This window comes from Janthinobacterium goodfellowi, from assembly GCF_051380695.1.
Taxonomy (GTDB): domain Bacteria; phylum Pseudomonadota; class Gammaproteobacteria; order Burkholderiales; family Burkholderiaceae_D; genus Janthinobacterium.
Map to the genome: position 1 here is coordinate 230,686 of NZ_JBNYXN010000004.1, position 114,133 is coordinate 344,818.

99 protein-coding genes (2 of these 99 running past the window's edge) are annotated in these 114,133 nt (G+C 62.7%); 53 read left to right on the top strand and 46 right to left on the bottom strand.

Going from position 1 to position 114,133, the window contains the following annotated elements; genetic code table 11:
* From ACQ4WQ_RS16985 to ACQ4WQ_RS17025, 9 genes are all read left to right on the top strand, one after another.
* Positions 1 to 1,064, top strand: the end of a protein-coding gene (locus ACQ4WQ_RS16985; protein ID WP_436498611.1) for a TonB-dependent receptor. The gene continues 1,138 nt to the left of window position 1, outside the view; 1,064 of the gene's 2,202 nt are visible here — the last part of the coding sequence; its start codon lies beyond the left edge, outside the window; its stop codon occupies positions 1,062 to 1,064.
* A gap of 124 nt (positions 1,065 to 1,188) precedes the next feature.
* Entirely contained in the window at positions 1,189 to 2,184 is a 996-nt protein-coding gene (locus ACQ4WQ_RS16990) for an extracellular catalytic domain type 1 short-chain-length polyhydroxyalkanoate depolymerase (protein ID WP_436498613.1), read from the top strand.
* Positions 2,185 to 2,260: 76 nt separating this feature from the next.
* Entirely contained in the window at positions 2,261 to 3,124 is an 864-nt protein-coding gene (locus ACQ4WQ_RS16995) for a hypothetical protein (RefSeq protein WP_436498615.1), read from the top strand.
* A gap of 241 nt (positions 3,125 to 3,365) precedes the next feature.
* On the top strand, positions 3,366 to 6,161 hold the full coding sequence (locus ACQ4WQ_RS17000; RefSeq protein ID WP_436498617.1) for a type VI secretion system Vgr family protein: 2,796 nt from the start codon (positions 3,366 to 3,368) through the stop codon (positions 6,159 to 6,161).
* An 18-nt stretch (positions 6,162 to 6,179) separates the two neighbouring features.
* On the top strand, positions 6,180 to 8,471 hold the full coding sequence (locus ACQ4WQ_RS17005; RefSeq protein WP_436498619.1) for a T6SS effector phospholipase Tle3 domain-containing protein: 2,292 nt from the start codon (positions 6,180 to 6,182) through the stop codon (positions 8,469 to 8,471).
* Positions 8,472 to 8,531: 60 nt separating this feature from the next.
* The gene (locus tag ACQ4WQ_RS17010; protein WP_436498621.1) at positions 8,532 to 10,148 is read left to right on the top strand and encodes a type VI lipase adapter Tla3 domain-containing protein; all 1,617 of its coding nucleotides are present in this window, start codon (positions 8,532 to 8,534) and stop codon (positions 10,146 to 10,148) included.
* 13 nt (positions 10,149 to 10,161) lie between these two features.
* Positions 10,162 to 10,428, top strand: a complete 267-nt coding sequence (locus tag ACQ4WQ_RS17015) for a PAAR domain-containing protein (RefSeq protein ID WP_436498623.1) — start codon at positions 10,162 to 10,164, stop codon at positions 10,426 to 10,428.
* A 97-nt stretch (positions 10,429 to 10,525) separates the two neighbouring features.
* On the top strand, positions 10,526 to 11,188 hold the full coding sequence (locus tag ACQ4WQ_RS17020; RefSeq protein WP_436498625.1) for a hypothetical protein: 663 nt from the start codon (positions 10,526 to 10,528) through the stop codon (positions 11,186 to 11,188).
* Between the two features lie 38 nt (positions 11,189 to 11,226).
* Positions 11,227 to 11,661, top strand: a complete 435-nt coding sequence (locus ACQ4WQ_RS17025; protein ID WP_070310540.1) for a DUF695 domain-containing protein — start codon at positions 11,227 to 11,229, stop codon at positions 11,659 to 11,661.
* Here ACQ4WQ_RS17025 and bla read toward each other — a convergent pair whose 3' ends face one another.
* Entirely contained in the window at positions 11,662 to 12,555 is an 894-nt protein-coding gene (gene bla, locus ACQ4WQ_RS17030) for a class A beta-lactamase (protein ID WP_436498627.1), read from the bottom strand.
* Positions 12,548 to 15,226 (bottom strand): hybrid sensor histidine kinase/response regulator, encoded by a 2,679-nt coding sequence (locus tag ACQ4WQ_RS17035; protein ID WP_436498629.1) that lies wholly within the window; start codon positions 15,224 to 15,226, stop codon positions 12,548 to 12,550. The genes bla and ACQ4WQ_RS17035 overlap by 8 nt, the downstream gene beginning before the upstream one ends.
* On the opposite strand from ACQ4WQ_RS17035, the gene ACQ4WQ_RS17040 reads away from it, so the two are divergent.
* Entirely contained in the window at positions 15,225 to 15,434 is a 210-nt protein-coding gene (locus tag ACQ4WQ_RS17040; protein ID WP_436498631.1) for a hypothetical protein, read from the top strand. The genes ACQ4WQ_RS17035 and ACQ4WQ_RS17040 overlap by 2 nt on opposite strands.
* Positions 15,435 to 15,741: 307 nt before the next feature.
* On the top strand, positions 15,742 to 17,973 hold the full coding sequence (locus ACQ4WQ_RS17045) for a TonB-dependent receptor (RefSeq protein WP_436498633.1): 2,232 nt from the start codon (positions 15,742 to 15,744) through the stop codon (positions 17,971 to 17,973).
* Between the two features lie 192 nt (positions 17,974 to 18,165).
* Here the strand turns inward: ACQ4WQ_RS17045 and gluQRS are convergent, their stop codons facing one another.
* The 8 genes from gluQRS to ACQ4WQ_RS17085 all read right to left on the bottom strand — a co-directional run bounded on the left by gluQRS (position 18,166) and on the right by ACQ4WQ_RS17085 (position 32,134).
* Complete coding sequence (gluQRS, locus tag ACQ4WQ_RS17050) at positions 18,166 to 19,092, bottom strand: tRNA glutamyl-Q(34) synthetase GluQRS (protein WP_436498635.1); 927 nt, start codon at positions 19,090 to 19,092, stop codon at positions 18,166 to 18,168.
* Positions 19,093 to 19,284: 192 nt separating this feature from the next.
* Positions 19,285 to 19,917 (bottom strand): hypothetical protein, encoded by a 633-nt coding sequence (locus ACQ4WQ_RS17055; protein WP_436498637.1) that lies wholly within the window; start codon positions 19,915 to 19,917, stop codon positions 19,285 to 19,287.
* Positions 19,914 to 24,869, bottom strand: coding sequence for an RHS repeat-associated core domain-containing protein (locus tag ACQ4WQ_RS17060; protein WP_436498639.1), 4,956 nt, complete (start codon positions 24,867 to 24,869; stop codon positions 19,914 to 19,916). Before ACQ4WQ_RS17060 ends, ACQ4WQ_RS17055 begins: the two co-directional genes overlap by 4 nt.
* The gene (locus ACQ4WQ_RS17065) at positions 24,859 to 26,163 is read right to left on the bottom strand and encodes a DUF2169 family type VI secretion system accessory protein (protein WP_436498641.1); all 1,305 of its coding nucleotides are present in this window, start codon (positions 26,161 to 26,163) and stop codon (positions 24,859 to 24,861) included. Before ACQ4WQ_RS17065 ends, ACQ4WQ_RS17060 begins: the two co-directional genes overlap by 11 nt.
* 2 nt (positions 26,164 to 26,165) lie before the next feature.
* Positions 26,166 to 28,307 carry a type VI secretion system Vgr family protein gene (locus ACQ4WQ_RS17070; protein ID WP_436498643.1) on the bottom strand — a complete coding sequence of 714 codons (2,142 nt, stop codon included), beginning with the start codon at positions 28,305 to 28,307 and terminating at the stop codon, positions 26,166 to 26,168.
* A gap of 78 nt (positions 28,308 to 28,385) precedes the next feature.
* A complete protein-coding gene (gene tssG, locus ACQ4WQ_RS17075) occupies positions 28,386 to 29,426 on the bottom strand; it encodes a type VI secretion system baseplate subunit TssG (RefSeq protein WP_436498645.1) in 1,041 nt (346 codons plus the stop codon).
* Positions 29,390 to 31,243 (bottom strand): type VI secretion system baseplate subunit TssF, encoded by a 1,854-nt coding sequence (tssF, locus tag ACQ4WQ_RS17080; protein WP_436498647.1) that lies wholly within the window; start codon positions 31,241 to 31,243, stop codon positions 29,390 to 29,392. Before tssF ends, tssG begins: the two co-directional genes overlap by 37 nt.
* Before the next feature lie 78 nt (positions 31,244 to 31,321).
* A complete protein-coding gene (locus ACQ4WQ_RS17085; RefSeq protein ID WP_436499168.1) occupies positions 31,322 to 32,134 on the bottom strand; it encodes an outer envelope protein in 813 nt (270 codons plus the stop codon).
* A 437-nt stretch (positions 32,135 to 32,571) separates the two neighbouring features.
* On the opposite strand from ACQ4WQ_RS17085, the gene ACQ4WQ_RS17090 reads away from it, so the two are divergent.
* The 6 genes from ACQ4WQ_RS17090 (at position 32,572) to ACQ4WQ_RS17115 (ending at position 39,909) form a co-directional block, all read left to right on the top strand.
* A complete protein-coding gene (locus tag ACQ4WQ_RS17090) occupies positions 32,572 to 34,098 on the top strand; it encodes an ABC transporter ATP-binding protein (protein WP_436498649.1) in 1,527 nt (508 codons plus the stop codon).
* Positions 34,091 to 35,173: an ABC transporter permease gene (locus tag ACQ4WQ_RS17095; protein WP_436498651.1), complete on the top strand. Its 1,083-nt coding sequence runs from the start codon at positions 34,091 to 34,093 to the stop codon at positions 35,171 to 35,173. Before ACQ4WQ_RS17090 ends, ACQ4WQ_RS17095 begins: the two co-directional genes overlap by 8 nt.
* Entirely contained in the window at positions 35,166 to 36,095 is a 930-nt protein-coding gene (locus tag ACQ4WQ_RS17100; RefSeq protein ID WP_436498653.1) for an ABC transporter permease, read from the top strand. The genes ACQ4WQ_RS17095 and ACQ4WQ_RS17100 overlap by 8 nt, the downstream gene beginning before the upstream one ends.
* Positions 36,096 to 36,116: 21 nt before the next feature.
* A complete protein-coding gene (locus ACQ4WQ_RS17105) occupies positions 36,117 to 37,202 on the top strand; it encodes a BMP family ABC transporter substrate-binding protein (protein WP_436498655.1) in 1,086 nt (361 codons plus the stop codon).
* Positions 37,203 to 37,323: 121 nt separating this feature from the next.
* Positions 37,324 to 38,160, top strand: coding sequence for an HDOD domain-containing protein (locus ACQ4WQ_RS17110; RefSeq protein ID WP_092716110.1), 837 nt, complete (start codon positions 37,324 to 37,326; stop codon positions 38,158 to 38,160).
* Positions 38,161 to 38,295: 135 nt separating this feature from the next.
* Positions 38,296 to 39,909 (top strand): M28 family peptidase, encoded by a 1,614-nt coding sequence (locus ACQ4WQ_RS17115; protein WP_436498657.1) that lies wholly within the window; start codon positions 38,296 to 38,298, stop codon positions 39,907 to 39,909.
* 86 nt (positions 39,910 to 39,995) lie between these two features.
* Here the strand turns inward: ACQ4WQ_RS17115 and ACQ4WQ_RS17120 are convergent, their stop codons facing one another.
* Positions 39,996 to 41,210, bottom strand: coding sequence for an MFS transporter (locus tag ACQ4WQ_RS17120; RefSeq protein WP_436498659.1), 1,215 nt, complete (start codon positions 41,208 to 41,210; stop codon positions 39,996 to 39,998).
* A 173-nt stretch (positions 41,211 to 41,383) separates the two neighbouring features.
* Complete coding sequence (locus ACQ4WQ_RS17125) at positions 41,384 to 42,382, bottom strand: LLM class flavin-dependent oxidoreductase (RefSeq protein WP_326458577.1); 999 nt, start codon at positions 42,380 to 42,382, stop codon at positions 41,384 to 41,386.
* A 216-nt stretch (positions 42,383 to 42,598) separates the two neighbouring features.
* On the opposite strand from ACQ4WQ_RS17125, the gene ACQ4WQ_RS17130 reads away from it, so the two are divergent.
* Entirely contained in the window at positions 42,599 to 44,104 is a 1,506-nt protein-coding gene (locus tag ACQ4WQ_RS17130) for a dipeptidase (protein WP_436498661.1), read from the top strand.
* A 190-nt stretch (positions 44,105 to 44,294) separates the two neighbouring features.
* Positions 44,295 to 45,422: a M24 family metallopeptidase gene (locus tag ACQ4WQ_RS17135; protein ID WP_436498663.1), complete on the top strand. Its 1,128-nt coding sequence runs from the start codon at positions 44,295 to 44,297 to the stop codon at positions 45,420 to 45,422.
* Positions 45,423 to 45,520: 98 nt separating this feature from the next.
* Here ACQ4WQ_RS17135 and ACQ4WQ_RS17140 read toward each other — a convergent pair whose 3' ends face one another.
* The gene (locus ACQ4WQ_RS17140; RefSeq protein WP_436498665.1) at positions 45,521 to 46,024 is read right to left on the bottom strand and encodes a hypothetical protein; all 504 of its coding nucleotides are present in this window, start codon (positions 46,022 to 46,024) and stop codon (positions 45,521 to 45,523) included.
* 219 nt (positions 46,025 to 46,243) lie between these two features.
* Between ACQ4WQ_RS17140 and ACQ4WQ_RS17145 the strand changes: the two genes are divergently transcribed.
* Positions 46,244 to 46,531, top strand: coding sequence for a hypothetical protein (locus ACQ4WQ_RS17145; RefSeq protein WP_287775701.1), 288 nt, complete (start codon positions 46,244 to 46,246; stop codon positions 46,529 to 46,531).
* A gap of 18 nt (positions 46,532 to 46,549) precedes the next feature.
* On the opposite strand, the gene ACQ4WQ_RS17150 is transcribed toward ACQ4WQ_RS17145, so the two are convergent.
* The 5 genes from ACQ4WQ_RS17150 to ACQ4WQ_RS17170 form a co-directional block, all read right to left on the bottom strand.
* Positions 46,550 to 46,975 (bottom strand): VanZ family protein, encoded by a 426-nt coding sequence (locus tag ACQ4WQ_RS17150; RefSeq protein WP_326458573.1) that lies wholly within the window; start codon positions 46,973 to 46,975, stop codon positions 46,550 to 46,552.
* Positions 46,976 to 47,524: 549 nt separating this feature from the next.
* Positions 47,525 to 48,289, bottom strand: a complete 765-nt coding sequence (locus ACQ4WQ_RS17155) for an SDR family NAD(P)-dependent oxidoreductase (protein WP_326458572.1) — start codon at positions 48,287 to 48,289, stop codon at positions 47,525 to 47,527.
* Between the two features lie 71 nt (positions 48,290 to 48,360).
* Complete coding sequence (locus ACQ4WQ_RS17160) at positions 48,361 to 48,882, bottom strand: TPM domain-containing protein (protein WP_436498668.1); 522 nt, start codon at positions 48,880 to 48,882, stop codon at positions 48,361 to 48,363.
* Positions 48,882 to 49,715 carry a TPM domain-containing protein gene (locus ACQ4WQ_RS17165; RefSeq protein ID WP_436498670.1) on the bottom strand — a complete coding sequence of 278 codons (834 nt, stop codon included), beginning with the start codon at positions 49,713 to 49,715 and terminating at the stop codon, positions 48,882 to 48,884. Before ACQ4WQ_RS17165 ends, ACQ4WQ_RS17160 begins: the two co-directional genes overlap by 1 nt.
* Before the next feature lies 1 nt (position 49,716).
* Positions 49,717 to 50,331, bottom strand: coding sequence for a LemA family protein (locus tag ACQ4WQ_RS17170; protein WP_086139601.1), 615 nt, complete (start codon positions 50,329 to 50,331; stop codon positions 49,717 to 49,719).
* A gap of 157 nt (positions 50,332 to 50,488) precedes the next feature.
* On the opposite strand from ACQ4WQ_RS17170, the gene pyrF reads away from it, so the two are divergent.
* The gene (gene pyrF / locus ACQ4WQ_RS17175; protein ID WP_326458568.1) at positions 50,489 to 51,313 is read left to right on the top strand and encodes an orotidine-5'-phosphate decarboxylase; all 825 of its coding nucleotides are present in this window, start codon (positions 50,489 to 50,491) and stop codon (positions 51,311 to 51,313) included.
* 114 nt (positions 51,314 to 51,427) lie between these two features.
* Here pyrF and sbcB read toward each other — a convergent pair whose 3' ends face one another.
* Entirely contained in the window at positions 51,428 to 52,876 is a 1,449-nt protein-coding gene (gene sbcB / locus ACQ4WQ_RS17180) for an exodeoxyribonuclease I (RefSeq protein WP_436498672.1), read from the bottom strand.
* 143 nt (positions 52,877 to 53,019) lie between these two features.
* Between sbcB and ACQ4WQ_RS17185 the strand changes: the two genes are divergently transcribed.
* Positions 53,020 to 53,649, top strand: a complete 630-nt coding sequence (locus ACQ4WQ_RS17185) for a DUF5610 domain-containing protein (protein WP_436498674.1) — start codon at positions 53,020 to 53,022, stop codon at positions 53,647 to 53,649.
* A 1-nt stretch (position 53,650) separates the two neighbouring features.
* On the opposite strand, the gene ACQ4WQ_RS17190 is transcribed toward ACQ4WQ_RS17185, so the two are convergent.
* The 5 genes from ACQ4WQ_RS17190 to ACQ4WQ_RS17210 all read right to left on the bottom strand — a co-directional run bounded on the left by ACQ4WQ_RS17190 (position 53,651) and on the right by ACQ4WQ_RS17210 (position 58,536).
* Complete coding sequence (locus ACQ4WQ_RS17190; RefSeq protein ID WP_326458565.1) at positions 53,651 to 54,616, bottom strand: GGDEF domain-containing protein; 966 nt, start codon at positions 54,614 to 54,616, stop codon at positions 53,651 to 53,653.
* Between the two features lie 263 nt (positions 54,617 to 54,879).
* Complete coding sequence (locus ACQ4WQ_RS17195) at positions 54,880 to 55,257, bottom strand: HPF/RaiA family ribosome-associated protein (protein WP_436498676.1); 378 nt, start codon at positions 55,255 to 55,257, stop codon at positions 54,880 to 54,882.
* Positions 55,258 to 55,458: 201 nt separating this feature from the next.
* Positions 55,459 to 56,124, bottom strand: a complete 666-nt coding sequence (locus tag ACQ4WQ_RS17200; protein WP_326458563.1) for a DUF1345 domain-containing protein — start codon at positions 56,122 to 56,124, stop codon at positions 55,459 to 55,461.
* A 31-nt stretch (positions 56,125 to 56,155) separates the two neighbouring features.
* A complete protein-coding gene (locus ACQ4WQ_RS17205) occupies positions 56,156 to 57,433 on the bottom strand; it encodes an MFS transporter (RefSeq protein ID WP_436498678.1) in 1,278 nt (425 codons plus the stop codon).
* Between the two features lie 77 nt (positions 57,434 to 57,510).
* Positions 57,511 to 58,536, bottom strand: coding sequence for a CDP-6-deoxy-delta-3,4-glucoseen reductase (locus ACQ4WQ_RS17210; protein WP_436498680.1), 1,026 nt, complete (start codon positions 58,534 to 58,536; stop codon positions 57,511 to 57,513).
* Between the two features lie 12 nt (positions 58,537 to 58,548).
* Here ACQ4WQ_RS17210 and ACQ4WQ_RS17215 point away from each other — a divergent pair, with 12 nt between their 5' ends.
* The 4 genes from ACQ4WQ_RS17215 (at position 58,549) to ACQ4WQ_RS17230 (ending at position 60,745) form a co-directional block, all read left to right on the top strand.
* Positions 58,549 to 59,466, top strand: coding sequence for an SDR family oxidoreductase (locus ACQ4WQ_RS17215; RefSeq protein ID WP_436498682.1), 918 nt, complete (start codon positions 58,549 to 58,551; stop codon positions 59,464 to 59,466).
* An 83-nt stretch (positions 59,467 to 59,549) separates the two neighbouring features.
* Complete coding sequence (locus tag ACQ4WQ_RS17220) at positions 59,550 to 59,810, top strand: hypothetical protein (RefSeq protein ID WP_436498684.1); 261 nt, start codon at positions 59,550 to 59,552, stop codon at positions 59,808 to 59,810.
* A 183-nt stretch (positions 59,811 to 59,993) separates the two neighbouring features.
* Positions 59,994 to 60,263 carry a hypothetical protein gene (locus tag ACQ4WQ_RS17225; RefSeq protein WP_326458559.1) on the top strand — a complete coding sequence of 90 codons (270 nt, stop codon included), beginning with the start codon at positions 59,994 to 59,996 and terminating at the stop codon, positions 60,261 to 60,263.
* 242 nt (positions 60,264 to 60,505) lie between these two features.
* On the top strand, positions 60,506 to 60,745 hold the full coding sequence (locus ACQ4WQ_RS17230; RefSeq protein WP_029496207.1) for a hypothetical protein: 240 nt from the start codon (positions 60,506 to 60,508) through the stop codon (positions 60,743 to 60,745).
* 87 nt (positions 60,746 to 60,832) lie between these two features.
* On the opposite strand, the gene ACQ4WQ_RS17235 is transcribed toward ACQ4WQ_RS17230, so the two are convergent.
* The 3 genes from ACQ4WQ_RS17235 to ACQ4WQ_RS17245 form a co-directional block, all read right to left on the bottom strand.
* Positions 60,833 to 61,546 (bottom strand): glycine-rich domain-containing protein, encoded by a 714-nt coding sequence (locus ACQ4WQ_RS17235; protein WP_326458558.1) that lies wholly within the window; start codon positions 61,544 to 61,546, stop codon positions 60,833 to 60,835.
* Positions 61,547 to 61,730: 184 nt separating this feature from the next.
* Entirely contained in the window at positions 61,731 to 63,578 is a 1,848-nt protein-coding gene (locus tag ACQ4WQ_RS17240; RefSeq protein ID WP_436498686.1) for a CHASE domain-containing protein, read from the bottom strand.
* A gap of 215 nt (positions 63,579 to 63,793) precedes the next feature.
* Positions 63,794 to 65,560 (bottom strand): glutamine--tRNA ligase/YqeY domain fusion protein, encoded by a 1,767-nt coding sequence (locus tag ACQ4WQ_RS17245; protein WP_436498688.1) that lies wholly within the window; start codon positions 65,558 to 65,560, stop codon positions 63,794 to 63,796.
* 162 nt (positions 65,561 to 65,722) lie between these two features.
* Here ACQ4WQ_RS17245 and ACQ4WQ_RS17250 point away from each other — a divergent pair, with 162 nt between their 5' ends.
* The 4 genes from ACQ4WQ_RS17250 (at position 65,723) to ACQ4WQ_RS17265 (ending at position 68,295) form a co-directional block, all read left to right on the top strand.
* Positions 65,723 to 66,016, top strand: a complete 294-nt coding sequence (locus tag ACQ4WQ_RS17250; RefSeq protein ID WP_096234166.1) for a DnaJ domain-containing protein — start codon at positions 65,723 to 65,725, stop codon at positions 66,014 to 66,016.
* Positions 66,017 to 66,115: 99 nt separating this feature from the next.
* Positions 66,116 to 66,628, top strand: a complete 513-nt coding sequence (locus ACQ4WQ_RS17255) for a hypothetical protein (protein ID WP_070221376.1) — start codon at positions 66,116 to 66,118, stop codon at positions 66,626 to 66,628.
* Positions 66,618 to 67,403 (top strand): hypothetical protein, encoded by a 786-nt coding sequence (locus ACQ4WQ_RS17260; protein WP_099410539.1) that lies wholly within the window; start codon positions 66,618 to 66,620, stop codon positions 67,401 to 67,403. The genes ACQ4WQ_RS17255 and ACQ4WQ_RS17260 overlap by 11 nt, the downstream gene beginning before the upstream one ends.
* Positions 67,404 to 67,422: 19 nt before the next feature.
* Positions 67,423 to 68,295 carry a hypothetical protein gene (locus tag ACQ4WQ_RS17265; RefSeq protein WP_436498690.1) on the top strand — a complete coding sequence of 291 codons (873 nt, stop codon included), beginning with the start codon at positions 67,423 to 67,425 and terminating at the stop codon, positions 68,293 to 68,295.
* Positions 68,296 to 68,342: 47 nt separating this feature from the next.
* Here ACQ4WQ_RS17265 and ACQ4WQ_RS17270 read toward each other — a convergent pair whose 3' ends face one another.
* Entirely contained in the window at positions 68,343 to 69,245 is a 903-nt protein-coding gene (locus tag ACQ4WQ_RS17270) for a LysR family transcriptional regulator (RefSeq protein ID WP_436498692.1), read from the bottom strand.
* A 103-nt stretch (positions 69,246 to 69,348) separates the two neighbouring features.
* Here ACQ4WQ_RS17270 and ACQ4WQ_RS17275 point away from each other — a divergent pair, with 103 nt between their 5' ends.
* On the top strand, positions 69,349 to 70,623 hold the full coding sequence (locus tag ACQ4WQ_RS17275) for an MFS transporter (RefSeq protein WP_436498694.1): 1,275 nt from the start codon (positions 69,349 to 69,351) through the stop codon (positions 70,621 to 70,623).
* A gap of 6 nt (positions 70,624 to 70,629) precedes the next feature.
* On the opposite strand, the gene ACQ4WQ_RS17280 is transcribed toward ACQ4WQ_RS17275, so the two are convergent.
* Positions 70,630 to 71,268, bottom strand: coding sequence for a hypothetical protein (locus ACQ4WQ_RS17280; RefSeq protein ID WP_436498696.1), 639 nt, complete (start codon positions 71,266 to 71,268; stop codon positions 70,630 to 70,632).
* Positions 71,269 to 71,441: 173 nt separating this feature from the next.
* On the opposite strand from ACQ4WQ_RS17280, the gene ACQ4WQ_RS17285 reads away from it, so the two are divergent.
* The gene (locus ACQ4WQ_RS17285) at positions 71,442 to 71,768 is read left to right on the top strand and encodes a hypothetical protein (protein ID WP_096234171.1); all 327 of its coding nucleotides are present in this window, start codon (positions 71,442 to 71,444) and stop codon (positions 71,766 to 71,768) included.
* Here ACQ4WQ_RS17285 and ACQ4WQ_RS17290 read toward each other — a convergent pair whose 3' ends face one another.
* Positions 71,769 to 72,617 carry a LytR/AlgR family response regulator transcription factor gene (locus ACQ4WQ_RS17290; protein ID WP_436498698.1) on the bottom strand — a complete coding sequence of 283 codons (849 nt, stop codon included), beginning with the start codon at positions 72,615 to 72,617 and terminating at the stop codon, positions 71,769 to 71,771. It lies immediately after the preceding gene.
* Positions 72,614 to 73,732, bottom strand: a complete 1,119-nt coding sequence (locus tag ACQ4WQ_RS17295; RefSeq protein ID WP_436498700.1) for a sensor histidine kinase — start codon at positions 73,730 to 73,732, stop codon at positions 72,614 to 72,616. The genes ACQ4WQ_RS17290 and ACQ4WQ_RS17295 overlap by 4 nt, the downstream gene beginning before the upstream one ends.
* 185 nt (positions 73,733 to 73,917) lie before the next feature.
* Between ACQ4WQ_RS17295 and ugpQ the strand changes: the two genes are divergently transcribed.
* A complete protein-coding gene (gene ugpQ, locus ACQ4WQ_RS17300; RefSeq protein ID WP_436498702.1) occupies positions 73,918 to 74,655 on the top strand; it encodes a glycerophosphodiester phosphodiesterase in 738 nt (245 codons plus the stop codon).
* An 89-nt stretch (positions 74,656 to 74,744) separates the two neighbouring features.
* Here ugpQ and ACQ4WQ_RS17305 read toward each other — a convergent pair whose 3' ends face one another.
* Positions 74,745 to 76,796 (bottom strand): TonB-dependent receptor domain-containing protein, encoded by a 2,052-nt coding sequence (locus tag ACQ4WQ_RS17305; protein WP_436498704.1) that lies wholly within the window; start codon positions 76,794 to 76,796, stop codon positions 74,745 to 74,747.
* Between the two features lie 159 nt (positions 76,797 to 76,955).
* Here ACQ4WQ_RS17305 and ACQ4WQ_RS17310 point away from each other — a divergent pair, with 159 nt between their 5' ends.
* The 6 genes from ACQ4WQ_RS17310 (at position 76,956) to ACQ4WQ_RS17335 (ending at position 84,442) form a co-directional block, all read left to right on the top strand.
* On the top strand, positions 76,956 to 77,396 hold the full coding sequence (locus ACQ4WQ_RS17310) for a Fur family transcriptional regulator (RefSeq protein ID WP_436498706.1): 441 nt from the start codon (positions 76,956 to 76,958) through the stop codon (positions 77,394 to 77,396).
* 119 nt (positions 77,397 to 77,515) lie between these two features.
* The gene (gene alaS, locus ACQ4WQ_RS17315; protein ID WP_436498708.1) at positions 77,516 to 80,128 is read left to right on the top strand and encodes an alanine--tRNA ligase; all 2,613 of its coding nucleotides are present in this window, start codon (positions 77,516 to 77,518) and stop codon (positions 80,126 to 80,128) included.
* A 237-nt stretch (positions 80,129 to 80,365) separates the two neighbouring features.
* Positions 80,366 to 80,593 carry a sulfurtransferase TusA family protein gene (locus ACQ4WQ_RS17320; RefSeq protein WP_436498710.1) on the top strand — a complete coding sequence of 76 codons (228 nt, stop codon included), beginning with the start codon at positions 80,366 to 80,368 and terminating at the stop codon, positions 80,591 to 80,593.
* 243 nt (positions 80,594 to 80,836) lie between these two features.
* Positions 80,837 to 81,586, top strand: coding sequence for an electron transfer flavoprotein subunit beta/FixA family protein (locus ACQ4WQ_RS17325; protein WP_070221859.1), 750 nt, complete (start codon positions 80,837 to 80,839; stop codon positions 81,584 to 81,586).
* A 42-nt stretch (positions 81,587 to 81,628) separates the two neighbouring features.
* Entirely contained in the window at positions 81,629 to 82,561 is a 933-nt protein-coding gene (locus tag ACQ4WQ_RS17330) for an electron transfer flavoprotein subunit alpha/FixB family protein (RefSeq protein ID WP_326459622.1), read from the top strand.
* Positions 82,562 to 82,651: 90 nt separating this feature from the next.
* On the top strand, positions 82,652 to 84,442 hold the full coding sequence (locus tag ACQ4WQ_RS17335) for an acyl-CoA dehydrogenase (RefSeq protein WP_436498712.1): 1,791 nt from the start codon (positions 82,652 to 82,654) through the stop codon (positions 84,440 to 84,442).
* Between the two features lie 181 nt (positions 84,443 to 84,623).
* Here the strand turns inward: ACQ4WQ_RS17335 and ACQ4WQ_RS17340 are convergent, their stop codons facing one another.
* Both ACQ4WQ_RS17340 and ACQ4WQ_RS17345 read right to left on the bottom strand, forming a co-directional pair.
* On the bottom strand, positions 84,624 to 85,250 hold the full coding sequence (locus ACQ4WQ_RS17340) for a glycine zipper 2TM domain-containing protein (RefSeq protein WP_326459620.1): 627 nt from the start codon (positions 85,248 to 85,250) through the stop codon (positions 84,624 to 84,626).
* Between the two features lie 136 nt (positions 85,251 to 85,386).
* On the bottom strand, positions 85,387 to 85,821 hold the full coding sequence (locus ACQ4WQ_RS17345; RefSeq protein WP_070313683.1) for an NINE protein: 435 nt from the start codon (positions 85,819 to 85,821) through the stop codon (positions 85,387 to 85,389).
* 277 nt (positions 85,822 to 86,098) lie between these two features.
* On the opposite strand from ACQ4WQ_RS17345, the gene rpsP reads away from it, so the two are divergent.
* The 10 genes from rpsP (at position 86,099) to ACQ4WQ_RS17395 (ending at position 93,473) form a co-directional block, all read left to right on the top strand.
* Positions 86,099 to 86,350, top strand: a complete 252-nt coding sequence (gene rpsP, locus ACQ4WQ_RS17350; RefSeq protein WP_010395524.1) for a 30S ribosomal protein S16 — start codon at positions 86,099 to 86,101, stop codon at positions 86,348 to 86,350.
* 13 nt (positions 86,351 to 86,363) lie between these two features.
* A complete protein-coding gene (gene rimM, locus ACQ4WQ_RS17355) occupies positions 86,364 to 86,921 on the top strand; it encodes a ribosome maturation factor RimM (protein ID WP_436498715.1) in 558 nt (185 codons plus the stop codon).
* Positions 86,922 to 86,971: 50 nt separating this feature from the next.
* Positions 86,972 to 87,718: a tRNA (guanosine(37)-N1)-methyltransferase TrmD gene (trmD, locus tag ACQ4WQ_RS17360; RefSeq protein WP_436498717.1), complete on the top strand. Its 747-nt coding sequence runs from the start codon at positions 86,972 to 86,974 to the stop codon at positions 87,716 to 87,718.
* A gap of 131 nt (positions 87,719 to 87,849) precedes the next feature.
* Positions 87,850 to 88,233: a 50S ribosomal protein L19 gene (rplS, locus tag ACQ4WQ_RS17365; RefSeq protein ID WP_010395528.1), complete on the top strand. Its 384-nt coding sequence runs from the start codon at positions 87,850 to 87,852 to the stop codon at positions 88,231 to 88,233.
* Between the two features lie 81 nt (positions 88,234 to 88,314).
* Positions 88,315 to 88,974 carry a CoA pyrophosphatase gene (locus ACQ4WQ_RS17370; RefSeq protein WP_436498719.1) on the top strand — a complete coding sequence of 220 codons (660 nt, stop codon included), beginning with the start codon at positions 88,315 to 88,317 and terminating at the stop codon, positions 88,972 to 88,974.
* 97 nt (positions 88,975 to 89,071) lie between these two features.
* The gene (locus ACQ4WQ_RS17375; protein WP_326459616.1) at positions 89,072 to 90,031 is read left to right on the top strand and encodes a CobD/CbiB family protein; all 960 of its coding nucleotides are present in this window, start codon (positions 89,072 to 89,074) and stop codon (positions 90,029 to 90,031) included.
* 224 nt (positions 90,032 to 90,255) lie between these two features.
* Positions 90,256 to 90,591: a DUF3579 domain-containing protein gene (locus tag ACQ4WQ_RS17380; protein WP_070221850.1), complete on the top strand. Its 336-nt coding sequence runs from the start codon at positions 90,256 to 90,258 to the stop codon at positions 90,589 to 90,591.
* Between the two features lie 81 nt (positions 90,592 to 90,672).
* Positions 90,673 to 91,122: a CBS domain-containing protein gene (locus ACQ4WQ_RS17385; RefSeq protein ID WP_070221849.1), complete on the top strand. Its 450-nt coding sequence runs from the start codon at positions 90,673 to 90,675 to the stop codon at positions 91,120 to 91,122.
* Between the two features lie 78 nt (positions 91,123 to 91,200).
* The gene (locus ACQ4WQ_RS17390) at positions 91,201 to 92,019 is read left to right on the top strand and encodes an AraC family transcriptional regulator (RefSeq protein WP_436498722.1); all 819 of its coding nucleotides are present in this window, start codon (positions 91,201 to 91,203) and stop codon (positions 92,017 to 92,019) included.
* Positions 92,016 to 93,473, top strand: coding sequence for a nitrilase-related carbon-nitrogen hydrolase (locus tag ACQ4WQ_RS17395; RefSeq protein WP_436498724.1), 1,458 nt, complete (start codon positions 92,016 to 92,018; stop codon positions 93,471 to 93,473). The genes ACQ4WQ_RS17390 and ACQ4WQ_RS17395 overlap by 4 nt, the downstream gene beginning before the upstream one ends.
* Before the next feature lie 193 nt (positions 93,474 to 93,666).
* On the opposite strand, the gene ACQ4WQ_RS17400 is transcribed toward ACQ4WQ_RS17395, so the two are convergent.
* Positions 93,667 to 94,407 (bottom strand): GntR family transcriptional regulator, encoded by a 741-nt coding sequence (locus ACQ4WQ_RS17400; protein ID WP_034759852.1) that lies wholly within the window; start codon positions 94,405 to 94,407, stop codon positions 93,667 to 93,669.
* Between the two features lie 388 nt (positions 94,408 to 94,795).
* Between ACQ4WQ_RS17400 and ACQ4WQ_RS17405 the strand changes: the two genes are divergently transcribed.
* The 3 genes from ACQ4WQ_RS17405 (at position 94,796) to ACQ4WQ_RS17415 (ending at position 101,591) form a co-directional block, all read left to right on the top strand.
* Complete coding sequence (locus tag ACQ4WQ_RS17405; protein WP_436498726.1) at positions 94,796 to 97,480, top strand: TonB-dependent receptor; 2,685 nt, start codon at positions 94,796 to 94,798, stop codon at positions 97,478 to 97,480.
* A 177-nt stretch (positions 97,481 to 97,657) separates the two neighbouring features.
* On the top strand, positions 97,658 to 100,357 hold the full coding sequence (locus tag ACQ4WQ_RS17410; protein ID WP_436498728.1) for a TonB-dependent receptor: 2,700 nt from the start codon (positions 97,658 to 97,660) through the stop codon (positions 100,355 to 100,357).
* Between the two features lie 112 nt (positions 100,358 to 100,469).
* Positions 100,470 to 101,591, top strand: a complete 1,122-nt coding sequence (locus tag ACQ4WQ_RS17415; RefSeq protein ID WP_436498730.1) for an acyltransferase family protein — start codon at positions 100,470 to 100,472, stop codon at positions 101,589 to 101,591.
* Here the strand turns inward: ACQ4WQ_RS17415 and ACQ4WQ_RS17420 are convergent.
* The 11 genes from ACQ4WQ_RS17420 to ACQ4WQ_RS17470 form a co-directional block, all read right to left on the bottom strand.
* Positions 101,588 to 102,787 carry a DUF5009 domain-containing protein gene (locus ACQ4WQ_RS17420; RefSeq protein ID WP_436498732.1) on the bottom strand — a complete coding sequence of 400 codons (1,200 nt, stop codon included), beginning with the start codon at positions 102,785 to 102,787 and terminating at the stop codon, positions 101,588 to 101,590. The two genes, ACQ4WQ_RS17415 and ACQ4WQ_RS17420, sit on opposite strands and share 4 nt — an antisense overlap.
* Before the next feature lie 81 nt (positions 102,788 to 102,868).
* The gene (locus tag ACQ4WQ_RS17425; protein WP_436498734.1) at positions 102,869 to 104,185 is read right to left on the bottom strand and encodes a tetratricopeptide repeat protein; all 1,317 of its coding nucleotides are present in this window, start codon (positions 104,183 to 104,185) and stop codon (positions 102,869 to 102,871) included.
* Positions 104,186 to 104,344: 159 nt separating this feature from the next.
* Positions 104,345 to 105,490 (bottom strand): ABC transporter ATP-binding protein, encoded by a 1,146-nt coding sequence (locus ACQ4WQ_RS17430; RefSeq protein WP_436498736.1) that lies wholly within the window; start codon positions 105,488 to 105,490, stop codon positions 104,345 to 104,347.
* 14 nt (positions 105,491 to 105,504) lie between these two features.
* On the bottom strand, positions 105,505 to 106,833 hold the full coding sequence (locus tag ACQ4WQ_RS17435; RefSeq protein ID WP_436498738.1) for an MFS transporter: 1,329 nt from the start codon (positions 106,831 to 106,833) through the stop codon (positions 105,505 to 105,507).
* A gap of 26 nt (positions 106,834 to 106,859) precedes the next feature.
* Positions 106,860 to 107,696, bottom strand: a complete 837-nt coding sequence (locus ACQ4WQ_RS17440; RefSeq protein ID WP_436498740.1) for a carbohydrate ABC transporter permease — start codon at positions 107,694 to 107,696, stop codon at positions 106,860 to 106,862.
* A 13-nt stretch (positions 107,697 to 107,709) separates the two neighbouring features.
* Complete coding sequence (locus ACQ4WQ_RS17445; RefSeq protein WP_326459604.1) at positions 107,710 to 108,579, bottom strand: carbohydrate ABC transporter permease; 870 nt, start codon at positions 108,577 to 108,579, stop codon at positions 107,710 to 107,712.
* A gap of 7 nt (positions 108,580 to 108,586) precedes the next feature.
* Positions 108,587 to 109,846 carry an ABC transporter substrate-binding protein gene (locus ACQ4WQ_RS17450; RefSeq protein WP_436498742.1) on the bottom strand — a complete coding sequence of 420 codons (1,260 nt, stop codon included), beginning with the start codon at positions 109,844 to 109,846 and terminating at the stop codon, positions 108,587 to 108,589.
* Positions 109,847 to 109,989: 143 nt separating this feature from the next.
* On the bottom strand, positions 109,990 to 111,003 hold the full coding sequence (locus tag ACQ4WQ_RS17455) for an SIS domain-containing protein (RefSeq protein WP_076567337.1): 1,014 nt from the start codon (positions 111,001 to 111,003) through the stop codon (positions 109,990 to 109,992).
* Complete coding sequence (gene nagA, locus ACQ4WQ_RS17460) at positions 110,993 to 112,105, bottom strand: N-acetylglucosamine-6-phosphate deacetylase (protein ID WP_326459602.1); 1,113 nt, start codon at positions 112,103 to 112,105, stop codon at positions 110,993 to 110,995. The genes ACQ4WQ_RS17455 and nagA overlap by 11 nt, the downstream gene beginning before the upstream one ends.
* A complete protein-coding gene (locus tag ACQ4WQ_RS17465; RefSeq protein WP_052140116.1) occupies positions 112,102 to 112,836 on the bottom strand; it encodes a GntR family transcriptional regulator in 735 nt (244 codons plus the stop codon). Before ACQ4WQ_RS17465 ends, nagA begins: the two co-directional genes overlap by 4 nt.
* 1 nt (position 112,837) lies before the next feature.
* The gene (locus tag ACQ4WQ_RS17470; RefSeq protein ID WP_436498745.1) at positions 112,838 to 113,710 is read right to left on the bottom strand and encodes a glucosamine kinase nucleotide-binding domain-containing protein; all 873 of its coding nucleotides are present in this window, start codon (positions 113,708 to 113,710) and stop codon (positions 112,838 to 112,840) included.
* A gap of 348 nt (positions 113,711 to 114,058) precedes the next feature.
* Between ACQ4WQ_RS17470 and ACQ4WQ_RS17475 the strand changes: the two genes are divergently transcribed.
* Positions 114,059 to 114,133, top strand: partial view of a hypothetical protein gene (locus ACQ4WQ_RS17475; protein ID WP_034759823.1) — the 5' end (the start) only. It continues 213 nt past the right edge of the window; only the first 75 of its 288 coding nucleotides appear in the window; its start codon is at positions 114,059 to 114,061; the stop codon falls past the right edge of the window.

Below are 114,133 nucleotides of genomic sequence, written 5' to 3' on the forward strand. Positions count from 1 at the left end.
TCGAAGGCACGGCCGGCGGCGGCATCTACAACAACTTCCTGGGGCGCCAGTTCACGGCAGCCGTCAGCACGGTGGAGACGGACAGCACGGCGCTGTACACGGACTGGACCTGGCCGCTGGGCAAGGCGTGGAGCATCAATGCGGGCTTGCGCCACACGCGCGAGGAAAAGCGCGCCATCGTGCTCAACCGTGCCTTTGCCGACGTGGGCTTCACGCGGCCCATCCAGACAGTGGCCGACTTCGACAAGTCCTTGTCGGTCAGCAATACCTCGCCGAAAATTTCCGTGCGCTATGAAGCGTCGAAGACGACGAATTTCTACAGCAACCTGTCGCGCGGCTTCAAGTCGGGCGGCTACAACGTGCGCGCCAACAACCTGGTGGTGCCGGACTCGGCGCGGCCGTACAAGGATGAAAAGCTCGACGCGCTGGAAGTGGGCATGAAGTATGCGGCGCCGGACGACACCTTCGACGCCAACGTGGCCCTGTTCTACAACCGCTACAAGGATATCCAGTTGTCCGTGTTTACCAGCTACGTGCAGCCGGGCGGCGTGCCGGGCTTCTATGGCGACTTCACGAATGCGGGCAAGGGCACCGTGAAAGGCGCCGAGTTCGAGTTTTCGTGGCGGCCGAACCGCCAGTGGGAAGTCAACGGTTTCCTCGCCCTGCTCGATGCCAACTATGACGAGTTCATGAGCGGAGGCAAGAACATTGCGGATACGCAAAAGTTCAGCAATACGCCGGCCCGGCAAGTGGGCTTGAACGTGACGCGCACGGACCGCGATGTGTTCGGCGGCGCCTTGCGTAGCATGGTCGGCTATGGCTACCGCAGCAAGGTCTACCCGACGACGGACTTGAGCGAAACCCTGGCGCAGGGCGGCTACAGCATCTGGACGGCCGGTGTCGTCTGGGAAGCGCCGAAGAACTGGACCTTCAGTCTGCACGGCAGCAACCTGGGCAATAAACGCTACCGCACGGATGGCTACAACATTCCGGCCGTGTTCATCCTCGACGGTTTCTATGGTCCGCCGCGCCAGATCATCGCCAAGGCGGGCTACAAATTTTAGAGTTCTTCGCTGCCGGGGCTGGACCCGCCGGGTCCGGCCTCGCCGGCCGGAAGTGCCGGCTTGACGGGCGTCAAGCCGGGTCGTTGTCGCTGTTTTCGTCGTGAATAATAATCAGGAGACTGGCATGGCACATCTGCATCAACAACTGCGTCATTTATTTTCTGCACTCATCGCCGCTTGCGGCTTGCTGGCCGCGCTGCCGGCTGCCGCCGGGCAGTGGGACTTCGGTCTGTACGCGAGCCTGTGGGGCTCGCGCGAATACCAGGTCTGGCTACCGAGCAATTACAATCCGAATACGCCGCTGCCCGTGGTGCTGATGCTGCACGGCTGCGGTTCCGAGCCGAACAGCATGGCGGCCGTCAGCCGCTATAACGAGCTGGCCGACAGTGAAAACTTCATCGTCGTCTATCCGCGCCAGAATGTCACGGCCAACCCCATGCGCTGCTGGAATTTCATGCTGCCCCTGAACCAGGAGCGGGGCACGGGCGAACCGGCCGTGCTGATGGGCATCTTGAACAAGGTCAAGAGCAAATATGCGGTGCAGGACAGCCGCGTGTACGTGACGGGCATCTCGGCCGGCGGCGCCATGGCGTCCATCATGGCCGCCTGTTACTCCGATGTGTTCGCCGCCGTGATGGTGCATTCGGGCGGCATGTACAAGGGCGCCACCGGCCTGCTCACGGCCGCCGATTCGCTGTTCAACGGCAGTTCCTTCGACCCGAAAGTGCGGGGCAAGGATGCCTGGCGCTGCTCCGGTTCGCCGCGCCGCCTGATGCCGACGATGGTGTTCCATGGCACTTCGGACATCGTCGTCAACCCCGTCAACGGCGAGCAAACCATCGAGCAATTCCTGCAGACCAGCGACTACGGCGACGATGGCCTCGACAATGACAGCGTGCGCTACCGTGCCGACAGCATCGTGCGCCAGACGGTGCCGTACGGCCGCAGCTATTCCATCGACACCTACCTGCACAACGGCGCCGTCATCGCGCAAAAGTACACGGTCGAGGGCATGAACCACGCGTGGAGCGGCGGTCCTCCCGGCTGGCCATTCAGCGACGAGCTGGGCCCGGACGCCACCGTGATCAGCTGGAATTTCTTCAAGAATTACCAGCGCTGATGCTGTAAGGAAATTGACAGCTTGTACAATGGGGTGCAGCGATTGCGCCCCATTTTTTATGCCTGTGAAAGATCCCATGCCTGCTTGCCGTTTGCCGTCCTGTCTTGCCGCCGTACTGCTGTCCGCTTGCGCCGGCACCGGCTCGTCCGCGCCGTCAGCCGCCGACCTGCAAGCGTTCGAGCGTGCCGCCCAGCAAGACAGCATGCGCAGCGAGTGCGACTGGAGCGTGCGCTATGCGCCCGTCGCGCCCAGGGATGCCAGCGTGGCGCAACTGCAGGCCATCGCCACGGCGCGCTTGGCGGCCCTGCAACTGGTACCCGCCTGGACCTTGTCCATGCCCGGCAGCGAGGCGCACGCCTTCAATGACTCGGAGCAAGACCGTGCCGGGCTGCAATTGCTGCTCAGCATCGTCTTGCCGGCCATGGAGCGCTACCCGGCGGGCATCTTCGCGCGCACGGGCTTGCGCCACGTCGTGCTGGTGAAGGATTTGAGCGTGGACGGCCAGCGCCGCCTGGCCATGCCGGCGCCGGACATCGACAGCGTCGTCTACGCCGACAACCTGCTGGCCGCCCTGTGTCCATCCGGCATGGAATTGCGCGTGTACCACGAGTATTACCACTTCATCGAATACCGGCTGTTCGACGACTTCTATTACCGCGACCCCGCCTGGCTGGCCCTGAACCCGCCCGGCACGGGCTATGGCCAGGGCGGCGCCACGGCCTACGGCAAGGGTTTCCAGAACCTGGGCCACCCGCAGCCCGGGCTGGTGAGCCTGTACGCCGCCTACGGCCCCGAGGAAGACAAGGCGGAGGTGTTCGGCTGGATGATGGCGCCGGCGTATGCGTTGCGGCTGCAGCAGTGGACGGCGTTTGATCCCGCCTTGCTGGCCAAGCGGCAAAGGTTAACGGAAGTATTGGAAACCTTGGCGGGTTCTTACTAAATATCAAGTATTTCCTTGCCATCCCATGGCATTGTCGGTTCTCCAGTTTGATTAAGAGCCTATCCCAGTAGGGAGCGTCTTCTGCTGGCAGCACATCAGGAGCGCGGACAAGGCGTGAGGAGGATGCGTGGCGAGCCACGCAACGACGATCAACGCAGTCCCCGCTTCTGAGGCGCGCCAGCAGGAGATGTATTCATCTACTGGGATAGGCTCTAAATGCAGTGCGAATGAGGAGAGCGCCATGGACGGTGATGAGTCGATATGGGGTGGCGAACGTCCCTTGCGCCTGCGCCTGGGCGTATCCCCAAAGGTGCCCGCCGGTGCGCTGATACCGCAGCGCGTCGCCGGCAGCGAGGCGATCTGTGGCGGGATCGAATACCGTGTGCTCTGCGTCTCGACGCATGCGGATTTGCCGCTGAGCAGTTTCATCGCCTTGCCTGCTGCAATCGACATCGTCACAGACCAGGGGCAGCTGCGCAGCATCTGCGGCCTTGTCACGCAAGCCAGTGCCGGGGATAGCGATGGCGCGCTGGCCAGCTATCAGCTGGTGCTGACGGATGCCTTCGCCATCATGGAAAAGCGCTGCAATACGCGCGTCTTCCGGCGCCTGACGGATATCGAGATCGTCAAGATCCTGCTGGACGAATGGATACGCAGCAATACCGTGCTGGCGCATGCCTTCCAGTATGCGTTTGCCGATTTTTTCGAGGCACAGACGTATCCACAGCGCGAATTTGTGATGCAGCACAATGAGTCCGATGCGGCCTTCGTGCGCCGCCTGCTCAAGCGCAGCGGCGTCGCCTGGTTCTTTCGCGCGGAAGGCAATGCGGACGCGTATGCGGAACCGGCGCATACCCTGGTGCTGTTCAATCATGCCGACGGATTGCGAAAAAATAGGGCCGATACCGTGCGCTATCACGCGGACCGCGCGACGGAACAGCGCGATACCCTGACATCGTGGAACGAAGTCCGCAAGTTGCAGGCTGGCAAGGTGACGTGCCATAGCTGGAACGAGGAACACCCGCGCGCGCGACCGTTCATGGCTGCCGATGCCTTGGGGCGAGGGCAGCAAGGCATGCATGGCAATGCCATTGCGGCTACCCTTGATGATTATCGCGTGTTGCCGCCGCGCGCGGGTGCGGATCATGAGGCCTTGTGCCAGTTGGGCATGCTGGCCATGCAGCAGCACGATTACGAGAGCCATTGCTTTCATGCCGAGGGCAGCGTGCGCGACCTGTGTCCGGGCGAATATTTTAGCCTGGCCGAGCATCCCGATATCGACGTCTTGCCAGCGGCCGAGCGCGATTTTGTCGTGACGGCGCTAAGGGTGGCGGCGCAGAATAATTTACCCAAGGAACTGGCCGCCAGGGTGGCGCGTTTGTTCGCGCGCAATCGCTGGCTGGCCGATGATGCATCGCTGTCGCAGCGCGAACTGGCGGCGAACGTGGATGATGGCCCCTTGCGCATGCATATCGAACTGAGCGCCGTACGGCGCGGCGTGGCCATCGTTCCGGCCTACGACACGCGCATAGATCTGCCGCCAGTTCCCATGCAAAGCGCCGTGGTGGTGGGGCCAGCGAATGAAGAAGTTCATTGCGATGCCATGGGCCGGGTCAAGGTGCGCTTTCCCGCCACGCGCAAGCTGGACCATGAGCATGCAGGCGGCACAGGCGCCTCCGATACGGATGCCGATTCGGCCTGGGTAAGAGTTGCGTCGAGCTGGGCGGGAAGCGGGCCTGGCAGCATGCAGCAATGCGGCTATCTGGGCTTGCCCCGCGTGGGCAGCGAAGTTTTGCTGGCTTTTCTCGGCGGGGACCCGGACCGGCCCATCATCGTGGGACAGCTGTACAACCACAGTGCGTTGCCGATCGCCTTGAGCAAGGCGGGCGATTTGCCGGGTAACCGTTATTTGTCCGGTATCAAGAGTCGCGAGATCAAGGGCACGCGTGCCAATCAGCTGCGCTTTGACGATGTCCAAGGGCAAATCAATGCCCAGCTTGCCAGCGATCATGGTTCTACCCAGCTCAACCTGGGCTGGCTGACGCAGGACCGGTGCAATGGCCAAGGCACGGCGCGCGGCGAGGGCGCGGAGTTGCGCACCGATGAGCAATTGGCGATGCGCGCGGGCAAGGGCATGCTGATTTCTGCCTGGAAGCGTCTGAATGGCGATGGTAGCCACATGGCGCGCAGCGAATATCTGGGGCTGATGGAAAATTGCCTGGAATTGTTTCGCTCGCTGGGCAGCTATGCTGCCACGCATCAGGCGCTGGAGAATGCGGATGAAGCGCAGCAGGAGCTGCAGCACAGTTTGAAAAGCTGGGAAGGCGGCAGCAATACGCAGCCCCGTGCCGAGCTGGGTGGTGCTGCGGCGATTGCCGTCACGGCGCCGGCCGGCATCAGCTTTGCAAGTTCGAAGGCCATCATCAGCTATGCCGCCGGCAGCATCGATACGGTGGCGCAGCAGCATCTGCAAGCGGTGGCGGGCCAGCGCTACAGTGTGAACGCAGGCAAGGGCATTTCGCTATTTTCCCACGCGGATGGCATTCGCGCCATCGCCCACCATGGTAAGTTCCTGCTGCAAAGCCAGCATGACGACATGGACCTCAACGCGGCGAAAAATTTGAAGCTCACCGCCAGCGAGGGCAAGCTGACGGGTATGGCCGATGAAATTGTGTTGATTTCCAAGCATGGCGCTTTCATCCGCATCGGCGATGGCATCACCTTTGGCAGCAAGTCGCCACTGAACTTCAACGCACCCAATTTCGTCTTCAATGACCCGCAGAGCATGGCAGTGCAATTACCAAGCTTTGCCGAGGGCAAGGCTGATCAGCAATTCATCTTTCAATATGAGGGCGACGACAGTCCCGTCGATGGCGTGCCGCCAGCCCCCCAGCTGGCGCCGCAAGCCCAGTTTGCCGTGCAGCTGGAAGATGGCTCGTCGGCCGATGGCCGCAGCGACGGGGACGGCAAGACGGAGGTGCTGGAGCGCGCGGCCATGCACCTGGCCGCCATTGAAGTGTTCAACAACAAGGATTGATGACGCCAGGAGAGTGCAATGGGCAGCTATCCGAAAGTGCCGTACGTGGTGGGCGAAGACGTGGCGCTCCTGCATTGCGAACGCACCGTCTGCAAAAAGGTGAAAATACGCCGTAACTTGCCGGGCAATATCATCGTTATTCACGGCGTCAACGATGTGGGCGTCAGCTACAAGGCGGTGGAGCATGGCTTATGCGAGGGATTGACGCAAAGGCTGGGGCGCTCATTTACGCCGGCCACCTACCGCATGCCCGAGGCGGCAGACAAGGACAGGCTGGAAGACGATCCCGACGCCGTCTTCTTCAAGCGCACGATAGCCAAGGATACCAATAGCCCCGTGATTCCGTTTTACTGGGGCTACCGTGAAGTGGAAGGCAAGAGTAGCACCATCAATGGCCAGTTTGTTGACCGCTACGGTAACCGCCTCGACAAGGATATGTCCAAGGAAGGCGGTCCTTTCGGCAACGCCACCAGCAATTTGCCCGATATGTGGCGTCCGGGAATCTATGCGCCAGTCGATCCCATGGGGGATGCCTTGCGTCCATTGAGGACGGCGCCCGGCCGCATGTACATGGTGCTGGCGGCCCAGCGGCTGGCGGCGCTCATTTCCATGATTCGCGATTACGATGCGGATGATACCGTTAGCATCGTTGCGCATAGTCAAGGTTGCCTGCTGTCGCTGCTGGCGCAAGCCATGCTGATGGAAAAGGGGCTGGCGCCGGCCGATAATCTGATACTCACGCATCCGCCGTACAGCCTGGTGGACAGCTTGCCTCTGTTGATGCGAGGCGCTGCCTGGTTCGACGGCGGCGAAGATGCGGTGATGAAGCCCTATTACCATTTGCTCAGTGGCGTACAGACCTTGGGTGCGCGCCTGAAGACATTGGTGAATATTGTTGCAGGTGTGGCGAAGGGGAACGGTCAGCCCTGCATGCCGCCGTTTGCCGACCTGAAGAAGGACGATCATCGTGGCATGGTCGGCAGCCGCTGGCAGAGTGCAGAGGACCGCGACAACCGCCGCAAGGTCTATCTATATTTTTGTCCCGAAGATATGACGGTGGCGCTGGATAACATCCAGGGAATAGGATGGGATGGGGTGCCCGATTATGCATTGGGGAGCGAATTGGTGGAAGAGGAGGAGACTCTCAGTCTTGATGGGTACAGCGTTTCCTCCGGACATACCAAGATGGTGGAGCGCTCGCAGGTACGCGGCGCGCTGGCGGAGCTGGGCGGCAGATTTTATCAACGGGTATTCAGCAACAAAACCAGGCTGGATCCTGCCACTGGAAAGACCACGGTATCGTTCGTAGGCAAGCCGCCACCTTTTGATTTTCCGTTGCGCCTGCCGACGGAAACGGAGCAGTCGCATGTGGAGGTTTCGCTGCGAAAACACCGTGCACAACATCAGGCGGTGGCGTGGCCTGTCAATACCAGGTTGAGCAAAGCGGAACAGCGCAATGGCGTGCGCACCATCACTGGCGAGGCGTTGAGACAGCCGGTACCGGCCGACTTGCGTGGCACCTCGCAAATCGATCCCGCCAATATTCCCCCAACGTCCATGATGAGAAACCGTACCGTTGCCGATCAGGGACCTGCTGAGTACGTCGACCCCTGCGATGCGTCGGTAGCGCCGACCAGCGGAAGCGGCATGCAGATACGTAGCGAATATCGTCCTGACCCGGGAGGCTATCAAAAGTTTCCCGAAAGGGAAGAACACCTCAGTCAACGAGAGCTGGCATTGATGACGGCAAGCTACAACAAGGAAAAAGGACTGCACGTGAAAGACAAGCGGGATCAACGCGAAGTTGTGTCTGCGAAACGCTACCCAGACAGCAAGGTCGTGGCGCAGATTCAGGAAAGCCCGAATGAGTCACGCTTGCGCTGGCAGCGGGAAGTCAGTGCCAAGTCTTTCCACAGTTCGATTATCGGTAGCGCGAAGAACCATAGCCAGGTGACGGCGTATGACGTGGCCATAGGCAGTGGCAAGGCGTCGTCGGATCCGCAGTTTTATGCATATCTGTGTGCGGTGGCGGATTGGCGAGTGAAGGTGCTGAAGAAAGGTGAGCAACCGAGAGACGGAATACTATTAATGCATCGATTTCGTGCTTTGTATTCTTCTTATCTGGATGTTGAGCCAGCATGGCGGCAATCAATTATTGAAGGAAGTATTGGCTATTACAACAGCGGAAGTTTGCCTGTAGGACTTCCATTGCTGTCGGGCGCTTTATGGAAGATTGTCGTATCGCAAACAAAAAATATGAAAATAGTGGCTGAGAAAAAGATAAGTGGCGTGTCCAAGACGCATCGATAACAGGTTATTTGGACTGATTGTGCTTCCTTCGGAATTGCTGACCCAAAAAAGGTGAGAACTATGATGACGCTTCGTTGGTTGGGGATATCAATAGTTGTTGTAATTTTATTTGCTGGCTGGTTATGGCTAGGCGCCGCATCTAGGAGCCAGGCACGTGAAATTGCGTCACAGTTGCAGGCGCAACAGCCAAAGAATCCTATGGAACCGAGGAAAGAGTACGTGTTGGAAGTGATCGGATTGGGTGTGACGCTGGACAAATACCGTCAGGGTAAATTGTGGGAGGCTTTGCAAAAAGGAAGTCCTTACACCAGCATACGTGAGCAGGATCCGACGAAGTATCCTTGGACAGGGATGGATAAAGATGGGCAGGGGGGAGGGCGAGCCTGCGACGCATTGGAAAACGGTGTTAATTTCACACCCATGTATTGGGGCTTGCCGTCGTTTTATGCCGGCTCTCCCATTCTTGATCCTGATGAGCAGCCCAGTTTGTACGAGCCGATGGCCGGACTGGTAGCAGGTGCATCGACAATTGGTCTGCCGGCACATTTATTTTCGATAGGTCCTTGGAAATTGGAGGAGAGACCGGATCGATTGTTGATGGAAGTCTTTGAATTTTTCGACCGACATCCAGAGCTGCCTTATGTTGTCGTACATTCCGAAGATAGTGTGGGTACGCGCGATGGAAGTCGCAAGCCGGGTGATGCGATGAGACTAAAGGATGGCTATTACATCCCCGAGATGCCTGATGCCACCGCCGTGTTTGTGTTGGCGCGCCGCGAAAGAATAGATCCTTTGCGCCCGTACGTATGGGAGGATCCCGATAATAAGTTTGTGCAGGGGCACTTCAAGGCCATGTATTATGATTTGAAGAGTTCATTGGCAAGGCCAGTCAAATCAATATGGTCCAGTTCTAGCATACCTCGCCAACCCACCGTCGCCGAATGGCTCGCCGCTGCCGCCTCTTTCGCCCAGCGGCCCGACATCCGTGGCGTCGGCTTGCACACCTTCGATAAACTCAATCCCTGGGAAAATCGTCCGCCGCGCGACTGGAAGCCGACGCCGTGGTTCCCCATTCCGTGGAACCGGGAACAGATGGAAACCTTTGACCGATTGCCTTCGTTTGGATTCGTGCACCGGCCCGTGTTCGTCAAGTTCGCGGATGAGGAAGGCAAGCCCGTCACGCGGCGCGATGCGCGCCAGCATATTTTCAATGCGGGCTGGCGGCAGGCGTTGCAGACCTTGCCGGAAGCCGAGCGCGGCAAGGGGCCGGCACGTATCGTGGCCGGCACGGGAAACCAGCCGGAGCAGTTACTGATGTTGGAAAGCATGCTGCATGACTATGCGGCACAGGGTGGCCCCGAAATCGACAGCAGCAAGAGCGCGCAGTTCATCAATACCGATCTTCGCCTGGGCAACACGGGCGCGGCCACGTGGTTCATGCAGATGGCCATCGGGGTGATGGGAAGCTATCGTGATGGAGGCGCCAGTGCGGCGATCAATTTACGCGACAGCAATGAGGCCAGCATCATTTTTATTACGCCACCATCGGAGGCCAAACGCCAGCAGCAGAATGCCAATGGCGATATCTTCCGCAGCCGCGTCACGCCGGCCGTCGATCCGGCCAACTACGCGGCGCCATCGGTGGAAGCCATCCTGGAAAGCCAGGCGGGCAAGTAGCAAGGGAGGCAGCATGCGCAAAGTCATTCGTTTGGGCGACGCTACGTCGCATGGCGGCAAGGTACTCAGTTGTGCCGCCACGCACTTCACGGTCAATGGTATTGCTGTCGCCTGTGTCGGGGACTTGTGCAGCTGTCCCGTCAAGGGGCATCAGGGCTGCAAGATTGCCAGCGGCTCGTCCCGGCATAGCATCAACGGCATCGCCATCGCCTTCGAAGGCGACACCACCACCTGCGGCGCCAGGCTGCTGGCTGGCGGCGTCAACTTCCACACCTCCTGACGCCGCGTCCTCCCTGTATTTCCTGGTAACTATATAATCTGCGCTTGGGCGATACCCGCCCCTGAACGTCGATTGAAGGAATGCCATGCCAGGATCCATGCCCAGATATATCGTGCGCCCCTTGGCGCTGTGTGTAATGTCGGCCGTCTGCCTCTCTGCCAGTGCCGCCGAGGCGGTGGCGGTGGATGCGCAGCAGCGCGCGTCCCTGCTGGATTTTTATGCGCAGCAATATCCGGGCGAACCGGCCACGCGTACCGTGTTCGAGAGCGTGCCCGTGGTCGGCGGCCGCGGCCGCGAAGTGGTGGGCAGCGTGGAAACGCCGCCGTATCGCGGCCATGGCGCGCTGTGCCGGACGCAGCGTACCAAGTTCGTGCTGCACGGCGAAGGCAAGCAGGCGCGCTGGCAAGAGGCGGGCATGGAGTATTACGCTTGGCTCGACCGTGGCACTTGCCGCGCGGTGGCCGAACCCGTGCGCATGCTGCAACGGATTCCCGATGTGGAACTGGAAGGCGTGTTGCTGTACCAAAAGCCTTTGCTGGAACGCGCGCGATTATTGATGGCGGGTAACACGGCCTGCGCCCCATCGCGCGCGCTCAAATTTACGCTGGCGGCCGTCGACGTGGGCGCCGCCGCTCCGCGTGCCGAAGAGCGCTATGCGCTGGTGTTCAAGAGCGACCGCGACAGCTATGCCCGCGTCTGGCTGCGCAAGAGCGGCGCCCAGTATGACGCCTGGAATGTGACTTGCCCGCCAGTGCTGTAAGCTGCGCTCCCTCGATTTATTTTTTGACTATTGCAACCATGAACGAAAATTCCACTTCCGCCCGCAGCTGGGGCACCATCGTCACGCATAGCGACGAGATGGCCATCATCTACCGCTATGTCGACACCTTCCATGACGACTGGGACCTGTCGTCGCAACCGGACCGCATCATCATCGCCTGGCGCTATGAGGACGAGACGGGCATGCCCGCGCCGAACGAGCGCGAGCACATGGAAGAGCTGGAAGCGGCGCTGGCGCCCGTGGTGGAAGAGGACGGCTTCGCCACCCTGGCGCTGGTGTCGACGGGCGAAAACTTGCGCGAATGGATTTATTACACGCAGTCGGGCGAAGAATTCTTCAATCGCCTGAACACGGCGCTGGCCTCGCGCCCGAAATTTCCGATTGAGATCCGCAGCGCGGCCGACCCCGCCTGGTCCACGTATGCAGGCTTCATGGCAGCCCTTCCGAAGTAATTACACCAATGCAGCCGTCACGATGCGCGTGGCGGCCGTGATGATGTCCTGATTCGTGTCCGCGTTTTTCTGTTCGCGCGTGTAGTACACGGCGATGAGCAGCGGCGCGCCACTGGGCGGGTAGGCCACGCCGATATCGTTGACGCTGCCGTAGGCGCCCGAGCCCGTTTTATCCGCCACTTGCCAGCCTACTGGCACGCCGGCGCGGATGCGCTTGTCGCCCGTCGTGTTGCCGCGCATCCAGGTGTCCAGTTGCTGGCGCTGCTGCGCTGGCAAGCTATTTTCCAATAACACTTGTTGCAAGCTGTGCGCCATTGACGCGGGGCTGGCCGTGTCGCGCACTTCGCCCGGGATGGCGCTGTTGAGTTCCGTTTCCCAGCGTTCCAGCTGGAATACCGTGTTGCCGATGCTGCGCGCAAATGCCGTCACGGCTTGCGGCCCGCCCAATAATGTCATCAGGAAATTGGCCGCGCTATTGTCGCTGTACTGCAAGGTGGCGGCGCACAGGTCGGCCACGCTCATGCCATCGGCCAGATGTTTTTCCGTGATGGGCGAATACGTGACCAGTTCCTTTTTCTCGTAACGCACGAGCTGTTCCAGCAAGCCTGGCTGGCTGACGCTGCGGGCCAGCACGGCAGCCGCCAGCATGGCCTTGAAGGTGCTGGCCAGGGGAAAGCGTTCGTCGGCGCGGTAGGCAACGCGCAGCTCGCTGCCCTGGCGCCAGGCGGCAACGCCGAGGCGTCCGCCGGCGGCGTGTTCCAGCGCGGCCAGCTGCGTCTGGGCGGCGGCGATGCCGGTGGCGGGCGCGGCAAACAGCAGCGGTGTCGGGCATAGCAGGGCGGCACCGCCGGCCAGCAGGAGGTTGCGGCGGACGTGGTTCAGGGATTCAGTCATGGTCTGTGGGTGGTGTTTTCGGAGTGGAAAGGGTAGCCAGCAGTTCGCCGATGGCGAGCAGGTTGGCCGGTTTGGTCAGATGGTGGTCGAAGCCGGCCGCGCTCGATTGGCTGCGGTCGTTCTCGGCGCCCCAGCCCGTCAATGCGACGAGCACGACGTTGGCGCCGGCCGGTATCCGACGCAGCGCGCGCGCCACTTCGTAGCCGTTCATGCCGGGCAAGCCGATGTCGAGGAAGATAACGTCAGGCAAGAATTGCGGCGCCACGGCCAAGGCCTGCGCGCCATCGTGGGCCACTTGCGTGGCATGGCCCATCATGTCGAGCACGGCGGCCAGGGTATCGGCCGCATCGACATTGTCGTCGACCACCAGCACGCGGAAATGGCGGGCGCTGGCGGTGGGGACGGGCGCGTCCAGTGCGGCGGGGGCGTTGGCTTCCTCCTTCAGCAGCGGCAGGCGCACGGTAAATGTGCTGCCCAGGCCGGCGCCGGGACTGGCCGCCGTGGCGCTGCCGCCATGCAACTCGGCCAGGCGCCGAACCAGCGACAGGCCGATGCCAAGCCCTCCCTGGGCGCGGCCCATGTTTTGTCCCACCTGGGTAAACATGTCGAAGACGGTGGCGATCGACTCGGCGGGGATGCCCACGCCGCTATCCCTGACTTCGATCAAGACCTCGTTCCCATCGCGTATCGCGCGCAAGGCGATGTGGCCGCCGGCGGGCGTGTACTTGGCGGCGTTGTTGAGCAAATTGCCCAGCACTTGCGCCAGCCGCGTGGGGTCGGCATCGAGCGGCAGCGCCTGCTCGTCAAGCGTCACCTGCAACTGGTGATGGTTCGCTTCGATCAGCGGCATGCTCGTTTCCACGGCGCTGGCGATGATGGTTTTCAAGTCCGCGCGTTCGAGCTTGAGCTCGATCTGGCCCCGCGTGATGCGGGCCACGTCCAGCAAGTCGTTGACCAGGTGCACCATCTGATTGACTTGCCGCTCCATCACGTCGCGCACGCGCGACACGGTGGCGGGCTTGTCGGCGGCCAGGCGCATGATTTGCAAGCCGTTGCGGATCGGCGCGAGCGGGTTGCGCAGTTCGTGCGCCAGGGTGGCCAGGAATTCCGTCTTGCGCCGGTCCATCTCGGACAGATTGTCGGCCAGCTGGCGCAATTGCTGTTCCGAGCGCTTGCGCTCGCTGATGTCGCTGAACAGCACCGTCAGCAGGCGGCTGCCGGGGCCGCCCAGGCGCGCCGCGAAGACTTCGAACCAGCGCTCCATGGCCACGGCTTCGTTTTCGTAGCGCACGGGTTCGCCCGTCTTGACGACCTGGTCGTACAGGTCGAACCAGTGCTGGTCGTGGTCGGGCACGAAGCTGCGGATGGTCTTGCCGATGGCATTCTCGAGGCCCGACTGCTTGACGAAGGCGGCGTTGCCTTCCAGGTAGCGGAAGTCCACGGGGCGGCCTTGCTCGTCGTACAGCATTTCAATGACGCAAAAGGCCTGGTCCATCAGCTCGATCAGGGTACGGTAGCGTTCCTCGCTGCGCCGCAGCGCATCTTCCACCTGTTTCTGGCGCGTGATGTCGAGCAGGACGCCCGGCAATTGCAGGGGCGTGCCATCGGGCGCGTATTCCGCGCGGCCCCGCGCGATGACCGAGCGGTACTGGCCGTCGCCGGCACTGACGCGGTAGCTGGCCTCGAATGGCGCGTGCGCGTGCAACGCTTGCGCGATCTGCGCGCTGACTTGCTCGCGATCATCGGGATGGATGATGTCCAGGTAGCGCGCCAGCGGCGCCGCCGTGGCCGCATCGGCATTGACGGGGAACAAGCGCGCCATATTGCTGTCGGCCGTCACGCGGTCGGCCACGATGTCCCAGTTCCAGGTGGCCACTTCGCCGGCCGCCAGGGTCAGGCGCAGGGTTTCCTCGTTCTGCTTGCTGGCCGTCAAGTCGAGCGAGATGCCGGACAGGGCGATCACGTTGCCGGCACCGTCGCTGGCGCAGGTGCCGCGCATGTGCGCCCAGTGCAGCGAACTGTCGGGCCAGCGCACGCGGATATCGATCTCGAAATCGCTGGCGCTGGCGATGGCTGCGTGCACCACCGTCTGCCACTGCTGCTGGTCGCCGTCGAGCATGGCGCCCGTCAGCTGCGCGTAATCGATGTGGCTGGCTGGCGGCAAGCCCAGATTGGCGTTGAACGCATCGGAGCAAGCCATGCTGCCGCTGCCCAGGTCGATTTCCCACGTGCCCATGCGGCCGCCCTGCATGGCCAGGCGCAGCCGCTGTTCCGTCTGCCGTTGCTGCGTCACGTCGCAATGCGAGCCCAGCCACTCAACGATGCTGCCGTCGGGCGCCAGCACGGGCAGCATGCGCACGATTACATTGCGGTAGCTGCCGCTGACGTGGCGCAGCCGGTATTCCGCCTCGAATACGGTCGTCAGGTGCGACGGCATAACGTAAGGCAAGTTGCGGTCGTCCGGATGCAGGGCATTGAGCCAGCCGCGGCCCCGCAGTTCGGCTTCCGTCTGGCCCGTGAAGGCGCGCCAGGAGGGCTGGTCGGCATCGAACTGGCCGAAGGTTTTCGTGCTCCAGACGATGTCGCAATGGGCGCCCAGCAGCATATGCGCGGCCTGGGCGGCGGCGGGGGAGGAAGGGATGTCGTGGCTGTGCTGGCTCGGTTCTGGCATGGATAAGGTCGGCAATGGTGCGGCGCGCCGCCGCTGCACTGGGATGGGGCAGCACGGCAAGGTCAAGTATGGCGATATTACAGTCAAATACCGGCCGGAGCCTGTCTTGCAGGCAGCATTTCGCCGCCGCGGCGCAATGGCGGCGCCAGGGCCGGAAAATGAGCAAAACAGCAAGCTCCTGAGCGTATTGTGGCTGAATAACCACTAGTCAGGCTTTTATGTTGGTGAATAAATATTTTACATAACAATATTCTTGCAGCGCATAAGCCGCTTGAATTAAATTGGCGCCTTACTTAAAAGTTGGTGTTCATCAGACATCCCAGAGATGCGGCCGGAACCGCTGTCAACTTGAGTGACAGCCAGGACAGAGCCAGTGACGCCGAGAGTGGGGGAACATCCGCTCGCGCTGCTGCACCGTGATGGTGCAAACGATCGTCCAGCGCCGTATATAACCCGGAGACAGGTTGCAAGAAAGACAGATTTCGCAATTCTTTTTTAAACTTCTGGGAAACCACATGATCAAGATGTCCAAGATGCACAAGCGTTTGTGCGCCAAAAGCGCTGCTATGCTGGCACTGTCCGCTGCCTTGCCTATCGGCTCGGCTTATGCTGATGAAGTCGCTGCTGATACGACCCCTGCCGCCAGCCAGCTGGAAACCGTGACCGTGACGGCACAGCGCCGCAAGGAAAATATCCGCGACGTGCCCGTCTCCGTGTCGCTGCTGCGCGACGAGAAGCTCGACGTGCTCGTGTCCAGCGGTCAGGATATCCGCGTGCTGGCCGGCAAAGTGCCGAGCCTGAACGTGGAATCGTCGAACGGCCGCACCTTCCCCCGCTTCTACATCCGCGGTTACGGCAATACCGACTTCAACATCTTCGCATCGCAACCTGTTTCCCTGATTTACGACGATGTCGTGCAAGAAAATCCCATCCTCAAGGGTTATCCGATTTTCGACGTGGCTGGCGTGGAAGTGCTGCGCGGCCCGCAAGGCACCTTGTTCGGCCGCAATACGCCGGCCGGCGTGGTCAAGTTCGAATCCGTCAAGCCGAAGCTGGACAAGGTTGAAGGCTATTACAACGTTTCCGCCGCCACGCACAACACGACCAACTTCGACGGCGCCGTCAACGTGCCGCTGAGCAAAGAATGGGCGCTGCGCTTCTCGACCCTGCGCCAGCACCGCGACGATTACGTCGACAACACGTTTACGGGCCAGAAAGATGCGCTGGACGGCTACAACGAACACGCGGAACGCGTGCAATTGCTGTACGCACCGAACACCACGTTCAACGCCCTGTTCAATGTGCACCAGCGCAACACCACGGGCAGCGCGCGCGTCTTCTACGCCAATATGATCAAGCAGGGCACGAACGATATCGTCGACGGTTTCGACCCGAACAAGTCGTTCACGAATGCGCCGAATTTCCAGCACCTACGCACCAACGGCGCCAGCGCCCGCCTGAGCTGGGACCTGGACGGCGTCAAGTTGTACTCGATCACCGGCTTTGAACAGGTCGGCAGTTACGTGTCGCATGGCGACATCGACGGCGGCACGCCGACGGGCCCCGGCTTCATTCCTTTCCAGGTTGAAACGGCCGGCGGCATCACCAGCGTGAAACAATACTCGCAGGAGTTCCGCGCCGAATCGAAAAATGCCGGTCCGCTGAACTGGCAGGCAGGCGTGTACTACTTCAACGAAGATGCCAACGGTTTCACCGACAACTTCGATACCAACACGCACGTGCTGACCACGCACCTGGCCAGCCGCCAGAAGAACTCGGCCTGGGCCACGTTCGGTTCCGTCAACTACGCCGTCAACGATGACTTCATGCTGCGCGCCGGTTTGCGCTACACCAAGGACAAGAAGGATTTCAACACGGTGGAAGCGACCAACATCGTGCAGGTCAACCCGACCAGTGCCGATGTCAGCAAAGCCAAGGTCAACTGGGACTTGAGCGGCACCTATAAATACAACAAGGACGTGAACTTCTACGCGCGTATCGCCACTGGTTTCCGCGCGCCAAGTATCGCCCCGGCCAGCACCAGCGTGCCTGTCACCGTGGCCGATGCGGAAACGATTACCTCGTACGAAGCCGGTATCAAGGCCGACCTGTTCAACCGCCGCGCCCGCGTCGCGTTCAGCGTGTATGACTACCAGGTGAAAAACCAGCAGCTGACGGTGGTGGGCGGCACGTCGAACATCACGCGCCTGATCAATGCGGCCAAGACGAACGGCCGCGGCGCCGAGCTGGAACTGGAAGGTTTTGTCACGCCGAGCCTGAAGATGTCCCTGGGCGGCAGCTACAACTTCACGGAAATCAAGGACCCGAGCCTGTCGATCGCCACCTGCGCGCAAACGCGCTGCACCGTGACCGATCCGTTGACCACCGGCAACCGTGCCATCATCGACGGCAATCCATTGCCGCAAGCGCCGAAGTGGACGATCACCGCCACGGGCCGCTATTCGATCCCGATGGAAAACGGCGAATTCTTCGTCTTCACGGACTGGGCTTACCGCAGCAAGATCAACTTCTTCCTGTATGAGGCAACCGAGTTCACCGGCAAGCCGATGGTCGAAGGCGGCTTGCGCGTGGGTTACACCTGGGATGCCGGCAAGTATGAAGTGGCCGCGTTCGGCCGCAACATCACCGACACCCAGCGTATCACGGGCGCCATCGACTTCAACAACCGCACGGGCTTCATCAATGAGCCACGTCAGTTTGGCGTGCAGTTCAAGGGCAACTTCTAAGAACACATAAGCAAACCTGCTGCGCGTCTTGATTTGCGGCCTGCGATGCTCACTGTGCTAAAGCACAGCTGCGCTTCTCGGCCGCAACTCACCGCCGCTCGCTACGGTTTTCTTAAGTGTTCAGTTCCAGGCGCCGGCCATGTGCTGGCGCCTGCATTGCTACCCGCCCGGCTCGCGCCGCGGCGGGTTTTTTTATGCGTGCCCGGGAAGGCGCGCCAGCCGCTGTGCCCACGCGGGAATCGCTTGCCGCCAGAAATCGTCGATGGACTTGGCGTGCACGTCGAGGCCGAGGAAGCGTGCGGCCGGCAGCAAGGCCGAGGCCAGCAGGTCGGCAGCATTGCTTGCCGTATCGAAGGCGAGGGCGCCCGTCTGCTTCGACAGCTTTTCGCCACTGTCGTTCGTGACGACGGGCACGTGCAAAAAGCCGGGATGGGGCAGCCCCAGCACATCCTGCAGATACAGCTGGCGCGGTGTGGAATCGAGCAAGTCCGCGCCGCGCACCACCTGCGTGATGCCCTGCGCGCCATCGTCGACCACCACGGCCAGCTGATACGCCCAGTAGCCATCGCCGCGCAGCACGATGAAGTCACCCACTTCGCAGGCCAGGTCCTGCCGCTGCGGCCCGGCCCAGCGGTCGGCAAAAGCGTACACGGCATCCGCTCCCTGCGGCACCCGCAGCCGCAAGGCCCGCGCCGCCTTGCCCGGCGCCAAGCCGTGGCGGCAAGTGCCCGGATACACGGCGGCCCCACCCTTGGGTCCGCCCGCCTGCAGCACCGAATCCTGGATCTCCTTGCGCGAACAGCCGCACGCATACACAAGGCCATCATCCTGCAACTGTTTCAGCGCCGCCTCGTACAGCGGCAAGCGCTTGCTCTGCCACGTCGCCTCGCCATCCCACTGCATGCCGCAGCGCTGCAGGCTGGCCAGGATGCCCAGATCGGCGCCCTCGACATTGCGGTCATAGTCCAGGTCCTCGATGCGCAGCAGCCACGTTCCATGATGCACCTTGGCATCGAGATAACTCGCCATGGCGGCAACGAGCGAGCCCATGTGCAGGGGACCGGAGGGGGAGGGGGCGAAGCGGCCGATGTAGGGAGGGTTTCCGTGTAAGGATATCATTCAGGAAGAAATAGAATCTGGAAAATAGTAAAGAAACAAAATTAATGCTTCCGTATTAAGTATCGCTGATGAAATGGTTCAAGTCAAACTTGCTGGAGTATGTTGTGCAGATGCATTACTGCAGTCGAGTGTATTTAAATTGAAAATATTTTCAAGTTGGTTATTTGTAAAATATTGCAAAAATTATTATTTTTATTTAATGGAAATTTTCATTATTGATAATACGTAATTTAATATTTCCTTTGTTTTTTTGTTTCCAATGTTGGATTCTATCTTTTTTTCAATAAAAGATAGCATTTCGGAATTTGTGCAACTTGCTATGTGCATATCTATTGCATCTGAAATATTATGATCTATTTTCTCATCCTCTAGAATTTTGAGAAGTATCTCCATTGCTTTATGATTGTTTTTCTTGTATAGATAGTATTCTGATGCTATTAATTTCACTGCGTTAGATTTGCTTAACATCAGTTTGTGAATTATTTTCTTAAAATCCTCATTATTTGACTTTAGTAACACATATGCTATCGCGTGACGTAGTTCATTTGAGATAATTTGATGTCCTTCAAAGGTGTAAATTTTTTGCATTTCTTGTTTTGCAATATTAAGTATTTTTTCTATTGGGTCTATTTCAAAAAGTAAACTCCAAGCAATTTCTTTGTCTTTTTTAGGATTTTTAATTTTTTTTATAATTTCAATTTGTTCTTTGTTTAATTTGTTTTCGATTTCTTGTTGTTTAAGTATTTCTAGTATGTTTTTAATATCTAAATTATCTATTTTTTCTGATTTTGATACTGTATTTTTTATTGATGTATTTTTCATCATTTTAATTTCCCTTTTTTTATCTCAATATGCATTCCTTTAAAATCACCCTGCACCGCGATGTTTCCAGTATCGTCGCATAAGAGTGACCCGGAGAGCCTTGGAGGCCCATAATTTCCGTTTGATACGCTGGACGTAGGGACAATTTCTTTATGGGCGTGCGGTACTTCATCGGCACGTCCTAGTGGTGGCGAGCGACTTTCCGCTGGATCAATTCGCACTGATGCTGTATACCCGTCCGGCAGATTTTTTGTCCAGACTTGTCCTGCTGTATTTGATCCTGTTGCATTATTTCTGGAACCTACCATCGTGTATCCTCTGCTCCGTAAAATCTTTCTGATCTTGCTGGGGAGCATGTTGTGCAATGCGGGCAGATTTCTTATTTCGTCCGCGGCACCGATGATGACTTTGCATTTTGCCAGTCCTAGCGGGTCGTTCCAGTAAATGGGGTTTTGTGCGTACGCATAACCATTCAGTCCGCCGGAAAGGCCGATCGGGTCTTGGCTGACATAACGCCCACAATTCGGTTCATAATACCGATTACGGTTGTAAAACAGCCCCGTTTCCCCATCCTCATACTGCCCCTGAAACCGCAGCGGCTGCGCGATTTTCCCTTCCACATAAAGCAAACGCCCCCACGCTTTGTAGCGCCCGCTCCAGACCACGTTCCCTTGCGCATCCGTCAGCTCGCGCGGCGTGCCCAGGTGGTCGCAGTGGTAGTGGGTGATGCTATCGTGTGCCGCCGCGCCGTCGGCTGCCGCCTGGGTACGCTGCCATGCCGATACCTGGAGCGCTTCGGTGTCCGCCTGTTCTTGCGCAATGAGCGCCTGCAGTTCGGTGTCGTTCCGGGTGGCGGGTAAATCCCACTGCGCGATGCGCGGCAGGTGGGCCGTGCTTGCCTGGCCGCAGCCTTGCGAACTGATCCTGGCCAGCGGCACGAAGCTGTCTGGCTCGTACAAATATGTGACCGTTTCTTCGTGCCCAAGTTCCTGTGCCAGTGTGTCGCCGTCCCACACGAAGAAGGTGGTGGCGGCGCTCGTGCGTGCGGGCTGGTCTTTGGTGATGTCTTGCCGATTGCTCCAGCGTGCTTCCTCTACCCGTTTGGCGATGCGGCGGCTGAAGGCGTCATAAAAATAGCGGGCGCGGTGGCGCGACTGGCGTTCCGTCCTGGTGGCGTGGCTGAGGCGGTTTTCGGCGTCGTATTCAAGCGCCAGGTCGCTCCACGTCGATTCCCTGCCCTGTGGATGGAAGCGCTTGCCGGTGGCATTGCCTTGCTCGTCGTAATCGTATTCGGTATCGCCGTAGCGTTTCAGGACGTTGCCGGGGGCGGGAGCCGTGTCGAGCAGATTGCCGGCCGGGTCGAAGGCGAAGCGTTCGGCCAGGCCCGGTTGCACGGCGGATAGTATCTGCCCGACGGGGTCATAGGTGTAGCTGAGTTTGCCGAGCGGGCCGGCAGCCGTGGAACCCGTTTGGAAAATAGTGGTCAGGTTGCCTTGCGCATCGTAGTCGAAGCGGCGTTCGCGCACAGGGGCGGGTGCGTCGGCGCCCCGTGCCAGGGTCAGCTGGGTGAGCCGCGATTGCGGGTCGTACTGGCGCGTGGCGAGCAAGCCGCTGCTGCCCAGTTGCCGCTGTCTTTCGCGGTGCAGCTTGTCGCGCTCGACATCGACCACGGCCTTGCCTTGCCACAGCACGCCATGCCAGTGGCCGGAGCCGTAGCGCAGGGTATCGATGCGGCGGCCATTCGGCAAGACCGTCTGGATGCGGTTGCCCAGTTCGTCATAAGAATGCGTCATGACAAAGCTGGCATCCGGCGCGCGCGGGGCGTTGGGCAGCCTGCCGACGTCGGGCAGGGATTGCAGAAAATATGCGCTGCGTTCTTCGGTCAACTGGCCCAGCGCGTCGTGGATAAAGCGCTGTTCGGCTTGCGGGGCGGAGACGGCCGTCAGGCGGCCCAGCGCATCGTAGGCGTAGCGCACCACGCCGTCCGCCGTGGTCTTGACTTGCAACAAACCGAGCGCGTCGCGCAGCAGCTGCGTGCGCAGGCTGCCGCACTCGGTGGCGGTCAGGTTGCCGGCCTGGTCATAGCTGTATTGCGTGCGCTTGCCGTCGAAGCCCGTTTCCGACGCCAGCCAGCCTTCCGCGTGATACGCGAGCCGGTAGCTTTCGCCCTTGGCGTTGATCAATTCCGTCAGTTGCAGCGCGGCATCGTAGCGATACTGCACCGTCTGGCCGATGGCGTCCGTGCGCTCCACGGGCAAGCCCTGACCGTTGTAGCGGTAACGCGTCTGCTGACCGGCCGCATCCACGTGCAGGAGCAGATTGCCGTCCGCATCGTAGGCGTATTGCTCCCGGGTTTGATCGGGCGCCGTGAGACGGATCAGCCGGCCAAGGGCGTCATAGGCATAGCGGGTGGCATGGCCCAGTGCATCGCGGGCCGCTTCCAGCTGCCCCAGTGCATCGTAGCGGTATTCGCTGGTATGGCCGGAGCAATCCGTGTAGCTGGTCAGCGAACCCTGGCGGTTGTATTGAAAATGCTTGCTGCCGCCCCTGGCGTCGATCAGCTCCACCAACTGGCCGCGCTGGTCGTAGCGGTAGCGCGTAACGTGGCCCAGGGCGTCCGTGATGCTGACGGGACGGCCTGCCGCATCGTATTCGCGGCGTGTGATATTGCCCAGCGCATCCGTGAAGGCGACGGGCTGGTTCTGGCCGTCGTAGTCGATGTTGCTGCTGTGTCCCTTTGCATCGGTGCTGCGGGTCAGGTTGCCGGCCGCATCGTAGGCATAGCGCATGGCGGCGCCGTTGGCGTCGATATCGGCCAGCAGCATGCCGTCGCGGTCCCATTCGCGCCGGCCCAGCGAGGCGGCCTTGCCATCGATGACGCGGCGCACCTCGGTGACCAGCCAGTTGGCGTCGAATGTGTATTCGAGGATGCCGCCGTTTTCCGTGACACGGCTGGTATCGTTGTCCACGTAATCGATACGCATGTGCTCGCTGTCATCGCACGCCTGGGTGGCGACGGCGCGCGCCTGGTAGCTGTCGGCCAGGGTGACGGGGAAACGTTCGGCCAGTTCCGGCTCGCTCAAGGGAGAACCGCTCCAGCGGGCGCGCAGCGCGTCCAGGCTGATCCATTCCAATTCGTACGTAAAGCCCGTGTAGCTGCTGCACGACGTGAGCAGGTGGTGACGATAGGTGTAGCGGCGCGTGTCGCCCAACGCATTCGACTGGCTGACCAGGTTGTGGCGGGGTGCGAAGGGCGGCTGGGCATCGTCCGTTTCGCTGGCATAGGCGTAGCGGACATGGCAGAGTCGGCTGCCGTCCGCCAGCACTTCGTCAACCCGGCCGATGCGGGGGGACTGTTCCGTCTCTCCGCGCATGGCTTCGAGCATGCCGCCATCGTCGCTGCGCAGGCGCAGCAGCACTTCGCCCGGTCTGGCCTCCATGAAACGGTCGATGCTGATGCCGCGTCCATCGCGCCCCTCGCTGCGCACGAGCGCAAAACGCTGCGTGGCAACCGGCGCCGACGGGGCCAGCATGGCGTTGACGCCGTCGTAGCCGTGCGGCAGCCAGCCGCCTTCTGCGCGTGCGTAGCGGTCGCTGCTGCCGTCGCGCCACAGCACGGTAAAGGTGTCGGCGCCGTCGCGCGTGAGCGTAAAACCTTCCTTGCGGCTGTCGTGTTGCTGGCCCGCTTCCAGGCTTGGCAGGCGCAGGGCGCGGCCGCTGTCGTCGTGAAACACGATGCCGGCCTCGCACAGCGACAGGCTGGTGGTGTAGGGCGTGGACCAGCGCGCGCCCAGCAAGCTCCAGTCTTCGCATGCGGCGCCGGAGCGGTAGCAGCGCGTCCAGGCGATGGGGATGCTGCGTTCGAGCGCGAAATCCGTCTGGTACAGGATTTCCTGGCCCGTGCCGAAATGCACGGGCTTGCGGCCCTTGACGGGTTTTTTGGCGGGGCCGCTATCCTTGGGACAGCAGTCGGACGGCGGTTCCGATTTCGGCTCCTTCTTGCCACGGCTCTTGCCGTCGTCGCCGCCGTTTTTTGGAGGAGGTTTGTCGAGTTTTGGGGGCAGCTTGTCCGGCTTTTTTCCGACCAGCTTTTCCTTGACCTTCTTGATGGTCGGCGCCGCTTTTTTGCCGAGGAATTTGCTCAGTATTTTTCCGCCAGGAATCTTGCTGAAGAGCGCTGTTTGCAGTACTGTGCCTGCCGCATTCGTGACGATGTCTGAGGCTGTATTGAGTAAATCAGGGGTCTTGCCTGTCAATAGGTAGTCGGCCGCCTGGTCGAGCACCGTGGCCGACGCTTCCATTGCCGTGCCTGTTGCAACGGTCGCCGTGCCGGCAACCGCGCCCGCTGCCGCCCCCGTTTCCATCGCGGCGGCAACGGGGGCGCCAACGCCAGTGGCCGCCACGCCAACGCCAGCCACTCCCAGCACGGCGCTGCCTGTCAGGACGGTGCCGCCCACTTCCACCAGGTCTTCGGCGGCGCCATGCATTTTCTTCGAACCATGCTCCTTGTAATCCTGTGCCGCTTCCCGTATCGCCGCCTTCAGGTCCTTGAGCACGGGCTTGGCCGCTTCCGCACCCCGCTCGTAAATCTTGCCCACCGTATTGCGCGAATTCATCCACACTTCGCGTCCCATCTGCACCAGGTTGGCGCCATTGGCGCGGTGGATGGGGCTGGCGACCTTGGTGTCGACCTGCTTGCCGACGGTGCCGCTCTTGACGCCGCCCGCCTTGCCGGCCGCGTCGCCCTTGACGGTGGGAATGGTGCTGCGCTGATGCAGGATGACGGGTTCGCTGTGCGACTTGACGTTGGGCGAGGCGTTCTGCGCCTCTGAAAATTCGCCGATGATGTTGTAGGGAATAGGGGGCGTGCTGGAGCCGATGGGCGTCTTGCAAATGTCGGGGCTGAGGCTGACGCAATAGAAGCGCGAGGCCTTGGTGACGGTTTCATTCGTCATGGTTTTTGCCTTGCCCGGCGGCTTCGCCTAGCGCTTCCTGCGCCTGCTCCAGCAGTTCGATGCGGGCGATTTGCGCCGGCTCCATCACGTGCAGCAGGCGCGACGCCACCTGGCCCGCGTCGGCCGGCACGATGGCGCGCCACACCAGTTCCACGGTGCCCGCCTCGGGATCGACCAGCACCGTATCGATGGCCAGGCGCCAGACGAGCAACTGGTCGTTCTTGTCCGCCAGCAGCAAACACAGCACCTGCCGTGGCAAGGCGAAGCGCAGCACCGTGTTGCCGCGCGGGTCGATGCGCGCCGAGCGATGGTCGTGGCGGCACAGATTGGTCAGTGTAAATTGTTCCAGTCCCGCCAGGTGCGTGCATTGCTGGTCCGGCGGCGTGCTGTTCCAGTAGGCGAAATCGAAGTCTTCCGGCAGGGTGGGGATGTCGTCGGCATTCCATTGATCCTTGACTGCGATGCTGCCGGCCAGTGCGCGGCGCGGCAGCCAGCCACGGCCGATAACGGCAAGGCCCGCCGGCGCCGGTAAATCCTCGCCGCCCGCTCCTTGCCAGAACTGGGCGGCCGTGCAGGGCAGCGATGGATGCGTCATGCGGGGTGCGGGTACCTCATGGACATGTTTCGCATCCAGGTACCAGTGCCGCACAAAGCCGCGTCCCAGCGGATTGGCCTGGCAGGAATCGTGTTGCGCCGCGGTGCAGTCATCGGCCTCGATGCGGCATTGCCCGCCATACGCATAGGCATAGTGCAGCGGCAATTGCAGGAACGGCTCTGGCGTGGACAAGTGCCACGGATTGGGCCGCAGCAAACCCGCCGTGGCGACGCGGGCGCAGCCTTGCGCCAGGCGGGTGAGGATGCTTTTCTTGCGGAATGCACGCTCGCCGCACACCTGCAAGGTCTTGTCGATCAGGGTCTTCTTTTTTGACTGCACCTTCAAATTGACGAGAAATTGCGGCATCGCCTGTCCGCGCGGCGCGTGCGCCACGCCATTGACGATCACGTCGCAGCGCGGCTTGTAGGGCGCGAAGTCGCTCTCCTGCACCGTGCCCGCCTGCGTGTCGTCGTGCAGGTGCCGGTCTTCCGTGGCCAGCGGCGACTGGTGTGCCATGGGCAGCAGGCTGGCCACACCATCGGCGCCGCACGGGCCCAGGGTGTAGCCCATGCGCGCCACCACCACATGAAAGGCCTCGCCAAACTGGTCGACCATGTCGAACTGGCTTGCCGCGTGCGGCGTGCGGTTGTCGAAGAGCAGGTTGGGGATATTGAAATGGGCTGTGCCGGCGTCGTTCATCGTCAGCCCGGATTGTTGTCGATGTCGTCGCCGTGGATCTGCACCTTCGATCTGCCGCGGATGATGATTTCATCGGCAACGAGTTCGATGCGTCCCGGCGTGATGGTGATACTGGACGTGCCGACCGTCATCGTGTGCGAATCGGCGGCCGTGAGCGTGCTGTCGGCGCCGACGATAACGCTTTTCGCCAGGCCGATCTGCTCAGCCTGCGCCAGCACGACGGTGGTGTTCATGGCGCCGATGACGGTGGTCTGGTAGGCGGCGCCGATGGTCAGCACCTTGGCCAGGCCGATGGTTTCGTCCTTGGCCAGGGTCACCCGTTCCGAACGGTGGCCGTCGATCTGCACCTGCTCGTTGCCGCCCACGTGTTCGCGGCGGTTGTCGCCAATGTCGATGTGCTCTTCACGGTCGACGCGTTCCCTGCGGTTGTTGTGCACGGTGATGTCTTCATCGTGGTCCACCGTCTCCGTGCGGTCGCGCTTGACGTGCACGGTTTCATCGCGGTCGATGGTTTTGCGCCGGTCGTTGCCGACCCAGTGCGATTCGTCATGCTCGACTTCGATGCGCTGGTCTTTTTCCGCATGCAGCCACAGCTCTTCCGCATCCTTGCGGTCTTCGAAGCGCAGGGCATTGGCGTGCGCGGCGGCACCTTTTTTTGACGAGCGGCTCAGCATGCCGCTTTGCGTCTTGTTGGCCGGTAGCTCCCACGGCGGCATATTGCGCGCGTTGTAGACGCAGCCGATGATGATGGGCATGGCGACGTTACCGTCGAGAAATTGGACGGCCACTTCCATGCCCACCCTGGGCAGGCTGATGTGGCCGAAATTCGGGCCGGCCCAGTTCGATATCACCCGTATCCAGGGCGAGCTCTTGTCGTCGAAGGTACCGAGTCGGTCCCAGTGGAATTGCACCTTCACCCGTCCGTAACCATCCGTGTGGATTTCCTCGCCGGGCGGCCCGACCACGGTGGCCGTCTGCACGCCGTAGATCTTCGGTTCGCGGCTATGGAAGTTGCGGCCGGGGCGCCAGGGGATGTCACGGGCGATGCAGGTAAATGTGTTGCTGTAGTGTGAAGTGGCGTTGCGTCCCTGCTGATAGTTGTTGCTGGCGTAGTGGTGCACGGACAGGATCAGGTACTCGCTGGCCGCGCTGTCGAAATGCCCGCCCAGGGTGAACCAGCGTCCCGGTTGCGCCGTGCGGTCGTTGCCCTGTGCCTCGAACAGCTGGCCCTGGGCGTCGCGCTCTTCCATGCGGCGCTGCGCCAGCGCCTCGCCGTCGTCGAGGTTTTTAAAGCCGTAGCTGCCCGTGTTTTCATACACTTCCAGGGCAGGCACGGCGCCTTGCCGGTTCAGCGAGTCGCGGCTGGCGCGGGCGCTGCGCGGATTCTTGAAATTGAAGCTGGCCACCGTCATTTGGCTTGGCGCCATGCGCCGCACCGTGCTCCATTGATGCACGCCATCGTCTTCCAGGGACCCGGCCTGGTGCTGGAAAGGCATTTCGCTCAGATCGCCATCGATGGGCTTGCCGGTGGTGCTGTCGTCGGACAGCCACAAGGTGTGGCCGTCGGGTCTGTGTTCGTAGCGGTAGTGCCAGCCCAGCTGCTCCCAGTGGCGGTGCAGCAGGTTGTGGTCGCTTTCGTTGTGCTGGCATGTATAGGTGATGGCGGGGTCCAGGCCGCTGGCGGCCAGCTTGTAGTCGCGCATCAGGTAATCATCGAAGACCTTGTCCGTCAGCGCCGCCACCGTCAAGCCGTGGAAGGCGACATTGTTTTGCCGCAAGTGCAGGTGCGACAGCCACGGTTCCAGCACCATCTCGTAAAACGCGAAACCGCCGTCCGTGCGCAGGAAGCGGAATTCGAACACATAGCCATTGAAGTAGCGCAAGGTGCCGTCTTCGCGCACCAGTTCGATGGTCACCATCTTGCCCATGACTTTGTCGAGCGCGATGGTGGCGTCGTCGGACAATACTTCCACCACGTAGGAAAAGTCGCGCGACAGGCTTTCGCTGGCGGCCAGGCTGTTGGCCAGGAACTGGATGCCAGCAGGGCCGTCGCCATGCGGAAAGTGCAGGCGCAGCAGGCGCTGGCCCTGCATGTCGGCCACTAATGCCGTCCATGCCGCCGTCGTATCGGGGAACTGGCTCATCGCGCATCGCTTCACGGTAGGAATCGTTGGCCGACTGTAGCAATAGCGAACACAAGCGTTTTTGCGCGGCCGCAAGGTTCAATCGTTGAGTGAAGGCATCAATTGCATTTCGTAATGCATGTCATCGCGGTGGCGCGGCGTTGCCGCATCATCGAGAAAGCTGTTGCGGCCGAGGCCAGCTTGCCCGGCAGCCGTCAACGTCGTCCCCCGCACATCGCTGGCGCGCAGCACCAGCACGATGTCGTAGCGCACGAGCGGCTGGCGGAACAGCATCAGCATGTGCCGCAGCGCCACGCTGGCCGGGGCGCGCGGCAGGAAGCTGGCGTGCTGTTCCGCGGTGAGCGGGCCGAGGCGCAGGCGCACGGCCAGGTCGGGGCGGCGGCAGCGCTCGCCGACGGTGGCGCGCTGGCCCAGCACGGCGTTTGCCATGCCCAGCGCCGTTTGTTCGCGCGGCGCCAGCACGTCCATGGCACCTGTCGCCTCGTCGATGTGGCAGGGCACGCCGAAATGGTCGCCGAGGATGCGCGCCATGACGATGGACGAGATGTTGCGCTGCTGTAGCAAGCCGCTGTACAGGCCGGCCGCGGCCTCATCCTGATCCGGGCGGCACGCGGCCAGGGCCAGCAGGCGCGACAGGAAGTCCCTGCTGTGGCTGGCTTGCTCGATGCGGTATTTTTGCCAAGCCTGGTAAAACAGGACGACGGCGCGGCTGGAAAACAGGTCGAGAAAAGCGCGCGGGCTATTCTCGCGTTCGCTGTACTGGTGCGCGGCAATGCGCTCCGAATAGTGGCTGGGCAAGCTGCCCTGGCAACCCAGGAGGCCCATGAAGGCGGGCGTGATGTGGATATGCTGTACATGACCCGACAGCAGCGCTTGCAGCAAGGCATCGGCATCGGCGATGCCGCCGGTCGTGAGCGCCTCGATCTGGCTGGCGGGAAAGCGCAGCGAGACGCTATTGTCGAAGCGCATGACCTTCGCCAGCGCCGTGTGTTCATCGATGCCGTGTTCGGCCAGCCACGCCTGCAGCAGGCGCAGCGCCTGGAAGCACTCGAAGCGCTGCGGCGCGTCGAGCAATTGCTGGATCACGCTGGCGTGGCGTCGGCGCTGCGTTCTGGGCATCGTAGGATTTCCTCGCCGCTGCGGTGGGACAGCAGCGTCAGTTGGCTAAAGCAGTTGAGCTGGCTGTTCAGGGCGAAGTAGCGCTGCAGCACCTGGGCAAAAATAGTGAGGCTGCTGCCGACGAACGCTTGCTCGTCGATGCCCAGGCGGATGGCGATGCCGGGCATCAGTGTGGGAAACGGCACGGTTGGCATCCACGCGCGCGTGCTGCCGTGCTCGAGCGTGACGATGCCCTGGATCAGCCGTTGCGTGGTGGGCGAGCGGGGCAGATCGTACAGGCTCAGCATTTTCTGGAATTCGCCCAGGCCCGCTTGCGTCAGGCTGGAATAATTGAGCGACAGGTGGGCGATCAGGCGCCAGTGCGTGTCCGCCGGGAAACGCATGCTGGGCGTGGGCTTGCGCAGGAAGCGTGCGGGGATGCCGTCGGGCACGTCTTCTGCCAGCAGGTCGCCGCCGGGTAAGCCGTAGTGCAGTTGCGTGGGCAAGTCGCGGTTGCTGCACAGCAGCTGCGTCGAGACGGTGGCGCAGGCGGCGCTGCTTGGTGAAAACTGCGGGTCGATCAGGCTCAGGCGCATTTCATGGCCGGGACTGATGGCTGCCACGGCTTCGTCGCGGCGCGCCAGCCAGTATTGGCCATGCTCTTGGTGCTGTCCCGTCTGGGCGCCTTGCAGCGAGGCATACAGCGGTAAAAAAGTGCTCTGGCGCTCGCCGGCCTCGTCCTTGCGCACCAGGGTGACGGCGTCGATGCTGTGGATGTCGTAGGCAAACGCATGTGTCGCATCGGCCACCAGGGCGTAGTCGGGCTCGGTATGCGTGAGACGGATCGGCACGCCGGATTTGGCAAACAGGTTGACGACGGGCGTGCAGCCCAGCAGCAGGTTGTCGCGGCTGGCGCCGGACAAGAGCCGCGCCTCATGGCTGTCGCTGCGCACGCCCTTGAGCGGCAGGTGCAAGGTGAACTGGCGGCACTGCTTCGGCAGCAGGGCCGCCAGCAGGGACCAGGCGATATCGATGAAATGAAATTTTTCCGGAAACGCGAAATACTCGGTCAGCAGACGCAGGGCCGGGTGCGAACGGGCGGAAAATGGGAGCAGCGCATCGTCGTCCGCATAGCCGGCCGGCGCCAGCGGCGTGCCATCGACGGCCAGCCACGGGCTGTGCTCGTCCAGCGCCACGTACGCTCCCGCGCCGTGCAGAAACAGGGCGTCGAGCAGGGCTGCGCGCACGGACGGTTCGCCATCGGCAAACAGGCGCAGCCTGGCAAAACCCGGTTGATCGAGATGGTAGTTGTCGCTGCTGCTGGTGAATTGAATGCTGAGCAAGGCGCTGGCGCCGGCGGGCAGGCGCAAGCCGGGCGGCGCGTCGATGATGGCTGAAAAATGCAGGCGCGAAATAGCCAGCGGCGCCAGGGTCACGTCATACGCGCTGGTAAATTTGCAAGCGACGCCCTGCACCGGCTGTGAGCGCAGCACGGTGCCGCGCGCCACATGCGCCACCTGAGACAGCTGGCCGCCGCCCGGCGCTTCGTCGGCGGCGATACGCGCGATGGAGCACGAGGGAAAAGGCCGCAGATAGTGCGGGTACAAAGTTTCCAACAAAGAATTGGTGAATTGCGGATAGGCGTCGTCGAGGCGCTTGGCGACCCTGGCCGTGAGCAGGGCGACGGACTGGATCAGGCGCTCGACATGCGGGTCTTCGCAGGTGTCTCCGGCAATCAGCAGGCGCCCGGCCGCTTTCGGATAGCGGCTGGAAAACTCGCGCGTGTACTGGCGGAACAGGCCCAGCTCGCGCTCGTAATACGGCAATAGTTGTTCCACGGTCGCGCTCTCCGCCAGCAGGAAAGCTTCATGCTGGCATCAGGCGCGATGGTGGATGTTGATGCGTGACAATGATTCTTAGAAATGGTACTCCGCACGTATCATCGGCGTCTTCGCCGTCTGGCCCACGTTGCCCGTGGTGGCGGGCGAGTTGCCGAACTTGTTCTTCCAGTACTGGTATTCCAGGCCCACGCGGAAGGTGTTCTTGGCGCTGCCCAGGGCCGCGCCCACGTCGTACATCACTTGCATGTCGATATTCGTTTCCACCGCCGTGTCGCGCCCCACTTCATCCTTGCCTTTGGAATCGATGAGGTTGAAGAAACCTTCGAACGAGAACAACGGCGACAAGGGGATGGCCCAGGCACCGGTCAGCATGGCGTGCGTTTTATACGTGTAGCGGCCCGTCACTTGCGAGATGGGCGGGAAGGCGCCGCTGGGGGCATTGCTTTCGCGCAGCAACAGCAGGCTGGTGTTGAAGAAGCCGGGCACGTCCCACATCAGGGTGGGGCCGGCCACCAGCATGCGCTTGCGCGAGTTGTAGCCGACGTCATTTTTCGTGTTGACGTCGAAGCCCAGGGTGACGCCGACGCCGCGCACGGGGCCGAACTTGATGTCGCTGCCGCGCACCTTGCCGATGTCGATGGTGTTGCGGTACACCAGGTACGCTTCCTGTGCGCCGGACGTCTTGCCCAGTGCGCCAGGGTCCTTGCTGTCGGAGATCAGGAAGTCCAGGTTGACGAAGTTGCTGCCGTATTTGTAGCCGCTGGCGTGCGTGATGGCAAAGATGTTTTTCTTGATGTCGTCCGGATTGAAGGGCTCGCGGTAATCATTGCCGGCGCGCCAGCTCAGCGCGGTATCGCTCCATTCGGCGGCCTGGACGGTCGCGCCCACGCCCAGAGTGGTAGTGAGGCAGAGCAATAGACACGGTATGGTTTTTGGCACTTTCGGCTCCTGATGGCGGTGTTGGAAAACGGGAACTGGGATGGCTGGGCGCAGCGGTTGGCTCACTAGCGCATGAAGCGCGGCGATGGGGCATTGCGCGCCGTTCAATCCATGATGCGAGAAGCGCCGCGCTGGGCGATATGTCTTATCTGCATACTTACTATCAGTTCCTGCATATAATCATCGCACCTTCCCGCCCTTGCCGGGCAAGGCGGCCGCTGTAAAGCTGATAATTTTTTTCAAAATTGTAGACAGGTGTTGTTTTTTTGAGGAAATAGAAATGCGTGCCGCCACGCCATCCCCCAATCGCTGCGGATGCCGATACGATAGAGACAACAGCTTGATTTTTTCCACCGGCGACTAGGCCGGCGACCCCGCAGCGAGGCATGAAAAAAACGATGACGGCACGCCTGGAACTCCTCGATATCAGCAAGCGCTATCCGGCCGTGGTGGCCAATGACGGCATCGACCTCACCGTCGCGCCCGGGCAGATCCATGCCGTACTCGGCGAAAACGGCGCCGGCAAATCGACCTTGATGAAAATCATCTACGGCGCCGTGCAGCCCGATGGCGGCCGCATCCTGTGGAATGGCCGCGAGGTCGAGATCGCCAACCCGTCGGCCGCGCGCGCGCTCGGCATCGCCATGGTGTTCCAGCACTTTTCCCTGTTCGACACCTTGACGGTCACGGAAAACATTGCCCTCGGTTTGCCCGCCGGCACCAACATGGCGGAGCTGGCCCAGCGCATCGAAGACACAGCGCGCCAGTACGGCCTGGACCTGGAACCGCAGCGCCACGTGCACACGCTGTCCGTCGGAGAATGCCAGCGCGTGGAAATCGTGCGCGCCTTGCTGGCCAGGCCGCAACTGCTGATCCTCGATGAACCCACGTCCGTGCTGACACCGGGCGCCGTGGAAAAGCTATTCGCTACCCTGCGCCAGCTGGCGAGCGAAGGCTGCAGCATCCTGTACATCAGCCACAAGCTCGACGAGATACGCGCCCTGTGCCATACCTGCACGGTGGTACGCGCCGGCAAGAACGCGGGCGTGTGCGACCCTTCGCAAGAGTCGGCGGCCAGCCTGTCGCGCATGATGATCGGCGCCGAGCCGCCCGCCGTCACGCGCGTGGCGCGCACGCCCGGCGCCGCCATGCTGAGCGTGCGCCAGCTGGATCTGCCGAAGAGCCATCCGTTCGCCACGCAATTGATCGATATCCATTTCGACGTGCGCGCGGGCGAGATCGTCGGCATCGCGGGCGTGTCCGGCAATGGCCAGCAGGAATTACTGGCCGCCCTGTCGGGCGAGGACATGCGCGCGTCCCCCGCCAGCATCGTACTGAACGGTACGCCTGCCGGGCGCCTGCCGCCGGGCCGCCGCCGCGCCCTCGGTTTCGGCTTCGTGCCGGAGGAGCGGCTGGGGCGGGGCGCCGTGCCTGACATGGGGCTGGCCGACAACGTGCTATTGAGCTTGCAGACCCCGGCCACCATCCGCCACGGTTTCGTGCGTCATACCGTCATCGCGCAGCGGGCGGCCGCCATCATCGCCCGCTTCCAGGTGAAGGCGGGCGGGCCGCAGGCGCTGGCGCGCAGCCTGTCGGGAGGCAACTTGCAGAAATACATAGTCGGACGCGAAGTCATGCGCGAACCCACGGTGCTGGTGGTGGCGCAGCCGACCTGGGGCGTGGACGTGGGCGCGGCCGCGCAAATCCGCGCCGAATTGCTGGCGCTGCGCGACGCGGGCTGTGCCTTGCTCATCGTGTCGGAAGAACTCGATGAATTGTTCGAGATCAGCGACCGCTTGCTGGTGATGGCAAAAGGAAAAATATCGCCGTCCCTGGACGTGGGCGAGGCCAGCGTCGATCTCGTGGGGCAATGGATGAGCGGGCTGTGGCCGCAGGAGGCTGCCCATGGCTAAGTTTGCCTTGCGCCTGGAAGCCCGTCCATCCCCGTCGCGGCTGATGTCGTGGCTGTCGCCCGTGCTGGCCGTGCTGCTGACCGTGCTGTGCGGCGCGCTGCTGTTCATGGCGCTGGGACATGATCCCTTGGCGGGCCTGGCCGTGTTCTTTGTCGAACCCTTGCGCGACGCGCACGGCTGGTCCGAGCTGGGCCTCAAGGTGGCGCCTTTGCTGCTGATTGCCGTGGGCCTGGCCATCTGCTTTCGCGCCAACATCTATAACATCGGCGCGGAAGGACAGCTGACCCTGGGCGCGATCTGCGGCGGCGCGGCGGCCCTGTACCTGGACACGGGCGATGGCGCGGGCGGCGCGGCCCTCATCGGCATTTCCCTGCTGGCCGGCATGGCGGGCGGCATGGCGTGGGCGGGTCTGGTGGCCTGGCTGCGCGACCGTTACAACGCCAGCGAAATCCTCGTCTCGCTGATGCTGGTCTACATCGCCCAATTGCTGCTCAGCTATCTCGTGTACGGCGTGCTGCGCGACCCGGAAGGGTTCAATTTTCCGCAATCGAAACTGCTGTCGGACGGCTTGCTGTTGCCGATGGTGATCAGCGATACGCGCTTGCACGTGGGCATCGTGTTTGCCCTGCTGGCCTCGCTGGGCGGCTGGCTGTATTTATCCAGAAGCATTGCGGGTTTTCGCCTGCGCGTGGGTGGCATGGCGCCGGCAGCCGCCCGCTATGCGGGTTTTTCCTCGCGCAAGACCTTGTGGTCGTCGCTGCTGATCTGCGGCGCCCTGTCGGGCCTGGCGGGCGCGTGCGAAGTGCTGGGACCGATGGGGCAGCTCACGCCCACCGTGTCGCCCGGCTACGGCTTTGCCGCCATCATCGTCGCCTTCGTGGGGCGGCTGCATCCCGTGGGCGTGATTTTTTCCAGCTTCGTCATGGCCTTGTTCTATATCGGCGGCGAACTGGCGCAATCGCGCCTCGGTTTGCCCAGTGCCATCACGGGCGTGTTCCAGGGCATCTTGCTGTTCGCCTTGCTCGCTTGCGACGTGCTGATCCAATACAAACTGCGCTGGAGAAAACATGGATAACCTGGCCCTGACGATAGCGCCCTTGATCGCCGCCAGCATCAATGCGGGCACGCCGCTGATGCTCGCCGCGCTGGGCCTGCTCGTCAATGAAAAGGCGGGCGTGGTGAACCTGGGCGCGGAAGGCATGATGCTGGTCTCGGCCATCACGGGCTTTGCCGTGGCCGTCAACACGGGCAGCCCCACGCTGGGCTTCCTGGCGGGGGCGGGGGCCAGCATGGTGCTGTCCGGGTTCTTTGCCTGGCTGACCGTGTGGCTGGGGACGAACCAGTACGCGACGGGCCTGGCTTTATCTCTGTTCGGCGCGGGCGCGTCCACGTACATCGGCCTGAAGTACGTGGGCAACAGCCTGCACAATGGCCGCTTCGGCATCCCTTTATTGGAAGACATTCCCGTGCTGGGGCCGGCCCTGTTCCGCCAGCATCCGATGGTGTATCTGTCCCTGCTGCTGTGCGTGGCCATCGCCTGGTTTCTGTACCGCACGCGGGCAGGATTGGTGCTGCGCGCCGTGGGCGAGTCGCCAGCGTCCGCGCATGCGCTCGGCTATCCCGTGCGGCGCATCCGCCTGGCGGCCGTGCTGTTCGGCGGCGCCTGCTGCGGTCTGGCCGGCGCGTTTCTGTCGCTCGTGTACACGCCGCTGTGGGTCGAGGGCATGGTGGCGGGACGGGGATGGATCGCACTGGCGCTGACGACCTTTGCCACCTGGCGCCCGGCGCGCGTGGTGGGCGGCGCCTACCTGTTCGGCGGCATCACGATATTGACCTTCCACGCGCAGGCGCTGGGCGTGCCCGTCGCGTCGCAACTGCTGTCGATGCTGCCGTATCTGGCGGCCATCGTCGTGCTCGTGCTCATTTCCAGTAATGCCAATTACATCAAGCTCAACATGCCCGCTTCGCTGGGGAAAAATTTCAATCCCGGAAATTAATCACTCACCACAAGGAAAACCATGTCCAAGAAATTACTGTGCGCCGCCGTTTGCAGTGTTGCGCTGATGTCCGCCATGCCTGCCATGGCCGCCGCACCGGCCACCGTTCCGCTGAACGTCGGCTTCGTGTATATCAGCCCCATCGGCGACGCGGGCTGGACCACCCAGCACGACCTGGCGCGCAAGGAAATGGAAAAGGCGCTGGGCAACAAGATCAGCACCAGGTTTGTGGAAAACGTGCCGGAGAGCGCCGATGCGGAGCGCGTGATCCGTGACCTGGCGCAAACGGGCAGCAAGCTGGTCATCACGACGTCGTTCGGCTACATGAATCCCACCTTGAAAGTGGCGAAGCAATTTCCTAATGTGAAGTTCATTCATTTGACGGGATACAAGACGGCCGTCAACGTGGCCAACACGAATGCGCGTTTCTATGAAGGCCGCTACCTGGCCGGCGTGTTGGCAGGCAAGATGAGCAAGACCCACGTGGCCGGCTACGTGGCGGCGTTTCCCATCCCGGAAGTGTTGCAGGGCGTGAACGCCTTCACGCGCGGCATGCGCAGCGTCGACCCGAAGGCGGAAGTGAAAGTGGTGTGGGTGAACAGCTGGTTCGACCCGGGCAAGGAACGCGACGCGGCCATCACCCTGATCGGCCAGGGCGCCGACGTGGTCACCCATCATACGGACTCGACCGCCGTGGTGCAGGCGGCGGAAGAGAAGGGCAAGTATGCGATCGCCTACCACTCGGACATGAAAAAGTACGGGCCGAAGGCGCAGCTGGCCGCCGTCACCCACCATTGGGGCGACTACTACACGAAGCAGGCGCAGGCCGTGCTCGACGGCACGTGGAAGTCCAGCAGCACCTGGGGCGGCATCAAGGATGGCATGGTCAAGCTGGAAGGCATCAACGCTGCCGTGCCCGCCGATGTGAAACAGTTTGTATTGGCGCGCGAGAAAGACTTGGTTGCTGGCAAGCTCAATCCGTTCAGCGCGCCGATCAAGGATAACGATGGCAAGGTGCGCCTGGAGAAAGGCGTGCTGGACGATGCGGCGCTGACGAAGATGGATTATTTTGTCGAAGGCGTGGCAGGGAAAGTTTCCGGAAAGTAATAGGTTTGCGTATAAACTTGCTGTAATATTGCCGGAAACGGGAGCCAGGCCGGGGATACATGCGCGTTCCCGGCCCATCCACACAGCAGAGCCTGCACAGGCCCGTACCGGAGATCGACCCATGGACAGACTGGAAGTATTCAAGATTATCGCGCTGCAAGCGAGCAAGGGCGAACTGACGTTCCCCGCCAACGTCAAGGCCACCTTGAAGCTGCAGGAAGCGCTGGACGACCCCGATTGCCATATCGAAGCGGCCGCCCGCATGGTCATGGCCGAGCCGCTGCTGTCGGCGCGGGTCGTGGCATTGGCCAACTCGGCAGCCTACAACCGTTCCGGCAATGAAATCGCCAATGTGCGCGCGGCTGTCTCGCGCCTGGGCTTTGCCACCTTGAAATCGATGGTGGCATCCGTCATCGTGCGCCAGCTGGGCAGCCAGATCACGGACCCGCAATTGCGCGCCAAGGCGGCCAAGCTGTGGGAACACACGGCCCACGTGGCCGCGCTGAGCCAGGTCATCGCCCGGAAAGTCACGCATGTGGACGTGGAAACGGCCATGTTTGCCGCCATCGTGCACGAAGTGGGCGGCTTTTATTTGCTGTCGCGCGCCGAGGAATATCCAGGATTGCTCGACGACAACACCGAAGACTGGATCGAATACGGCGAAAAACTGATCGGCCGCGGCGTGCTGCGCCAACTGCAAGTGCCGGACCTGGTCTTGCAGGCCGTGGAAGGCATGTGGCACGGCGGCAGCACGTTCCCGCCCCGCACCTTGGGCGCGACCCTGGTGCTGGCCAACGATCTGTCGCCCGTCGGCTCGCCGCTGCACCCGCCGGAAAGCGCCGCGCGGCGCCAGGCGGCGGCGAAGATCGATTTCGGTATCGGCGGCAGCACCCTGCATACGATACTCGAGGAATCGGCCGAAGAGATCGAATCCCTGGCGGCCGCCTTGCTCGTGTAATTTACTCGGCCATGACATCCCCGCCTTGCCGCGGGGATTTTTTTCGTCCGCATTTTGCCGCGCCTGCCCCATGGCATACAATCGCCGGCTCGGCCATCCGCCGGACTGAATGTCTCCTCTTATCCAAAGGATCTTATGCAGAAGCTGTTTTCTTCCCTCGCCTTGACCGCGCTGGCGTTTTCCGCCCAGGCCGCCACCGGTTTGCCCGTGGTGCAGGAAGCGCCCTTGCGCGCCCACCTGGCCTTCCTGTCCAACGACTTATTGGAAGGCCGGGGCACGGGCCAGCGCGGTGCCGACCTGACGGTGGCTTATTTGGAAACCCAGGCGCAGATGGCCGGATTGCAACCCGTGCGTGGCAACAGCTACCGCCAGAGCGTGCAGATCGCCGGCGTGAAGTCGCTGCCTGCCGAAAGCAGCCTGCAGGCCGTGGCCGGCGGCAAGGCCGTGCCGCTGGCGTTCGGCCCCGACTGGGTGTGGGCCACGGGCGACTCCGTTGCCGCGCACACCTTCGACGCGCCGCTGGTGTTCGTCGGCTACGGCATCACGGCGCCGGAAGAAGGCTGGAACGATTTCAAGGGCGCCGATGTCAAAAACAAGATCGTCGTCATGATGGTCAACGACCCGCAGCCGACCGCGCTTGATCCGAACCGCTTCGCCGGCAAGGCGCTGACCTATTACGGCCGCTGGACGTATAAATTCGAGGAAGCCAAGCGCCAGGGCGCGGCGGGCGTGTTGCTGATCCACACGAAACCGTCCGCCTCGTACGACTGGAGCGTCGTGCAGAATAGCTGGAGCGGCAGCGAACGTTTTCAATTGGCCGACCGCACGGCCGGCACGCCACTGCAGGGCTGGATCGCGGAAGACGCGGCGCGCCGCCTGTTTGCGGCGGGCGGCCAGGACCTGGACGCCTTGCGCGCCAAGGCAGAAAGCAAGGATTTCCAGGCCGTCGCCTTGAACGCCAAGCTGTCGGGCGAGATGAAGTCCATCGTGCGCAAGGTGGAGCAATTCAATATCGCGGGCATGGTGCCGGGCACCGACCCGAAATTGAAAGATGAAGCCGTCATCTACAGCGGCCACTGGGACCACCTGGGCAAGCAAGGTGACTCTGGAGACACGATTTACAACGGCGCCGTCGACAACGCTTCCGGCACGGCCGGCTTGCTGGCCATGGCGCAGGAAGCCGTGAAAAAGCCGGCAAAACGCACGCAGATCTTCCTGTGGGTGGCGGCCGAGGAACAGGGGCTATTGGGCAGCGCCGCCTACGCGGCCGACCCGCTGTGGCCGCTGGACAAGACGGCCGCCGCGCTGAACCTGGACAGCCTGAACTTCGTGGGCGCCACGCACGACATCGGCGCGCAGGGCAGCGAGCGCACGGAGCTGGGGGCGATGGCGGCGGCAACGGCCAAAGCCATGGGCATGCACATCGCGGCAGCGCGTCCCGACCTGGCCGGCGGTTATTTCCGCAGCGACCATTTCAGCTTTGCCAAGGCGGGCGTGCCCGCGTTTTCCATCAATGGCGGACGCGAATACATCAAGGACGTGGCAGCGTCGAAAGCCAAGGCGGCCGCCTACGGCCCCCGCTACCATCAAGTCACCGATGAGTACGACGCCAGCTGGGATCTGTCCGGCATGACGCAGCAGGCGCAGTTCACCCTGAACCTGGGGCAAGCCGTGGCGAATGCGGCCAGGATGCCGGCCTGGAAGGCGGGCGATGCGTTTGGCAAGGCGCGCGTGCAGGCCGCGAAATAAGACGTGGTCCGTGCAAGCAACGTTGTCGGATTACGCGCGGCCTCGCCGCGCTAATCCGACAACATTGTTGGTGCCGCAGCGCCGGATCAAGCCGCCCGTTCCAGCCTGCGCTGCGCGTGGCGGTACTTGCTCCACACCAGCAGCAGCAACAGCGGCATGGCGCCGCCGACCATGCACAGGGCGGGCCAGCCGCCGGCGGCGAAGCTGGCGCTGGCCAGGGCCGAGCCTGCCGACGCGCCGATGAAGCCGCCCGCGATGAAGACGGTGGTAACCCGCGCCCGCGCATGGGGCGCCAGTTTATAGATGATGGACTGGTGCGTCACTTGCAAGCCCATCACGCCCATGTCCAGCAGGACGATACCGATCAACAGCAGCGCCAGCGAATGGGCGCCGAAGCCGATCAATGCCCAGCCCGCGATCGAGGCGACGGCCAGCAGCCACGTGGCCTGGCGCGCATAGCCGCGGTCGGCCATGCGGCCCGCCGTGTTGGCGGCAAAGGCGCCCGTGGCGCCCGCCAAGCCGAACAGGCCGATCTGCATTTCCGAGTAGTGATACGGCGCGCCGCTGAGCAAGAAGGTCAGGCCCGTCCAGAACACGCTGAAGGTGCCCAGGCCCAGGCCCGAGAACAGGGCGCGCTGGCGCAGCAAGGGTTCCTGGCGGATGATGTCGGCCAGCGAGGCCAGCAGTTTGCCGTATTGCAGCTTGCCGCGCGGCGCCTCGTTCGGCAGGATGCGGCGCAGCATGACGAGCAGGGCGGCCACGACGATGGCGGCCAGCACGTAGACGGTGCGCCAGCCGCCGCTGATCTGCGACACGGTGCCGGACACGGTACGCGCCAGCAAGATGCCCAATAATAATCCCGTCATGACGGTGCCCACCATGCGGCCCCGGCTGTGGTCGGGCGCATACGAGGCCACCATGGCCGTGACCACCATCAAGGCGCTGGCCGTGATCCCCATCAGCACGCTGGCGATGGCAAAGACGATGATGTTCTGGCTGGTGGCGGCCAGCAGCAGGGCGCCGATCTTGGCGATCAGCATCCACGTCAGCAACTGGCGGCGGTTCAGTACGTCGCTGAGTGGCACGAGAAAAACGATGCCCAGCACGTAGCCTATCTGCGTGGCCGTGACCAAGTAGCCCGCTTGCGGCACGCTGACGCCAAACGAGGCGGCCAGCATGGATGTGAGCGGCTGCACGTAGTACAGGCTGGCGACGAGCACGCCGGCGGACAGGGCGAACAACAGGATGCGCGTCGACGTCAGCAAGGCGCTGGCGTCGATAGTGGATGGTGCAGATTTCATGCGATACAACTTTCTTGGAATGACGCTTTTGGATGAGCATGATAGCGGGGCTGCGCATTTCTTGCCGGGCGCGGCCGATTTTGCGGCGGAGCGGTGAACAAAAAAATCCCGGCGATCGTTGCCGACGGCCGGGAAAAGGGTATTTGGGGAAATACCGAGGGGAGACAGTGAAGTTACTGCGCGCGCGCCAGCTCCGCATGTACCTGCGCCGTGATTTCATACGAGCGCAGCCGGTGCTGGTGTTCGAAGATCTGCGAGGTGATCATCAGTTCGTCGGCGCCCGTCTCGGCGATGAAGGCGGCCATCTTGGCCTTGACGGTGTCCGGCGCGCCGATGGCCGTGCAGGACAGGACGGAATCGAGCATGGCGCGTTCCTGCGGGCCCAGTTGCTCCAGGTAGCCGGGCACGGGCGGTTGCAGACGCGACGGACGGCCCGTGCGCAGGTTGACGAACGCTTGCTGCATCGACGTGGCGCGCAGGTGCGCCTCGGCATCCGTGTCGGCGGCAAAGACGTTAAAACCCAGCATCACGTACGGTTTCGTCAATTGCTTCGACGGCTTGAAGTGTTCGCGGTAATAGGCCACGGCTTGCATCATCATTTGCGGCGCGAAGTGCGAGGCGAACGCATACGGCAAGCCCAGGTGGGCCGCCAGCTGGGCGCCGAACAGGCTGGACCCCAGTATCCACACGGGCACTTTCGCGCCCTTGCCGGGCACGGCCAGCACGCGTTGTCGCGGCTCGTCGGACATATAGTCGATCAGTTCCAGCACGTCCTGCGGAAACTGCTCCGCGTCGGACTGTAGGTCGCGGCGCAGCGCGCGCGCCGTCGTCTGGTCGGAGCCGGGCGCGCGGCCCAGGCCCAGGTCGATGCGGCCCGGGTGCAGCGCTTCCAGGGTGCCGAACTGTTCCGCGATGACGAGCGGCGAGTGGTTCGGCAGCATCACGCCGCCCGCGCCCACGCGGATGGTGTTCGTGCCGGCCGCCACATGGGCGATCACGACGGCCGTGGCGGCGCTGGCGATGCCGGGCATGCCGTGGTGTTCGGCCAGCCAGTAGCGGTTGTAGCCCCAGCGTTCGCCGTGCTGCGCCAGGTCCAGCGTGTTCTTGAACGACTGGCTGGCGTTGCTGCCTTCGGCGATGGGCGCGAGGTCGAGTATGGAAAATGGAATCATGGTAGCGATATCGGGACGTGGTGGAAAATCACAATGGACGATTTGTCTATCCCCTGACGCTGGCAGGGTCACCCATGACGGCGTGGCGGGGAAGACAGGCTGGACACATGATAATGCGAATCGGGAATTTGCGTACTGATCGGTAAAAAACTCGTATCGATTGGAAATCGGTGCGGGCGGTGCTAGAGTGGGCCTCCCCACTTCACGCGCCCCGCCATGTTCAAGAAACCCCTGCTGTTGTCCCTGCTTGGCCTGCTGCTGCAACCCTCCGTTCACGCCGCTCCCGTCAGCCCGCAGGCGCAGGAGACGGCCCGCTACGCGCTGGCCACCTATCCCGAACCGCTGATCGCCAGCCTGGCGAAGATGGTCAGTTTCAATACGGTGGCCGACCCGGCCGTGCCGTTTGCCGACAATCCCCAGCACACGGGTTTTAAACGCTACCTGGCGGCCGAGGCGCAGCGCCTCGGTTTCGATTTCCACGATCATGGCCACGTGCTGGTCATCGGCATGGGCAAGGGCAGCGAGCGGGTGGGCGTGATCACGCACGGCGACGTGCAGCCTGTGAACCCCGCCAAATGGGCCCGCTCGCCTTTCGAGCTGGACCGTACCAGCGAACCGGGCAAGTTGCTGGGACGGGGCACGGAAGACGACAAGGGACCGATTGCCACGGCCCTGTATGCGATGAAAGCCATCCAGGATAAACAGGTGCCGCTGAGCAAGCGCATCGAGCTGTACGTCTATATGGCCGAGGAATCGGACTGGGAACCGCTGAAACAGTTCCTCAAGACCCACACGCCGCCGCAAGTGAACATCACCATCGACGCGGAATACCCGGTGGTGACGGCCGAGAAGGGCTACGGCTCCATCAAGCTGACCTTGCCGCCGCGCACGGCACTGCCGGCCGGCGGCGGCCCCGTGCTGAAGAAACTGACGGGCGGCTTTTTCGGCAGCCAGATCCCGGAAGACGCACAAGCCGTCATCGAACGCGCGCCGGCCGCGCTGGAAGCGGCCATCCGCGCCCGCGCGCAGCAGCAAAAGGGCATGCGCTACAGCTATGCGCGCGATGGCGGCACCTTGACGGTGACGGCGCTGGGCGTGTCGGCCCACTCGTCGAAGCCGGAAGACGGCGTCAACGCCATCGGCATGCTGGCCGATGCGCTGGCCGTGCAGCCGTGGCAGGGCACGCAGGCGGCCGACATGCTGTCGTTCCTGAATGAGCTGGTGGGTACCGGAATTTACGGCGAACGCTTCGGCCAGATCGCCTACCGCGGCGGCTTCATGGGCCCGATGACGGTGGCGCCTACCGTGCTCAAGCAACAAGGCGAAGAACTGGAATTGAATATCAACCTGCGCCGTCCGCAAGGCAAGACGGCGGCCGTGCTGCAGCAGCAGGTGACGGCTGCCTTCGATGACTGGAAGGCGCGGCGCCAGGTGCCGGCCGCGCTGCAGGTGCAGATCGGCGAGCCGTGGCTGCAGACGGACGCGCCGCAGATTCCCACTTTATTATCCGTTTTCGAGCACTACACGGGCATGGCGCATCCGCAACCGGTCGCCATCGGCGGCGGCACCAATTCGCGGCTGTTCCCGAACGCCGTCAGCTTCGGCCCGGCCATGCCGCACACCGTGTACACGGGGCATTCGGAGCACGAGTTCATCACGGAAAAGCAGCTGCTGCTGAACTTGCAGATGTACACGGCCGTCCTCATCGAACTGGCGAAATAGCCGCTTGAAAAAATAGAAGGAAGTCATAGACTGCAAGCCTGAGACTAGTCCGGGTGCCGAACTTTTTTCGTGTGTACCTGTCATATGTCTCCATGGATGGGAGGGCAGTTATGCATAGCAAGCAAGGAGCCTGGCAGGCAGCCTGCGGGCTGGAGACATGCGCGCGTCCGGTGCGCGGCAGGGAGCGGCCATGAACTGGCCGCTGGAACTGGAAGTGGCGCACAAGCTGGCGCAGATGCGGGGCTGGCTGGAAGACCAGCGTGCCGGCGCCGTGCGTTTGCGCGGAGTGGACTGGTTTGCATGGGCCACGGCGGGCGCGTCGAACAGCCATAGCCACACGGCCGAGTGCGGCTGCGCGGAAGTGCTGGTGACGCGCGACGCCGCCTACATCCTGACGGACGAAGCGGAAGCCATGCGCATGCGCGAAGAAGAAGTGCGCGGACCGTGGACGTGGCAAGTGTCGCCCTGGATGCAGCCGCAGCTGTATGAGCTGCGCGAGCATTTCGTGCAGCATGCGGCCGGCGGCTTGCCTGTCCTGTCCGACCGGCCAGGCTTGCACGAACGCAGCCTGCCCGTGGCCCTGCGCGAAGAGCGGCTGGTGCTGCTGGAATCGGAACAACTGCGTTACCGGCAGGTGGGGCAACTGGCTGCCGGTGCGGCGGCGGATGCGCTGCGCCAGGCCCGTCCCGACTGGAGCGAGCAGGAACTGGCTGCCGCCTGCGTGCGCGCGCTGTGGCTGCGGGGCTTGCAGGCCGTGCACGTGCTGGTCAGCGGCGAGGACCGTCAGCACCGTTACCGGCGCGCACCGCCTGCCCAGGTGCTGCTGGGTACGCAAGCCGTGCTGGCCCTGTGCGCGCGGCGTTTCGGCCTGTGTGCCAGCCTCAGCCGTCAACGGCGCTTCGGTCCCGCGCAGCACCGCGCCGACGGCGGGGCAGTGGCCATGGACGATGCCGATGCCGCCATGCTGGCGCTGGAAGCGGTGGCGCTCGACGCCTGCGAAACGGGCCATGCGCTGAGCATGGTGTATCACGCGCTCGACAGCGCCTACGCGTATGCGGGCCAGCCCGACACGGTGCGCACCAGCCGGCAAGGCGGCATCCACGGCTATCTGGCGCCCGAAGTGGCGGCTGGCGCGCACACGGAAATCCTCCTCAAGCGTGGTATGGCGCTGGCCTTCCATCCCAGCTTGCCCGGCAGTACGGTGGAAGACACGTTTCTGCTCGACGGCAACCAATTGCACAACCTGACGCATGACCCGGCCTGGCCCTCGGCCGTGGTGCAGGGCCGCCGCCGGCCGCTGACCCTGGCGCTGGCCTGAGCGGGCCAGGTGCGGCAACGACAGAGGCCGGGGCCGGGACAGCGGCCGGCTTTGGTCAGGCGTTAGCCAGGCTTTGGCCAGTCGCGCTTGGGCCAGTCTCAATAGCGCTGCATCACGCCTTTTTGCACGCTGACCCGGTCGCCGATCTGGAAGGCCGGTTGGCTATTCTGCGTGAAGGTGCGCGTCGTGCCGTCGTCCAGGCGCAAGGTGATGCGGTAAAGCATATTGCCCGCCGCACCCGAAGTGCTGCCGGCCGTGCCCGATGTGCCTGACTGCATGTCGGCACTGCCTTGATCCATGCTGCGCGGTACGGTTTCTATCGATTGCACCGTGGCCGAGCTGATGTTCATGCTCGATGGGCTCATGTCATTGCGCGTGTCATTGCGCATGTCGCTGCTCGTGCTGCTGCTCATGGCGTTGCCGGTATCGGTGGCCGTGCTGGCCGTGCGGCTGGCCGTACTGCTTTGCGGCGTCGTGCCGGCCGGTGCGGCATAGGTTTCGCCGCTATTGCTGCGTGCCAGATTGGTATTGTCGTTGGCGTGGCAAGCAGCCAGCAAGATACAGCTCAGGCCGGCCAGCAGCAGGGTTTTTTTCGATCTCATCTTGGTCTCCTCATGGTCGAACACTCAGGATCGGCACCCGCGGTGATGCGGATGGCAGCGATTGCTGCATGTAAGAGCATGGCGGGGCAGGGATGTTCGCCAGCTGTCATTGTCCATTGAGCTAGATCAATGGGCTAATTGCCGTGCTTGGTATAAAGATGCTGGCAATCATTCGTTCGTGCTCCAGCACGTTTCCTCACTGCTGAATCGGGAGAAAAAATGTCATCTGGTCCTACCGCAAAACTGATCGATGAGTTGGTGCTGGCCGTGGGCGGCACTGCGCACGATGCCCGCGCGCGCCATGTCCTGGCCCAGGCCTTGCACGGCCTGGTGCGGCTGGCGCGCTCGGAACAGTTGCTGGACATGCAGCGCGATGCGGCGCGCGCCGTGGGCGCCGGCAGCCGGCGCGAGACGCGTGCCCTGATGCGGCGCCTGGGCACCGGCAGCGCGCGCGGCCAGCGGCAATTGCGGCTGGAGTGGCAGGATAGCGAAGCGGACCGCGCCTGACGGCTTGCCAGGCTCGGTTCAGGCTTCGGGCAGCGGCGCGTTCTTGCCCAGGGCGGCAACGACCATTTTCGGCCAGAGGAAATACAGGGGCAGGCAGACTGCCGTCGCGGCCGTGACATCGACCACCCAGTCGCTGACGGCGCCATGGCGGTAGGGCAGGAAACTCTGGATGAATTCGTCCAGCGCGCCCATGGCCGCCACCATCAGCACCGACAGCAGCGCCCGGCGGGCCATGCCGCCGGCCGTGCCGCTGAACAGGATCAGGGCCAGCACGCCATAGCCGAAGGAGTGCAGCACGCCGCCCGATGCATATTGGCCCACGTCGGCGCGCACGCCGGGGATGTCGCCGATCAGAATCACCAGCACATACAACACCAGGGCCGTGCGGTAGCGCAGGCGTTCGTAGCGGTCGGCAAAACAAAGTTCGGGCAAGGGTACAGGCATGATGCGTCAGGATGGGTGGAAAGGCAGTCACAATATCATGGGCGTGGCGGGGCACCGTGTTTTTGCGCAAGAGCTTGCTGGTCAGGAAAAAAAAAGGCCCGCGGGGGCGCGGGCCAAAAACCCAAATGAAATGGGTCAAGAGTTGAGAGTTGCTCGGTGCTCACCATGTCGCGCGCCTTGCCGGCGCCCGCCACGGTCATGAAAGGGGAGTGGTGTGCCATCGCGGCACACCTGTCTGTAGTCAGGCATATCGGTTGCCTGTACAGCAGATGAAGCAAGTATAGGGGCCGAAGATGACGGGCTGATGACACGCCGCAACATTTTTTTGCGGCAGGCGGAATGAGCGGGAAGATTGTGGGAAATGGCAAGAATGGCCATGTTGCAGCAGCGATAGCAAAAAAAAAGCCCGCTGGTGAAAGCGGGCTTAAAACTATTTTCTTGGAGGAGAATAGTGGAGACAGGTGCATTATGCTGCGGCGCACGATATGTGTCTAATGGTCTTTTCAGATATCTATTATTCTTTTTTAATATAACTACCCGCGTCAGCCTTCATTCCTTCACGGCCACCGTGTAGTTTAGCGCCATGCGTCCGCCATCGACATAGATGGTCTGGCCCGTCATGTAGGTGGCGTCGTCGCTGGCCAGGAAGGCGGCGATGCCGGCCACTTCTTCCGGCTCGCCGCAACGGCCCAGCGGCGTGCGCGACAGAATCGTGTGGCGCGCCTGCGGGCTTGACAGCACCGCCTGCTTGGCCAGTTCCGTCAGGATGGTGCCCGGCCCGATGCCGTTGACGCGCACGCCGTGCGGCGCCAGGTTCAGGGCCATGACCTTGGTCAGCTGGTTGATGGCGCCTTTCGACACCACATACGGCACCTGGTTCGGGATCGCCAGCTCCGCATTCACGCTGGACATATTGATGATGCAGCCGCTGTTGCGCTTGACCATCTCGCGCGCCACGGCCTGGCCGCACAGGAACATCGATTTCAGGTTGATGCGCATGACCCGGTCGAAATCGTCTTCACAGACGTCGAGGAAATCGGCCGCATGCGTGACGCCCGCATTGTTGACGAGGATATCGATGTGGCCGAACTGGGCCAGCGTTTCCTTCAACATGGCATCGACGTCCGCCTTCTGGCTGACGTCGGCGCAAAAGAAATGCGCCTGCGGGCCGAGGGCGGCGGCCGCCTGCGCGCCTTCTTCCTTGATGTCGACCAGCATCACTCGCGCCCCTTCGGCGATCAGGCGGGTGGCGCAGGCCAGGCCGATGCCCTGGGTGGCGCCCGTGACGATGGCGGTTTTATCGATCAGTTTCATGTTTTCTCCTCGGCGGGTGGGGGCGCCGCCATGCTGCGGGGCCATGGCGGATTGTAATCCCCGGCCAGGAATCAGATGAGGATGGGTTCGTTCGGCAACTGGTTGCCGCGCGTGCCATCGGCGGGGAAGTGGCTTTGCAGCAGGGTATTCAGCTGCTGCAAGGCATCGAGCGTGCTGTCGTGGAAATTGCCATCCTTGAAACCCTTGGTCATGGTGCGGCACACGGCTTGCCACTGCTCCGGCGTGACGCGCCGGCCCACGTTGCGGTCGGCCACGATATCGACCTGGTGTTCGGCCAGGTTGATATAGATCAGCACGCCAACGTTGTCTTCCGTATCCCACACGCCATACTGGGCGAACAGTTCGCGCGCCCGTTCGCGGTTGCTCACGCCCTGGTAAGCCATGCCCGGCGTCAGGGCCGCCTCGACGATCAGGCGCACTTCCGCCCGGTGCATCGTTTCACCATCGGCAATCGCCGTTTCGATGGCTTTCAGCGTGCGTTCGGGAAACGCATGGCGCGCCGTCGCCGGCGTGCCCCGTAAATGTTTCAGGGCGCGTCCGCAGCGTTGTCCGAATGTCAGTTGTTTCGTCATTACCAATCTCCCGAGGCGCCGCCGCCGTCAAAACCGCCGCCGCCGCCACTGAAACCACCGCTGCCACCGCCTCCGCCAAATCCGCCGCCGCCGAAGCCTCCTCCGCCCCCGCGGTTGTTCAGCGCCTGGTTCAAGATGCTGCCCAGCACGACGCCCGTGGCGCCGCTGGACCAGTTGCTGCCGCGCTGCAGCCGGTTCGGCCCGCCGCGCGAGCGGAACACGGTCACAAGCACAAGAAAGCCGAAGAACAGCAGCGGCAGCCAGAAGGTCAGGCCGCCCGCTTCCACGGTCGCCGGCGCCTTCTGCTGTGCCGGCGCGGGGAATTGCTCCTGGTTCAGCAGGGTGGCGATGGCGCCAATGCCGGCCACCAGGCCGCCGTAATAATCGTTTTGCTTGAAATGGGGGGCGATCACGTCTTGCAGGATGCGTTTCGATTGCGCATCCGTCAGCACGCCCTGCACGCCACGGCCCGCTTCGATGCGCAGGCGGCGCAAGGACGATGGGTTGTCCTTCGCCACCATCAGCAGCACGCCGTCATCGACGCCCTTGCGGCCCAGCTTCCAGGCATCCGTCACGCGGATGCTGTATTGCTCGATGGCTTCCGGTTCCGTGCTCTTGACCAGCAGCACGGCGATCTGGCTGCCCGTCTTGGCTTCGTAGTCGGCCAGCACGCCTTCCAGCGCCGCTTTCTGCTTGTCATCGAGCATGCCGGCGTTGTCCGTCACGCGCGCCGCCAGCGGCGGCACGGGCTGCAAGCCCTGCGCGCTGGCGGGCAAGGCTGTCCACAGCAGCAGCGCCGTCGCCAGCGCCGCCAGATAAGACCAGGCTTTCATCTTATTTGCCGAAGTTGACGGTCGGCGCGGTCGAAATGGCTTTTTCGTTTTCCACCGTGAACGACGGCTTGACCTTGTAGCCGAAGATCATCGCCGTCAGGTTGTTCGGGAAGCTGCGCGCATGCACGTTGTAATCTTGTACGGCGGCGATGTAACGCTGGCGCGCCACGGTGATGCGGTTTTCCGTGCCTTCCAGCTGCGACTGCAAGTCGCGGAAGCTCGTATCGGCCTTCAAATCCGGGTATTTCTCGGACACCACCATCAGGCGCGACAGGGCCGACGACAGCTGGCCCTGCACTTGCTGGAATTTTTCGAAGGCGGCCGGGTCGTTCAGCACTTCGGGCGTGATCTGGAAACTGGTGGCGGCGGCGCGCGCCTTGGTCACCGCTTCCAGCGTTTCGCGCTCGTGCGTGGCATAGCCCTTGACGGTATTGACCAGGTTGGGGATCAGGTCGGCGCGGCGCTGGTACTGGTTGACCACTTCGCCCCAGGCCGCCTTGGTGGCTTCGTCCTTGCTCTGGAAGTCGTTGTAGCCGCAGCCCGTCAGGATGCCGGCCAGGACGGTGACGCTCAGGGCCAGGCGCAGCCATTTGGTGATTTGATTGGTGATTTGCATGATGGGTTCCGTGCAGAGTAAAGGAGGTGGGGCAAATATACCTGAAACGGCCCGCCATGTCGGTTTAATAAGCGCCGACCGCCGCCTCAGGCTGCCTTGCCAGGTCCGCGCCGCGTTACAATACGGGGTTTGCAACTGAATATAGAGAAGGTGTGCCGTGAATTTCATCAATAAATTATCCGCCGCGTGGACGGCCAATAATTCCCTGCTGTGCGTGGGCCTGGACCCGGATCTGGCGAAACTGCCGGCTGAGCTGCGCGACTTGCCTGATGGAATCACCACCTTTTGCACGCGCATCATCGATGCCACGGCCGACCTGGCCTGCGCCTTCAAGCCGCAGATCGCCTATTTTGCCGCGCTGGGCGCGGAAAAGCAGTTGGAAGACATCTGCCGCTACGTGCGCGAACACTATCCGCACATCCCCCTGATCCTCGACGCGAAACGGGGCGACATCGGCGCGACAGCCACGCAATACGCGCGCGAAGCGTTCGAGCGCTACGGCGCCGACGCCGTCACCGTGAACCCCTACATGGGCGAGGATTCGCTCGACCCCTACCTGGCGTGGAAAGACCGCGGCGTGATCATCCTGTGCCGCACCTCGAACCCGGGCGGTTCGGACCTGCAATTCCTCGACACGGACGGCGAACCGCTGTACCAGCGCGTGGCGCGCCTGGTGGCCGAGAAATGGAACAAGAATGGCCAGTGCGCGCTCGTCGTCGGCGCCACCTTCCCTGAAGAACTGGCGCAAGTGCGCGCCATCGTGGGCGACATGCCGCTGCTGGTGCCCGGCATCGGCGCCCAGGGCGGAGATATTGCCGCCACCGTCGGCGCGGGCCAGACGGCGAACGGCATGGGCATGATGATCAGCTCCTCGCGCGCCATCATCTACGCCACGCCGCAAGCGGGCGAAGACTTCGCCGACGCGGCCCGCCGCGTGGCGATCGAAACGCGCGATGCGATCAATCAACACCGCGCAGCGTAGGTCGGATTAGCGGCGACGCCGCGTAATCCGACACCACCAGCTCGGGCCAACATTGTTGTCGGATTACGCGGGGCCTTGCCCCGCTAATCCGACCTACCCGGCTTGCCTGGTACTTCAGTCGCGCATGGGCGCCACCATCTCCGCGTAATCGTACAGCTCGCCAAGAATCTCTTCCCCCCGCTCATCGACCGATTCCGACAGCACGTCGATCTCCGTAAACAGCATTTCGATGGTGCGGGCACCGCCGTCGCCGTCGAACAGGCGCGCGGCGCGGTGCTGTTCCCAGCGCAGGCTTTCCGCCTCGCTCAGGGTTTGCGGGAAATTGCGGGCGCGGTAGCGGAACAGCAATTCCTGCAGGCGTTCGTCGGCAAACGAGGGACGGGCCGTGGCCAGCTTGGCTGGCGTTTCGCGGCGCAAGGATTCGAGCAGGCGGCGGTCGTCGTTGCTGACGAAACCGTTGTACAAATCCTCATCCACGTCCAGCGCGGCAGCCGCGCCGGGGCGCTGGAACACTTCGGCCCAGATGGCATCCATGTTCGGCGCCGCGGCGGCCAGCTGGGCGTTGATCTTCGCGGCATCCACGTCGATGCCCCATTGCGCGGCCATCGCGGGCGACAAGGTCTTTAAATTGCCGACCAGCATGGGCGACTTGTTCAAATGGACGCTTTTCACGGGCAGGCGCGTCATGCCTTCGGGCAAGGCCTCCTTGCGCGTGAACAAACGGATGCGGATGGTGTCGGCGTCCAGTTCGAACAGTTCGCGCGGGTCGTAGGCGCAATCCCAGACGAGGATTTCATTTTTATTGCTCGGGTGCGTGGCCAGCGGCCAGACGACGCCCAGGCAGCCCCGTTCGGCGGGGAACATGCCGGACACGTGCAGGAAAGGCTGACGCTCGCCAGCGGCCAGGTGCATGCCCATTTCGCTGGCGACCCGGTCCTTCTTGTGCAGGGCCAGGCAGAATTCGAACAGCTTCGGCTGTTTCTGCTTGATCAGGCGGGCCAGGGCGATGGTGGCGCGCACGTCGGACAGCGCATCATGCGCCGCTTCGTGGACGAGGCCATTGGCCTTGCTCAAATGTTCCAGCTTGAAACTGGTCTGGCCATCGTCGCGCTTCGGCCATTGAATGCCTTCCGGGCGCAGTGCGTGCGTCATGCGCACCACGTCGAGGATGTCCCAGCGGCCGCAATGGTTTTTCCATTCGCGCGCGTACGGGTCGATCAGGTTGCGCCAGAACAGGAAACGCGTGACTTCATCGTCGAAACGGATGGTGTTGTAGCCCACGCCGATGGTGCCCGGTTCCGAAAAGGCCGCTTCGATGGTGGCGGCGAACTGGTGTTCGGGCACGCCCAGCTGCAGACATTGCTGCGGCGTGATGCCCGTGATCAGGCACGATTGCGGATCGGGCAGGAAATCATTGGCAGGCTGGCAATACAGCATGATCGGTTCGCCGATCTCGTTGAGTTCGGCATCCGTGCGGATGGCGGCGAACTGGGCCGGGCGGTCGCGGCGCGGCTGGGCGCCAAAGGTTTCGTAGTCGTGCCAAAGAAAGGTCTGGTTAGTCATTGATGGTCGTTGCTTGCTTAATTGTTATCTTAATTGTCCGGGCCGCTTCAGTTTTCTGAAAACCTGCCGATACTACACGAGAGGATGGTCATCATCGCGTTTCCCGCATGGTGGCATACATTGCCCGTTCAAGGAGGTCTATCGTGTCAATTCCCATCGCCGCAAGCGGCAATTCCACCCCTTCCGTGACTTCCGTCAGTACGGGCGTTGCCGGCAAGGACGATAAAGTCCAGCAAAAGGATGGCGTCAATGCTGAAATGAGCGTGAATGACCGCAGCAAGCTGCAATTGAACGCCTCCATCATGCAGGCCTCGTTGAACGTCTCCATCGGTTCCGAGAACGAGCCGCTGGCGCTGCTGTACAAGACGGCCATCACCAACATCAATGAAGCGCTGAAGGGGCAGTACGGCGACGATGCGATCCAGAACGCGGCATCGCAGGACAATAGCGCCGAAGCGACGGCGAGCCGCATCGTATCGCTGTCGACGGGTTTTTTCGACGCGTACAAGAAGCAGAATCCCGGCATGGACGACGATACGGCCCTGAGCAAGTTCATGGACACCATCAGCGGGGGCATGGAAAAAGGCTTCAAGGAAGCGCGCGACATCCTGGGCGGCTTGAAAGTGCTGAACGGCGATATCGCCAGCAATATCGACAAGACGTATGAACTGGTGCAGAAGGGCTATGCGGATTTCATCGCCGCGCACAGCAGCAAGAAGGATGATGCGGCCAAGCCGGATGCAAGCAAGCCGGCCGACAGCAAGGCTGCCTGAGCTACAGCATGACGCGGTTGCGCCCGCCTGCCTTGGCGCGGTACAGCGCCGCATCGGCCGCCGCGATCAGCGCTTCATCGTCCTGTTCCGCCGCCAGGCTGGCCACGCCGAAGGAGCCCGTGATGTGCGGCAGCGCGCTGCGCATGTCGGTGAAGATGACGGCTTGCTGCATGCGCTCGCACAAGCGTTCGGCGACCCGCAAGGCCACGTTTTCGCTGGTATCGGGCAAGATCACCATCATTTCCTCGCCACCATAGCGCACGGCAAAATCCGTGGGCCGCAGGGCCGCGCCCAGCACTTGCGCGGCGATGCGCAGCGCCTGGTCGCCCGCCTGGTGGCCGTGGGTGTCGTTGAAACGCTTGAAATGGTCGAGGTCTATCATCACCAGCGACAGCGGCGAGCCGCTGGCGTGGGCCGTGATGATCATGTTCGGCAGCAAGTCGGTGAGCCAGGCGCGGTTGTACAGGCCCGTCAGGCTGTCGACCATCGACAGCTGGCGGTAGAACTCGCCCAGTTTCTGCCGCCGTCGCAGCAGGGCATTGGCGGCGCGGATGCGGAAGGACAACAAGCGCAGCAGGTTGCGCGCCAGGCCGTTCGATTGTTCGATCAATTCCCAGACGACGGCCGCGTCGATCACCAGCAAGTCGGTCTCTTCCAATGCGGAAATGGCGGCCAGGTTGCTCGCTTCATCGAGCACCGATTGTTCGCCCACGCTTTCGCCGGGCAAGACCTTGCTGACGGTGCCGTCATCCATGCCCGTGTGGGTGTCGGCGGCCACGGCCAGCGAACCGCGCAGGACGATGTACAGGCTGGTGCCTTGGGTGTCGGCAATGGCTTCGCCCGCTTCGAGGCGCATGACGGGGCAGGGTGCCAGCATGGCGGCCGTCTGGCTATCCGCCCCATCGCGAAATAGCTGTAAATCGCCGATGTTGCAGCCTGAAGCGCCAAAGTTGCCGATCTGTTCCACAATCACACTTTCAAAAAGCCGGCGCGCGCGAGCAGGGGGCCGGTAGCTTCATGATAGCGTAAAGCGGCCTTGGCTGTAACGGCAAAGCCTTGCTTGTTGTCACTTACTGTGAGAAATACGACAATTATTTCATTGTCGTGTTAGTAAGCTGAAATGATGGTTGTTTTACTATGCTTGTTGCCGCAGGCGAAAGGCGGGCCAAGATGTGCAAAGGCAGCCTTGAACGGCTGCCTCAGTCTCTGGAAATCCTGCGGGTGGGGGAATTACTCGGCGGTTTCTTCCGCTTCGGCCGTATCGATCACGGCATTCTTGCCGGTGGCGTGGCGCTTGCTGTCTTGCAGGCGGCCCAGGGCGCTATCGATGGCGCGTTTCAGTTTGTCGGTGGCGCCGGCAACGGATTGATGCACGGTGGCGTTCTGTTCGGTCACGGCAATCGGTTGATAGCCAGCAACGCGTGCTTCCATGACGCAGCGGATATCGTCGGCGCCGCCTTTCGGGCCATTCGTGTCGCTGATATGGACTTCGATGCGGGTCAGGTTGTCGCGGAAGCGGCTCAGTGCGTTTTCAAGTACGGATTGCACATGTTCGTTCAGTCCAGCGGTGTTGGCGATGGTGCTGTCGGTATGAATATTGATTTGCATATGCTTACTCCTGTCAATTCAAAAAAAACCCATCTCAGGCGTGCTGCGGCCTGGTTGCTGCCTCATGCACATGACCTCTGTGCATGGAACTTATCTTACTCCTCTTTCCAGTATTTCAAGAGGGTGCGCACGATTAAGATGAGCTTAACCCTACACCCAGGTCAAGTTTCCTCACGGAATCTTTTCAAGCCGACGTCAGCGTTATCCATTGATCAGGCCCGCCGCGATATTGATCGACAGTCCCAGCACGACCAGGTTGAAGAAAAAGCTCAGCACGGATTGTCCCAGCACGATCTGCCGCATCAGCCGCGTCTGCACGGAAACGTCCGACGTTTGCACGGCTACGGCGATGGTGAAGGCGAAATACAGGAAATCCCAGTAATCGGGATTCTGCTCGTCGTCGGGAAATTTCAGGGGGCGCAGCGCGGGGTCGGCCTGGTAATACAGGTGGGCATAATGAAAGCAGAACAGGGTGCCGACGAGGAACCAGGAACCGACCAGTGTCAGGATCGTCAAGCCGTAATGCAGCGCGCGCTCGTCGGGCGCCATGTCCTTCATCGAGGATAGCTGCGAGACGATGGCCACCAGGCTCATCACGGATGCGACGGACAGGGCCGACAGCACCGTGGCCGCCCGCTCGTCCTGGCGCGCCGCCATGGTCTTGACCTTGTGATGGTTGGCACGCATCATCATCCAGGCCATCGTCGCCAGGTAGAACCAGACGGCCACGTTCCACGCCGTCAGCAAACGCGTCATCTGTTGCCAGGAGGGGGGGAGCAGCAGGCCGGTCGCCACGCCGATGGCCGTGGCCATGCTCAGGTGGGGGCGGCTGCGGATGAAGCCGTGCAAGGGAAGCGTGATTTTCATGGTGCAAGTTCGTCAGTGGCAATAGCGCATCTTAGCCCTTAAGTGCCCGCTCCGGTGGCCGTCTTGCGGCCGCCTCTTTCTCGTGGTGGGGGAAGCGGTCCATGCGCGACAGCACGGGGAACAGCACGGCCCACACGCCCGTCACGGCCAGGGTGGCGGCGCCGCCGAAGAGCACGGCGCGCACCAGGCCGAACCAGCCGGCCGTCAAGCCCGATTCGAATTCGCCCAGCTCGTTCGAGGCGCCGATGAAGACGGCATTCACGGCGCTGACCCGGCCGCGGATCTCGTCGGGCGTCTCGAACTGCACCAGCAGGTGGCGGATGTAGACGCTGACCATGTCGCCCACGCCCATCAGGAACAGCGCCGCCAGCGCCAGCGGGAAATAGCTGGTGCTGCCCAGCACCAGGGTGCCCAGGCCGAAGACGGCCACGCCGCCGAACATCCAGGCGCCCACCCGGCGCGTGATGGGGAAGAAGGCCAGCGCGATCGAGCACAGGGCCGCGCCCGCGCCCGGCGCCGTGCGCAGCAGGCCCAGGCCGCTGGGGCCGATATGCAGCACGTCGTGCGCGAGCGCCGGCAGCAGGGCCGTGGCGCCGCCGAACAGCACGGCGAACAGGTCGAGCGAAATGGCGCCCAGCACGATGGGTTTCGACCAGACGAAGCGCAAGCCTTCGAGCAGGGTATGCCAGCTGACGGGTTCGCGCTTGACCACTTGCGGCGCCGGCGTGGTGGCGCGCATCAGCAGCACGGACAGCACCAGCAAGGCCGACGAGATCAAATACACGACCTTGGGGCCGAAGTAATACAGCAAGCCGCCCAGGGTAGGCCCCAGGATGATGGCCACGTGCGAGCTCGACGAACTGAGCGCGAGGGCGCGGCTGAAGTGTTGCGTGGGCACCATGTTGACCAGCACGGCTTGCGTGGCCGGCATCATGAAGGCGCGGGCGCTGCCGAACAGCACCAGCACGGCGAATACGGGCCAGACGATGGAGAGGCCGCTCAGGGTGAACGCCAGCAGGGCCAGCGCGCAAGCGAGCTGCGCCGTCAGGCACCAGGCGATGATGTTGCGGCGGTTGTGGCGGTCGGCCACGTGTCCCGCCGGCAAAATCAAAACGAGGAAGGGCGCGAACTGCGCCAGACCGATCAGGCCCAGGTCGAACAGGCTGCCCGTGATCTGGTACACCTGCCAGCCGATGGCCACGCTTTGCATCTGCACGGCCACGGTGCCCAGCACGCGGGCGGACAGGTAACAGGCAAAATTGCGGTGACGCAGGATACTGAAGCCGTTGCCGGCAGAGGCGAGAGGCATGAAATTTCCAGGAAACAGCGGGGTGGGACGGCAGCGGATGCCGCAGCAGCAGCGCCCCGCTGTCTGGAAGGTGACGCTTACTTGGCCAGATCCGCTTCGCTGGTGAAGGCGTCCGCGTAGAAATCGTCGGCTGGCAGCTGGCACTGCTGCACGAAATCGCGGTGGGCCGCATCGACCATCAAGGGCGCGCCGCAGGCATACACCTGATACGCGGACAGGTCGGGCAAGTCGGCGATGACGGCCTGGTGCACAAAGCCCGTGCGGCCTTCCCAGGCGTCTTCCGGCAAGGCTTCCGAGACGACGGGCACATAGGTGAACTGCGGCAAGTCGGCGGCCCACTGGCGGCACAGCGCATCCATGTACAGGTCGTGCGGACGGCGGCCGCCCCAGTACAGGGTGATCGGGCGCGTGGAGCGCTCGCCGATCATGTGCTCGACGATGGCTTTCAAGGGGGCAAAGCCCGTGCCCGAGGCCAGCAGCACGACGGGCTTGTCGGAATCTTCGCGCAGGAAGAAGGTGCCCATCGGGCCTTCGAAGCGCAGGATGTCGCGCTCTTTCATGCTGCCGAACACCTGGTCGGTAAACAGGCCGCCCGGCAGGTGGCGGATATGCAGGGTCACGGGGCCGCCATCGGCGGGCGCGCTGGCCATGCTGTAGCTGCGGCGCTTGTTGTCGCGCAACAAGATTTCGATATACTGTCCGGCGCGGTAGTGGAGGCGTTCGCTGGCTGGCAACTGCAGGGTCAGCACGACGACGTCTGGCGCGACTTTTTCAATCGTGGTCACGCGCGACGGCATTTTCTTGATCGGGTAGTCGCTGCTGCCCGCCACTTCGCGCGCTTCGATGACGAGGTCGGCGTCCGTGGTGGCGCAGCAGAACAGGGAAAAGCCAGCCGCTTCCTCTTCCGGCGTCAGGGCGCGCTGCTGGTGCGCCTTGTGCTGGACGGTGCCGGAAACCACTTTGCCCTTGCAGGAACCGCAGGCGCCATTTTTACAGCCATACGGCAAGCCCACGCCGGCGCGTATCGCCGCCGCCAGCACGGTTTCGTCCGCTTCGCAGCTGAACTGGTGGCCGCTGGGCTGAACAGTAACTTGAAAAGTCATACAATCCTTGAGATGAAAAATATGTTAATGCACTCTTTGCGCAAGCCCTCAGGCTTGCCGCGCCTGCTGATCCTGGGCTGCGGCGACGTCGGCATGCGCCTGCTGCCCCTGCTGCGCGCGCGTTTTCGCGTCTTTGCCGTCACCAGCCAGCCGGCGCGCTGCGCGCAGCTGCGGGCGGCCGGCGCCGTGCCCATCGTAGCCAACCTCGACGACCGCGCCAGCCTGAAACGGCTGGCGGGACTGGCGTCACTGGTCGTGCACCTGGCGCCGCCCCTGTCGTCGGGCTTGCTGGACCGGCGCACGCGCAATCTGGCCGCCATTTTACCCGAGCATGCACGCATGGTGTATGTGAGTACCAGCGGCGTGTATGGCGATTGCGGCGGCGCCTGGGTCGATGAAACGCGGCCTGTGGCACCGGCCAATGCGCGGGCGAAGCGGCGCGTCGACGCCGAACAGGTCTTGCGGGGCTGGGGCGCGCGCCGCGGCGCCAGCGTGGCCATCCTGCGCGTGCCCGGCATCTATGCGGAAGACCGCCTGCCTTTGAAGCGCTTGCGCGAAGGCACTCCGGCCCTGGCCGCGGGCGACGACGTGTACACCAACCATATCCATGCCGATGACCTGGCGCGCATCATCGAACGGGCCTTGTGGCGGGGCAAGCCGGGGCGCGTGTATCACGCCAGCGATGACAGCGAACTCAAAATGGCGGAGTATTTCGATGCCGTCGCCGATGCCTTCGGCCTGCCGCGCCCGCCGCGCCTGCCCCGTGCCGAACTGCGGCAAGTGGTCACGCCGATGCTGCTGTCGTTCATGTCCGAATCGCGCCGCCTGCACAATACGCGCATCAAGCGCGAGCTGGGCGTGCGCCTGCGCTACGCGCGCGTGGCCGATGCCTTGCGGCCGCTGTCTGCCGACGGGGCCGGCATCGGGTAAAATGGCCGGTTATCTGCGCACTTTGCTGGGCCGGCGCGCAGCGCGCCGTTCCGGCGGTGCGCCATTCACTTAAGGAATACCGCATGAGCACCCTCACTTACGAAGCATACCTGGACGAGGTCACCACCGTCCTGACTGAACTGTACGACCTCGACGACGACGACGCCATCAAGCTGGTCGTGGCGGCGCAGGACGCGGAATTTTTTGTTCCGCACGATGCGCATGAGGAAATGCGTACCGTGGAACAAGCCAAGAAAGATGCGGTCACCCTGTTCGAGCGCAAGCAGAACCGCCAGCAGACGCAGGAAAAACAGCAACAGCGCGTGCGCCAGCAAAAGAAATAAGGACGGCCGCCAGGCCGCCGGCAGCGTGGGCTTCGGCGCAACACCGTGGCCTTGCCATTTGATGCGGCGCAAACGCGTCATGGCGCGCTGGCGATATGGTGAGCAATGTCGTCACGCGTTTCAGCTATTTGTGGCGGGCTCTACAATTAGCGCGACGCTGTTTCCCGTCAGCAGGAGCGAGCCATGCGAGCTACGAATCACCCCAGCAAGGAACAGGTGCGCGCCTATATGCGCCGCCGCGAACATGCGCGGCAGCCACCGCCGCCGCCCGATGAAATTCGCCGGCAGCTGGCCTGGTGCCGCGTGGATGCCGTGCCGGGCACTTGTTTGCTGGTCACTCCGGCCGGCGTGGCCGCGCAAGGCTGGCATTTATCGACGGAAATAGCCCGCCTGGGCACGCTCATGGCGATTGCCTGGCTGATGCGCAGCGGCGTTCCTCATTGTAAAAATTGATGACTTGCAGCAAATTTTTCCGATTTGGGTTATCCTCTAGCACATCCCAAGTGCGTCAATTCTCTTCAATTATCACAATTTTGCTTTAAGTTACGCAAAAATCAACAATAGCGTGTATTATATTGTTTGCGGCGTAAAAGCCGTATAAGTGATGGCGCCTTTTAGTGTGTTTACCATGAATTATTGCAAAAGAGACATTCGGTTTCTTTTTGCACTAATACAACAAGTACGGATTTTTGATCATGTCTCTCAAACAAATTACCTCTTTGCCTACCTACAACCCGAATCGCGTCCTCGATGCGATCATCGACAAGCTGCAGCTGAAAAACGATGCCGCCTTGTCGCGAGCTCTGGAAGTGGCGCCACCTGTTATCAGCAAGATTCGTCACAACACCTTGCCGATCGGCGCCACGATCCTCATCCGCATGCATGAAATCAGCGATTTCAGCATTCGTGAACTGCGCGAGTTGATGGCTGCCTAAGAGCGCCTGACAGACGGCAAACTGAGAGGTGCCGTCTGGGTAAGTCAGGCTTGCCGCGTGCGGCAGCCACATCTGTTTTCCGCTTTTCTATTGCGGGTCGCGGTTCAGTACCGGACGATCGAGATAGAAGCGCCCCATTTCCAGGCCAGTCGTGGACGACTTGACCACCGCTGCGGCCAGTGTGGCAGGCGCGCTGGAAAATGCGGTGCTGGCAGCGCCCGTCGCGCGGCCCGAATACGCCGTCGCCTGCACGGCAGCGCTGGAAAACGCCGTCTGCACGGCCCGGCCCGAGTAGGCGGTGGCCTGTACCGCACGCCCTGAATACGCAGCCTGGACCGCCCGTCCCGAATACGCGGCCTGCACCGCCCGTCCCGAATACGCCGCCGTTACGGCGCGCCCCGAATACGCGGTTTCTGCGCGGATATAATCTTCCCCGAACGTTTGCTCATACAGCTGTTTCATGCGTTCGCCCACGCGATGGTGCGCCGCTTCGTCGTCTTCGCCGCGCAGGCCGATGTATGGGAAGTGGTGCAGGAAGTAGCCGAACACCTGTTCGCAGTCGGCCGCATATTTCAGGGTGTCGAGGATGTGGTAGTGCCAGAAGGTATCGACGTCCATCAGCGGCGCCGTTTCTTCTTCCGGAAACTGTTTCATCAGGATCAGGAAGCGGCGGTATTCGAATTCCACCGCATTCGCCTTCTCAAGGCTCCATCCTTCGCCTGACTCCCGGTGCATCAGCTTGACCTTGATCGCGTCCAAATTCAAATCGGCAATAGCCTTGAAACTGTCGTTGGTATCCATGAATGTCCTTTGGTAAAGAGCGTTGTGGGAAATACGGTGAAACAAGGGAAAGCGGTGGGTGTGTACTCCTGGAAAGTGGTCGGAGAATGCCTGGCCCATGGCGGGCGGGCGTTGAGTTGTTCTACATCAATATTGCATCTAATTACGAAATACGCAAGCTGAGCTTGCTCCATGCGGGTGCCTGTCAGGCGCTGGCCCGGTTGTCTTCCTGGTAGGGAAACGCGGTGGCATCCGCGCCCAGCGGTACACTGACGTGTACGCTCATGCCGGCGCCGGGGCTGCTTTCGATGTAGAAAGTGCCACCCAGCAATTTGATACGCTCTTCGATGCCCACCAGGCCAAACGAGCCCAGCTTGTTGCGCCCGTCGATGGCCGCGCCCACGCCGTTGTCGCTGACGCTCATCGACACCGTATCGCGGCACTTTTCCAGCTTGACTTGCACGCGGCTGGCATTGGCATGCTGGGAAATATTGCTGAGCGACTCTTGCAGGATGCGGAACAGGGCCGTGGCGCACTGGTCGCTCAAATAAATATCGTCATGGCTTTCGCTCACTTCGCAGGCGATGCCCGTGCGCTGGCGAAATTGCGCCACCTGCCATTCGACGGCCGCATTTACGCCCAGGTCCAGCACGGTAGGGCGCAAGTCGTTGATGATCTGCCGCACGCTCTTGATGGTGGCGTCGATCTGCTCCAGGGTCGAGCGGGCGCGGGCGTTCAGGCGCGGGTGGCGGCGCTGCGTGCGCGAGGCCAGCATGTCGGCGTCGATGCGCAGCACCAGCAGGTTCTGGCCCAGGTCGTCGTGGATTTCGCGCGCGATGCGCTTGCGCTCTTCTTCCTTGATCTGGTCGGCATGGGCCGCCAGGCGGCGCAGTTTCTGGTGCGACAGCTGCAGGCGGATCTGGCTGGCGCGCAATTCCTCCGTCATGCCCGTCGCCATCTGGATGGCGCGCCGGCGTGACGAGGCCAGCGTGTGGAACAGCATGTACAGCAGCATGGTGCTGGCAAAGCCGATCAGCAGGGCCAGCCATGGCAAGAAGGCGTCGAAGCGCGTGTACAGGTCGCTCTTGCGCACGCTGAACAGCGCTTGCCACGCGCGGCCATTGTGTTCGATCAGCATCGTGCTGCTCAGATAGCGGCCCGAGTTGCCGGGCAGCCACCATGGCGCATGCATGCCCGCCGTCGTGCTGTCGAAGATGGGGCGCATGTCGTGCGGCAGTTGCAACGGTGCGCGCGCCTGCGGGCCGATATCGAACAGGGTCAGGCGCACGTTACGTACCGGCATGTCTGCCAGCGCGCTGCGCATCATCGTCACCAGGTCGTAGCCGATGCCGACGGAACCCTGGTAGGCCGCGCGCCTTTGCTCGACAGTGTCCGTCGGCATGCCGAAGCGGTACACGGGCAGGCGCATGGCCATGCCCGTCAGCTGGGGCCGGCCTTCCAGCGGCACGGGCACGCCGGAATTGCTGATCTGCCCGGAATCGCGCGACTGCGCCAGCGCTTCGGCGATCAGGGGGCGCTCGGCGATGTCATAACCATATTTTTCCGGGGCGCTGGCAATCGGCTCGAGGTACACCAGCACGGAATACCGGGCGCGCGGGGCGGGCGGATGGATGGCAAATGCCGGATAGCCGTCGCGCCCGGGCGGATAGTCGCGCTGCATGGCCGCTTCGAAGGCGCTGCGCTGCGCATCGTCGAGTTCCTGGCTGTAATTGAGATTCATCACGCCCGGATAGTTCTGTTGCAGGGCGATGTTCTCCACGTAGCGATGGAATTGCTCGCGGCTCACGTGTTCGTTGGCGCGGAACAGGCTGGCCGTGCCGCGCAGCAGGTTGGCATACGACTTGACGCGCGATTCGATGTTTTTCTGGGTACTGCGCGACAGATTGTCGAACAGGTCGCTGGCATCGTTTTCGACCGACAGCGCGGCGGCCATGTAGAACAGCAGGCCCACCATCGTCGACATCACAAAGCCGAGCAGCCAGAGCGGTTTTTTTTCAGCAGATAAGGAGTGTTCGCCAGCAGTAGAAGACATCGCCATCCACATCAGGTAGAGGAATCGGGTGCCGCCTCGGTGGCGGTGGCTAGACTGAGTTGTACAAGCACTATCGACATTGCAAATTGCTCAATAGCTGCCTAATATACAAAAATATCGTGAATATAGTCAACAGGCAATATTTCTCTGAAGATGTATGTTGCTGAGACGAAAAAAAACCGCCGCAGCGGTTTTTTTGTCGGTGGTCCGGCGCCTTACTTGGCAGGCTGCCAGCTGTCTTTCAGGGTGACGATGCGGTTGAAGACGGGCTTGCCAGGCTGGCTGTCGACCCGGTCGGCCGCGAAGTAGCCGTGGCGCTCGAACTGGAAGCGCTGTTCCGGCTGGGCCAGCTCGGCGCCCGGTTCCAGCCACGCCTGCACCACTTCCTTGGCCAGCGGATTCAAGGTCAGCTTGAAGTCCTTGCCGCCCGCGTCCGGCTGTGGGTCCGTAAACAGGCGGTCGTACAGGCGTACTTCGGCGGGAATCGCCGTCGGCGCGCTGACCCAGTGCATATTGCCCTTGACCTTGTAGTTGGCGCTGCCTTCCGTGCCCGACTTGCTGTCCGGGAAATAAGTGCAATGCACGGCGATGACCTTGCCGTCCGCATCCTTGTCAAAGCCCGTGCATTCGATCACGTAGCCGTAGCGCAGGCGAACCTTGCTGCCCGGCTTGTCGTCGATCGGCGGATACAACCGGAAATAGCCCTTGTTCGGCACTTCCATGAAGTCGTCTTCCTCGATCCACAGCTCGCGCGAGATGGGGAAGGTGCGCAAGCCCCGTTCCGGGAAGTGCGGGTGCACGGGCGCCGTGCATTCCACGCTTTCGTTTTCCGGGAAGTTGTCGATGATCAGCTTCAACGGGCGCAGCACGGCCACCGTGCGCGGCGCCTTCGGGTCCAGGTCTTCGCGCAAACAGCCTTCGAGCACGCTGTAGTCGATCCAGCCGTCCGATTTCGTCACGCCCGTGCGTTCGCACATCAATTGAATCGCTTCCGGCGTGTAGCCGCGGCGGCGCATGCCCACCAGGGTCGGCATGCGGGGGTCGTCCCAGCCGTCGACGATGTGTTCTTCCACCAGTTGGCGCAGCTTGCGCTTGCTGGTGACGATGTAGGTCAGGTTCAGGCGCGAGAATTCGAACTGGCGTGGCACCGGTTGCTGGAAGAAGCCGCCGGCGGCCAGGGTTTCCAGCAGCCAGTCGTAGAACGGGCGGTGGTCCTGGAATTCCAGCGTGCAGATCGAATGCGTGATGTTTTCCAGCGCGTCCGAGATCGGGTGCGTGTAGTCGTACATCGGATAGATGCACCAGGCGTCGCCCGTGCGGTGGTGATGCGCGTGGCGGATGCGGTAGATGGCCGGGTCGCGCAAGTTCATGTTCGGCGAACTCATGGCATCTTCGCTCATCTTCGCGCGCAGGATGTGCTCGCCATCCTTGAATTCGCCCGCCTTCATGGCGCGGAACAGGGCCAGCGATTCGTCGCGCGGACGGTCGCGGAACGGCGAATTCTTGCCGGCCTGGCCGAAATTGCCCCGGTTGGCGGCCATGTCTTCGGCGCTCTGGCTGTCCACGTAGGCGAAGCCGGCCGTGATCAGGTATTCGGCCATCGCGTACAGCTGGTCGAAATAGTCGCTCGCGTAGTGCAGGTGGCTCTGGCCATCGGCGTTCTTCGGTTCCCAGTCAAAGCCCAGCCATTTCACGCTGTCCATGATGGTGTCGACGTATTCCTGCTCTTCCTTGGCCGGATTGGTGTCGTCGAAGCGCAGGTTGCACTGGCCGGCGTAATCGCGCGCCAGGCCGAAGTTGACACAGATCGACTTGGCGTGGCCCACGTGCAGGTAGCCGTTCGGCTCCGGCGGGAAACGCGTGATCACCTGGGGCAGGCCGGGACGCACGTGGGCGCCGGCAGCCAGGTCGGCTTCGATGATGTTACGCAAGAAATTGGGCGCCAGCGCTGGCGCGGCGGTATTCGGTTTATCGTTGCTCATTGATCAATGCGGAAGAGTGACAGTAAAAAGCATTTTACCGTACCGCAAGCGCTTTATAAGCACGTATTTGGCCCCATATCCCAGCATGCAAGCGACGCGGGCGCCGTTCTATAGGATAATTCGCCTTTAATTAGCAAACAAAACGTGACCCCGGAGCCATTTATGGAAAATTTGTATAACGTCCTCGGTGTCGCGCCCAATGCCAGCGACGATGAAATCAAGAAGGTTTACCGTTCGCTGGCCATGCGCTTCCACCCCGACCGCAACCAGGCCCCCGGCGCCGAGGCGCGCTTCAAGAGCGTCACCAAGGCGTATGAAATCCTGGCCGACCCGGTCAAGCGCGCCGAATACGACCAGAGCGTGAATCACCGCATCATCATCGATCCGGAAGCGGAAGCCTATGCCCTGTGGTGCGGCGTGTTCCGCCTTCACGGCACTGTACTGCCGGCCGACTAAGCACGCTGGCGGCCGTCCGGTCAGCCTGAATGATTTTAAAAACAACAACAACGGCGCTTTTAATGTAACAGCGCCGCGCATCACATTGGAAAGCACAGCATGAGAAGAGTACACCCTGAATTCGCGTACCAGTCGCGCGAGCTGGAAGGCCAGATCGACGGCATCCTCGGCGACCCGCCGAACCGCAAGAACTACAAGAGCATGGTCGACGCGCTGGTGAGCGAGTACGCCAGCGGCGGCGGCATCGAAGACGTGAACATGCTGGCCTTCGCGCTGGTCGATCACATCACCTTCAGCGACCCGAAGGGCTTGCTGGCCGAAAGCGAAGACTACGAGTTCGGCGACCCGGCCCGCGTGTTTTCCATGGCGACGTGCGCCGCGCCGGAAGCGGCGAAGATGTACGCCGCCATCGAAGAGAGCTTCCCCGACCTGGCGCGCCAGGCCATCATCACGGCCTTCCTGCACAAGAATCCGCGCCTGTGGGACGACGACGACCAGTCGCTCGACCAGCTGGCCGCCAATGACGACGGCGACGACGAGCACGATGAAGACGAAGCCACCGACGATTTCGCCCAGATGTTTGACCAGGATGGAGACGACCATGGCCGATAATGAACAAAAAAGCAACCTGCCCGCGCTGACGAAGCAGGTCACGGAATTGGTGCTGTCCGGTTCGCTGGGCCACGCCGAGCAGGCGTTTGCGGACGCGGCCGACCAGTACGGCGACCTGGCCGTGGTGGAAGTGCTGAGCGCCATCCCGCCGCAAGTGACGGCCCTGCACCTGGCCGGTTTCGACGGCGGCAAGATGTCGCTGGCGACCCTGCTGGTGCCGCCGAAGGCCTGGGCCGACAGCCTGGCCTTCATCGCCGCCACCTGGAGCGACGACCAGATCGAGGACGATCCGGAACGCATCGCCGAAGCGCTGTTCGCGCATATCCACGGCGTGGTGTTTTCCACCGACGACGCCGAGCGCCGCCGCGAGCTGCTGCTCGAAGCGTCCGCCACCGACTGGGGCGCCACGGCGTTCGCCATTTTGTTCTCGATGGCGCCGAAGGAAATCCTCGAAGTGGCGGGAGAGATCGTCATCAAGGGCCCGTACGTGACGGGCGTGACTTCGTCCGACAACGACATCGTGCCGCTGGCCATCGAGCTGGCGCAAGCGAATGAAGACGGCTGGGACCGCTCGTTGTTCGAACTGTTCCCCGACTTCCGCCACAGCGCCGACCTGGCCGACGCCGAATACTCGGACGACCCGGACGAAGAACCGACCATGTTGCAGCGCAGTACCAAGGAATTGCTGTACCGCCTGCGCAAGCAAGTGCCGAGCACGCGTAGCGCACCGCGTTCCAGCACGCGCCGCAGCCTGGGCACGGGCATTTTCTCGTAATGAAAGCAGGGATCGACTAATGCTGCCAGCAATTGTTGTAGAGAATCTTCCGCGCCTCGTGCGCGCCATCAAGCTGTTGCCGGGCGACCCGCGCGAAGACGCGGCGCTGAACCTGGCCGATGAATTGACGGGCATCACGGCCATGGTGGCCGAGAAGTTCACGAATGAACGCACGGCCGACGGCATCCAGAAGGCGCTGTACCTGACGGTGGGCGGCGTCTCGCTGGGTCTGGAGCAGGCCGTCACGCATGAGGGCGACCAAGCCGCGCTCGATTTCCTCGTCGAGCACGGCGCCGAGCACGCGTTCCAGGTGGGCTTTCGCCTGATCAAGGACCTGTCGCAGCTGCCGGAAGACGCCCTCGTCGGCGAATACGACCAGGACCCCGTCTACCTGCAGCGCCGGCTGCGCGAGCTGTTCATCGATATTTGCCAGGCCGACCCGAACCAGAACTGGGCCGGCTATGAAAAGTATGCGCTGCAGTTGCAACAGCGCAAGGAAGTGCAAGCCGTCGTGCGCCTGGCCGGCTGGCTGCGCCGCCACCACGACAACGGCCCCGTCAGCGACAGCGACCTGAATGCCGAGGGTGTGATCGCCCTGGCCATCATCTTCGCCATCGAAGGCGGCGGGCGCATCGTCGCGCGCACGGGGCAAAAGGAGTTTGAACGCTTTGTGCGTTCCGTGCGCAAGAACAAGCCCGACTTCGAGGAAGGCTGGGCCGCCCTGGCGGCCAAGGTGCCCGTGCAGCATCACCCGGTGTTGCTCGACCGCATTGCTTCGTACCGCCGCAGCTGCACCGTGGTGCAGAAAATCCTCACGCGGGCCAGCATGAAGAGCCTGTTCGAGGACCTGGAGAATTACGCCGGTTCCGAGCTGGATGCGGATTATTCGTGATCGGTTGGTGTCGGATGACGCGGCGGCTTCGCCACCGCTAATCCGGCCTACGCTCCCCCTTCCATGGCCGCTTCCTCGGCCAGCTTGACGAATGCCGCCACCAGCGGCGACGTCTCTTCTTCCCGTTGTGCAAGTAATAAACTGGTCGTCGCCTGCGGGTCGGCGATGGGGCGGTAGCACACGCCATCCATGCGGATGCGGTCGAACGAGGCGGGCAGCACGGAAATGCCGCAGCCGGCCGCCACCAGGCCGATGATGGTCGATGCCTCGCCCGCTTCCTGCGTGACCTGGGGCACGAAGCCAGCCGCCTTGCACAGTCGAAAAATCTGCGGATAAATCCCCGTGCCCGCATCCTTGGGATACATGACAAAGCCTTCGCCCGCCATGTCGGCAATGGCGATGCTGTCCTTGGCCGCCAGCGCGTGGGCGACGGGCAGCACGAGGAACAGCGGGTCCTGGCGCAATTCCGTCAGGCGGATGTCGTCCGGGTACGTCGTTTCCGGCGGGCGCACGAAACCCAGGTCCATCGTCCTGCCCGAGATCGCTACCAGCTGATGCAAGGTCGCCATTTCATGCAGGGTCAAGGTGACGTGCGGGAATTGCTGGCGGTAGCGGTTGATGACGGTCGCGAAGTAGGGTGTGAACGGCGTGGAAAAGGTAAAGCCGATGCGCAATTCGCCCGCTTCGCCCCGCTGTGCCCGGCGCGCCGTGACGGCCGCCTGTTCCGACAGGGCCAGGATGCGCCGCGCATCGTCGAGGAACAGTGCGCCTGCCTGCGTCAGCCGCACGGAGCGCTTGTTGCGCTCGAACAACTGCGCACCGAGTTCCGCTTCCAGCGCCTGGATCTGCTGGCTCAGCGGCGGCTGGCCGATGTGCAGGCGCTCGGCCGCGCGCGTGAAGTGCAGCTCTTCGGCGACGGCGACAAAGTAACGCAGGTGGCGCAGTTCCATATAAGTAATATTTTAAAAGTATGAGTTGGGCCTTGAATATATATTGGACGATATGAGTTGGCAATCCTAAGATGAAGACTCGCTTCCTCTTCGAAACACGGCCATGTCTGATTCATCGCTTGCCTTTGCCCCCGCCGCACCTTCCGCCATCCCGGTTTCCGCTCCCGCTCCCCGCACGGCCATCGCCAAGGGTTCCATCGAATTCAAGCGCAGCAACCGCGCCCTGTTCTTCGGCGGCTTTTCCACCTTCAGCTTGCTGTATTGCATCCAGCCCCTGTTCCCGCTGCTGTCGCACCAGTTTCATTTGACGCCCGCGCAAAGCAGCTGGTCGCTGTCCGTGTCGAGCGGCTTGCTGGCCATCTCCTTGGTGCTGCTCAGTGCCGTCTCGGACCGGGTCGGGCGCAAGCCGCTGATGGTGGCGTCGATGTTTTCCGCCGCGATATTGACGATCTTGTCCGCCTTCGCGCAGGATTATGCGCAACTGCTGGCGATCCGCGCGGCGCTGGGCGTGGCCCTGGGCGGCATGCCGGCCGTGGCCATGGCTTACCTGGGCGAGGAAATCGAGGGCCCGTCCCTGGGCTTGTCGATGGGGCTATATATTGCCGGCAGCGCGTTTGGCGGCATGTCGGGACGCTTGATCGCCTCCATGCTCAGCGATTTTCTCTCGTGGCGCTGGGCCCTGGGCGTGCTGGGCGTGGCCGGCGTGCTGGCGGCGGCGGAATTCTGGCGCAGCCTGCCCGCGTCGAAAAATTTCGTGCCCAGTACCAAAGGCTGGAATGCCTTGCCGCACGCGATCAAACAGCATTTTTCCGACCAGGGCTTGCCGTGGCTGTTCTGCCTGGCGTTCGTGCTGATGGGCTGTTTCGTCAGCCTGTATAACTACATCGGCTACCGCCTGCTGGCCGCGCCGTTCAGCTTGCGCCAGAGTACGGTCGGCTTGCTGGCCTTTTTGTACCTGATCGGCATCTTCAGCTCCGTCTGGGCGGGCCGCCTGGTGGACCGGCTGGGGCGGCGGGGCGTGCTGTGGATCATGCTGTCGGTGATGCTCAGTGGCATTGTATTGACCCTGTTCGACTCGCTGCCGCTGATCGTCATCGGGATGGCGCTGGCCACGTTCGGCTTCTTTGCTTCGCACTCGATCGCCAGCAGCTGGGTCAGCCGCCGTGCCCGCGCGCCGCAGGCGCTGGCCTCGGCCTTCTATTTGCTGTTCTATTACCTCGGTTCGAGCCTGATCGGTTCCGCCTCGGGCATGATGTGGGGCTTCGACGGCTGGACGGGCGTCATCATCATGCTGGGCCTGTGCCTGGGCGGCGGCGTGCTGATCGCCTTGCGCCTGCGCCATTTGCAGCCGCTGGGGGCGCGCGAAGCGGTGGGCTGAGTCCGGTTATTTGGGGCAGTTGCCGATCATCGTTTCCCCCTGCTTGCCCGCGCGCGTGGTCACGCACAAGGTGCCCAGCGCACTGGTGATTTTATACGTGCGGCTGCCCTTGGCCTCATTCGCGCCCACTTCCTCGATTTTCGATGCCTCGTACCATTTCGGCGGCACGGCCGCGTAGGCCTCGGCAAAGCCTTGCTGCATGCGCTTGAAGCCCGTGTCGTCGAATTTCTCCCCGCTCCGCTGCGGGAATTCCTTGCGCAAATCCTTGTCGATCTTGCCCACGTCGCGCTTGGCTTGCGCCAGGATGTCGGCGGCGCTGGGCGCTGGGGGCGCCGTGATCGCTTCCGGCGTTGCCGGTGCTGGCGCCGGCTCGGCGGCGGGCGGGGGCAAGGGGCGGCTGGCGGGCGCCGGTATGGTTCGGCGCGGCAAACGTTCAGCGGCCGGTTTTGCGCTGGGCAACGCTACGGGCTTGGGCGGCGCAGGGGCGGTGTAGCGCAGCCAGGCGATGGCCGGGCCCTGCGGCAAGTGCTCGTCAGCGGCAAGGCGGGGGCGCGATTGCAGCACGACATAGGCCAGCCCCGCGTGCAGCAGGACGATCAGCAGCAGGCCGGGAGCGCGGCGGGGCAGTGGGGGCAGCGAGTTCATGGAGGGCGTGGTGGTTCAGGTACGCCAATGTATCTGAAGGATTTGATAATTATCTAGAATGTCACAAGCGCTTACAAAAAAGTGCCTCATGGAAATTTCAATGCCCTGGCCGCTGGCGGGGAACCCTGGGCCGGCCTGGCGATCCAACTCCAGATACCATGGGAGGACAGATCATGATGCAGGTAAAGGAAGTGGCACGGCGCTTCGGCGCCATCGAACACGCGATCGGCCAGGCGGCCCAGCTGTGCGGCAAGCAGCAGGGCATGCCGATGGACTTGAAGGATTGCATCAACCAGCTGGACCAGCAAAAGAGCGCCGTGCGGCAAGCCATCGACACGCAGGACGATGCGCGCATCCGGCAGGCCGTCGACCAGATGGAATCGCTGGGTGACCGCGCCAAGCGGGCGTGCGGCACGGCGTCCAGCGTGACGCCGGAAATGAAGAGCGCCGTGCTCAAGGTCCACGATGAATTATCGGACTTGAAGCACCAGATGCACTAGCTACATCTGGCGGAACAGATGGGCATACAAGGGGCTGACGCGCAGCTGCGCCGGATGCTGGCGCAGGGTCAGCGACAGCTTGCCTGCCTCGTCGCGCACGGCCGTGGCGATGGCGCTGGCGTTGACGATGGTGCCCCGGTGGATTTGCCAGAACTGCTGCGGGTCCAGCTGGGGCAGCAATTCCTTCAGGCTCGTGCGTATCAGCGCTTCGCTATCCTGGCACACGACGTTGATGTATTTGTCCAGCGCCTCGAAATACACGACGTCGGCCAGCGCGATCATGCGCACGCTGTTGCCGACGGCCGCCCGTATCATTTGCAGGCGCGGCGCGGGCGGTACCATGGCCTGCAACTGGGCTAGCAGGCGGACCAGGTTGTCGTCGCTGGGGGGCGCGGTGACGGTCGCCGCCACCGGCGCCGCCGTGGCTGCCGCTGGCGTTGCTATGGCGCCGGCGCTGTCGCGCAGGCGTTGCCGCAGCCGTTCCACCGTCTTGCCCAGGCGCGCATCGTTGACGGGTTTTAAGACGTAATCGGCGGCCGCGTGCTCGAAGGCGGCCAGCGCATATTCGTCGTAGGCCGTGACGAACACGATGTGGGGAAACGGCACGCCGTCCGGCCACTGTTCTGCCAGTTCCTCGGCCGCTTCCAGGCCTGTCTTGCCCGGCATCTTGATGTCGAGAAACAGAATGTCGGGTTGCAGCGACAGGCCTTGCTGCAAGGCTTCCACCCCATTGGCGCAGGTGGCAACGATGTCGAGTTCCGGCCACAGCCGGCGCAGGGCGTGCGCGAGGGCGGCGGCGAGTATGGGTTCGTCTTCGGCGATCAGGGCGCGCGGGAGGGGGTTGGTCATGGCATGGGGCTCGCGGTGGTGGAGTGAATCGGTAATTGAAGGCGGGCGACGACGCCTGCCGGTGTGTTGGGGGCCAGTGACAGGCTGGCGCTATCGCCATGCATGCCGCGCAGGCGGTCGCGGATATTCGCCACGCCCAGTTGCGTGCCCTTGGTCTGGCCCGGATGGTCGAGGCCCAGGCCATCGTCGCTGACCGTCAGCACCAGCATGCCGCCGTCCTTGGATGCCTGCACGTGGACGTGGCCGCCTTCGATCTTCGGTTCCAGGCCATGCTGGATGGCATTTTCGACCAGCGGCTGCAGCAGCATGGGCGGCACCTTGATATCGCGCAAGGCCTCGGGCAAGTCCAGCGCGTAGTCCAGGCGCGCGCCCATGCGTATCGACATCAGGCCCAGGTAGGCTTGCATCAGGGAAAATTCCTGGCCCAAGGTGGTCGTCCCGGACCGCGAAGAGCTGAGGGTGGCGCGCAGGTACTGGATCAGCTGGTCGAGCAGCAGCTGGGCGCGGTCCGGATCAAAGCTGATCAGGCCCTGCAGGTTGGCCAGGGTGTTGAACAGCATGTGCGGTTCGATCTGCGCCTGCAGCAGCTGCAGTTGCGCTTGCATGGCCTGGCGCGCCACGGATTCGGCGCGGGCCTTTTCCTCGGCGGCGACCATTTGCAGGCGGGCAATCTTTTCGCGGCTGGAGAAAAACAGCACGGCGCCGCCCGTGGCCAGCAGGGTAAACACGAGCGTGCCCATCATTTGCGTGGGCAACAGCTTGTCGAAGCCGCCCACGTCCACGCCCGTCAGCCAGCCGAACAGGACCAGGCCCAGCATTTGCGCCACGGGCACGGAAATCAGGATGATGAGCATGAAGGGCAGGAATCTGGGCCGCTGGTCTGCGCCCCACAGAGTCAGGCGCATGCCGTCGATCAGCAGGAAGGCGATGGTGCCGATGCACATCGAGGCGACGAGGTTTTGTCCGAAATGGCTGCCTGGATTGAGGATGAAGGTAATGACCAGCGCGCAGATCACGTTCAGCGCCAGCGCATAGCGCGCATCGCGCAGCATGCGGTAGTAGGGCGAGCGGCGCTTGGCAGCTGGCGCATCGGCGGAGCGGGCGTCGGGTTTCATATAGTTGTCTGCTGGTAACGATGAGGCATTGTGTGCCAGCGCAGGCCAGGGCGCAACCGGGCTGCGACGAAACGGCCTGGGCGCGCCGCCATTCGCCGCGGCGCGTCGCCAAACGGGGCCGCTTTACTTTTCAGGATGGGCGCGGGATAGTATGGCAAGACAGTCTTTGCTATAAAGGAATTCCCATGTGGCCTTATCCACGTACCCTGGCGCACCGCGGCGGTGGCACCCTGGCGCCTGAAAACACCCTGGCCGCCCTGCGCTGCGGCCTGGCCTACGGCTACCGCGCCGTGGAATTCGACGTCATGCTGGCGTCCGACGGCGTACCCGTCGTCGTGCACGACCCCGAACTGGGCCGCACGGTGACCGGCAGCGGCCAGGTCAACGACTACACGGCCGCGCAACTGGGGGCCATGGAGGCGGGCGCCTGGTTCGGCCCGCAGTTTGCGGGCGAGGGCGTGCCCACGTTCGAGGCCGTGGTGGCGTATTGCAAGGCGCAGCACATCTGGATGAATATCGAAATCAAGCCGGCGCCCGGCTGCGACGTGCCTACGGGCGAGACGGTGGCGCGGGCCACGCGCGATTATTTTGCAAAGGAAATTGCTGCAGGGGAGTTATTGCCCTTGCTCTCGTCGTTCAGCATCGCCGCTCTGGAAGCGGCGCGCCAGGCGGCGCCGGAACTGGCGCGCGGCTGGCTGGTCGAAGCCATTCCCGCTGACTGGGCGCGCATGGCGAAGGAACTGGACGTGGTGGCGATTCATTGCGACCACCACCAGTTGACGCGCGCGCTGGCGCTGGAAGTCAAGAAGGCGGGATTGGGACTGTTCTGCTACACCGTCAACACGCCCGAACGGGCCAGCGAGCTGCTGGCCTGGGGCGTGGATGGGTTTTGCACGGACAGGATCGATCTGATCAAGGCGTAGGTCGGATTAGCGTAGCGTAATCCGACTTCGTGGTGCCGTGGCAACGTCGGCTTACGCGCCACGCGCTAAGCCGACCTACGCTTCCATCCTTAGAACGTCACGCGCATTCCCACCGTCAAGTTGCGCCCCGTCAACGGCGCCGCATTCTTGATGAACGAGGTGTGGCTGTACGCCAGTTCGTTCGTCAGGTTGTTCGCCTTGATGTAGAACTGGGCTGGCGTCATGCCGATGCGCGTGTCGTAGTTGGCGGACAGGTTGAGCATGTTGTAGCCCGGGGTTGCCGTTTCGAACGCGGCCACCTTGTCTTGCTTGCCTACGCGGTAGAACTCGGCCACGCCGCTCCACGCCTGCCAGTTGGCATCGAATTTCACGCCAAAACGCTGGGCCGGGATGCGCGGCAAGTTGCCGCCGCCGTCGGCCAGCTTGGCCCGCACATAGTCGCCGAACACGCTGGCGCCGAACATGGGGTTCAGTTGCTGGCGCACTTGCCCTTCCACGCCCGTGAACGTGGCGTCGCGCTGGGCGTACTGGATCAGCTGGAAGCCTTCATGGCTGTCCAGCGTGGAGCCGAAGATGTAGTTGTCGACCTTGTTACGGTAGGCGCTGGCCGAGAAGGTCGTGGCGCCCGCATATTTGCGCAGGGTCAAGTCGATATTGTTCGACGTTTCCTTGCCCAGGTTTTGATTGCCTAGTTCATACGTGGCCGTGGCCATGTGCACGCCGTGCGCATACAGTTCCTCGGCGCTGGGCAAACGGTGCGTGCGCGAGATGGTCGAGCCGAGCGAGTATTGCGGTGCGAATTTCCACACGGCGCCCAGCGAAACCGACGTGCCCTTGGCGCTGCGGTCTTGCAGGGTGGCGCTGTCGACCATGATGTCTTGCCACTCGTGGCGCAAGCCCGCTTCGAAGCGCCATTGGTCGAGCTTGTATTCTTCCACCAGGAAGGCCGCGTGTTTCTTCGTTACCGTCGGCGCGACGTACGCTTCCTCGCCCAGGGCGGAGAAATCGCGCTTCGACGTTTGCAGGCCGACGACGCCGCGCCAGCCGAAGACGGGATGGTGTTCCATTTCCAGGCGCGCGTCGTGGCCCTTGTTCTTGAACGTGGTGGCGATTTCCGTGCCTTCGATTTCATCGTGCTTGTAATCGGTGAACGACGCGCGCAGGCGCAGCTTGGCGAAGCCGGGCACGGGGTCGCGCAATTCGCCGCGCACATCCCAGCGCTCGCTTTTCAGCTTTACGTAGGGCACGCTGCCGTGCTCGTGGTCATGTTCGTCTTCACCGCCATGGTCGTGGCCGTCGTGGCCGCCGCAATGCAGGTGCGTGCCGTGCGGGTGGCAGCTTTCGAATTCGTGGTTGTGGCCAGGCAAACCGTATTCCGCGTGCTGGCTGGTGAAGGCCAGTCCCAGGAAACCGCGTTGCCCCACCCACGACACGCCCACGCTGCCCGTGTCCGTCTTGTTGTAGCTGCCGCCGACTTTCGATCCGCCTTCCCAGCCGCTGCCGACCTTGTATTCCTTCGCGTCGCGCTTCACGCCTTCCGCGTGGAAGGCGATGTTGCCGGAGCCGCCAGTCACTTCAAAGGCGCCCGCCTTCTCGCGCGCAGCCGAGTTGACGCGCACTTCCGCGCTGCCTTCAAAACCCTTGGCCGGCACGCGCGTGGGGATTTTCTTGTCGATCACATTGACGACGCCGCCGACGGCGCCACCGCCGTAGGCCAGCGCGGACGGGCCGCGCAGCACTTCAATCTGTTCCGACAGCATCGGTTCAGCCGCGACGGCATGGTCGGGGCTGATGGTCGACGCATCCTGCACTTCGGCACCGTCGGACAGGATCTTCACACGGGGACCATCCATGCCGCGGATGATGGGGCGGCTGGCGCCGGCGCCGAAATGGCTGGACGTGATGCCGGGCTGGCCGGCCAGGGTTTCGCCCAGGGTCGCTTCGCGGGCGCGCACCAGTTCCTCGCCTTCCAGTACGGTCACGGGCGTGCTCATGTCGTCGCTGCCCAGGGCCAGCGCGCTGGCCGAGACGGTGACGGCGGGCAAAGTGGCTGATTGCTGCGCCAGGGCGCTGGCAGGGGCGGCAAAGGCCAGCATGATGGCCAGGGCGAGGGGAGTAGGTTGGTGAGGACGGACGGACATGGGCAAGAATTCCTTATTCGCTATCGGTGTTGGCGGGGTTGGGGCAGGCCATTGCCGGATGGGGTGGCTGCCAGAAGATGATAATGATAACCCATTATCATTACTGGGTGGCAGTTTTTCCGGGCGGTAGATGCAGGCGGATGGTGTATTCTGTCGGCTATGGAACGCACAACACGTCAAAAAACCGCTATTCAAGCCGCCATCGAGTCGGCCCAGCGCCCCCTGTCGGCGCAGGAAATCCTCGAACAGGCCAGCTTGCAGGTGACGCAGCTGGGCATCGCCACCGTTTACCGCAACTTGAAATCGCTGGTGCTGGAAGAAAAGGTGCACGTGGTGACTTTGCCGGGCGAAAACCCGCGCTACGAGTCGAACACGGCCGCCAATCACCACCACCATCATTTCCAGTGCACCACGTGCCAGCGCGTGTTCGACGTGCATGATTGCCCGGGCGACTTGAAGCGCATGGCGCCGCAAGGCTTTGTCGTGGAACGCCACGAACTGACCCTGTACGGCCGCTGCGCCGACTGCAATGCCGCCGCCGGTGCCACGGTGCCTGCCGCAGGGACCACTGCGTGCGCCAGCGGCCACGACCCGGCCTGAGCGGGCAGGCCGTCGATGTTGGCACGTGCGCAACAATGCCCGTGCCCACCGTCATTGCCGCACCCCATATCACGTATAATCTTCCCTTTAAAGCTGCCGCCACTCTTTGCCAAAAAAACATGAAATCAACTGAAATCCGCGACAAGTTCCTCAAATTTTTCGAGTCCAAGGGCCATTCCATCGTCCGTTCCAGCTCCCTGGTGCCAGGCAATGATCCGACCTTGCTGTTGACGAACAGCGGCATGGTGCAGTTCAAGGATGTGTTTACGGGCACGGACAGCCGTCCGTACACGCGCGCCACCTCGGTGCAGCGCTGCGTGCGCGCTGGCGGCAAGCACAACGATCTGGAAAACGTCGGCTACACGGCGCGCCACCATACCTTCTTTGAAATGCTGGGCAACTTCAGCTTCGGCGACTATTTCAAGCGCGACGCGATCCAGTACGCATGGGAACTGCTGACCAAGGTGTACGGCTTGCCGGCTGACAAGCTGACCGTCACCGTCTACATCGAAGATGACGAAGCGTACGACATCTGGGCAAAAGAAATCGGCGTGCCTGTCGAACGCATCATCCGCATCGGCGACAACAAGGGTTCGCGCTACGCATCGGACAATTTCTGGCAGATGGCTGACACGGGCCCATGCGGTCCGTGCACGGAAATCTTCTACGACCACGGCGCCGACATTCCTGGCGGCCCGCCGGGCTCGCCTGACGAAGATGGCGACCGCTTCATTGAAATCTGGAACCTGGTGTTCATGCAGTTCAACCGCGACGAAGCGGGTGTCATGCACAAGCTGCCGAAGCCGTGCGTCGACACGGGCATGGGCATGGAGCGCCTGGCCGCCGTGCTGCAGCACGTGCATTCGAACTATGAAATCGACCTGTTCCAGCATTTGATCCGCGCTGCCGCGCGCGAAACGGGCGCCACGGACCTGGAAAACAAGTCGCTGCGCGTGATCGCCGACCACATCCGCGCCGCCGCCTTCATGATCGTCGATGGCATCATTCCGGGCAGCGAAGGCCGCGCGTATGTGTTGCGCCGCATCATCCGCCGCGCCCTGCGCCATGGCCACAAGCTGGGCCAGACGAAACCGTTCTTCTACAAGCTGGTGGCCGACCTCGCCATCGAGATGGGCGGCGCCTATCCGGAGCTGGAAGAAGCGAAAGACAACGTCGCCAACATGCTGAAAGCCGAGGAAGAGCGTTTCGGCGAAACCCTGGAAACGGGCATGAAAGTGCTGGAAGCGCAGCTGGCCAAGGATGCCACCGGCATCGACGGCGCCACCGCCTTCACCTTGTACGAAACCTATGGCTTCCCGCCGGACCTGACGGCCGACATCTGCCGCGAACGCAACATCACCTTTGACCAGGCCGGCTACGACGCGGCCCTGAAGGAAAGCCAGGAACTGTCGCGCAAGGGCGGCAAGACGCACAAGGACAGCAAGGTCGAGTACACGGGCGAGAAAAACAAATTCGTCGGCTATGACCAGTTGACGTTCAGCAGCAAGGTCGTCGCGCTGTACGCAGCCGGCACGCCCGTGCAGGAACTGAAGGCTGGCCAGGACGGCATCGTCGTGCTCGACACCACGCCGTTCTACGCGGAATCGGGCGGCCAGGTGGGCGACCAGGGCGTGATCGCCTCGGGCGCCGGCAGCTTTGCCGTCAGCGATACCTTGAAAATCCAGGCCGACGTATTCGGTCACCATGGCGTGCTCGAGTCCGGCGTATTGAAAGTGGGCGACGCCGTCTCGGCCGAAGTCGACACGGCCAAGCGCGCGCGCACGATCCGCAACCACTCGGCCACGCACTTGATGCACAAGGCCTTGCGCGAAGTACTGGGCGGCCACGTGGCGCAAAAGGGTTCGCTGGTCGACCCGGACAAAACCCGCTTCGACTTCAGCCACAATGCGCCGATGACAGCCGAGCAGATCGCCGCCGTGGAAACGATCGTCAATAAGGAAATCCTGGAAAACCGCGCCACGCAAGCTCATTTGATGTCGTTTGACGATGCCGTCAAGCATGGCGCGATGGCCCTGTTTGGCGAGAAATACGGCGACGAAGTGCGCGTGCTCGACATCGGCAGCTCGAAAGAACTGTGCGGCGGCGTCCACGTGCAGCGCACGGGCGATATCGGCCTGTTCAAGATCATCGGCGAAAGCGGCGTAGCCGCCGGCATCCGCCGCGTGGAAGCGGTGACGGGAGAGGGCGCGCTGGCGCTGGTGCAAACCATCAACCGCCGCCTGGTCGAAGCGGCCAACGCCCTGAAGGCGCAGCCGGAAGAATTGACGGCCCGCATCGTCCAGGTGCAGGACCACGTGAAGGCGCTGGAGAAGGAACTGGCCGCGCTGAAATCGAAACTGGCCTCGGGCCAGGGCGATGAACTGGTCACGCAAGCCGTCGATGTCAATGGCATCAAGGTGCTCGCGGCCGTGCTGGACGGCGCCGACGTGGCCCGTCTGCGCGAAACCATGGACAAGCTGAAGGACAAGCTGAAAACGGCCGCCATCGTGCTGGCCAGCGTGGCGGACGGCAAGGTCAGCCTGATCGCCGGCGTGACGGCGGACGCGACTTCCAAGGTCAAAGCGGGCGAGCTGGTGAACTTCGTTGCACAGCAAGTGGGCGGAAAAGGCGGCGGACGCCCCGATATGGCGCAGGCTGGCGGCACCGATCCGAGCGGCCTGGCGAACGCCCTGGCCGGCGTGCCGGCCTGGGTCGGCGAACGCGCGAAATAAGGCGTAAGCTAGAGGGCATGCGGGGTTTTCGCCCCACAGCCCCTTGAAAACGGCCCGCAGACGGTGTTTGCGGGCCGTTTTGCCGTGTGGAATCTCGTTGTGACACCACAACAGCCGATGAACTATTTTGGTGCAGCGCGTCAATGCCCCTGATTTAGAGTAGTATGTCGAAAATCAGTACAACAAAACAATGGTGGGATATTGATGATGAGCGACACACTACTTGATACCGAGATTATGGAATTTCACAAAGAACTCGACGCGCGCGGCTTGAATTGCCCGTTGCCGATTCTGAAGGCGAAAAAGGCTTTGTCAGAGCTGCAGAGCGGGGAAGTGCTGCGCATCATGGCAACCGATCCCGGTTCCGTGCGCGACTTCCAGGCTTTCTCCAAGCAAACGGGCAATGCCCTGCTGTCGCACGTGCAGACGGGGACCGAATTCGTCTTCCTGATGCAACGCAAATAATTCTGCCCGCCGGGGCCGCCGTGGCGCGGCCTGGTTTTCCTTCCCGAGCCAGCCCTTTTGCTGCCCTGCAGCGTAGCGGCAGACCCCCTTGAAATCCCCGAAGCCGCACAGTTTAGATGGATTGCTCTAACAAAAAATCGCACGATCGTGCTTAAATTCGGTTCAGGATTCAAATTTCTCTTATAATCGAACGCACAATCAGCACTTGATCCGTCATTTTTATAATTTCCCAAAGGCATAGCTATGAAAGTCTTGGTACCCGTCAAACGCGTGGTCGACTATAACGTCAAAGTCCGCGTCAAGAGTGACGGCACTGGCGTCGATACCGCCAACGTCAAAATGTCGATGAACCCTTTCGATGAGATCGCGCTGGAAGAAGCGATGCGCCTGAAAGAAGCTGGCAAGGTCACTGAAGTGGTCGCCATCTCCTGCGGCGTGACGCAGTGCCAGGAAACCCTGCGCACGGCCATGGCCATCGGCGCCGACCGCGGCATCCTGGTGGAAACGACGACCGACCTGGAACCGCTGGCCGTGGCCAAGCTGGTCAAGTCCCTGGCCGAGAAAGAGCAGCCGCAACTGATCATCCTGGGCAAGCAGGCGATCGATGACGACAGCAACCAGACCGGCCAGATGCTCGCTGCCCTGCTGGGTTGGCCGCAAGCCACGTTCGCTTCGAAGGTCGTGCTGGAAGACGGCAAAGTCACCGTCACGCGCGAAGTCGACGGCGGCCTGGAAACACTGGCATTGACCTTGCCAGCAATCATCACCACCGATTTGCGCCTGAACGAGCCGCGCTATGTGACCTTGCCGAACATTATGAAGGCAAAGAAAAAGCCGCTCGAGACCGTCAAGCCGGAAGACCTGGGCGTCGACGTCGCGCCACGCCTGAAGACCCTGAAAGTCGTCGAGCCAGCCAAGCGCTCGGCCGGCATCAAGGTGCCGGACGTCGCCACCCTGGTCGCCAAGCTGCGTACCGAAGCCAAAGTCATCTAAGCGCGGCCTCGCCGTTTATCCAGAACAATTACAGGACACATCATGGTCGCATTAGTTATTGCTGAACACGACAACGCTACCTTAAAGGGCAGCACCCACCACACCGTGACCGCGGCTGCCCAGTGCGGCGGCGACGTGCACGTACTGGTCGCAGGTTCGAACGCCTCGGCTGCCGCCGCTGCCGCCGCGCAAATCGCCGGCGTGACGAAAGTCATCGTGGCCGACGCGCCATATTTTGCCGACGGCCTGGCCGAAAACGTGGCCGAGCAAGTGCTGGCCATCGCCGGCAACTACAGTCACATTCTGGCGCCAGCCACCGCCTACGGCAAGAACATCCTGCCGCGCGTGGCCGCCAAGCTGGACGTGGCGCAAATCTCGGAAATCACCAAGGTCGATTCCCCGGACACCTTCGAGCGCCCGATCTACGCCGGTAACGCGATTGCCACCGTGCAATCTGGCGACAAGATCAAGGTCATCACCGTGCGTACCACCGGTTTCGACGCCGCTGCCGCCACCGGCGGTTCGGCTGCCACCGAAACCATCGCCGCCGTCGCCGACAATGGCAAGTCCGCCTTCGTGGGCCGCGAACTGGCCAAGTCCGACCGTCCTGAACTGACCGCCGCGAAAATCATCGTGTCGGGCGGCCGTGGCATGGGTTCGGCCGAGAACTTCCACATCCTGGAGCCGCTGGCCGACAAGCTGGGCGCCGCCATGGGTGCTTCGCGTGCCGCCGTCGATGCCGGCTTCGTGCCGAACGACTGGCAAGTGGGCCAGACGGGCAAGATCGTCGCGCCATCGTTGTACATCGCCGTCGGTATTTCCGGCGCGATCCAGCATCTGGCCGGCATGAAAGACTCGAAGACCATCGTCGCCATCAACAAGGATCCGGAAGCACCGATCTTTGCCGTGGCCGACTACGGCATCGTGGGCGATCTGTTCGAGATCGTGCCGCAACTGGTCAAAGAACTGGGCTAATTTAAACCCATCAGGTTTTGTATATCACGAAGCCACGCCGGCCCGCCCCACACGGCGAGCCGCGCGTGGCTTTTTTCTTGGAGAGAGAAGATGAGCTATCAAGCCCCGCTGAAAGACATGTTGTTCGTGATGAACGAACTGGCCGGCCTGGCCGAAATCCACACTTTGCCGGGCTGCGAAGACGCCACGCCCGACACGGCCGAAGCCGTGCTGGAAGAGAACGCCAAGTTCTGCGGCGCCGTGGTGGCCCCCTTGAACGGCCCCAGCGACAAGGAACCGAGTTTCTGGCACGACGGGCAAGTGACCACCTCGAAGGGCTTCAAGGAAGCCTTCAAGGCGTATGGCGAAGCGGGCTGGCAGGGCGTGCAGCATCCGACGCAGTTTGGCGGCCAGGGCTTGCCCAAGCTGCTGGCTACGCCGTGCATCGAAATGCTCAATTCGGCCAGCATCTCGTTCGCCCTGGTCGCCCTGCTGTCGGACGGCGCCATCGAAGCGCTGTTGACGGCCGGCAGCGATGAACAGAAGGCCACGTATCTGGAAAACCTGGTGTCGGGCAAGTGGACGGGCACCATGAATCTGACGGAGCCGCAAGCGGGGTCCGACCTGGCCGCCGTGCGCACGCGCGCCGTGCCGCAGGGCGACGGCACCTATAAAGTGTTCGGCACGAAGATTTTCATCACGTACGGCGAACACGACATGGCGGAAAACATCGTCCACCTGGTGCTGGCCCGCACGCCGGACGCACCCGCCGGCGTGAAAGGTATTTCGCTGTTCATCGTGCCGAAATTCCTCGTCAATGCGGACGGCAGCCTCGGTGAACGCAACGACGCGCACTGTGTCTCCATCGAACATAAACTGGGCATCAAGGCCAGCCCGACGGCTGTATTGCAGTTCGGCGACCACGGCGGCGCCATCGGCACCCTGGTGGGCGAGGAAAACCGCGGTCTCGAATACATGTTCATCATGATGAACGCGGCCCGCTTCGGCGTGGGCCTGCAGGGCATCGGCCTGGCCGAGCGCGCCTACCAGCAAGCCGTGGCCTTCGCCAAGGACCGCGTGCAGTCGCGCGACCTGGCCGGCTCGCCCGGTCCGGTTTCCATCATCCACCACCCGGACGTGCGCCGCATGCTGATGTCCATGCGCTCGCAGACGGAAGCGGCGCGCGCGCTGGCCTACGTGGGCGCGGCCATCAGCGACGTGGCGCACCACCATCCGGACGCCGAGGTGCGCGCGGAAAGCCTGGCGACGTATGAATACCTGGTGCCCGTGATCAAGGGTTGGGCCACGGAAATGTCGCAGGACGTCACGCGCGACGGCGTGCAAGTGCACGGCGGCATGGGTTTCATCGAAGAGACGGGCGCCGCCCAGCATTACCGCGACGCCAAGATCCTGACGATCTACGAAGGCACGACGGCCATCCAGGCGAACGACCTCGTGGGCCGCAAGACGGTGCGCGACGGCGGCGCCGTGGCGAAAGCCATCATCGCCCAGGTGCGCGCCACGGAAGCCCAGCTGGGCGAACTCTCCGGCGCCGACTTCCAGGCCATGCAGCGTCACCTGGCCGAAGGCAGCGCCGCGCTGGAAGCCGTGGTCGAATACGTGGTGGCGAACATGAAGACGGACATCAAGGGCGTGTTCGCGGGCAGCGTGCCGTATCTGAAACTGGCCGGCATCGTGCTGGGCGGCTGGCAAATGGCCCGCGCGGCCATCGTGGCGCAGCAAAAGCTGGGCGAGGGCAGCGGCGACGCTTCGTTCTACAAGGCAAAAATCGCCACGGCACGCTTCTTTGCCGACCACATCCTGTCGCAGGCACCGGGCTTGCGCGCCACCATCATCGACGGCAGCGCCGGCGTGATGGCCTTGTCGGAAGAGCAGTTTTAAGTTGACGCGGGGCCGGCGGGAGCCGGCTGAATGCAAAAAAAGCGCTGGAGACTACTCTCCAGCGCTTTTTTATTTCTGCAAGAATGCTTGGGAAAGCGTTCAGGGCAAGGCGCCTTGTCGCAGGCAGCACGTTAGTGCGACAAGACAAGGCAACGCTGCCATGGACGCTTTCCCTGCATTCTTAACGGCGGGCGATGCCGTTGCCGGAATTGCGTACCAGATCGCCGGCGGCCAGGCCAGGGTCCTGGTCAAACGCGAAGTCGGCCTTGGCGCCCGTTTCGTATTGCACGGTGACGGTCCACACCTTGCTGTTTTTCATATGGCCTTCGACTTGTTTGCCCGCGAAAGCACCGCCGGCGGCGCCGGCCAGGGTGGCCAGGTCCTTGCCGCGTCCGCCGCCCACCTGGCGGCCCAGCAGGGCGCCGGCCACGCCGCCGCCGATCATGCCCAGCGCGCCGCCTTCGCCGGCTTTTTCAGCGACGTTGACTGCCAGCACCTTGCCGCAATCGGCGCAGATCTGGTGCTGCGGCTGCTTGGAAGGCTGGCTGGCGTAGGAATTGCCCGCTTTTTGCGCGGCCTTGGCGTTGATGATGGCCTGGTCGTATTCGCCCTTGGCGTCGCGCAGGCATTGCATGCGGGCTTTCGAGCTGCTTTCTTCTGCGCACAATTTCTTGTCGTCCGCATAGCGCGTGCTCGCCTGTTTCGTGTCGTAGGCGTATTGCGCCTTCGGCGACAGGTTTTGCGCGAAGGCGGATGTGCTGAACAGGGCCGTGACGGCGACTGCGAGGATGAGTGGGCGACGAATCATGATCTTCTCCTGGGGTGTGTTGAATGTGCCGGTAATGTTGGCATTGTGAATGCAGTATAGAGGAAAATCATGATTGCTTACCAACACTTACATGTGCGTGCGGCGGGAGCCCCTGGATGTCATTCCCAGGTCGGAATTAACCGTAGGCGCCGCCCGTGTACAGCAAGTCGAACAGGCGCGCCATGGTGGCGATCAGCACGCCTGCGCCTAGCATCAAGGTAGCGACCAGCACCACGGCCAGGGGCCAGCCCGTGTCCGACAGGCGGCTTGATGCGGCGTTGTAGCGGGCGTCCCACTTGTCGTCCGGCATCAGGCCCAGCACCAGCGCTTCCAGGAAGCCGCCCAGGGCGGACAGGGTCAGCGGCAATATCTGGTAAAACCAGTCGGCCTCGGGAAACAGCTGATGCAGCAGCGCGCTGGCGGGCAGGGCGGCCAGGTGTAGCCAGCCCCAGCGGTCTTTGGCGCCATGCAGGTAGAAGCGGTGCGCGCCCAGCGTGCCCAGCAAAAAGGCCAGCAAGGTGGTGAAGGCCTTGTTCTTGTGCGACTGTTGCAAAATGGTAGCGGTGGTCATGGGACTCCAGAGTTGCTCATCAGTAAAGATTGCCAGTATCGGCCATTGCCTCGCACAACGATAGCACTTTCCTGTGGCGTTTATGCAATGATTTCGCGTGAGTTCACGCCAGGGGCGGCACGATAGGCGCAGACGCCTATTGCGTCTTCGGCCATGACTGGTCATAATGTTTGATTAGCCCAAATTACACGCCCGTCATCATAACGCTTGCTGCCTGGCGGTAAAGCGCGCTATAATTTGCGGCTTTTTCCGCCTCAGCACACTTTTTGGAAATATTATGGTCGTTATTCGTTTAGCTCGTGGAGGCGCCAAGAAGCGCCCGTTCTTCAACATCGTCGCTACTGATTCGCGCAATCGCCGCGATGGTCGCTTCATTGAGCGTATCGGTTTTTACAACCCGATGGCGCAAGGTGGCGAAGTTCCACTGCGTATCACCGCAGACCGTCTGGCCTACTGGCAAGGCGTTGGCGCACAATTGTCGCCAACCGTTGCTCGCCTGGTAGCCAGCAACAACAAAGCAGCAGCTTAATTAGATCACTGGTTTGACGGTCAAGACTGCATCCGGGGTGAAAGTCCCCGATGACCTGGTACAGGTAGGCTATGTCTCCGGTGCTTATGGCATTGCTGGCGGGGTCAGGATCACTCCTTTCTCCGACGATGCGGATGCATTATTAAGCGTCAAAACCTGGTGGATTGATAAACCGACCTTGCATGATGTTCAAGTCAGGCAAGCGAAGTTACACGGCGGCGACGTCGTGGCCCAGCTGGTGGGTGTGGTCGGGCGGGATGCCGCAGAAGCGCTGAAAGGCGTCTCTGTGCAAATTCCGCGTAGCCATTTCCCGACGCTGTCGGCCGATGAATTTTATTGGTCCGATCTGATCGGACTGACAGTCGAGAATTTGCAAGGCGAGTGCCTCGGCACAGTGCACGACATGATGAGCAATGGTCCGCAGTCGATCTTGCGCGTTACGCCCGTTGCCAGTGCAGATGAGACCGTTGAAAAGGCGCCTGAGCGCCTGATCCCGTTTGTTGGCCAGTTTGTCATTAACGTTGACAAGGCTGCCAGCAAGATCACGGTCGACTGGGGCCTCGATTATTAAACCGCCTGCGCATAACTTTGCGCCGGGCAAACGTTGCAGGATGGTGAACGATGCAATTTGATGTCGTGACCCTGTTCCCGGAAATGTTTGCCGCGCTGACGCAGTCGGGTGTGACCCGGCGCGCCTTCGAGCAGGGGAAGTGTGGCTTGTCCTTGTGGAATCCCCGTGATTTCACGACCGACAATCACCGCACCGTGGATGACCGCCCGTATGGCGGCGGCCCCGGCATGGTGATGATGGCCCGTCCCCTCGAAGCGACAATTAATGCCGCGAAGCAACGCCAGACCGAACTGGGACTGGCGGCGCCCCGCGTGGTGTTCATGTCGCCGCAAGGCCGTCCGCTGACGCACGCGCGCGTCACGCAGCTGAAAGCCGAACCTGGTTTGGTGATCCTGTGCGGCCGCTATGAAGCCGTGGACCAGCGGTTGCTGGACCGTTGCGTCGACGAAGAGATCAGTGTCGGCGATTTCGTTTTGTCGGGCGGTGAATTGCCTGCCATGGCGCTGATGGATGCGGTGATCCGTTTGTTGCCCGGTGTCTTGAACACGGAGGCATCGGCCATCGAGGACAGCTTCGTCAATGGCTTGCTCGATTCGCCGCACTACACGCGGCCGGAAACATACGAAGGCATGGCCGTGCCGCCCGTCTTGATGGGTGGCAATCATGCCGAGATCGTCAAGTGGCGCCGCCAGCGCATGCTGGAAGCGACCGCGACAAAGCGGCCTGACCTGCTGGTCAGTGCGCGCGCCGCCGGCTTGCTCAGCAAGACCGACGAAAAATTCTTGGCCAGCCTGTAAGCCGTCTCCGGACGGCCGGCAGGGTGGCCAGTAGTGCCGGGCATGTTGCCCATATTGTGTTACCCATCCTCTACCGGGCGGATACTTGCTATCCACAGTGCGCCGGCATGATGGTTTTCGGAGTGTTAAAAATGGACTTGATTCAACAATTAGAGCAGGAAGAAATTGCTCGTCTGGGTAAAACCATTCCTGAATTCGCACCAGGCGATACCGTTATCGTCAGCGTCAACGTAGTCGAAGGTACGCGCAAGCGCGCCCAGGCTTACGAAGGCGTCGTTATCTCCCGTCGTAACCGTGGCCTGAACTCGAACTTCATCGTTCGTAAGATCTCGTCCGGCGAAGGCGTCGAGCGTACGTTCCAACTGTACTCGCCGCTGATCGCTTCGATCGAAGTGAAACGCCGTGGTGATGTTCGCCGCGCCAAGCTGTACTATCTGCGTGAGCGTTCGGGTAAATCGGCGCGTATCAAAGAAAAATTGCCAAACCGCCGCGTTGTGGCGAAAGCAAGCGCGTAATATCAGCGTCTGCGTTGGGAAAAGGGGTGCCGGTTATGGTGCCCCTTTTTTTATTCTGTATTGCTAATGGGACAAGCTGCCATGGCCACCATCGCATTTGATCCAAAACAACTCGCCATCGATTCGATCGCCGGCGAGGCGGCGCTGGACGCCGTGCGCCTGACGCCGGACTGGCTGCGCCAGCGCCTAGCCGAACAGCCTGACTGGCAGCCCGAGATTACCCAGGATTTCCTCTCCGCCCGCGCCGTGCCCGTGCGCGCCGCCGTGCTCATTCCGCTGGTGCAACGGCCGCAGGGCTTGACCATCTTGCTGACCATGCGCACGGACCACCTGAGCAGCCATGCGGGCCAGGTCAGCTTTCCCGGCGGTCGCAGCGAGCCGTTCGATGGCTCGCCCATCGCCACGGCCCTGCGCGAGACGGAAGAAGAAGTGGGCCTGGCGCGCGAGCACATTGAAGTGCTGGGCTGCCTGCCCGACTACCTGACGGGTACCGGTTACCAGGTCACGCCCGTGGTGGGCCTGGTGACGCCGCCGTTCGAACTGCGCGCCGACCCGTCCGAAGTGGCGGAAATCTTCGAAGTGCCGCTGGCCTTCCTCATGGATGGCCTCAACCATCAGCGCCTGTCGGTGGAATTGCCGGGCGGACGGCGCTCGTTCTACGCCATGCCGTACGAGCGCTTCTACATTTGGGGCGCCACGGCCGGCATGCTGCGCAATCTGTTTCACCTGCTGCGCGCGTAAAATGGCGCCGCGCACGTAATAAGTTTGATTCCAGCACGGCACTGCGCTATCGTAGCGGGCATTGCGGTATTGCTGAAAAAGACAAAAAGGACGTTTGATGACATTTCTCTCCATACTTTGCGCATTGCTGATCGAGCAGCTCAAACCTTTGCGCGCGGACAATCCGATCTACGCCGAAATCAAGAGCCTGGCAATGCGCATGGAGACCTGGTTCAATGCAGGCCACGCCAACCATGGCCGCATGGGCTGGTTCCTCATGATCGGCGCGCTGATGGTGCCGACGGCGGGCGTGTACTGGATCTTGCTCCACTACCAGCTGACCCTGCTGGCCTTTGCCTGGAATGTCCTCATCGTCTACCTGACCCTGGGCTTTCGCCATTACAGCCATTACTTCACTTCCATCCAGCTGGCCTTGAGCGCCGGCGACGAAGCGACGGCCCGCACCTTGCTGGCCGACTGGACCAAGCTCGACACGGTGGGCATGGAAGCGAGCGAAATCGCCCGCATCGCCGTGGAAAAAGCCCTGATCACCACGCACCGCAATGTGTTTGGCGTGTTCTTCTGGTTCCTGATGCCGCTGGGCCCTGCCTGCGCCGTGATGTACCGCGTGGCCGAATACCTGGCGCGCGCCTGGAACGAGCCCGAGCACATGCGCAATGAAGCGTTCGGCCAGTTCGCCGCGCGCGCCTTTTACTGGATCGACTGGATCCCCGTGCGCCTGACGGCCGTGGCGTTTGCCGTGGTCGGCAATTTCGAGGACGCCATCTACGCCTGGCGCAATTTCGCCCAGCGCTGGCAGGACGAGTCCATCGGCATCATCCTGACGGCCGGCGGCGGCGCCATGGGCGTACGCCTGGGCACGCCGGCGGAAACGGCGGCCCGCGTGCTCGTCACGCCCGACATGGCCGTCGACGACAGCGACAGCGAAAGCGATATCCTGCCTGGCGAAGAGCCGGGCGCGCGCGCCTTGCAGAGCACGGTCGGCCTCGTGTGGCGCGCCTTGCTGCTGTGGATGCTGTTGCTGCTGTTGATGTCGGGCGCCGTTTTCCTCGGCTGATGCGGGCGCACACGCGCCATCCATGCGCCTTGCGCGTGGAACAAGGTTAAAATAGGGGCTGGCGCGCAAGGCGTGCCGGCCCCTGTTTGCATCGTCAGGGCAGATCGAGGTAGAACCCAAGTCTTCTATAAGATATAATACTGGCTTACCGCAGCAAACGTAGTTGACTACCAGCCCGGCTTACCCGCCGGGGCCATTCACGCAATCCAGTCCCGACAAGCCACATGGCCGAGTTATCTCAAAAAACAGGGGAACTCTCAGACGAGTTCTTCATCCTTGGTCTCACCAGCAATGGCAAGCAATTCCGACCCAGCGATTGGGCCGAGCGCCTTTGCGGAGTGATGTCCTGTTTCAATCCCGACGGCGGCGGGCGCAATGCGCACCTCCAGTATTCGCCGTACGTGCGCCCGACCGTCGTCAACGGCGTCAAGTCGGTGGTGGTCAACACCAAACTGCGCGAGATCGAGCCGATGGCGTTTCACTTCGTGCGCGAATTTGCCAAGGATAACGACCTGCAGATCGTCGAAGCCTGCTTCCTGCCGCCCCCCGAAGAAAAGTAAGACCGTTTCAATTGATTTGCCTCAAACCCGCCACGGCGGGCTGGCGTAGCGTGGGCACTCTGCCTCAAACGGAGCGGCGACATGCGCATCGGCGACATCTGTACCCTGCACACCATCCATTGCCAGCGTGACACCAGCGTGCAAGACGCCGCGCTGCTGATGCGCCAGCACCACGTGGGCGACCTGATCGTGGCCGAACAGCCGAACGGCGAGCGCGTCCCCATCGGCATCCTCACCGACCGCGACATCGTCATTTCCGTCATCGCCCTCGGTCTCGACCCCGCCAGCCTGCTGGTGGGCGACATCATGAGCGCGCAGCTGCTCACCGCCAGCGAAGACGAAGACGTCTACGACATCATCGAACGCATGCGCGTCAACGGCATCCGCCGCTTGCCTGTGGTCAATAGCCTGGGCGCGCTCTCCGGCGTCGTCAGCATCGACGACTTGCTCGCCTTCCTGGCCCAGGAAATGGCCGAGCTGGCGCGCATCAGCAGCGGCCAGCTGGTGCACGAAAAGCGCACCAGAAAGTAAGCGCGTATTGCGCAATTCCGGTCAAGCCACGGCTTGCTGAAAATGCTACAGTCGCTGCTCGTTCAACGGGAAGCGTTCATGCACTATCTGGCCAAGGCACTCTGGTATATCGAATCGCATTTTGCGGACGATCTCTCGCTCGGCGATATCGCCCAGGTGGGTGGCGCTTCGCCCTGCCACCTGACGCGCGCGTTCGGCCTGGCCACGGGCCACTCCGTGATGCGCTATGTGCGGGCGCGCCGGCTCAGTGTCGCGGCGCGCGCGCTGGCGCAGGGCGCGCAAGACATCTTTGCCGTCGCCCTGGAGGCCGGCTACAGTTCCCATGAAGCCTTTACGCGGGCCTTCCGCGACCAGTTCCACATCACGCCGGAAAAGGTGCGGGCCCAGCGCCATATCGCCAACCTGGCGCTGGTGGAAGCCATCAAAATGGATGTGGCGCCGGGCGTGCCTTTGGCGCCGCCCCGTTTCGAGCAGGGCCCCGCCTTGCTGGTGGCGGGCCTCGTCGAACGGTATTGCGCGGAAACGTCTGCCGGCATTCCCGCCCTGTGGCAGCGCTTCCTGCCCCATGTGGCGCCCGGCCAGCTCGTGTATGGCGTGTGCTGCAACAATGACGACGCGGGCAATTTCGATTACCTGTGCGCCATGCCGGTCAGCGATTTTTCACAGTCGCCCGATGGCTGGACGCGGCTGCGCATCGCGCCGCAGCGCTATGCCGTGTTTCATCACCGGGGCCACATTTCCACCATCCGCGCCACCTGGCATACGGTGTGGAACGAGTGGCTGCCGCAGTCCGGCCTGGAAGTGGCCGATGCGCCCGATTTTGAACGCTACGACCGGCAATTCGATCCCGCCAGCGGTAGTGGCGGCGTGGAAATCTGGCTTCCCTTGAAAGCATGAGCATGCTCCATACCTTGTCTGCGCCAGCTGCCGGCAGTACCGCGCTGCGCCGTCGCCTGTTGCAAATTGCCGCCGCCCTGGCGGCGGGGCTGCCCCTGTACTGGGTGCTGGGGCCTCAGCCGCTGGGCCCGCTGGCCTGGTGCGCGCCACTGCCCGTGCTGTGGCTGGCCTTGCGCTCGTCGCGCCGCGATGCGGCCTGGATGACCTTCCTGGCGGCCGTGCTGGGCCTGTCATCCAACTTCAGTTATTTTCGTCTGCTCATGCCCTTGCCGGCCGTGCTGGCCGTGACCGTCGTCAAGGCGCTGTTGTGGCTGCTGGTGGTGCTGGCCACGCGGCGCCTCGTGCTGCGCTACCGGGCGTCGTGGACGGTGCTGGCGTATCCCGTGCTGTGGGTGGCCATCGATACCCTGATGGCGGCCTTGCTGCCGGACGGTAACTGGGGCAGCCTTGCGTATTCGCAAGCCGATAACCTTGCCGTGCTGCAGGTGGCGGCCCTGGCGGGCGTGCCTGGCCTGCTGTTCTTGCTGTGCCTGGCGCCGTCCGCGCTGGCCTTGCTGCTGGCCGGCGGGCGCGCGTATGCGCCAGCGGCGGGCGCGGTCGTTTTGCTGCTGGCGGCCGCTTTCGCCGGCGGCGCCTGGCGCGTGCACGGCGCACCAGGAACAGGCGGGCCGCTGGCCGGGCTGGCGGCCATCGACGACTTCATCGGCCCGGCCACGCCGCCGGCACGCGCGCAAGCCATCTGGGACCAGTACGCGCGCCATGTCGAACAGCTGGCCGGGCAGGGCGCCCGGCTGGTGCTGTTGCCGGAAAAGATAGCCGTGCTGGCGCCCGCGCAGGCGGATGTAGTGCGGCAGCGTTTCCAGGCGCTGGCGCGCGGCACGGGCACATGGATCGTCCTGGGGATCGGCGTGCAGGACGCTGCCGGCCGGCGCAACCTGGCCTGGCTGTTTGCTCCCGATGGCGCCGCGCCCGTCAGCTATCAGAAACATCATCTGGCGCCGCCCGAGCGCGATTTTCTTGCCGGCAGGGCATATGCCGTGCAGCCAGTGGCGGGGCAAGCCATGGGCCTGGCCATCTGCAAGGACATGCATTTCGCGCCCCTGGGACAGGCGTATGGCGCGGCCGGGGCGCAGGTCATGCTGGTGCCGGCCTGGGATTTCCAGCTGGACGGTTGGATGGGGGCGCGCCTGACCGCGGTGCGGGGCGTGGAAAATGGTTATGCGGTGCTGCGCGCGGCGCGCGAGGGCGTACTGACCGTCAGCGATGCGTATGGCCGCGTGCTGGCGGAGCGGGCCAGCAGCGCCATGCCGGGCAGCACCTTGCTGGCGCCGTTGCCGGCACACCCGCCCGTCGCCACCTGGGCTGGAAGGCTGGGGCCGCTGTTCGGCTGGCTGTGCGTGGCCCTGGGCGCGATACTGCTGTGCGCGGGACGCCGCGCAGCGCCCGCTGCCTGACGGGAAATGTCAGGTTTTGCTGCAATGCGCAAAACCGCATTGCGCCGTCTTTTTTAATATTGTCCCGATGCGGACATATAATCGCCGCCGATTAATTCACCATTGCGGTGCATATATAGGCGGTGCTGCCGGTATATATATTGCACTGCAATAAGTGGTGTTATCTGGTATTCGTGAAATGGGTCGATTGGTATTAATTGGTACTTAATTCGGCCACGAAGTCATACATATCGCCGCGGAAGTAGGAGCGGCAAAATTCCACGGCGCGGCCATCGCGCAAAAAGCCCAGTCTTTCCACCGACAAACCCGCGTCGCCTTCCTCCGCCTGCAGCAGGCTGGCCTGCTCCCCCGTCAGCAATAAGGCACTGAGCCGCTGCAAGGCGCGAACGGGCCGGTTGCCCGCCTGTTCCAGCGCGTCATACATGGACACGTCGACGGCGTCGAGCGCCGGCAGGCAGCTGGCGACGATGGTCGCGTATTCCAGGCACATCGGCACTTCGTCCGCATAGCGGATGCGGTGGAAGCGGTACACGGGCGCGCCCGGCGACAGCCGCAGGCGCAAGGCTTCTTCCGGCGTGACGGTGCCCTCTGCGCGCTTGAGCCACACGCTGCGCGGCGTGCGCCCGCGCGCCCGCATGTCCTCGGAAAACGAGGTCAGCTTGGCGAAGTTTTTCTCGATGCGCGTATTGATGAAATTGCCCGAGCCGGGGCGGCGCACCAGCAAGCCTTCGTTGACGAGGCCATCGATGGCCTTGCGCACGGTGATGCGCGAGACGGCCAGGTCGCTGGCCAGCTGGCGCTCGGCCGGCAGGGCTTCGTCGGGGCCGAGGATGCGCTTGTCGATCGCTTCGCGCAGCGCGCGCTGCAGTTGCTGGTACAGGGGCAGGCTACTCGTCTGCCCCAGGCCTTGCATGATGTGAGCCAGGGTTGTCATACGCTGAGGGTCTCCGTTACGGCGCGTTGCAGACGCGCTCTGTATCTGTTTTGTGTCGCTGGATAATACCAAAAAAGACCGTTATAAAACCAATTTGAATTGTCAGGCCGGCAATTTATACCTGCCCTCGCTCGTATTTTGCCCGGTCGTACGGGCTACAGATTGATTCAGCTGAAGTGGTCTGTGTGATTCAAACAACGTTATAAAAAAAAAGTTGCAACTGGTAGTATTCTGGTATTGGATAGTAGTATATTGGCGTTGAATTGGTTTTGTAAGTGGTTGTGCCGAAGGGTCTGCAGCATGCCGGCGAGAGTGGGCGGGCTGGAAAGAAGACCTACGTTAAAAATGAAAAGGCTCCAATCCTGGAGCCTAAATCAAGGGGGAGTACATGAAACGCAATTTGACACCTGCAGCTGCCGTCGTGAAATCCGGTTCGCGTAGCCGTACGCCGATCGCTACGGCCGTTGCCGTGATGGTCGCCGGTCTGGCTTTTTCGGCGCAGGCGCAGGAAGCACCCGCCGACGACGTGGCCACCGTGGTGACGGTGACCGGCGTGCGTGCCTCGCTGGAAAAATCGCTGAAGCAAAAACGTAATGCGGATTCCGTGGTGGAAGTGGTAACGGCCGAAGATATCGGCAAGATGCCGGACCGTAACGTGGCTGACGCGATCCAGCGCCTGCCAGGTGTGAATACCCAATCGTCGGCCGGTGGCGAAGGCGGCTTCGGCGAAAACGACCGCGTCAGCCTGCGCGGCACCAGCCCCAGCTTCCAGCAAACCCTGTTCAACGGCCATGCCATCAGCACAGGCGACTGGTTTGTCTTGAACCAATTTGGCGGCAACGTCGGCCGCAGCAGCAGCTTCTCCCTGCTGCCATCGGAGTTGGTGAGCTCCGTTGTCGTGCACAAGAGCGCCACGGCGGACCTGCCTGAAGGCGGCGTCTCGGGCGTGATCGACGTGATTACCCGCCGTCCGCTGGAATTCAAGAACCAGATCACGGCCGAAGGCTCGATCCAGGCTTTCCATAATGACCTGGCCGGCAAGACGGACCCGCAGTTCTCCGGCCTGGTGAACTGGAAGAATGACACGAATACCCTGGGCATCATGGTGCAGGGTTTCTCGCAAAAATCGACCGTGCGCCGCGATGGCCAGGAAATCCTCGGCTACACGCCGATCTCCGCTACCAGCAATGCGGCCTTGGCCCATCCTGAACTGGCCGGCGTAAAAGTGCCGACCTTTATCGGCGCCAGCCTGTTCGAGCAAAAGAAAACCCGCGAAGGCGGCGCATTCGACATCGAATTCAAGCCCAGCAAGGACCTGACCCTGGACGTGAACGGCTTCTATTCGCAACTGAAGGCACCGCATCAAAACACCAACTGGCTGGCTGCACCGGCCAACTCGGTGAACAGTACCAACGATAAAGGTGTCTCGACCGGTCAGGTGCCGACCAACTACACGGTCAAGAATGGCACGCTGACAGGCGCTACCTTCGCAAAAAACTCTGGTGAAGTCGATAATATCTACCGTCCTGATGCTGGCGGCGAATCGTACTACCTCGATTTCAACTTCAAATACCGCGCCACCAAGGACCTGACCCTGACCGGCAAGCTGGGCAAGACCCATGGCGTCGGCTATGACCGCGACGATGTGTACTACCAGAACAACGTCGATGGCGGCATGGTGTATCAATTGAACGGCATGAGCCCGGCCAGTGTTTCCTATCCGGGTGGCACCACCACCAAGCCAGGCTCGACGGCATGGGCCGGCGGCGGCGAATCGCGTTCCGTCGACCAGGAAAAATATGCGCAGATCGATGCGGAGCTGCGCCTGTCGTCGGGTATCTGGGATTCCGTCAAGTTCGGTGGCCGTTTGACCGATCACAAGCGCGATGCCGAGCATCCGTTTGAAACCCGTCCGGGCGACCTGGGCTTCTCCAATCCGGGCCCCGTGTGGAATGGCACGATGTACCCGAGCGACTTCGCCAGCAACCTGGGCGGCAACCTGTCGAGCAACTACTTCAAGTACGACGGTTCGGCACTGGGTGCGTGGGGCGCGGCATCGGGTAACCGCCTGTTCGACTACGTGCGTCGCCATAACTGGACCGACGAATTCAAGCTGAAGGAAAAAACCTCGGCAATCTATGCCATGGCCAACCTGACGGGCGACAACTGGAGCGGCAACTTCGGCCTGCGCGCCGTTCACACCAAGCAGTCGACCCTGGTGAACCAGGCCGGCGGCCCGATCACCGGTTCCGACTGGGGTGCGTATTCGCAGCATCTGTATGAGCGCAGCTACAACGATTTCTTGCCTAGCGCCAACATCAAGTTCGATGTGCGCAACGACCTGGTCGTGCGCGCCGCCGTGGCCCGCACCATCGCCCGTCCCGACTACAGCGCGCTGGGTGGTTCGGTATCGCTGAACGACGATGCATTGAGCGGCAGCGGCGGCAACGTCAACCTCAATCCGGTGAAGTCGGATAACGCCGAAGTCAGCGCCGAATGGTATTTCGCACCGAAGTCGGCCTTCTCGGTGGGCTTGTTCTACATGGACCTGAAATCGGTCGTGTCGAACGGTACCGTCAACGCTACCTACTTCAACAGCAAGCGCAATGCCAACGCCGTGTACCAGATCACGTCGCCATTCAATACCAGCGGCAAGAACAAGGGCGCTGAGTTCAGCTATCAGCAACCGCTGTTCGGCGACTTCGGCATCTTGGCCAACTACACCTATGCCGATGGCAAGCTGGACAACGGTGACGAACTGGTCAACGCATCGCGCAGCACGTACAACCTGACGGCCTTCTACGAAGCCAATGCCCTCAGCGCACGCCTGGCCTACAACTACCGTTCGTCCTACAAGGCGGGCGTGGATCGTGGCGCCAGCCAGCACGTCGAAGGCGCGGGCGGCCTGGCCGGTTCGCTCAACTACAAGATCAACGAACACTTCACGGTCACGTTCGATGCGCTTAACCTGACGAATACGACCATCAAGATGTACGCTGAAAACCGCGATCAGCCGCGCGCGTTCTATAGCAATGGCCGTACCTTCTACCTGGGCCTGCGCGCCAAACTGTAAGCAAGACGATCTGGCCTGATGCGCACGCGTCTGGCCGGGTCTTCCTCGGTCTTTTCAAGGCAAGTTCCTGTTTCGGGAGCTTGCCTTTTTTTTCGGCGCCATGGCCGGGCGCCTGCCGTCTGTACTCATATAAAACCGTCCAGCCGTCAGGCGGGCATACCTATAATCGAGGAGTCTATGAACAGCCGTTTGCATCCCGTATTACATCCCATCGCTGCCGCAGCCGCTTTGCTGTCCATGAGCATGGCGGCCCAGGCGCAGCAAGCCCCCATGCAGGAGGTGGTCGTGACCGGCATCCGCGCCTCGCTGGAGCAGTCGCTGAGCCAGAAACGCAACAGCGATTCCGTGATCGACGTCGTCAGCGCGGAAGACATCGGCAAGTTGCCCGACAAGAACGTGGCTGACGCCGTGCAGCGCGTGCCTGGCGTCAACATTTCCTCGTCGGCCGGCGGCGAAGGCGGCTTCTCGGAAAATGACCGTGTGAGCATCCGCGGCACCAGCCCCAGCCTGACGCAAACGCTGATCAACGGCCACGCCGTGGGCACGGGCGACTGGTTTGTCACGGACCAGGTGGGCACCGTGGGGCGCAGTGTCAGCTTTGCCTTGCTGCCGTCGGAAATCGTCAGCCGCGTCACCGTGCAAAAGAGCGCGCAGGCGGACCTGGTGGAAGGCGGCGTGGCCGGCTCCATCAATATCGAGACGCGCAAGCCCCTTAGTTTCAAGCAGCCGTTCACAGCCGAGCTGGCCGTGCAAGCCATCTACGCGGACTTGCCGGGCAAGACCGATCCGCAGATGAATGCCCTGTTTAACTGGAAGAACGAAGCGAAGACCATGGGCGTGCTGTTCCAGGTGTTTTCCGAGAAGCGCCACGAACGCCGCGACGGGCAGGAATTCTTCGGCTATGGCGCCATCGACGCCAATAGCCCGGCTGCGCAAAAGCATCCGGAACTGGCCGGCGTGCTGGCGCCGCTGGGCATCAACTCGGCCCTGTTCGAACAGGTACGCAAGCGGCAGGGCGGCAGCCTCGACCTGCAATTCAAGCCGACGTCTGATTTGATGCTGGACGTCAACGGCTTCTATTCCAAGCTGGACGCGGCCAATTACAACCGCAGCTTTTATAACCAGCCCGGCGCCAACCTGAATGCCGTCGACAATGACGGCAAGCATGTGGGCGTGATTCCCAGCGCGTTTACCGTCAAGAACAATACCCTGGTGGCGGCCGATTTTCCCGCGTCGCAGTTTCCTGCCGCCAATGCCACCACGCCCTACAACGGCCAGCTGTATCCGGCCCTGGTGGACCAGATCTACCGCCCCGGTTCGAACTCGTCGACCGCCTACATCGACTTCAACGGCAGCTACCGCGCCAGCGAGCGCCTGCGCATCACTGGCAGCCTCGGCTACACGCGCGGCATAGGCGAAACACCCGTCGACCTCGGCTATGAGGCGGGCTTGACGGGCGTGGGCGTGTCGTACCAGCTGAACGGCCTGTCGCCGGCCAGGCTGAATTTCCCGGGTCTCGACATTTCCAGGTTATCGAATGCGGTAACGGCATCGGCCTGGGGTTCCCACGTGGAAACCCTGGATACGGAAAAATACGGCCAGGCCGATGGCGAGCTGAGCATGGATTACGGCGTGCTGGAATCGCTGAAGTTCGGCGCCCGTTACGCGGAACACCACCGCAATGTGTCGTGGCCGGAAAACCGCAGCTGCGCCGTGTGCGACGGCACGACGAATGCGCCCTTGCCGAAGTGGAATGGGGGCACCTACCCGGGCGACTATGGCAAGGGCCTGGGCGGCAATGCGCAGGGACGCTACTGGCAGCTCGATCCGGCCGATCTGGTGGCGTGGGCCAACAAGTACGACAATACGGGCGGCCCGAATTCGCGCAACTGGCCGGCCGAACTGGACGTAAAGGAAAAGGATAGCGCTGCCTACATCATGGCCAACCTGGCAGGCAACAAATGGCGCGGCAACGTGGGCGTACGCGTGGTGCGCACGCAGCAGACGACGGTGACGAACGTGCCGGGCGGCGAGAACCCGATCGGTCAGGAAAACATCTTTGGCACCTACACGCCCACCGTCGTCAAGCACAGCTACACGGATGTGCTGCCGAGCGCGAACATCAAGTTTGACCTGAGCAAGGACCTGGTGGCCCGCGCGGCGGTGGCGAAAACCATGGCGCGCGCCGACTATAGCGCCCTGGTGGGCGCCGTCAACCTGAACGATCAGTTGCTGACAGGCACGGGTGGCAATCCGGATTTGAAACCGATACGCTCGACCAACTACGACGCCACCCTGGAATGGTATTTCGCGCCGAAAGCCATGCTCTCCGTGGGGGCCTTCTATATGGACATGAAATCGTACGTGACGTTTGGTACGGCGCCCGTGAGCTACTACAATAATACCTTCAAGAAATTCAACACCTATGTGATCCAGTCGCCGACGAATATCGGCGCCAAGAACAAGGGTGTGGAACTCAGTTACCAGCAGGGCTTGTGGGGCGGTTTCGGCGTGGTGGGCAATTACACCTATACGAATGGCAAGGCCGACGATGGCGCCGCCGTGGTGGGCAGCTCGCGCGGCACCTACAACCTGGAAGGCTATTACGAGGACGAGCGCCTGAGCGCGCGCCTGGCGTACACCTACCGTTCCAGCTTCCTGGCCGGCCTGTTCAGCAGCTCGCCCCAGTACGTGCATGGCGTGGGCAACCTTGCCGCCTCGCTCAACTACAAGATCGACGAGCGCTATTCGCTGACCTTCGACGTGCTGAACCTGAATAATCCGGTGCTCAAGTATTACGGCGCCAACCAGGATCAGCCAACGGCCTTGTATTCGAATGGCCGCCAGTTTTACTTTGGCCTGCGCGCCAAGTTGTAGTGGATAAGGCCTGAGCAAACCTGCCGCGTGGCGGTTTGTTCAGGCGCCGTCATTTTTCAGGCCTTCCGCCACAAGCAGTGGGCCTGCTTTTTTTTATTTGGAATTGTTGGACATGACTATTGCACCTCAGCGCTACCTCGCCCTCGACGTCCTGCGCGGTCTGACCGTCGCCCTGATGATCGTCGTTAATACACCGGGCGACTGGGGCAGCGTGTATGCGCCGTTCCTGCATGCCGAATGGCATGGATTTACCCTCACGGACCTGGTCTTTCCCAGCTTTTTGTTTGTCGTCGGCAATGCGCTGGCCTTTGCGCTGGGCAAGTATGAACACCTGGCACACGGCGCCGTGCTGGCCCGGCTGTGCAAGCGCAGCGCGCTGATCTTTCTATTGGGATTTTTGCTGTACTGGTTCCCCTTCTTCAAGATCGACGACGCGGGCCAGTTCGCCTGGTCGCCGCTGTCACACACGCGCATTCCCGGCGTGCTGCAGCGCATCGCCGTGTGCTACCTGGCCGCCGCCCTGATCCTGCACTACGGGAAGACGCGCGGCGCGCTGGTCTTCAGCGCCTGCGCCTTGCTCGGTTACTGGGCCATCCTGGCGACTTGGGGCGACTACAGCCTGCAGGGCAATGCGCCGGCCAAGCTCGATCTGTTCCTGCTGGGCGACAGCCATTTGTACCACGGCGAAGGCATCGCCTTCGACCCGGAAGGCGTGCTCGGCACCTTGCCGGCCATCGTCAATGTGATTGCCGGCTACCTGGCGGGCAGCTTCGTGCGCCAGGCAGCGCCGGCGCGGCTGCGCTCCAGCCTGGCTCAACTGGCCGTGGCCGGCGTCATCTGCGTGGCCGTGGCCCTGTGCTGGAATGAAGTGTTTCCGATCAATAAGAAGCTGTGGAGCAGCTCTTATGCGATGCTCGGTATCGGCCTGGACTTGCTGCTGCTGGCGCTGCTGATGTTCATCATCGACGTGCGCAAGAGCACGGGCTGGACGTATTTTTTTGAAGTCTTCGGCAAGAACACCCTGTTCATCTACCTGGTGTCGGAAGTGCTGGTGATCATCGCGTTTACCGTGCGCATCAGCGGCGGCAATCTGTACCAGTGGCTATACCAGCACTGGTTTACGGGCTGGGCGCCGGCGCGCGTGGGCTCGCTGCTGTTTGCCGTCAGCTTCATGCTGCTGTGCTGGCTGATCGCCTATGGCATGGACAAGCGCAAGATCTATATCAAGGTCTAGAATTTCAATTTCAGCCCGTACCGCGTCGCCAGCGCGGTCAACAGCAGCATCAGGGTGGTGACGGCGGCGGCATTCCACAGGCCGGCCGCGCCGCCCGTGGCCAGATACGGCCACCAGAAGCGCGGCAGGTGCAGCACGGCCGCCAGCTGCTGCCACAGGTCGGGCACGATGTAGGCGAACAGGGCATTGGTGCCGGCAGGCACGAGCACCATCGCCCAGGCGCGCCAGCGCCACACGTCGATGACGATATAAAACACGAGGAACAGCGCCAGGATGAGGGCGCTGCACACGAGTGTGTAGGATTCCGTCGCCGCGATCTTGTTGATGTGGTGATACGGCCGCAGCAGCAGGCCGGCCGCCAGCAGGCCCAGCGCGAACCATGCCATGAAGCGGATGCGCTGCCCATGGTTCAGGGCGGCGCCGCGCAGGAACAGCTGGCCCACCAGGGTGCCGGCCAGTACATTGGCGGCCGTCGACCCGAGCACTTGCGGCACGTTGACGAAGGCGTTGATGCTTGCCGGCAGGAAATCGAGGCTGCCCGCCGTGCCGCCCATGTACAGCACGAGCAGCAGGGCAAACATGCCCATCAGGGCCGTGCCGCTGCCCCGGCACGCCAGGTACAGCAGGCTGCACAGCAGGTAGGACCAGCCTATCATGCCGAGGATGCCCCACCACGACGGCTGCAGCCAGGTGCTGGAAAATTCGCTGTTCAGCTCTCCGCGGAACGCCGCCAGCAGGAACAGCATCAGCGCGCCGCCCGCCGCCAGCTCCAGCTTGCCCGCGCCCTGGCGCCACAGCAAGATCATGGCCACGTAAAACAGCAGGAAATACAGGGCCTGCGGCAGCGGCGCCGCCTGCGCATCGTAGCGGTAGGCATTGGCCAGCACCACGCCGGCCAGCATCAGGCTGGCGGAGCGCCACAGCAGGCGTCCCAGCAGGGCGGGCGTGACGTGGCCGCAATGGCGCTGCAAGGCCAGCGGTATGGCCATGCCGACCATGAACAGGAAGCCGGGAAAGACCAGGTCGGGCAGGGTGATGCCATCGGCGCGGGGCCCCGCGTGTTCGAGCCAGTGGGGGATGGCTGGCATGCCGGCCAGATAGTTGACCCAGATCATGACGACGATCACGCAGCCGCGGAACGCGTCCAGGCTGGTCAAACGTTCAGGTACAGCTGCGGGGGCGGTGGCTGGCGGCATGGATGAATGAAAAAGGTCGAAAAAAAAAGCAGCCCCGGCGTGAGCCGGGAACTGCCTTGCGCATGCTGGCGAGAACAGGAATTACTGTGCCGCTGCTGCCGGTGCCGCCGTTGCCGTGGCAGGACGGTTCAGCCACAGGATCCAGTAGCGGGCCAGGTCGCCCACGCCGTCGCCGCCCTTGACGGTTTCCAGGACCTTGATGGCGTCATCTTTCTTGCCGGCCATGGCGTAGGAATAACCGAGGCGCAGCTTGGCGTCTTCAGGACGCTTCAGGCCGCCCTTGGCGATGCCTTTCTGGATCAGGTCGATACCTTTGTCGAACTGGTCCATCGTCACGAAGGCGTAGCCCAGGTTGATCAAGCCCGTGCCATCCTTGCTCTTCATGGCCGACGCTTCGCCGCTGGCAATGTTTTTCGCATCGTCGGCGGCAGCCTTGTTGGCCTGGTCGCGCAGTTTCTTGTGCTTGGCGGCATTTGCGCCCGTGCCCAGCACGCCTTTGGCAAAGCCGGCGTCCAGCACTTTTTTCGCTTCCGTCGGGAAGGCGTTCTGCAAGGCGATTTCAGCCATGTCGCTGTAATCTTGCGGCGGCATGGTGCCCACGGCCTTGAATTGCAGGCGCAGCACGTCGAGCGCGAAGCGGTCGGAATAGCCGGCCTTGCCTTGCGTGCGGCTCAGCAGATCGCTCCAGTAGTCATCCGACGGGTAGTAGCGCACCAGATTTTCCATGGCGACCAGGTAGGTGGCCGGGTCCTTGCTTTTCGAACCCGTATTGGCCAGCAATTGCAGTTCTTCGATGGTCGGCGTCTTGCCCGCTTGCTGCTTGGCCGTCAGGTCGGCCATCAGTTCCTGTTTCGCGCGCGCGAAATCATTGCTGAAGTAGTAGGCGCGGATGATGTACGGGCGCACGCTGGCCACGTCGCCAGTTTCCGTCTGGTAACGGGTGAACCATTTGATGGCGTTCGGATAGTCCTTGGCGTTGTAGTGGTAGTTGGCCAGCGCCTGGATGAAGTCGCCCTGGGCTTTCTTGTCCAGCTTGCCCGATTCGATGACCGCTTCCAGCGCCGTCATCGCCATCGGCGCATTGTTGGTGGTCGACGCCAGCGCCACGCGCAGGCGGTTCAGCACGAACAATTCGTAGGGCGTCAGGGCGGGAATGGCGGCGGTCTGGTCGATGCGGCTTTGCACGTCGGCGTAGTTTTTCGCATCCATCGAGGCCTTCACGGCGGCCGGATCGAGCAGTTTGAACACTTCAGGACGCACCGAGTCGGCCGGGGCGGCCGCGGGCGCACCGGCGGCTGCGGCCGGCTTGGCATCCTGCGCGTGCGACAGGGCAGGCAGGACGTTCAGGCCGATGGCGGCCAGGAGCAGGCTAAGGCGTGCAAGACGGAATTGGGACATGGTCAATCCTTCAATCAATAACAAAAATACGCTCCGGTACTGGTTGCCGCAACAGCGTGTGGCGGCATTTGCCGGGGGCAGGGAATCTTAAAAAACACGTATTCTGCCATCCTGACCGCACAAGTCAAAGGGCGGCAGCATGGTAAACAACGGCTATTGTCACATAAACGGCTGGGCTGGAGCGCCAAACGTGCGCGCCAGGGCTTGCCCTTTGGCATCGAACAGCAGGCAGCGCTGCGGCGGCAGATGCAGGCGCATGGCGTCGCCCGCCTGGCGCAAGCCAGCCTCGGCCGGCAGCTTGACGGCCAGCATCTCGGTCACGCCCGGCATGCTGGCGTAGACGATGGCCACGTCGCCCAGGTATTCGACGTGGCTGACGGCCGCGTCGACGACGTTGTTTCCCGCATGGCCGCCCGCCGACTCGCCGTCCTGCAGGCTGACATGTTCGGCCCGCACGCCCAGGGTCAGCCGGTCGCCCGGCGCCACGCTCTCGCCCTGCGCTTCGACGTCGATCACGGCGCCGCCGGGCAGGCGCACGGCCACCGAGCCGGGGCCGCAGGCGACGGCCTCGCAAGCGATGAAGTTCATCTTCGGCGCGCCGAGGAAGCCGGCCACGAACAGGTTGCCGGGATTGTTGTACAGCGCGTGCGGGCTGCCCACCTGCTCGATGCGCCCGCCGTTGAAGACGACGATGCGCTCGCCCAGGGTCATTGCTTCGACCTGGTCGTGCGTGACGTAGATCATGGTGGTTTTCAGTTCCTGGTGCAGGCGCGAGATTTCCACGCGCATCTGCACGCGCAGCGAGGCATCGAGGTTCGACAGCGGTTCGTCGAACAGGAAGACCTTGGGCTTGCGCACGATGGCGCGGCCGATGGCCACGCGCTGGCGCTGGCCGCCCGACAGGTCCTTCGGCTTGCGTTTCAACAGTGGCGTGATCTGCAGGATCTCGGCCGCGCGCTCGACGGCGGCGCGCACCTCGGCCTTTTTATGTCCGGCCAGGGAGAGGGCGAAGGCCATGTTCTCGTACACCGTCATGTGCGGATACAGGGCGTAGCTCTGGAAGACCATGGCCAGGCCCCGTTCGGCCGGCGCGATATCGTTGGCCAGCTGGCCGCCGATATGCAGTTCGCCGTCCGTGATGTCTTCCAGCCCGGCGATCATGCGCAGCAGGGTCGATTTGCCGCAGCCGGACGGCCCCACGAAGACGACGAATTCGCCGTCGCGGATATCGAGGTCGATGCCGTGGATGACGGGGTGCTTGTCGTCGTACAGCTTGACGATATTCTTTAAAACGATGTGTGCCATGGGGTGTGCGATTCCTAGCTGGCGCTGGCCGGCGCGGACGTGGCGCCGGCGTTAGACGGGTCGGAGGTATCCTTCGGGCCGATGCGCATGAAGCGCGACAGGATCAGTACGGGCACGGCCGACACCAGCACCCACAGGAAAAAGGTCTTGTAGCCGAGCGCCGTCTGGATGTCGCCGCTGATCATCTTGAACAGCACGAAGCCCAGCTGCATCACGCCGGTGGCGAACGCGTAGTGGGCCGTCTGGTACTTGCCGACGGAAACCACCTGCATCATGAACAGGATCAGGCCGACGAAGCCGAAGCCATAGCCGAACATCTCCACGCTGAGCGCGGCCGTGATCAGGGTCAAATCGGTCGGCATGCTGTGGCTCAGGTAGTAGAACACCAGGTTCGGCAAATTCATGGCCAGGATCAGGAAGAACATGGCGCGCTTGAGGCCCAGCCACGACGTGAAGTAGCCGCCGCCTATGCTGCCCAGCAAAAAGGCCACGGTGCCGGCCGTGCCGTACACGGCGCCCACTTCCGTCGTCGACAGGCCCAGGCCGCCCAGTTCGCGCGCTTCGCGCAGGAACAGCGGGCCGATGGTCTGCACTTGCGCCTCGCCCGCGCGGAACAGGATGATGAAGGCGATCATGCCCCAGATGCCGGGCTTTTTCAGGAAGTCCACCAGCACGTCCCACAGCGTGCGGCTGATGCCCGCCACACTCTTGTCGGCCACGGCCGCATTGCGCACCTGCGGCAGCGCCCACAGGTGGTAGGCGGCCAGCGACAGCATCATGGCGCCGATGATCAGGAAGATGACCGACCAGGCGGGCTGGATGCCGATTTTTTTCTCCAGGTAGCCGGCCAGGATCACCAGGCCGCCCAGCGAGATGAACTTGCCCGCGTTGAAGAAGGCGCCTTGCCAGCCCGCGTAGGCCGCCTGCTGCTTGTCCGACAGGCTGGCGATGTACAGGCCGTCGCAGACGATGTCGTGCGTGGACGAGGCCAGCGCGGCGACGAACAGCACGGCGACGCAGGCGGCAAACCACAGCGGCGTCTGCAGGGCCAGCGCGATCAGGCCCAGGCTCAGGCCGCCGAGGAACTGGAACAGCACCACCATGGTCTTCTTGCTCGACGCCAGCTCCAGGAAGGGACTCCACAGCGACTTGAAGACCCAGGCAAAGCCGATCAGGCCCGTCCAGCGGGCGATCTGGTCGTTCGGCACGCCCATGCTCTTGAACATCAGGCCGGCCACCAGGGCCACGGCGTAGAACGGCAATCCCTGGGCAAAGTACAAGGTGGGCACCCAGGTGATCGGGCTGCGTGTGTTGATGCTGGTGCTGATGCGCGTGTCGTGCATGGAGGCTTCCTTATCGAGAGACGTTTTCATTTGACTGCGCCGTCCATGCCGCGCATGAAGAAGCGTTGGGTAAACAGGAAGGCGAGCAGGGTCGGCACGATGGTGATCAAGGTGCCGGCCGCGATCACGCGCGTGCTGCTGCCGAAGGTGCCGCGCAAATACAGCACGCCCACCGACAGGGGGAATTCATCGGGCTTGCTCATGACGATGGAAGGCCAGATGTATTCGTTCCACGATTCGACGGCCGTCAGGATGCCGACGGTGGCCAGCCAGGGCGTAATCAGCGGCAGCATGATGCGGCTGAAGATCACCCACTCGGACGCGCCATCGACGCGCGCCGCGTCGATCAGGTCTTGCGGCACTTCCTCGAACGCCTGCTTGAGCAGCAAGATGGCCACGGCCGTCACCACGTTGGGCAGGATCACGCCCGTGTAGGTGTCGACCAGGCTCATTTGCGTGATGGTGATGAAGTTGACGAGGAAATTCACCTCGGACGGCAGCACCAGGGTGGCCAGGATCAGGCCGAACACGAGTTTGCGGCCACGGAATTTCAGACGCGCCAGCGGATACGCGGCCAGTGCACACAGCAGCAGTTTCCAGAACACGGTAAACACGGCGATCAGCACGGAGTTCTTGAAGAACGACCAGATGGGAATCGCATTGAACACTTCGACGAAGTTCTCAAAGGACGGCGCCTTGGGCCAGAAGGTGGGCGGGAAGGCGAAGATATTGCCTTCCGTGGAAATGGCCGTCACGAGGGTCCACCAGAACGGGAAGACGCAGACGACGGCGATCGCGCACAGCACGGCATAGTGGCCCAGTATGTGCAGGCGCGTTTTCAGGGGGCGGGAACGTTTTTGCATGGTCTTGTCCCGCTCAGCGGTGCTTGGGTTTGAGGTAGCGCAGGCACAGCAGGGCGATGGCTATGCAAAACAGCGAGACGACGAAGCTGGCGGCCAGCGCGCGCGGCAGCTTCAGGTGTTTGAGGCCCTGGTCATAGGCGTAGTACAGCGCCGTGAAGGTGGAATTCATCGGGCCGCCCTGGGTCAGCACGTCGACTTCCTGGTACGCCTTCAGGGCCGCCAGCACGGACAGGATGGAGCACAGCATGATGGTCGGGCGCAGCATCGGCACGGTGATCTTCCAGAAGCGCTGCCAGCGGTTGGCGCCATCGAGCATGGCCGCTTCCTGCATGTCCGACGGAATCGATTGCAGGGCCGCCAGGTACATCACCATGTACCAGCCCAGGCCGCGCCACAGGGTGACGAACATGACGGCAAACAGGGCCAGGCTGTCGTTCGTCAGCCAGCCCACGGGCGCGTTCACCAGTTTTAACGTCATCATCACGTAATTGAGCGCGCCCTGTTCGTGGAACATGAAGCCCCACATGATGCCGACGACGGACACGGTGGTCACGACGGGCACGTAGAAGGCGGCGCGAAACAAACGGATGCCGGGCAGGCGGTTGTTCACCAGCACGGCGAGAGTGATGGCGCCCACCTGCACGAAGGGCACCATCAGCAAAAACATCAGCGAATTCTTCAGGCCCGAGACGAACATCTCGTTGTTGAAGATGTAGCGGAAGTTATCGAGGCCGACGAAGCGCGTCTCGCGTATCAGGCTGTAGTCGGTGAAGGCCAGCACGGAGCCGTAGCCGACGGGCCAGAAGGAAAAGGCGGCCAGCAGCAGCAGGGCCGGGGCGAGGAACAGCCAGGCTTGCAGGGTGTGGCGGTGGGCGAGTTTCATGGTGTCCTTAGTGACGCGGCAGGGTGGCCAGCTTGCGGTTCCAGATGGCGACGGCCTGGTCCAGCGCCTGCTTGACGTCCTGCTTGCCCGTCACGCCCGCCTCGACGGCCTTCACCAGCGAGCGGCGCAGCTCGTCGTAGTCGTCGATGCCGGCCACGTACAGCGTGCGCGAGTGGCCCATCGACAGGGCGCCGGCGGCCACCGCCTTTTCGGCCGCGCCCGCTTTTTTCGGCGTGGCGAGGAAGAACGGATCGGCCGCCGCCTTGACGGTGGTGGGGAAGACGCTGGCCTGGCGCGCGAAGGCCAGCTGGTTTTCGTCGTTCGTCAGGAAGCGCGCGAACTTGCCCACCGAGGGCAGCTGGCGCGCCGGCACGCCTTTCGGGATGGCGAAGTGCACCAGCCAGCCGCCGTCGGCGATGCCGGTGGGGCCCAGCGGCGCGGGCGCCACGTCGGTGATGGCGTAGATATCCTTCGCGTCGCCGCGGATGCGCTGCATGGCCGTGGGCGGCGCCAGCAGCATGCCCAGGCGGCCGCCCTTGTAGGCGTCGATCACGGCCGGGAAATTGTCTTCGGCGAACAGGCTTTCCTTCAGCAGGCCGCCGACCTTGTAGGTATCGGCCAGTTTCTGCACCAGCGCCACGTGCTGCGGCGAATTGAAGACGGCGCGGTTGTCCGTGATGACGGCCAGGCCCTGCTGCATGAACAGGCCATCGATTTTCGAGAGGGCCGGGGCGATGCCGGCCTTGCCCGTGCGTTGCGCGATCTGGCGCGCGAACGCCAGTTGTTCATCGAGGCTGGAGGGGCCGCGCGTGAGCCCGGCCTGCTTGAAAATGGCGGTATTGAAGGCGATCACCGCGACATTGCTGTACATGGGAAAACCGTAGGTGCGGCCCTTGAAGCGCAAGTCGTCCAGGGCGCTGGGAATGTAGCTGGCGCGCGCTGGCGCGATCAGGCCATCGACGGGTGTGAGCAAGCCGTCGCGCGCAAATTCGTCGGCCCAGGGCACGTTCAGGCTGACCAGCGCGGGCGGCGTGCCGGCCACGATGCGCGTGACCAGCTTGGTCTGAATGACGTCCCACGGGAAGTCGATCCATTCGATCCTGACGCCGGGATTCTGCGCCTCATAGCGCGCCACCACCGCATTGAAATACGGCGTGAACTTGGGCTTCATGCTGAAGGTCCAGAATTCGATTTTCTCGGCAGCCCATGCCTGCGGCGCGAGCAGGCCCGCGCAGGCAAACACTGCCAACAGTCTCTTGATCGTCATTTTTATCCTGGAGCGTGGCGCTCCAATGTCCATGAGTCCGCGGCGCGGGTACATGCCCTTGCCGTCGCTTATATTCGGGTCCTGCGGACGGCAGCCGCACCCCGTGCCGGGGGGGCAGCTGCCGCCTACTGCTTAAATACTGCCTAGTTGGTCTTCGTGACCTTGCTCAGGTGACGCGGCGCATCCGGGTCCATGCCGCGCGCGGCCGACAGTTTTGCCGCCATCACGTAGAAGGACTGGATGGCGACGATCGGGTCGAGGTCCGGCGTGGCAGCGACGGGCAGGGTCAGGTCGCGTTCGGCCACGTCGGCGGGGGCCGCCAGCAAGACCTTGGCGCCACGGCCGCGCATCTCTGTTGCCAGTTGCAGCAGGCCGGCCTGGGTCGGGCCGCGCGTGGCGAAAATCAGCAGCGGGTAGCCGTCTTCGATCAGGGCCATCGGGCCATGCTTGATTTCGGCGCCGCTGAAGGCTTCGGCCTGCAGGGCCGAGGTTTCCTTGAATTTCAGGGCCGACTCCAGTGCCACGGGGAAGCTGATGCCGCGTCCCACGACCATGATGTTGCGCGCGGGCGCCAGCACGTCGATGGCGGGCGACCAGTCGACGCGGGTCGCTTCGAGCAGCGCCTCGGGCAGCGCTTCCAGGCCTCCCAGCAGCTCGGGATCGTTCTGCCACTGGGCCACCATGCGCGCGCCGGCGACCAGGCTGGTGATGAAGCTTTTCGTCGCGGCGACGCTTTGTTCCTTGCCGGCGCGCAGGGGCATGGCCCATTCGGCGGCGTGCGCCAGCGGCGACTCGATGTCGTTGACGAGGGCCACGGTGGTGGCGCCGCCGTCGCGGAAGTAACGGATCGGCTCGACCACGTCCGGGCTCTGGCCCGATTGCGAGATCGAGATGGCCAGGGTATCGCGCGTCACCAGCGGCGATTTGTTCAGCGTGACCAGCGACATCGGCAAGGATGCCACGACGCGGCCCAGGCGCGCCATGATCAGGTAGGCGACATAGTTGCAGGCGTGGTCCGAGCTGCCGCGCGCGATGGTCAGCGCGGTGGAGAACGAGGTGCTCCTCAATTTGCGGCCCAGTTCCGCGTAGCGTTCCGTGTCGCTGGCCAGTTGCAGGGCGACGCATTCGGCGGCGGAAACGGCTTCTTTAAGCATCATTGAGGTCACAGATTTCTCCTTCTATATAGACAGCTTTGAGTTTGAGATCGCGATCGAGTACCACCAGATCGGCGTAGGTGCCGGGGGCCAGCCGGCCGCGTTCTTCCAGGCCCAGGTAATCGGCGGCATTGGTCGACACGCGCTTGGACGCGTCGGCCAGGTCCAGTCCCAGTCCCACCAGGTTGCGCAGCGCCTGGTCCAGGGTCAGGGTGCTGCCCGCCAGGGTGCCGTCGGGCAGGCGCACGCCGCCCATGCATTTCTGCACGGCGTGGCGGCCCAGCATGTATTCGCCGTCCGGCATGCCGGTGGCGGCCGTCGAATCGGTGACGCAGTACAGGCGCGGGATGGCGCGCAGGGCCACCTTGATGGCGCCCGGATGCACGTGCAGCAGGTCGGGGATCAGTTCCGCGTATTCGGCGTGCGCCAGGGCGGCGCCGACCATGCCCGGCTCGCGGTGGTGCAGGCCGCTCATGGCGTTGAACAGGTGCGTGAACCCCATGGCGCCGTGTTCCAGCGCGGCCACGCCGTCTTCATAGGAACCGAGCGTGTGGCCGATCTGCACGCGCACGCCGGCGTCGGCCAGGGCGCGCACCAGGTCCAGGTGGCCAGCGATTTCCGGCGCCACGGTGATGACGCGCAGCTTGGCCAGCGTTTGCAGGCGTTCGATTTCGGCCAGCGTGGCGGCGCGCGCGTAGTTCGGCTGCGCCCCGAGCTTGCCGGAATTGATGTACGGGCCTTCCAGGTGGGCGCCCAGCACGCGCGCCGTGTTCGGGCGGCGGTGCTTGGCTGCGATGCCGATGGCCGTCAAGGCCATGTCGATGTCTTCCGGCGGCGCCGTCATGGTGGTGGCCAGCAGGCTGGTGGTGCCGTGGCGCGCATGGATGGCCGCGATGGTGTAGACGGCTTCGCCGCCTTCCATGATGTCCTTGCCGGCGCCGCCATGCACGTGCAGGTCGATAAAGCCGGGCAAAATATAATCGTCGCTGTTGCCCGACGGGTGAAGGGAATCGCCCGTGATGCTGTCGACTCTTTCGCCGAAGGCGATGGCGCCGTGGATCCAGCCGCCGGGGGTAAGGATATTGCCTTTGATAGTGCTGCTCATCTGCGCGACTCCGCTACGAATTCATAATAATCACTGCGGCAATACGAGTGGGTCAGTTCCACCGCTGCGCCGTTGTCGAGATAACTGACACGGGTGATGTGCAGCATGGCTTCACCCGTCTTGATATTGGCCAGCTTGGCCTGTTCCGCCGTGGCGTTGACGGCGCGGATATGCTGCAGCGCGCGCATCGGGATGGTGCCGCGCGACTCCAGGTAGCCGTACAGCGAATCGGTCACCTGCTGCGGGTCCGGCATGTACAGCGCGGGGATGGTGGTCGTTTCGATCGCCATCACCACTTCGTCGGCCGTGCGCAGGCGGCGCAGGCGCGCCACCGGCATGTGCGGCGACAGGCCCAGCGACAGCAGTTCCAGCGGCGCGGCCGAGCCGATGTCGCGCTGCAGCCAGCGCGAGCCGGCCGTGAAGCCCCGCTGGCGCAATTCTTCCGAAAAGCTTGTCAGGCGCGACAGCGGCTGTTCCAGCTTGGGCGTGATGTAGGTGCCCGAGCCGCGCTTGCGCGTCAGCATGCCCCGGTCGCACAGCATGTCGATGGCCTTGCGCGCCGTCACGCGCGAAATTTCGAGGATGTCCGACAGCACGCGCTCGGAAGGCAAGGCCTGATTGGCGCGCCAGTCGCCGCTGGCGATGCCATCCGACAGCATGTTCGCCAGCTGCATGTAGAGCGGCGTGTCGCTGGCGGGATTCGGTTTGAAGGCGGACAGTTTGGCCAGCATGTCATTGCTCCTGCAAGTGCTTGCGTATCAGGCGCAGGCCGCCCGCGGCCGAGTCGCCCTGTGCCGGCACGACCAGTTTCAGCAGTTCCGCCGGCAGGTAGGCGGACAAGGGCGCCGCCAGGCCGCCGCACAGGGCCACGGGCAAGGTGCCGGCCGGGTCGAGCGCCCTGGCGATGAGGGCGATCTGCTGGCCCGCGTCGACCAGGATGCTGCGCGCCACGGCATTGCTGGCCGCGTGTTCGAGCACCAGGCGCGCCAGTTGCGCGAAGGTGGTCTGGCTGGCGGCCGCCAGCCACACCTGCATGGCGTCGCGCTGGCCGCCGCAGGCGTCGATGACGGCCGTGGCGAAGGCGCTGCCGGGCACGCGCCCGTCAACCACTTGCTGCACGTGGTTGATGGCGCGCATGCCGATCCAGGCGCCGCCGGCTTCGTCGCCGGAGGGGAAGCCCCAGCCGCCCACTTCATGGCGGCTGCCGTCCGTGTGCAGCACTTCGCCCACGCTGCCCGTGCCGATGGCAACGATGGCGCCCGGCTGGCCCGCATGCGCGCCCAGCAGGGTGGTCAGGGCATCCGATTCGAGTGCGACGGCGGCATAGCCGGGATTGTGTTCGACGAAGCTGGCGGCCCACTGCTTGTTGTGCACGCCGGCCAGGCCCAGGCCGATGGCCATGCGCTGCAAGGAGGGTTGTTCCAGGCCGGCCGTGCGGAAGGCCAGGGTGACGGCATGCGCCACGGACGTCCACGCCCGTTCGATGCCCAGGCCCAGGCCGGATGGGCCGCTTTGTCCCTGTGCCAGTTCCTGGCCATCGAGGCGCGCCAGGCGTACGCGGGTACCGCTTCCCCCGCCGTCGACGCCGATTATGTATTCGATCATGGTATGCAGTCCCGCGTTTGGTTGAGTGCGCCTGTCTCGTTTCTTTTATTTGTCGGGCGGCGAAAAAGCTGAAGGCACTATATTGTCGCCTCGATGGCTTGTCAACAGGTATTTAAGTGGTATTAACAGATGCCTTGTACGGAGCCGCACCATACCCGGGATGTTTATTGCAAGCCATTGTTAGTAAAGGGTTTTTTTCGTTCCGTGAATGGTATTGAAATTGGCCTTGTTTAATGCCAATTTTTTCGAACTGGTCTGTTGTTGGCCGTGCGGTATTGCTTGTATGCATGCTTGGCAAGGGGCGCCATGAAGAGTAAAGTCCGCCTTTTACACCTGAGTTGGAAGAGCATGATGAACGACAAGGCAGCAAAGAGCGAGTACTGGGACGACTGGCAGCAAGAGGCGCTGGCCGCCGGTGTGTCG

Coding starts and splice junctions, on each gene's coding strand:
- ACQ4WQ_RS17020 (WP_436498625.1), top strand. CDS start 10,526: ATGCCCAGATATATCGTGCGCCCCTTGGCGCTGTGTGTAATGTCGGCC.
- ACQ4WQ_RS17410 (WP_436498728.1), top strand. CDS start 97,658: ATGAACAGCCGTTTGCATCCCGTATTACATCCCATCGCTGCCGCAGCC.
- ACQ4WQ_RS17305 (WP_436498704.1), bottom strand. CDS start 76,796: ATGTCCGTCCGTCCTCACCAACCTACTCCCCTCGCCCTGGCCATCATG.
- ACQ4WQ_RS17200 (WP_326458563.1), bottom strand. CDS start 56,124: ATGAAAATCACGCTTCCCTTGCACGGCTTCATCCGCAGCCGCCCCCAC.
- ACQ4WQ_RS17105 (WP_436498655.1), top strand. CDS start 36,117: ATGTCCAAGAAATTACTGTGCGCCGCCGTTTGCAGTGTTGCGCTGATG.
- ACQ4WQ_RS17425 (WP_436498734.1), bottom strand. CDS start 104,185: ATGTCCCAATTCCGTCTTGCACGCCTTAGCCTGCTCCTGGCCGCCATC.
- ACQ4WQ_RS17340 (WP_326459620.1), bottom strand. CDS start 85,250: ATGATTCGTCGCCCACTCATCCTCGCAGTCGCCGTCACGGCCCTGTTC.
- ACQ4WQ_RS17115 (WP_436498657.1), top strand. CDS start 38,296: ATGCAGAAGCTGTTTTCTTCCCTCGCCTTGACCGCGCTGGCGTTTTCC.
- nagA (WP_326459602.1), bottom strand. CDS start 112,105: ATGAGCAGCACTATCAAAGGCAATATCCTTACCCCCGGCGGCTGGATC.
- ACQ4WQ_RS17015 (WP_436498623.1), top strand. CDS start 10,162: ATGCGCAAAGTCATTCGTTTGGGCGACGCTACGTCGCATGGCGGCAAG.
- ACQ4WQ_RS17065 (WP_436498641.1), bottom strand. CDS start 26,163: ATGAACGACGCCGGCACAGCCCATTTCAATATCCCCAACCTGCTCTTC.
- ACQ4WQ_RS17270 (WP_436498692.1), bottom strand. CDS start 69,245: ATGGAACTGCGCCACCTGCGTTACTTTGTCGCCGTCGCCGAAGAGCTG.
- ACQ4WQ_RS17060 (WP_436498639.1), bottom strand. CDS start 24,869: ATGACGAATGAAACCGTCACCAAGGCCTCGCGCTTCTATTGCGTCAGC.
- ACQ4WQ_RS17430 (WP_436498736.1), bottom strand. CDS start 105,490: ATGGCACACATCGTTTTAAAGAATATCGTCAAGCTGTACGACGACAAG.
- ACQ4WQ_RS17010 (WP_436498621.1), top strand. CDS start 8,532: ATGATGACGCTTCGTTGGTTGGGGATATCAATAGTTGTTGTAATTTTA.
- ACQ4WQ_RS17440 (WP_436498740.1), bottom strand. CDS start 107,696: ATGCAAAAACGTTCCCGCCCCCTGAAAACGCGCCTGCACATACTGGGC.
- ACQ4WQ_RS16990 (WP_436498613.1), top strand. CDS start 1,189: ATGGCACATCTGCATCAACAACTGCGTCATTTATTTTCTGCACTCATC.
- ugpQ (WP_436498702.1), top strand. CDS start 73,918: ATGTGGCCTTATCCACGTACCCTGGCGCACCGCGGCGGTGGCACCCTG.
- ACQ4WQ_RS17450 (WP_436498742.1), bottom strand. CDS start 109,846: ATGACGATCAAGAGACTGTTGGCAGTGTTTGCCTGCGCGGGCCTGCTC.
- ACQ4WQ_RS17325 (WP_070221859.1), top strand. CDS start 80,837: ATGAAAGTCTTGGTACCCGTCAAACGCGTGGTCGACTATAACGTCAAA.
- rplS (WP_010395528.1), top strand. CDS start 87,850: ATGGACTTGATTCAACAATTAGAGCAGGAAGAAATTGCTCGTCTGGGT.
- ACQ4WQ_RS17025 (WP_070310540.1), top strand. CDS start 11,227: ATGAACGAAAATTCCACTTCCGCCCGCAGCTGGGGCACCATCGTCACG.
- ACQ4WQ_RS17275 (WP_436498694.1), top strand. CDS start 69,349: ATGTCTGATTCATCGCTTGCCTTTGCCCCCGCCGCACCTTCCGCCATC.
- alaS (WP_436498708.1), top strand. CDS start 77,516: ATGAAATCAACTGAAATCCGCGACAAGTTCCTCAAATTTTTCGAGTCC.
- ACQ4WQ_RS17285 (WP_096234171.1), top strand. CDS start 71,442: ATGATGCAGGTAAAGGAAGTGGCACGGCGCTTCGGCGCCATCGAACAC.
- bla (WP_436498627.1), bottom strand. CDS start 12,555: ATGACTGAATCCCTGAACCACGTCCGCCGCAACCTCCTGCTGGCCGGC.
- ACQ4WQ_RS16995 (WP_436498615.1), top strand. CDS start 2,261: ATGCCTGCTTGCCGTTTGCCGTCCTGTCTTGCCGCCGTACTGCTGTCC.
- ACQ4WQ_RS17145 (WP_287775701.1), top strand. CDS start 46,244: ATGTCATCTGGTCCTACCGCAAAACTGATCGATGAGTTGGTGCTGGCC.
- ACQ4WQ_RS17435 (WP_436498738.1), bottom strand. CDS start 106,833: ATGCACGACACGCGCATCAGCACCAGCATCAACACACGCAGCCCGATC.
- ACQ4WQ_RS17320 (WP_436498710.1), top strand. CDS start 80,366: ATGGAATTTCACAAAGAACTCGACGCGCGCGGCTTGAATTGCCCGTTG.
- ACQ4WQ_RS17170 (WP_086139601.1), bottom strand. CDS start 50,331: ATGCAAATCACCAATCAAATCACCAAATGGCTGCGCCTGGCCCTGAGC.
- ACQ4WQ_RS17140 (WP_436498665.1), bottom strand. CDS start 46,024: ATGAGATCGAAAAAAACCCTGCTGCTGGCCGGCCTGAGCTGTATCTTG.
- ACQ4WQ_RS17290 (WP_436498698.1), bottom strand. CDS start 72,617: ATGACCAACCCCCTCCCGCGCGCCCTGATCGCCGAAGACGAACCCATA.
- ACQ4WQ_RS17250 (WP_096234166.1), top strand. CDS start 65,723: ATGGAAAATTTGTATAACGTCCTCGGTGTCGCGCCCAATGCCAGCGAC.
- ACQ4WQ_RS17055 (WP_436498637.1), bottom strand. CDS start 19,917: ATGATGAAAAATACATCAATAAAAAATACAGTATCAAAATCAGAAAAA.
- ACQ4WQ_RS17465 (WP_052140116.1), bottom strand. CDS start 112,836: ATGCTGGCCAAACTGTCCGCCTTCAAACCGAATCCCGCCAGCGACACG.
- ACQ4WQ_RS17335 (WP_436498712.1), top strand. CDS start 82,652: ATGAGCTATCAAGCCCCGCTGAAAGACATGTTGTTCGTGATGAACGAA.
- ACQ4WQ_RS17000 (WP_436498617.1), top strand. CDS start 3,366: ATGGACGGTGATGAGTCGATATGGGGTGGCGAACGTCCCTTGCGCCTG.
- ACQ4WQ_RS17390 (WP_436498722.1), top strand. CDS start 91,201: ATGCACTATCTGGCCAAGGCACTCTGGTATATCGAATCGCATTTTGCG.
- ACQ4WQ_RS17265 (WP_436498690.1), top strand. CDS start 67,423: ATGCTGCCAGCAATTGTTGTAGAGAATCTTCCGCGCCTCGTGCGCGCC.
- ACQ4WQ_RS17240 (WP_436498686.1), bottom strand. CDS start 63,578: ATGTCTTCTACTGCTGGCGAACACTCCTTATCTGCTGAAAAAAAACCG.
- ACQ4WQ_RS17415 (WP_436498730.1), top strand. CDS start 100,470: ATGACTATTGCACCTCAGCGCTACCTCGCCCTCGACGTCCTGCGCGGT.
- ACQ4WQ_RS17100 (WP_436498653.1), top strand. CDS start 35,166: ATGGATAACCTGGCCCTGACGATAGCGCCCTTGATCGCCGCCAGCATC.
- ACQ4WQ_RS17235 (WP_326458558.1), bottom strand. CDS start 61,546: ATGGATACCAACGACAGTTTCAAGGCTATTGCCGATTTGAATTTGGAC.
- ACQ4WQ_RS17230 (WP_029496207.1), top strand. CDS start 60,506: ATGTCTCTCAAACAAATTACCTCTTTGCCTACCTACAACCCGAATCGC.
- ACQ4WQ_RS17150 (WP_326458573.1), bottom strand. CDS start 46,975: ATGCCTGTACCCTTGCCCGAACTTTGTTTTGCCGACCGCTACGAACGC.
- ACQ4WQ_RS17125 (WP_326458577.1), bottom strand. CDS start 42,382: ATGATTCCATTTTCCATACTCGACCTCGCGCCCATCGCCGAAGGCAGC.
- ACQ4WQ_RS17070 (WP_436498643.1), bottom strand. CDS start 28,307: ATGAGCCAGTTCCCCGATACGACGGCGGCATGGACGGCATTAGTGGCC.
- ACQ4WQ_RS17160 (WP_436498668.1), bottom strand. CDS start 48,882: ATGACGAAACAACTGACATTCGGACAACGCTGCGGACGCGCCCTGAAA.
- ACQ4WQ_RS17260 (WP_099410539.1), top strand. CDS start 66,618: ATGGCCGATAATGAACAAAAAAGCAACCTGCCCGCGCTGACGAAGCAG.
- ACQ4WQ_RS17370 (WP_436498719.1), top strand. CDS start 88,315: ATGGCCACCATCGCATTTGATCCAAAACAACTCGCCATCGATTCGATC.
- ACQ4WQ_RS17470 (WP_436498745.1), bottom strand. CDS start 113,710: ATGATCGAATACATAATCGGCGTCGACGGCGGGGGAAGCGGTACCCGC.
- ACQ4WQ_RS17120 (WP_436498659.1), bottom strand. CDS start 41,210: ATGAAATCTGCACCATCCACTATCGACGCCAGCGCCTTGCTGACGTCG.
- ACQ4WQ_RS17295 (WP_436498700.1), bottom strand. CDS start 73,732: ATGAAACCCGACGCCCGCTCCGCCGATGCGCCAGCTGCCAAGCGCCGC.
- sbcB (WP_436498672.1), bottom strand. CDS start 52,876: ATGACTAACCAGACCTTTCTTTGGCACGACTACGAAACCTTTGGCGCC.
- ACQ4WQ_RS17130 (WP_436498661.1), top strand. CDS start 42,599: ATGTTCAAGAAACCCCTGCTGTTGTCCCTGCTTGGCCTGCTGCTGCAA.
- ACQ4WQ_RS17155 (WP_326458572.1), bottom strand. CDS start 48,289: ATGAAACTGATCGATAAAACCGCCATCGTCACGGGCGCCACCCAGGGC.
- ACQ4WQ_RS17095 (WP_436498651.1), top strand. CDS start 34,091: ATGGCTAAGTTTGCCTTGCGCCTGGAAGCCCGTCCATCCCCGTCGCGG.
- ACQ4WQ_RS17205 (WP_436498678.1), bottom strand. CDS start 57,433: ATGCCTCTCGCCTCTGCCGGCAACGGCTTCAGTATCCTGCGTCACCGC.
- ACQ4WQ_RS17455 (WP_076567337.1), bottom strand. CDS start 111,003: ATGATGCTTAAAGAAGCCGTTTCCGCCGCCGAATGCGTCGCCCTGCAA.
- gluQRS (WP_436498635.1), bottom strand. CDS start 19,092: ATGATATCCTTACACGGAAACCCTCCCTACATCGGCCGCTTCGCCCCC.
- ACQ4WQ_RS17380 (WP_070221850.1), top strand. CDS start 90,256: ATGGCCGAGTTATCTCAAAAAACAGGGGAACTCTCAGACGAGTTCTTC.
- ACQ4WQ_RS17345 (WP_070313683.1), bottom strand. CDS start 85,821: ATGACCACCGCTACCATTTTGCAACAGTCGCACAAGAACAAGGCCTTC.
- ACQ4WQ_RS17405 (WP_436498726.1), top strand. CDS start 94,796: ATGAAACGCAATTTGACACCTGCAGCTGCCGTCGTGAAATCCGGTTCG.
- ACQ4WQ_RS17445 (WP_326459604.1), bottom strand. CDS start 108,579: ATGAAACTCGCCCACCGCCACACCCTGCAAGCCTGGCTGTTCCTCGCC.
- ACQ4WQ_RS17005 (WP_436498619.1), top strand. CDS start 6,180: ATGGGCAGCTATCCGAAAGTGCCGTACGTGGTGGGCGAAGACGTGGCG.
- ACQ4WQ_RS17245 (WP_436498688.1), bottom strand. CDS start 65,560: ATGAGCAACGATAAACCGAATACCGCCGCGCCAGCGCTGGCGCCCAAT.
- ACQ4WQ_RS17400 (WP_034759852.1), bottom strand. CDS start 94,407: ATGACAACCCTGGCTCACATCATGCAAGGCCTGGGGCAGACGAGTAGC.
- ACQ4WQ_RS17225 (WP_326458559.1), top strand. CDS start 59,994: ATGCGAGCTACGAATCACCCCAGCAAGGAACAGGTGCGCGCCTATATG.
- ACQ4WQ_RS17220 (WP_436498684.1), top strand. CDS start 59,550: ATGAGCACCCTCACTTACGAAGCATACCTGGACGAGGTCACCACCGTC.
- ACQ4WQ_RS17045 (WP_436498633.1), top strand. CDS start 15,742: ATGATCAAGATGTCCAAGATGCACAAGCGTTTGTGCGCCAAAAGCGCT.
- ACQ4WQ_RS17135 (WP_436498663.1), top strand. CDS start 44,295: ATGAACTGGCCGCTGGAACTGGAAGTGGCGCACAAGCTGGCGCAGATG.
- ACQ4WQ_RS17210 (WP_436498680.1), bottom strand. CDS start 58,536: ATGACTTTTCAAGTTACTGTTCAGCCCAGCGGCCACCAGTTCAGCTGC.
- ACQ4WQ_RS17040 (WP_436498631.1), top strand. CDS start 15,225: ATGGATAAGGTCGGCAATGGTGCGGCGCGCCGCCGCTGCACTGGGATG.
- ACQ4WQ_RS17385 (WP_070221849.1), top strand. CDS start 90,673: ATGCGCATCGGCGACATCTGTACCCTGCACACCATCCATTGCCAGCGT.
- ACQ4WQ_RS17420 (WP_436498732.1), bottom strand. CDS start 102,787: ATGCCGCCAGCCACCGCCCCCGCAGCTGTACCTGAACGTTTGACCAGC.
- tssG (WP_436498645.1), bottom strand. CDS start 29,426: ATGCCCAGAACGCAGCGCCGACGCCACGCCAGCGTGATCCAGCAATTG.
- ACQ4WQ_RS17310 (WP_436498706.1), top strand. CDS start 76,956: ATGGAACGCACAACACGTCAAAAAACCGCTATTCAAGCCGCCATCGAG.
- ACQ4WQ_RS17280 (WP_436498696.1), bottom strand. CDS start 71,268: ATGAACTCGCTGCCCCCACTGCCCCGCCGCGCTCCCGGCCTGCTGCTG.
- ACQ4WQ_RS17110 (WP_092716110.1), top strand. CDS start 37,324: ATGGACAGACTGGAAGTATTCAAGATTATCGCGCTGCAAGCGAGCAAG.
- ACQ4WQ_RS17035 (WP_436498629.1), bottom strand. CDS start 15,226: ATGCCAGAACCGAGCCAGCACAGCCACGACATCCCTTCCTCCCCCGCC.
- trmD (WP_436498717.1), top strand. CDS start 86,972: ATGCAATTTGATGTCGTGACCCTGTTCCCGGAAATGTTTGCCGCGCTG.
- ACQ4WQ_RS17090 (WP_436498649.1), top strand. CDS start 32,572: ATGAAAAAAACGATGACGGCACGCCTGGAACTCCTCGATATCAGCAAG.
- ACQ4WQ_RS17195 (WP_436498676.1), bottom strand. CDS start 55,257: ATGCAAATCAATATTCATACCGACAGCACCATCGCCAACACCGCTGGA.
- ACQ4WQ_RS17330 (WP_326459622.1), top strand. CDS start 81,629: ATGGTCGCATTAGTTATTGCTGAACACGACAACGCTACCTTAAAGGGC.
- ACQ4WQ_RS17375 (WP_326459616.1), top strand. CDS start 89,072: ATGACATTTCTCTCCATACTTTGCGCATTGCTGATCGAGCAGCTCAAA.
- ACQ4WQ_RS17215 (WP_436498682.1), top strand. CDS start 58,549: ATGAAAAATATGTTAATGCACTCTTTGCGCAAGCCCTCAGGCTTGCCG.
- ACQ4WQ_RS17165 (WP_436498670.1), bottom strand. CDS start 49,715: ATGAAAGCCTGGTCTTATCTGGCGGCGCTGGCGACGGCGCTGCTGCTG.
- ACQ4WQ_RS17255 (WP_070221376.1), top strand. CDS start 66,116: ATGAGAAGAGTACACCCTGAATTCGCGTACCAGTCGCGCGAGCTGGAA.
- rpsP (WP_010395524.1), top strand. CDS start 86,099: ATGGTCGTTATTCGTTTAGCTCGTGGAGGCGCCAAGAAGCGCCCGTTC.
- ACQ4WQ_RS17395 (WP_436498724.1), top strand. CDS start 92,016: ATGAGCATGCTCCATACCTTGTCTGCGCCAGCTGCCGGCAGTACCGCG.